Here is a 94,854-nt window from a genome sequence, read left to right on the forward strand (position 1 = left end):
GGCCGTTCACCGGCACCGGCGCGCCGCGGGTGTGGGCGCTGTCGGCGCCCTATGGCTTTGCCTGCCGGCGGCTGGCCGCGCACTTCGGCGCCGACGCCTTCGAGACCTTTCTCGCCGGGCTGCTGCGCAAGGTCGGCGTCATCGTCGCCCTGCGCCTGCTCGATCAGGCCGGCACCGCGCACCCGGGCGAGCTGCGCTCGCTGGCCTTCCAGGCGAGCTTCGGCCACTACTGCCGGCGCCTGTCGCGGCTGGTCGGCAGCAGCTGGGAGTTTCCGCCGCAGGCGGTGGCCGCCGCCGCCGGCGACGCCTGGCAGAGCAACGAGGAGATGCTGCGCGCGCTGGGCGCCGCCGACCGGCTCGCCAAGCTGCATGTGCTGCTCGGCGCGGGCGCGCTGCGCGAAGAGCTCGCCGATGCATGCCTGGAGGGCGAGGAAGAAATCCGCTGCTGGCGCGAGATGGCGGCCCTCGACCGGGACAAGGCGGCGCAGGCGACGGAAAGCCGGAACTGATCGGCGGCGGGCGCCTCTGAACCTGAAAGCCCGGTGCCCGTCAGCAAACCGCCATGCCCGCCATCATCCGCAGCCTGCTCGAAACCGACCTCTACAAGTTCACGATGTGGCAGGCGCTGCTGCACAGCCATCCCGGGGCGCAGGCGGAGTATGAATTCTTCTGCCGCAACAGCCCCGCGTTCCCGCTGGCGGAGCTGAAGGCGGACGTGGAACGCGAACTCGACCACTTGTGCGGCATGTCCTTCTCGGGCGAGGAGCTCGACTACCTGCGCGGCCTGCGCTTCATCAGGAGCGATTTCGTCGACTTCCTCTCCGTGTTCCGCTTCCAGCGCCGGTTCATCTCGGTCGAGGCCGACGGCGCGGAGCTGCGCATCGTCGCGCGCGGTCCGCAGGTGCACGTGATGGGCTTCGAAATCTACGTGCTGTGCATCGTCAGCGAGCTATACGGCCGCCGCCTCGCCGGCGACGACGCGCTCGCCGAGGGCCGCAGGCGGCTGGCGGCCAAGCTCGCCCGGCTGCGGGCGTTCGCGGGGGAAGCACCGTGCCGGCATCCGTTCCAGTTCTTCGACTTCGGCACGCGGCGCCGCTTCTCCGCGGCATGGCAGGATGAAGTGGTGAGTGCGCTGGCGCGCGAGGCGCCGGCCCATTTCCGCGGCACGTCCAACGTCTGGCTGGCGATGCGCCACGGCCTGGTGCCGATCGGGACCATGGCGCATGAGTACCTGCAGGCCTACCAGGGCTTCGGCGTGCGGCTGCGCGACTTCCAGAAGGCGGCGCTGGAGGGCTGGGTGCAGGAATACCGGGGCGATCTCGGCACCGCGCTGACCGACGTGGTGGGCATGGATGCCTTCCTCGCCGATTTCGACCTGTACTTCGCCAAGCTGTTCGACGGCCTGCGGCACGACTCGGGCGACCCGGTCGCATGGGGCGAAAAGGCGCTCGCCCACTATGCGCGGCTGCGTCTCGATCCGCATACCAGGCGGCTGGTGTTCTCCGACGCGCTCGACTTCGACAAGGCCTTCGCGCTGTACCGCCATTTCGGCGATCGCATCATGACCGGCTTCGGCATCGGCACCCACCTCACCAACGATGTCGGCATCAGGCCGCTCAACATCGTCATGAAGCTCATGTCCTGCAACGGCCAGCCGGTGGCCAAGCTGTCGGATGCGCCCGGCAAGACGCTGTGCCGGGACGAGACTTTCCTGGCCTATCTTCGCCAGGTCTTTCAGCATCCCGGCTGATGCATGCGCTGGCGCAGAAGCGCCGCCGCGCGCCGTCCCTAGAATGAAGCCGTTCACGGAGCAGGCGACATGACGGATCCCGCAAGCGACATTCCCGCACGGCTCGACCGGCTCCCCTGGTCGGCCTGGCACTGGCGCGTGGTGCTGTCGCTCGGCGTGGCCTGGGTGCTCGACGGCCTGGAAGTCACGCTGATCGGCTCGCTCGGCAGCGTGCTCGAGCGCGAGGACACGCTCGGCCTGTCCGCCGCCGAAGTCGGCTGGACCGGCTCGCTCTACATCGGCGGCGCGGTGATCGGCGCGCTGATCTTCGGCCGTCTCACCGACCGCCTGGGGCGCAAGAAACTGTTCATGATCACGCTGGCGGTCTACATGCTGGCCACGCTCGCCACCGCCTTCGCCACCAGCTTCGCCTTCCTCTCGGTATGCCGCTTCATCACCGGACTGGGGATAGGCGGCGAGTACGCGGCCATCAATTCCGCCATCGACGAACTCATTCCGGCGCGCGTGCGCGGTCGCGTCAATCTCGCCATCAATGCCAGCTTCTGGATCGGCGCGGCGCTTGGCGCGGCGCTGAGCCTGGTGCTGCTCGATCCGCGGGTGCTGGGGCCGGCGCTCGGCTGGCGCGCCTGTTTCCTGCTCGGCGCGGTGCTGGCGATCGCGATCGTGCTGGTGCGGCGGCATGTGCCCGAGAGCCCGCGCTGGCTGCTCATGCACGGCAGGGCGGAGCAGGCGAACCGCATCATCGAGGATATCGAGGCCCAGGTGCGGCGCCAGCACGGCCCGCTGTCGCAGGTGGAACGGCGGCATGACTGCGGCCACGGCACGCCCGGCTGGCGCCAGGTGGCGGCGGTGCTGCTGCACCATTACCGGCGCCGCAGCACGGTGGTGATGGCGATGATGATCGCGCAGGCCTTCGTCTACAACGCGATCTTCTTCACCTACTCGCTGGTGCTCACCCGCTTCTACCAGGTGCCGGACAACCGGGTCGCGCTCTATATCTTTCCTTTTGCACTCGGCAATGTGCTCGGGCCCTTCCTGCTCGGTCCGCTGTTCGACAGCGTCGGCCGGCGCCGGATGATCGCCCTCACCTATGCGCTGTCCGGCCTCGGCCTGATCTTCACCGGCGTCGCCTTCATGTCGGGCTGGCTCAACGCCGGCACCCAGGCGCTGTGCTGGAGCGCCGTGTTCTTCGTCGCCTCCACCGCGGCGAGCTCGGCCTACCTCACGGTCAGCGAGGTCTTCCCGCTCGAAATGCGCGCGCTCGCCATCTCCATCTTCTATGCGATCGGCACCGGCACCGGCGGATTTCTGGCGCCGGTCCTGTTCGGCTGGCTGATCGACAGCGGAAGCCGGGACGCGGTCGCCGCCGGCTACGGACTCGGCGCCGCTCTCGCGCTCGGCGCGGGCTGGCTGGCGCAGCGGCACGCGGTGGACGCGGAGCGCAAGTCGCTGGAGGACGTGGCGAAGCTCGAGACCTGACCGGGCGGCGCGCGCACCTGCCGGCGCCCGGCTAGAATGCTCCCGTCTTCGTTTGCCGTTGCGGGGTCCGCACAATGAGCCAGTCTGCGATGAAGCCGGTCAGTTCCCTGCCGGGCCTCGGGCCGCGCAGCGTCGAGCAGCTCGCCCGTGTCGGCATCCACGGTGCCGATACCCTGCTGGCGAGCGATCCGTTCGAAGTCTATGCCCGCCTCAGGCAAGCCGTGCCGGGTACCGGGCTCAACGCCCTGTACGCGCTGATCGGCGCGATCGAGAACAGGCACTGGATCGATATCAAGCGTGAGCGGCGCGCCGAGATCCTGATCCGGCTCGACAGGATGGGCCTGGCGCCGAAGTAGGTGGTCCTCAGCGCACGGTCTCGTGCGGCGTCAATGCCTCGCGCACGGCTGCCCTGAGCCGCTCGTATGCCGCCTGCTCGCCGAAATCCCTGCGCAGCCGGGAGAGATCGGTGAAGGCCGTCGCGCCGAGCAGCCTGGCGGCGGAACGTATGCCGCGCAACACCGCCTCCGAATGTCCGCTGCCCTCGCCGAGCAGCAGGTAGAACGGCAGGCCGCGGGCATGCGGATGGGTTTTCGCGCTGCGCAGGAAATCGAACATCGCGCCGCGGTCGAAATGCACGCCGCAGGCGATCATGCCGATGTCGGGACCGAGCGCGGCCTCCGCCTCCCTCAGGGTGTGACAGACAACGGCGCAGAACTCCGGGCCGAGCGCCCCCGTGACCAGCGGCAGGTCTTCGGGGCGGACAGCGACAAGGATTTTTTTCGCACCCACGTATGTGTCGGCATAGTCGTTGATGGAATGATCATATACCGTTCCGGCATACGTGGAAACCCGTAGACCGGAGTCAGCGGAGTCATCGGACGTCCGGAGACCTCAGCGGACGGCACCGCCGGTCTGCGCCTGCAGCGGCCGATACGTCTCACCATGCCGCATCACGAAAAAATCCTGCTCCGCCACGCCCTGCGCCTCGCGCGCGAGGGCCAGGTCCCTGGGCGCCTGGTCGAGCCGCTCCTGCCCCATCGGAAAGGTCCCCCAGTGCATGCCGACGCTGCGCCGGATGCGCAGCTCCCGGTGGATTCTCACCGCCTCCTCGGGACTGACATGGGAATTGCGGTACCAGATCGGCTGGTAGGCGCCGATGCCGATCGCCGCCAGGTCGAAGCCGTCGAAGCGCGCTGCGATATCCTGCACATCCCTGGAATAGGCGAGGTCGCCCGAAAAAAAGAATGAAAAACCGGGCCGCCTGACCGCGTACGCCCCCCACAGGGTGGCATTGCGGTCCCACGGCGTGCGGGACGACCAGTGGAAGACCGGCAGCAGGTGAAGCTCGAGACCGCGCAGTTCCGCCTTGTCCCACCAGTCGAGCTTGACGATGCGCGAGCGGTCGCCGCCGGTGATGTGCTCCTCCAGCCACCGGTCCACGCCGAGCGGCGCGAACAGCACCGGCGGCCCGCCCTTCTGCCGGTACAGTGCGCGCAGGGAGTCGAGCGACAGGTGGTCGTAATGCGAGTGACTGATCAGCACCGCGTCGATATGCGGCAGTTCGGCCAGTGCCACGCCCGGCGGCTGGTGACGCCTCGGACCCGCGAAGGACAGCGGCGAAGCGCGGTCCTCGAACACCGGATCGGTCAGGATATTGAGGCCCGAGCCCGTCTGGAACAGGAAGGTCGCATGCCCGATCCAGGTCAGCGCCGGCTCGCTCCTGTTCGCGTGGATGAAATCGAGGTCAGGCTTGACCGTGGGGATGGGCGCGAGCGGCTCCCGCGATTCGCTGCCGGTGGTCCAGTTCCTCAGGCGCGATACCCAGGCCTCGACGAAGCCGGTCTCCGGTCGCTGGTAGGCGGGATTCGGGGGATAGTTGTTGACGAAGCCCTGCGGCGTGTGGTGGCGCTTGCCGGCGTCGTAGTAGGGATTGACGTTGGTGCAGGCTGCGCAGGCCAGGCTGAGCGCGAGCACCGGCAGAAGCGTGTGGAGGCGCATCGGGTCGGCGGAGTGTTGGTCGAACCCGAAAGTATAGGGACAAGGGCAGAAGCGCGCTTTTGCCGGGCCGGAGGCGCCTTGCAGCCCCATGCGCCGGTTGCCGAATCGTCAAAAAACTGTCCGCGATCAGTAAATTCCCGCTTGCACCGGGCAACACCTGCACGCAGCGCCGACGACGGCGAGCCACCTGCGCGCGGGCGCAGTAAAATACGAGGTTTTGCAGGTTTTCGAGGAACGGAAAAAAATGAGTGCCATGCACGAGGAACGCGTCCTGAGCGTCCATCACTGGACCGATCGTCTTTTCAGCTTCACCACCACGCGCGACCCGGCGCTGCGCTTTTCGAACGGCCATTTCACCATGATCGGCCTGCGCGTCGAGGGCAAGCCCATCCTGCGCGCCTACAGCATCGTCAGCGCCAACTACGAAGAACACCTGGAATTCCTGAGCATCAAGGTGCCGGACGGCCCGCTCACCTCGCGCCTGCAGCACATCAAGGTCGGCGACACCATCATCGTCGGCCGCAAGCCCACCGGCACGCTGCTGATCGACTACCTGCTCCCCGGCCGCCGCCTCTACCTGCTGTCGACCGGCACCGGCCTCGCGCCCTTCATGAGCGTCATCCGCGACCCCGAGACCTACGAGAAATTCGAACAGGTGGTACTGGTGCACGGCGTGCGCCAGGTGAACGAACTCGCGTACCACGACTACCTGACCCAGGAACTGCCCAGGCATGAATTCCTCGGCGAGATGGTGAGCGAGAAGCTGCTCTACTACCCGACCGTCACCCGCGAGCCCTTCAAGAACACCGGCCGCGTCACCGACCTCATCAGCAACGGCAAGCTCTTCACCGACCTCGGCACGCCGCCGCTCAATCCCCGGGAAGACCGCGTCATGATCTGCGGCAGCCCGGAAATGCTGCGCGACCTCAAGCGCATGCTGGAAGAGCGCGACTTCAAGGAAGGCAACACCACGCGCCCGGGCGATTTCGTGATCGAGCGCGCGTTCGCGGAGCAGTAATCGGTGGGTCGCGTCGCCCGGCGGATCACTGCCGGGGGCGACCGTGCCGGATCATCCGTCTGCCGGGAGTCGGATGACAGGCGGGCATGCTGAAAGCGGGCGCGTGACTGTCAAGAGCGCGAGGACAGGACAGCCTCGATGGAAGGGAAACTCGAAGAAGCGCCCGCCCCGAGCAGCAGCAGCCAGCGAATCTCGTTGTTGCCACGTGCCGTGGCCAGGTCGTAAAGAGAGCCGCCGCGCGCAGTGCCGGCTTTCGGATCTGCGCCCGCCCTCAGCAATTCCCTCACGCTGTCCACGCAGCCGCGCTCTACCGCCAGCTCGAGCGGCGTTTTGCCGCTGTATGCTTTGGCATTCGGATCCGCGCCGGCTGCCACCAGAAATGCAATCGAGGCGGGGCTGTTTTCAACAGCGTCCCGCACCAGCCTCCCGCCCGTCGGTCCGCGGATGGCGTCGGCGACGATGGGGTTGGCTGCCAGGGCAGCCACGCTTTCAGGCCGGTTGTTCAGCACCGCGATATCAAGTGGTGTATCCCCGGAGTCGTCGAAGGCGGTTGGATTCACGCCCGCCTCGATCAGCATTGCAATCGAAGCCGGGCTGGTGAAGACCGCATTACGCAGGAGTGCTTCGCCCGTGCGCCCGCGCATGTGCTCACGGACACTCCCGGCGGCGAGCATTGCGGCCACAATCTCGGGCCGGTCATGTTGTATTGCCAACTGCACGGGCATCGCTCCGGTCTCGTCGCTGGCGCCCGGATCGGCGCCGGCCGCGATCAGCGCCGGAATGGAGTCCGGACTGTTCATGATGGCCAGACGCAGCAGCGCGGCACCCGTACTGCCGCCGAGCCCCTCCTCGACCCCCGGTTGCGACAGCAGAATGGCCACGCTTTCGGAACGGTTCTGCAGCACGGCGTGTTCGAGCGGAGTCTGACCGAGTTCCGGCGCGCCCGGATTCACGCCGGCGGTGACAAGCAGCGGTATGGAGGCGGGGCTGTTCACAATCGCGCTGCGCAGGATGCGCCGCCCAGTACTGTCGGAGACACTGTTGCAGACTCGCGCGTCATCAAGCAGGGCCCTTGCCGCGGCCGGACGGTTTTTTTCGACCGCGGCCTCAAGGGGCGTCTTGTTCGCAACATCCTTGACCAGCGGGTCCGCGCCGTAACGCAGATAACGGGCGACCAGCGCCGGCAGGTTTTCATCCTCGCAGAGCGCCACGGCCCGATGCAGACTGGTCCTGCCTTCGTCGTCTCTGCCATTGATATCCACCCCTGACTCAAGCATCTGTTTCAGCATGCGCACGCTGGACTGCGCGGCAAGATCGACCGGCGTCATGCCCTGCTTGTCGGTGAGCGCGAGATTCGCCTTGCCGAGCAGCGCCTTCGCCCAGTCACGCTTGCCTGCGCGCACGGCAAGGTGCATGAGTGTGTCGCCATTGGCATCCCGCTGATTCGGATCGACCTTGTCGTGGCCGAGCAGGACGTCGACGACATCGAACCGTTTCTGCGTCAGCCAGTACTTGAGCTCATTCTCCGGGAAGGGATTCGGATCCACCCCGTCAGCGTCAAGCAACGCCCGGAACACATCGAACTGCCCGCGGTGAGCGGCGAGCTTCAGGGCCGACATGCCACCTTCGAGGATGTGATGCGGGCTCATGCCATTCTCCAGCAACTTCCGTACTGCCCCGACGTCACCGCTCTTGACGGCAAGCCGAAAGCGCGTGGGGTTGTCGACCGCCAGCGCGGCGCGCAGGCGGCGCCCCACATTCGACGAACCCGGATGATGAGGCACGTGTCCGTGCTGAGCGGACGCGACTGGAGCGCTTGATGTGGAAGCCTCAGGAGGTGGCTGTGATCCAGTCCTCGAATGGGAAAAAGCGCTGGCAACGTGTGACAGGATACGCATGGCAGACAAGGCAGCACCTAGGGTGCCCGGGCGTTGTTGAAAGCCCTTGTGTTTCAGGCGCGGGCAAACGGTTCCATTGGGCGTCTCTTCCCACCAGCGCGGATGTCACCGCCATCTCGGTGTCGGTGCTGTGTCTCCGGAAGAAAAAAAGGCTGACCTGTGCGGCCAGCCTTTCCTCTGTGGAGACTTCGAACAAACACTCAGACGTCGATATTCCCCGCCTGCAGCGCATTGCTCTCGATGAAGGCCCGGCGCGGCTCCACGTCATCGCCCATCAGCGTGGTGAAGATCTGGTCCGCGGCGATGGCGTCCTCGATCTGCACCCGCAGCAGGCGGCGCACGTTCGGATCCATCGTGGTTTCCCACAGCTGCTCGGGATTCATTTCGCCCAGACCCTTGTAGCGCTGCTTGGTGACGCCGCGCTCGGCTTCGGCGCGCAGCCAGTTCATCGCTTCCGGGAAGTCGCGGATGGTGACTTCCTTGGCCTTGTCGCCCTGGCCGCGGCGGGCCATGGCGCCCGGGCCGATCAGGCCCTTGAAGGTGGCGGCGGCGCTGGACAGGGTCTGGTAGTCGGGGCCGTGCAGGAATTCCGCATCGATCACGCTGACCTTGATGTTGCCGAAATGGCGGCGCTGGATGCGCAGGCTGTGCTTGGCCGAGAGCTCGTCGGAACGAACCACGACGTCGATGTCCGGGTCGTTGATCGCCTTGGTCAGCGCCTCTGCCGAGGCGGCGGCGCTGTCGCCGTCGTCGAGATTGAGCTGGCAGCCGTTGATGATGGCCGACAGCGCCGCGCGGTCGATCGCGCCGGACAGGCGCATGACGATCGCGTTGGCGGTGTTGTACTGGCGGACCAGCTCTGCCAGCGCGTCGCCGACGATGGGTTGCGCGCCTTCCTGCGGAATGATCGCCGCATCGTGCAGCGCGATCTGCATCATGTACTGCGCCTCTTCGATGTCATCCTTCAGATAGCGCTCGTCCTTGCCGTGCTTGACCTTGTACAGCGGCGGCTGCGCGATGTACACGTGGCCGCGCTCGACCAGCTGCGGCATCTGGCGATACAGCAGGGTGAGCAGCAGGGTGCGGATGTGGGCGCCGTCGACGTCGGCATCGGTCATGATGATGATGCGGTGGTAGCGCAGCTTCTCGACATTGAATTCATCGGGGCCGATGCTGGTGCCGAGCGTGGCGATCAGGGTGGTGATCTGCTCGGAGGACAGCATCTTTTCGAAGCGGGCCTTTTCGACGTTGAGCACCTTGCCGCGCAGCGGCAGGATGGCCTGGAACTTGCGGTCGCGGCCCTGCTTGGCGGAGCCGCCCGCGGAGTCGCCCTCGACGATGTAGAGCTCGCACAGCGCCGGGTCCTTTTCCTGGCAGTCGGCCAGCTTCGCCGACAGGCCGAGGCCGTCCATCACGCCCTTGCGGCGGGTGAGTTCGCGAGCCTTGCGCGCGGCTTCGCGGGCGCGCGCGGCCTCGACGATCTTGCCGCAGATGATCTTGGCGTCGTTGGGCTTTTCGAGCAGGAAGTCGGTCAGGGTCTTGGCGACGATTTCCTCCACCGGGCCGCGCACCTCGCTCGACACCAGCTTGTCCTTGGTCTGCGAGCTGAACTTCGGCTCGGGCACCTTCACCGACAGCACGCAGGTCAGGCCTTCGCGCATGTCGTCGCCGCTGACCTCGACCTTGGCCTTCTTGGCGAAGTCGTTTTCTTCGATGTACTTGTTGATGACGCGCGTCATCGCCGCGCGCAGGCCGGTCAGGTGGGTGCCGCCGTCGCGCTGCGGGATGTTGTTGGTGAAGCAGAGCACCTGCTCGTTGAAGGCGTCGTTCCACTGCATGGAGACGTCGACGCCGATCATCGTGCCCTGCTCCGAGACCTTCTCGCCGGTGGCCTGGAAGATGGTCGGATGCAGCACGTTCTTGTTCTTGTTGATGTATTCGACGAAGCCGCGGGTGCCGCCTTCGAACGCGAAGTCCTCTTCCTTGCCGGTGCGCTGGTCGGTCAGCTTGATGTGCACGCCGTTGTTGAGGAAGGACAGTTCGCGGATGCGCTTGGCCAGGATGTCGTAATGGAACTCGACATGCGTGAAGATTTCTTCATCGGCCCAGAAATGCACTTCGGTGCCGCGCTTGTCGGTGTCGCCGGTGACCTTGATCGGGGAGATGGCGACGCCGTCCTGGCTGGCGATCTCGCGGTTCTGCACCACGCCCTTGGCGAACTCCATCTGGTGGACCTTGCCGTCGCGGCGGATGGTCAGGCGCAGCAGCTTGGACAGCGCGTTCACGCAGGACACGCCGACGCCGTGCAGGCCGCCGGAGACCTTGTAGGAGTTCTGGTCGAACTTGCCGCCGGCGTGCAGCTCGGTCATCACGATCTCTGCCGCGCTTCGCTTCGGATCATGCTTGTCGTCCCACTTGATGCCGGTCGGGATGCCGCGGCCGTTGTCGGTGACGGAGATCGAGTTGTCGGCGTGGATGGTGACGTGGATTTCGGAGCAGTGGCCGGCGAGCGCCTCGTCGATCGAGTTGTCGAGCACTTCGAAAACCAGATGGTGCAGGCCTGTGCCGTCGGAGGTGTCGCCGATGTACATGCCCGGACGCTTGCGCACCGCTTCCAGGCCTTCGAGGATCTGGATCGAGGACGCGCTGTACTGGCTGCCGGATTGCGGCTCGGGAGTGGCTTCTTGAGGGAGTGCGGACATGGCTACCTTCTGTGTTTCGAATGACTACCAAAGAGCGGTCTGGACGATGTGCCCAGAATTTTCAAAATTCCTTAAAGCGGCAAAGGGGTGCGCTGTGATCGCGCCCCCCTTTCGCCTGCTTGCTTATGTGTTCCTTAGATCCATCAGATACGCATGGGCATCACGACATACTTGAAGTCGGCGTTGTCGGGCAGGGTGATCAGCGCCGAGGAGTTGGCATCGCCGAGGGCGATGTTGATGTTGTCGGTTTTCAGATTGTTGAGCACGTCGAGCAGATAGGTGACGTTGAAGCCGATGTCGATGCTGTCGCCGCCGTAATCGATCTCGAGCTCTTCCACCGCCTCTTCCTGGTCGGCGTTGGTGGAGCTGATCTTCAGGCTGCCCGGCGCGATGATGCAGCGCACGCCCTTGAACTTGTCGCTCGTCATGATGGCCGCGCGCTGCAGCGCGTGCAGCAGCGTCTGGCGGTCGATCGTGAAGTTGTTCTTGTAGCCCTTCGGGATCACGCGCGTGTAGTCGGGGAACTTGCCCTCGACGAGCTTGGAGATCAGCTCGATGTCGGCAAACGTCAGCTTGACCTGGTTGTTGGCGATTTCGAGCTCGACCGGATTGTCGAGGTCTTCCAGCAGGCGCTGCAGTTCGAGGATGGTCTTGCGCGGGATGATCACTTCCTGGCGCTGGAAGTCCTGGTCGGTCTCGACCTGGCAGAACGCGAGGCGGTGGCCGTCGGTGGCGACCGCGATCACGTTCTTGCCGTCGACGACCAGCAGCAGGCCGTTGAGGTAGTAGCGGATGTCCTGCTGCGCCATCGCGAAGTGGACCATGTTGAACAGGTGCTTGAGCGTCTTCTGCGGCAGCGTCACGCGCGCGTTGTAGTGCTCAGCCTGGGCGACGGTCGGGAATTCCTCGGCTGCCAGGGTCTGCAGCGCGAAGCGCGACTTGCCGGACTGGACCGTCATGCGCTTGTTGGCCAGCGACAGCGACACGTCGCCGGAGTCGGGCAGCGCGCGCAGGATGTCGAGCAGCTTGCGGGCGGCGACGGTGGTGGCGCCGACTTCGCCGCCGACGCCCACGTCGGCGTGCGTGGTGATCTGCACTTCAATGTCGGTGGACAGGAAGGAGACCTTTTCACCGTCCTTGCGAATGAGGATATTGGCCAGAATCGGCAGCGTGTGCCGACGCTCGACAATACCACTCACGATCTGCAGCGGCCGGAGCAGCGTGTCTCTTTGGGTTTTAACCAATTGCATGCTTTAGTCCTTGTATTGGTTGAATGAGGCGTTGCGATGGTTCGGGTGGCGGGACTCCGCAGGCCGGAATCCATATAAGGCGAAACCCCTCTATTTTGACAGAAAAGGGGGCAGCCAAAGAAATCTTCGTCACGTTTTTTTAACAGAGTGACAACATCCACCCATACCAGGCCGGCACGGGCGGCCGGCGGCGGCGGAATGACTTATCCACAAGCCGCCGGGCAGGCGGGGCGTCAGCCTTTGAGGGTCTGTTCGAGGACGTGGAGTTCGTGGTTGACTTCCGGGTTCTTGGCGCGGTCGGCGGCGATCTTGCGCACCGCGTGCAGCACGGTGGTATGGTCGCGCCCGCCGAACAGCTCGCCGATCTCCGGCAGGCTCTTCTGGGTCAGCTCCTTGGCCAGGTACATCGCGATCTGGCGCGGGCGGGCGATGTTGGCCGGCCGCTTCTTGGAGTACATGTCGGCGACCTTGATGTTGAAGAAGTCGGCCACGGTCTTCTGGATGTTCTCCACGGAGATCTGGCGGTTCTGCACCGACAGCAGGTCCTTCAATGCCTCCTTGACAACATCGATCGTGATGTCCTTGCCGTGGAAACGGGAGTAGGCCAGGATCTTGCGCAGCGCGCCTTCGAGTTCGCGCACGTTGGAGCGCAGGTGCTTGGCCACGAAAAAGGCGACGTCGTCGCTCAGGACGGCGCCTTCCTGTGCCGCTTTCTTCAGCAGGATCGCGACCCGCATTTCCAGCTCCGGCGGCTCGACCGCGACCGTCAGGCCGGAGTCGAAACGGGAGATCAGGCGGTCATCCATGCCGCTGATTTCCTTCGGATAGGTGTCGCTCGTGATGATGATCTGCTTCTTGGCGGCGATCAGCGCCTCGAACGCATAGAAGAATTCTTCCTGCGTGCGACTCTTGCCGGCGAAGAACTGAATATCGTCGATGAGCAGCATGTCCAGCGAGTGGTAGTAGCGCTTGAAATCGTCGAAGCCCTTGCGCTGGTAAGCGGTCACTACGTCGCGTACATACTGTTCCGCGTGGATGTAGCGGATGCGCACGTCGGGCTTCTCCGCCAGCAGCTGGTTGCCGATGGCGTGGATCAGGTGGGTCTTGCCGAGACCGACGCCGCCGTAGAGGAACAGCGGGTTGTAGGACACGCCCGGGTTGTTGGCGACCTGGATCGCGGCGGCGCGGGCGAGCTGGTTGGCCTTGCCGGTGACGAAGCTTTCAAAGGTCAGCGCGGGATTGATGCGGCTCTGGTCGCGCTTCTTGGTCTCTTCTATGTACAGGTCGGCACGCTCGATCGCATCCGGCATGTCGATCACCGCCGCGGCCTGGGCAGCGCCGCCGCCATTGACCGCCGCGGCCGCGGCCGGTGCCGGGGCCGGACGGCGCGCGCCGCCGGCACGCGGGTCGAGCACGAACTGCACGTCGATCGGGGCTTCCCAGTATTCCGAGGCGAGGGTGGTGATACGGCTGGCAAACTGCTGCTTGACCCAGTCCAGCTTGAAGCGGTTGGGCGCCGCGATGCGCAGGCGGCCGTCCTCGAAATCGAGCGGAACCAGGGGTTTGATCCATGCGCTGAATTGTTGCGGCGGGAGTTCCTGCTCCAGTTTCGCGGAGCAAGTCTGCCAGAAATTTTCCATGGATTGTTCTAGTAGTCTTGGTATGGTGGATACAGACTGCAGCGCCGCAGCCATCTTGCGCCTGCGGCGTCTGGCGCAGCTTCGGTCGGCCGCGCGGGAGGGCTATTCTATACCCGGGCAAGGATAGTTATCCACAGGGCGCGACATTTTTCCGACATAAAAAAGAGCTTGCCAAGAACCGGGTTTTTTGCGTGGCAGGACCGCCCCGGCAGCGCGCAGGCACCGGGCGGGGCAAGGCCCGGCACGGCCGCTAAGTGATTGACAGAGAAAGCGAAACTGGTGTTTAATCGCGGGTTCACTGCCTGTCGCGTTTTGTGTCCGCACAAAACAAGAATGGGCTGAGCTGAGAACCAACCCATTTCTGCCGAACTAGCGAGACCAACATGAAACGTACTTACCAACCGTCCGTCGTCCGCCGCAAGCGCACCCACGGCTTCCGTGCACGCATGGCCACCCGTAGCGGCCGCGCCGTCCTGAACGCTCGCCGCGCCAAGGGCCGCAAGCGCCTGGCCGTCTGAGGCCGGCTTCGGCTGCCGAAACTGCTGCTGGCGTGAGCGAAGACTATTCACGCGCCCGGCGCATCGTAAAAACGGATGAGTTCTCATCCGTTTTTCGTTTGCGGCCCGCTCAACGCAGCGCCCACTTCGTGCTGTACACCCGCAGCAATTCCCTCAGTCACGCCCGCCTGGGCGTTGTCGTGGCGAAGCGCTTCGCGCCGCGCGCGGTCACCCGCAACACGATCAAGCGTCTCACCCGCGAAACCTTCCGCCTGTCGTCGCTGCCCGCGCTCGACTGCATCGTCCGCCTGACCAAACCCGTGAATGCCCGCCGCGACCCCGCCACCGGCGCGCGGCTCAAGCAGACGCTGCGCGCCGAGCTGGCGCAGCTGCTGCGCTCGCAGGTCCGCAAGCCGGAGGAGATGCGCGGATGAAACCCGTTTTGCTGCTACTATTGCGCGCGTACCGGCTGGGCATCAGTCCTTTTCTCGGCCAGAAGTGCCGCTTCTACCCGAGCTGCTCCAGCTATGCGATGGAGGCGATCGAGTTGCACGGCGCGGCACGGGGCAGCCTGCTGGCCGCGCGCCGCTTGTGCAAATGCCATCCCTGGCACCCGGGCGGCGTCGATCCGGTGCCGCCGAAAGCCTGCGCCGGACATCGCCACTGAATTCCTGATTACTGAAGACCACACTCTTATATGGATATCCAACGTACCGTTCTGTGGGTTGTATTCTCGTTGTCGCTGCTGCTGCTGTGGGACAACTGGATGCGCTACAACGGCAAGCAGTCGCTGTTCTTCCCGAGCGCGACGCAGCAGCAGTCCGCCCAGCCCGCGGCCGGCGGCGAGCCCGCCCGCCGCAACGATGTGCCGCAGGTAAGCGCGCCGGCGGCGGCAACGCCGGCGGTGCCGGCCGGCGCCGACCGCAGCGGCGAGGTGATCACCATCACCACCGACCTGGTCAGGGCCGAGATCGACACCGTGGGCGGCGAGCTGCAGCGGCTGGAGCTGCTCAAGCACAAGGACACGGTGGACCAGAACAAGAACATGGTGCTGTTCGATTCCGGCAATGCCCATGTCTACCTGGCGCAGACCGGCCTGATCGGCGGCCCCTTCCCCAATCACAAGACCGCATTCTCCGTTCGGCCGGGTCCGCGCAGCCTCGACGGCAACGAGGAGCTGCAGCTGGTGCTGGAGTCCGAGCAGGGCGGCGTCAAGCTGGTGAAGACCTATACCTTCCGCCGCGGCGAGTACACCATCGGCATCAGGCATGAGGTGATCAACAACGGCGTGCAGCCGATCAGCCCCTCGCTGTATGTGCAGCTGGTACGCGACGGCAATGCGCCGGCGGGCGAGTCGGCGTTCTACAGCACCTTCACCGGGCCGGTCGTCTACACCGAGGCCGACAAGTTCCAGAAGATGAGCTTCGAGGACATCGAGGAAGGCAAGGCACGCCATGCGACCAAGTCCGACAACGGCTGGGTGGCGCTGGTGCAGCATTATTTCGTGTCGGCCTTCCTGCCGCCGCAGAACACCGCGCGCGAAATCTACACCAAGAAAATCGACAACAACCTGTACGCGGTCGGCTCCATCCTGCAGGTGGGCACCGTCGAGCCGGGCAAGTCGGCGACCGTGAACGTGCCGCTGTACTCCGGCCCGCAGGAATCGGACCGCCTCGAGAAGCTGGCGCCGGGACTGGAACTGGTCAAGGACTACGGCTGGCTGACCGTGATCGCCAAGCCGATCTTCTGGCTGATGGAACAGATCCACAAGGTGCTCGGCAACTGGGGCTGGACCATCATCGTGCTGACCGTGCTGATCAAGCTCGCCTTCTTCCCGTTGTCGGCGGCGAGCTATCGCAGCATGGCCAAGATGAAGACCGTGACGCCGAAGATGCAGGCCATCCGCGATCGCCACAAGAACGATCCGCAGAAGATGAACCAGGCGATGATGGAGCTGTACAAGACCGAGAAGATCAATCCGCTCGGCGGCTGCCTGCCGATCCTGGTGCAGATCCCGGTCTTCATCGCGCTGTACTGGGTACTGCTGGCCTCGGTCGAGATGCGCAACGCGCCGTGGCTCGGCTGGATCACCGACCTCGCCTCGCCCGACCCGTGGTTTATCCTGCCGGTCATCATGGCGGTGTCGATGTTCATCCAGACCAAGCTCAACCCGACCCCGCCGGACCCGGTGCAGGCCAAGGTGATGCTGTTCATGCCGATCGCTTTCTCGGTGATGTTCTTCTTCTTCCCGGCCGGCCTCGTGCTGTACTGGGTGGTCAACAACATCCTGTCGATCGCGCAGCAGTGGTTCATCACTCGCCGCATCGAAAGCGGCAAGCCGGCGTAAGCCAGGCCGCATCGCAAAGCCCGCCGCGTGCGGGCTTTGTTGTTTTCAGGGACCGCATTGCCGATCCATCACCACGCCCATAAAATCCGTTCCATGAATCACGACACGACTCCCATCGCAGCCATCGCCACGCCGCCCGGGCGCGGCGGTATCGGCGTGGTGCGCATCTCCGGCAAGAACCTGGCGCCGGTGATGGAAGCCGTCTGCGGCACCTCGGCGCTGCAGCCGCGCCATGCGACCTACCTGCCCTTCCGCCATGCCGACGGCAGCGCGATCGACCAGGGGCTGGCGATCTACTTCAAGGCACCCCATTCCTACACCGGCGAAGACGTGCTCGAGCTGCACGGCCACGGCGGCCCGGTGGTGATGCAGATGCTGCTGGCGCGCTGCCTCGAAGCGGGGCGCGACATCGATTTGCGGCTGGCCGAACCGGGCGAATTCACCCAGCGCGCCTTCCTCAACGACAAGCTGGACCTGGCGCAGGCGGAAGCCGTCGCCGACCTGATCGAAGCCTCGACCGAGGCGGCGGCGAAATCGGCGTCGGCGTCGCTGACCGGCGCCTTCTCGCGCGCCATCCACGGGCTGGTGGAGAAGGTGATCCACCTGCGCATGCTGGTCGAGGCCACGCTCGATTTTCCGGAAGAGGAGATCGACTTCCTCGAGAAGTCCGACGCCCGCGGCCAGCTCGAGCGCATCCGCGCGGACCTGGAGCAGGTGTTCGCCGAAGCCTCGCAGGGCGCGCTGCTGCGCGAGGGTCTGAACGTGGTGCTGGCCGGCCAGCCGAACGTCGGCAAGTCATCGCTGCTCAACGCGCTGGCCGGCGCGGAAATCGCGATCGTGACCCCGATCGCGGGTACCACCCGCGACAAGGTGAGCGAGACCATACAGATCGAAGGCATCCCGCTCAACATCGTCGACACCGCCGGCATCCGCGAGGCGGGCGACGAAGTCGAACGCATCGGCATCGAGCGCACCTGGGGCGAAGTCTTCAGGGCCGACGTCATCGTGCACCTGCTCGACGCCGGCCGCGGACCGACCCGCGCCGACGAAGACATCACGCAGCGCTTCCCGCCCAACGTGCCGGTGCTGCGCGTCTGGAACAAGATCGACCTGTCCGGCCACAAGCCGGCGGTGGACCGGGCGGCGGAAGCCACCCACATCTACCTGTCGGCGACCGAGCGCGCCGGCATCGACCTGCTGCGCGCCGAACTGTTGCGCGTCGCCGGCTGGCAGCAGACGGCCGAGTCGCGCTTCATCGCGCGCGAGCGGCACCTGGTCGCGCTGAAGGCGGCGCGCGAACACCTGGCATTCGCGGCCGAGCACGCGATGGCCGGCGGCCAGACGAGCGACCAGGCACTCGACCTGTTCGCGGAGGAATTGCGCATCGCGCAGGAACGGCTGTCGAGCATCACCGGCGAGTTCACGCCGGATGATTTGCTGGGGGTGATTTTCAGCCGGTTTTGTATCGGGAAGTAGCGCGAGGTCTGCTGGAGCAAACGGACGTTGATTACGCTGCGACAAAGCAGTCGTGCATGGCATCTGCTCGAACCAGATTTGAAAACAGAGTATCTGTATCAACGTGCTGAGAGGGAAAGTGTTGGCGTCGTATTGCCGAGGAAGGAAACAACAAAGCTATGCGGCAAAGCTCGTAAAGATGCCGCCCATCTCCCTTTCATCTACAAATGAGGAGCAAAGCGCAATCGCCCACCTCCTCTCCGAAATGTTCGCCGAACTTGCCGCTCTTGGAGCCAGGCCCGCAAAGGTACGACAAATCAAGCGAGGCATGATGCAGGAGCTGCTCACCGGGAGGAACCGCCTCGTATGACGCTTGCCCAGCTTCTCACCGCCCTGCAGCTTGGTGAAGACCAGGAAATCGAATTCAAGTCCGCGGCCGGCGGATTGCCGAAGTCCCTTTGGTCGACGTTGTCCGCATATGCGAATACCGACAGTGGCTGGATCGTGCTTGGCGTAGCCGAGAAGCATGGTGCATTCGAGCTTGAACCGTTGCGTAACCATCAGTCCCTGCTCAAGACATTCTGGGATGAGCACAACAATCCACAGAAGCTGAGCCAACCGGTCTGCCGCGACGAGGATGTAGCCGTCATAGAGATGGGGAGTTCGGCAGTAATTTGCATCCATGTGCCTCGTGCCTCACGCCAGCTACGTCCAGTCTTCATCAACGGCAACCCATTGACTGGCACGTATAAGCGCAACTACGAAGGCGATTACCGCTGCACCGAGGCGGAAGTAAAACGCATGCTGCGCGAAGCAGGCGATGAGCCGCTGGACGGGCAGATACTCGAAGGCTTCGATGCGGACGATCTTGACGCCGACACTCTCGCATCCTTTCGCAATCGCTTTGCGGCACGCGATCCAGATCATCCTTTCCTCGCCTTGAGCGATACTGCCTTCCTGGAAAGCCTGGGTGCCCGGCGGCGGGATCGCCTCCATAAAACCGAAGGGCTGACCCTTGCTGGCTTGCTCATGTTTGGCAAGGAGAGAAGTTTGCTCGATGCGCTCCCGAGCTATCAGCTGGATTATCAGGAAGTGCTGGCCGACGATCCAGACATTCGTTGGACCTATCGGTTGACGCTAGACGGCAAATGGGCTCCGAACCTGTTCAACTTCTATTACCGGGTCTTTCCCCGCCTGACTGCAGGCATCGCCACTCCGTTCAAGCTGGGGCAGCATGCGACCCGAACGGCGGAAACGCATGTTCATGAGGCGCTGCGCGAAGCCCTGGTGAATACTCTGGTCCATGCAGACCACCAGTTGCCGCAGGCGATCACAGTGATCAAGCGCCACGATGCTTTCGTCTTCCGCAATCCCGGTCTGCTGCGGGTGCCGCGCGAGCAGCTTTACCACGGGGGTGTGAGCGATCCGCGCAATCCCAACCTGATCAAGATGTTCCAGCTCCTGGGCCTGGGCGAACGCGCCGGTTCCGGGTTTCAGAAGATCCTTCGCGCTTGGCATGAGCAAAGCTGGCTGGTGCCGCTGGTCGCGGAAGACTCTCGGCTGGAAACCACCCGCGTCTCGCTGCCGGTCGTCAGCATGATTCCGGAGCATGTGGAAAAGGAGTTGCGATCACTGGTCGGCGGAGCTTACCCGCAACTCGACGAACTCAGCCGCATGATGCTTATCATGGCGCACCACTTCGGCGATATCAGCAACGAAGACGTGCAACAGCACCGGAAAGAGCATCCTCGCGATATCGGGATGCGACTGGCGCAACTGGTGACCTCGGGCTGGCTGAAGAAGGATGGCGTAGGCCGGGGAACGCGCTACCGCTGGCCTTCAACCCCGGTTCCCGACCTTCTGAGGCCGGTCGCCACGGAAGTCACCACGGAAGTCACCACGGAAGTCACCACGGAAGTCACCACGGAAGTCACACCGGAAATCCGGCTCATCCGTGTGCTGCGGGGAACCATGGGCCGGCGTGAGTTGATGGACGCGTTGCAACTCAGGAATGGCGAGCATTTCCGTCGCCATTATCTGCAGCCGGCCCTTGCCAGGGGCTGGCTTGAGATGACCCAGCCGGACAAGCCTAACAGCCGCTTTCAGAAGTACCGGCTGACCCAGCTTGGGATGAAAGCACTTCAAAAATAAGAATCAGCAACTATTAGGCGGCAATTCGTAGGCCCGCTTGGTTTCGTTCCGGCGAAATCTACCTCGCCACATCCGCCAGCAAGCGGTGCGCCAGCGCCACCGCCTGCTCCAGCGCCTGTTCCGGGCTGTCGGACGGGGCTTCGACTTCGTGACGGGTGTCTTCGCTGTCGGCGCCCAGTTCATGGCTCATCATGACCACGCCCTGGTAACGGCCGTCGGCCAGTTCCTGGATGTCGGCCTGGGCGATCCAATCCGCCTTCCTGTACTGCACTGCTGCCATGGCTACCTCCATGATTTCGTTCGACGTAGGACTGCCGGGGGAGGAGCTTGTTCTGGACTGCCGTGATTTTAATCAAAAGAAAAAAATCCCCTGGAATCAGGGGCTTGGGAAAACGACCCAGGGGTCGTCCACAGAATTATTCACAGGAAATGTGGAGTAATCCCCATCACTTCTAGCGGGTGGTGAACGTCCAGTTGCGGCTGACCTGGGTGCCGTCGACGGTACCGACGAACCGCACCTCGTAGGTGGTGTTCGCGGCAAGCGGCGCGAGCGGGACGATGGCCGCGGCGGAATTGGGCGTGTGGGTGTCGCCGGCGGCGCTGAGGCGCCGGACCTGGAGGTCGCTGCCGCCCTGCGGCCGGACCGCGAACTCCTGCACGGCGACGCTGGCGAGGATGTTGGCGTGGACGCTGATCGGGTAGCCGACTTCATTGCGGTCGGGGACCGGGTCGGGCGATTCATTGTCGCTCATGAAGTTGCGGTCGACGTCGCGCTGGCCGTTATACGGGTAGATGACCACGCCGCCGCTGGGCAGGCCGCCGTTGAGGCCGTTGACGGTGAAGTTGGTGGTGAAGTAGGTGTTGCCGCCGTTGACGGTGGCTGCACCGGCGCCGATTTCCTTGAACATCGGCTCGAAGATCACGAAACGATGGTAAATCGCGGCGATCAGGTCTTCCGCCGCCGACGCGCCGGAGGTGCTGGCGGTGGAGGAGATCACTTCGCCGTAGGCGTAACCCCCGGTCTGGGTGAAATTGTAGCCGGCAGCCCTGAGCCGCTGGTCCAGTTCGACGCCGGTGAAACCGGGACGGCCTTCGATCTGCTCGTGCGTGATCGTGTTGTTGAGGCCCTGGTAGTCGGAATGGCCTTGCGCCGCACGATCCACCACCGCGTTGCGGGACAGGCGCTGCAGGCCGATCTGCTCGCGGCGGACATTGAACTGCTCGATGCCTTCGGTGGCGGTATTGCTGGCCGTCGCGACGGAGGCCGAGGAGGCGGAACGGTTGGAGGAATCGCCGTCACCGCCGCCGCCGCCGCCGCAGGCGGCAAGGATGAGGGCGGCAAGCAGCGCGGGAAGGGTGGTGCGCGGGAATCTACCCATGTAATGACCTCAGGAGCAAGAATGCGTCCGGGAACGCAAAGGGAAGCGAAAGTGCCGGTTAGACGGAGCGCGGCAGGACTGGTTGCACCGTAACAAGAAAAAATTGCAGGCGATTTGACATTGCCGAAACGGCGGCCGGCTTGTCGTCCTGTGGCAACGTCGACGGAACCGGCGCCGTGCCGCGGTTCACTCACGTAAGTTAGTGACGGAATGGCGGGCGGGAGGCGCGCATGGGCGAGTATGTGATTCTGGCTTTGGCGGGGTTGGTGACGGTCGGCTTGCTTGCCAGGACCGTGAGACGGCGGGTCTCGGGGATGGGCGCGACCGCGGCCCGGCCGGTGCCGCAGGTCGAGCGCGGCGTGCGCTTTACCGCGCGGGGCAAGGTGCTGCGCACGACAGGCCGCCGCTCGCTGCGGTACTGGCGCCGCAGCTAGGCGAAGGTGCTCAGGAAAAGGACAGCTTGCCTGACCAGGTGGCGCCCCGGTCGTCGGGACGGCGCGCCGGAAACATGCCGGACGCGGCGACCTTCAGGCGGTCGAGCGAGAACTGGCGCAGGTGCTGGAACACGCTCTGGTTGATGCTGATCGCCGCCTGCATCACGAGCAGGTCGACTTCACGGCGGGCGCCGCTGTCCTGCGCCGCCTCCTCGCTCTCGGCGCGGGGTCGGGTACGGCCGCGCGCGGCCTGCTCGTTGACCACGAAACGGAAGGCATCCTCCAGCGTGACGGAGCTGGCGTCGCCGGCGAGGCGCCAGGCGTTGCCGCGTTCGCCGGCCAGCAGCTGCCCGCGGCACAGCGCGTTGCACAGGCGGACCAGCTCCTTTTCGGGCCGGCCGGTCTGCCGCGCGAGCTGTTCGATGCCGACCGCACGCGGCGCGCGCGAGACGAAGGCGCCGAGCACTTCGGTGACGAGGCACAGCCGCTCATACATGCTGCTGCTGCCGAAAATGATGGGATCGGTGTTGTTCATGCTGCTTTCTCCATGGGTATGGGGTCATACCGGTCGCCGGTCAGGCGCTTGACCTCGGTAAGGTTCAGAACGGTCGGCAGCGTCGGATCGCGCAGGCAGGCAAACAGCTGCGCGACGTCGAGCGCCTGGACCAGGGTGTGGCCGTGGTTGGCCTGGATGACCTGCTTGACCAGCAGGCCGTCCGCATTGCTTGCGAAGGGCGTGGGTGCGATCTGCTCGGGCTGGAATTCCGGCACCGCGTGCAGGTCGTCGACCAGCACGCCGATCTCGTGGCCGTCGTGCCGCATCACGATGACCTGGCTGCCGCCGTCGATACGCGCCGGGCTGCCGCGCATCATGTGATGCAGGTCGAAGACCCAGACGAAGTCGCGGCTGCCACTCTCGCGCTGCAGCCCGATGACGCCGATGCGTTCGCTGCGGCCGCCCATCGAAACCGTCGACACCTCGCTGGCGGGCAGGGCTTCGACCACGCTGGCGGCGGGGACGGCGAACAGCATGCCGTCGACGAAGAAGGTGGCGTATTCGATGCCGCCGGTGTTGACCCCGGACTGCAGCAGCGCATCTTCGCGCCGCGCGACGCCGTGCTCGCGCACTTCGCCGAACAGGTCGAACACGACCGCGATGACGTCGTCGCGATAGCCGTCGCTGACCTTGAATTCCCGGTAGCCGCTGGAGACGGTGCAGCCCATGATGGCGTAATGGCCGTCATGCAGGACGATGCGGGACTCGCTGCTGCCGTTGGGCAGGGCAAGCAGCGCGGGGTCGATGTCGAGGCGGCTGCCGGCCGGGCGGCCCGGATCTGTGCTGGCGATCACGCGGCCGCCGCGATCGATGAAGAATCCGATCATGCCCGGCTTGTCGGCGAGCGCGCCGCGCAGCATGGCGGCGAATTCCGGGCCGGAGTCGAACACGATGCCGATGCCTCCGACCACGCTGGCATCATCGCCCGGCGCTCGGATGGCCGCGTGGTAGATGTAGGTCGGCCGCCCGCCGTATAGCGGGCTCGCGCGGAACGGACTGACATGGTAGTCCTGCTCGCTGCGCAGCGCGCGCACCGCGGACAGCGTGTCGTCGTCGATGCGGGTGCCGGCGACCGGGATGCCGCCTTCCTGCCCATTCGTGCTGGCGACGATGCGGCCCTCGGCGTCGTAGACGAAGATGCGGGTGTAGACGGTGTACAGGCGGTTGATGTAGTCGAGGATGGCGGTCAGGCGGGAGGCGGCCTCGTCGCCGACTTCGCCGGCCGCCAGCGCGTGGCGCAGCTCCGGGGTGAGAGCCCACCAGCGGCAGTCGTCGGAGCGCTCGTACAGGTTGCGGTCGAGCAGATCGACCAGCAGGTGCGACACGAACTCCGAGTCGCGCAGGCTGGATGCGAGCACCGTCTCGTACAGGTCGCGGATCGACTGCGAGAACAGTTCGTCGCTGCGCATGCCGGTCTCGCTGATCTGGTCGAGGATGGTCTTGAGCTTCATCAGCTCGCCGCGCTGGCCGGCGGTCATCACCTGGCCGTTCCAGACCACGCGGCGGATGGTGTCGGCGGCGGTCATGATCTCGAACAGCGGCGGGCAGAAGGAGCGCGCGTGCGACAGCAGGCCGTCGGCGATGCCCGCGTCCAGCGTCGACAGCGCGCTCGTGGCGCTGCCATGGAAAGCGACGTCGACGGGGATCATCACCTGTCCCTGCCAGCCGGGCGGCCCCATGTAGCCCTGATAGCCGGCGGCGGGATAGGTGCGCACCAGGTATTCGCGGCCGCCGTAGACCATCAGCCGCGCCGACTGGTTGCGGTTGACGGGCACGGTGGCGCCGACCGGAATCCACAATTCGTCGGCGCTCGCGATCACCCGGTTGTCGCCGTCGAGCAGCAGCATGTTGGAGCGCTCTTCGGCGTCGCGGTGGGCGCGGAAGATGCCGGCCATCTCTTCCTCGAAGTGGAAGCACAGGCAGAGCACGCCGACGGGCGCGCCGGTATCGGGGTGCAGCATGCGGCGTGAATACACCAGTGCCTGCTTTTTCAGCGGCCGCAGGTCGGTCGCGCGGAAGGTTTCGACATAGCCATCGCTGGCGAGCGTCTCGGCGATCAGCGGATCGGTGCTGCCTTCGAGCGGGCTGGCCTCGTCGATCTGGACCAGCACGTTGCCGCGGGTGTCGAGCAGGATGATTTCATCGTAGACGGTGTACTTGCTGCGGTAGGCGCGCAGCCGCAGGCGGATGGCATCGGCGTCGTCCTGCAGGCCGGCGACGAAGGCGCAGAGTTCGCGGTCGGTGGCGAGGAAGCCGACGTCGGCCGTGCGTTCATACAGATTGCGCACCACGATGTCGATCACATACTGGGCCTTGGTGCCGATCTCGTCGAGCACGTTGCCCACCTTTTCGCGGACCAGGCTGGTCACCAGCTCCTGCTCGAGCCGGTTGAAGCCGGCGCGCGTGGCGGCCATGGTGGGCAGGATGGAGCGGGCCTCGACCGGACAGTTCATCTTGGCCGAGGCTTCGATCATGCGCCACATGGTGTTCAGTTCGCGCAGCGACTGCTCGCAGCGCACGACGTCTCTCATGTACGGAAGGAAGGTGTCTATCGGCAGCGGGTCGGCATCGTTCATCGCGGGTCCTCGGCAATGGGTGCGCACGGTTTTCGGGGTCGGGGAGCTTCGTGCGCCAATGCAATATTGCAATTTGCAGGCCAGGGAATTTCCGCGTGATTTGCCTCTCAAACACGCTTTTGCCGCGCCATGGCGGCCCGGGCGCAGATGCCCGGCGGGGCGCGCACTGCCAAGGTGCGCGACAGCCGGCACGCCGGTTTTTCCATGCATGATGTTGGTGCACCGCCCCGGTCGGACGGCGCCGGATTTTTTTGCGCGGCGCGCGCGCCGATTCCCTCACTCCCGTTACACTAGGCTCGATCACGCAGGCACACGTATGAAACCAGTTGCTCCAGGCACCGTCATCTTCCACCGTCACCGCGGCTATGGCGTCATCACCTCGGTCAATCTTCTGACCGGCTGGGTGTCCGCCCGCTTCGGCGACGAGGTGCGCACGCTCGATCTCAACCTCTCGCACGACGACCTCCAGCATGCGGACGGCGAACCGATCCGCTTCCGGCGCGAGGCGCCCGACCGCATGCCGCACGCGCGGCTCATGGCCATGGTGCGCGAACTGCATCGCGCGGGCTACGAGCGGCTCTACCTGTACTGCTGGCCAAAGCCGTCCGGCCTGCACTGGCGCTGGCACCTGTTCACCGGGCAGCGCAACTGGCTGGAGCGGCCGTGGCGCGAAGGCTGGTACGGCTCGGGCGCGGACTACAACTTCAACCCGGTGCTCGGCTGGGGCGACCAGCCGGGGGCCAGCACCGAAGACCTGGTGCATTGCTTCGCGCGCTTCGATCCGCAGGGCCTGGCGCAGGCGCTGCGGCGCGACGAGGACCACAGCGCATGGTTCGAGCAGGTGTGTGAAGCGCTGCTGCCGAATTACGCCTATACGCTGGGATGGGACTTGCGCGACGGGCCGGTGCCGGAGCACCTGCCGGTGATCCCGGTGCGGCGCGGGGTACCGGCCTATGCCGGTCCCGCCTTGCCCTGGCCGCCCGGCTGGAAGCGCATCGGCGGCCATCTGCATGTGCAGGGCAGGCGCAGCATGCTCACCGCGCTGCCGCCGCTGCCGATCGAGAGGGGCGTCAGCTAGAACAGCTCGTTCTGCCGTCCGCGCCAGCGGCGCTGATTGACCTGCGCGAGCGCGGTCTGGCGCGGCCCCGGCTCCAGCGTCAGGCTGTCGCCGGCGCACAGGCTGCCGGTCTCCAGCACCCGCAGATAGAAGCCGGTGTGGCCCGACTGCAGCATCAGCTTCACCGCGTGCGCGAAACCCATCTTCGCGGCGAACTTGAAGCAGGGCTGGCGCGGCTCGGTCACCTCCATCAGCACGGCACCGGCGCGCAGCCGGTCGCCGATCCAGACATCCTCCTCCAGCAGACCTTCCAGCGTCAGGTTCTCGCCCATGGCGCCGGGCGCGAGCGGCTCATCCCGCTTCAGCACCGACAGCCGGTGCTGGCGCCAGAACGCATAGTGCTCCGACGGATAGGCATAGACGGCCTTGGACAGGCCGCCGTGCACGGTGAGATCGGCCTGCTCGTCGCCGTCCAGGCCGAGCCGTCCGACCTGCACCGGTCCGTCGACGGACTGCTTGTGGATGCCGGTGATGATGCGGCGCGTGCGCTCGGACTGCTGTACGAAGAGTTCGCCGATGCCGGCGCGGTTGACGCTCTTGATTCTCATGTATGTCGTCGGTCGATGGGGCGGCGCCGCGCTTCAGCGCGGACTGATCGCCTCCGGATTGAGCAGGTTCTGCGGGCGTCCCTCGGCGTAGGCCAGCACGTTGCGGAAGGCGGCGTCGAAGTAGCGCTCGTAGCTGTCCTTTTCCACATAGCCGATGTGCGGCGTGGCCAGCACATTGCTGTAGCGGAGCAGCGGCGAGTCGGCCGGGAGCGGCTCGGTCTCGAATACATCGAGCGCGGCAAAGCCGGGGCGGCCTGCGCGCAGCGCGGCGTCGAGCGCGCCGGGGGCGATCAGTTCGGCGCGGGCGGTATTGACCAGCAGGGCCAAGGGCTTCATCCGCGCCAGCTCGTCGGCGCCGACGATGCCGCGGGTCGCGTCGCCGAGGCGCAGGTGCAGCGACAGCACGTCGGCCTCGGCGAACAGCTGCGCGCGCGATGCGGCGGCCTCGCAGCCGTCCTGCGCGGCGGCGGCGCGGCTGTTTTCGCTGCCCCACACCAGCACCCTCATGCCGAAGGCGCGGCCGTAGCCGGCGACCAGCCGGCCGATGCGGCCGTAGCCCCAGATGCCGAGCGTGCGCCCGCTCAGCGCGAAACCGGGTGTGTTCAGCTCGGGCAGGAGGGAGGCGGTCTGCCACTGGCCGCTCTTCAGATTGGCCATGTACTGCGGCAGGCGCCGCATCGCCGCCATGATCAGGGCCCACGTGAGCTCGGCCGGCGCGGTGGGATCGCCCGCGCCTTCGGCGATCGCAATGCCCCGGGCGGTCGCCGCGGCGACATCGACATGGCCGCTGACCTTGCCGGTCTGGGAAATCAGCTTCAGATTGGGAAGTTTTTGCAACAGCGCGCGGCTGAGCGCGGTGCGTTCGCGAATCAGCACCAGGGCCTCGAACGGCGCTAGACGAATCGCAAGCTGGACCAGTCCGCGCGCGCTATTGTTGAACACCTTCACCTCGTGCCCGTCGAGCAGGCGGAAGCAGTCGAGGTGGCGGACGCAGTCCTGGTAGTCGTCGAGGATAGCGATCTTCATGCGGCTGGCTTGTTGGTATTTCCGTAAAAAAGGTACGAGTATGCGAAAAACGGGGAATTGCCTACTACAACACTCAACTATTATTCCTACAATTTTGTTGCAAGTCATTGAGCGGCCATAGGCCGGCGTGTACAATCGGTTCATATTTCTCGCGAATTCAATCATTTCGCGACCCCACCTGCCCGAGCATTATTCCATTTTTCGGGTAGCGGCAGCCACTACATGGCCGCCTCCGACAAGACCGCCGTACCGCTAGCCCCCTAGCCAAGCCACAAGCTGACGACGATCCTGCCGTGCCGGGACAAGACCGAATTCTTTATTGGCATTGGAGGAAGTACTCATGAACCAACCCGTTATGGGAGGCATTGCAGCTTTGAATGCACCGACCTTCGTCAAACACCAGAAGCTGATCAGCTGGGTCGCCGAGATCGCCGCGCTGACCAAGCCCGACCGCATCTACTGGTGCGATGGCTCCCAGGCAGAATACGACCGCCTCTGCGCCGAGATGGTCGCCGCGGGCACGATGAAAAAGCTCAACGAGGCCAAGCGCCCCAACAGCTATCTCGCCTGTTCCGACCCGTCCGACGTGGCGCGCGTCGAAGACCGCACCTACATCTGCAGCGAGCGCCAGGAAGACGCCGGCCCCACCAACAACTGGATGGCGCCGCAGGAAATGCGCAACACCCTCAACAACCTGTTCGACGGCTGCATGCGCGGCCGCACCATGTACGTGGTGCCGTTCTCGATGGGCCCGCTCGGCTCGCCGATCGCGCATATCGGCGTCGAACTGTCCGACTCCCCGTACGTCGCCGTCAACATGCGCATCATGACCCGCATGGGCAAGGCCGTGTACGACGTCCTCGGCGACAACGGCGACTTCGTGCCTTGCGTGCACAGCGTCGGCAAGCCGCTGGCCGCCGGCGAGAAGGATGTGCCGTGGCCCTGCAACGACACCAAGTACATCGTCCACTATCCCGAGACCCGCGAGATCTGGTCCTTCGGCTCCGGCTACGGCGGCAACGCGCTGCTGGGCAAGAAGTGCTTCGCGCTGCGCATCGCGTCCACCATGGGCCGCGACCAGGGCTGGCTGGCCGAGCACATGCTGATCCTCGGCGTCGAGTCCCCGGAAGGCAAGAAGCACTACGTCGCGGCGGCTTTCCCGTCGGCCTGCGGCAAGACCAACTTCGCGATGCTGATCCCGCCCAAGGCCTTCAACGGCTGGAAGGTGACCACCATCGGCGACGACATCGCCTGGATCAAGCCGGGCGCCGACGGCCGCCTGTATGCGATCAACCCGGAAGCCGGCTACTTCGGCGTCGCCCCGGGCACCAACATGAGCTCGAATGCGAACTGCATGTCGTCGCTCAACGCCAACACCATCTTCACCAACGTCGCGCTGACCGATGACGGCGACGTCTGGTGGGAAGGCATGACCAAGGAAGCGCCGGCGCACCTGATCGACTGGCAGGGCAAGGACTGGACGCCGCAGATCGCCAGGGAAACCGGCCGCAAGGCCGCGCATCCGAACGCGCGCTTCACCGTCGCCGCCACCCAGAACCCGGTGATCGATCCGCAGTGGGACGATCCCGCCGGCGTGCCGATCTCGGCCTTCATCTTCGGCGGCCGCCGCTCGACCACCGTGCCGCTGGTGACCGAGGCCCGCAACTGGGTCGAGGGCGTCTACATGGCTGCGACCATGGGTTCCGAGACCACCGCCGCAGCCGCGGGCCAGCAGGGCGTGGTGCGCCGCGACCCGTTCGCGATGCTGCCGTTCATGGGCTACAACATGAGCGACTACTTCCAGCACTGGCTGAACATGGGCAAGAAGATCGCCGCCTCGCCGGCCGAGCTGCCGAAGATCTTCTGCGTCAACTGGTTCCGCACCGACGAGAACGGCAAGTTCGTCTGGCCGGGCTTCGGCGACAACATGCGCGTGCTGAAGTGGATGCTGGACCGCATCGAGGGCAAGGCAGGCGGCGTCGAGCACATCTTCGGCACCACCCCGCGCTATGAAGACCTGCAGTGGGAAGGCCTGGAGTTCACCCGCGAGCAGTTCGACCAGATCACCTCGATCGACAAGGCCGCGTGGGAAGCCGAACTGAAGCTGCATGCGGAGCTGTTCGAGAAGCTGGCCTATCACCTGCCGAGCGAACTGCAGACCACGCGCGCGCAGCTGGAAAAGCGGCTGGCGGCCTGATCGCACTGTTGCTCAGGGAAAGGCACCTTCGGGTGCCTTTTTTCTTTTGGATCGGCGGTCGGGGCTTTCGGTGGTCCGGTCAAGTGTCCCGATGGCGGACCCAGTCAGCGAATGACTCGTCCTCGAACTGGTATCTGCCGTGTTCCAGCCGAGTCACAAGATTCTTGTTCATAAGACGACTCAGGGCATTCTGCGGCGTGCTTCGCTTTACAGGCTCGTCAAGTCCCAGAATCGCCGCCATCCGGGTGCGTGCCTCACTACCGAACAAATCCTTCCCACCCATGGCGATCATCTCAAGCACGGCACGGTCCGCAGGCAGGAGTTCTTGCCATTGGCGCTCGAAATCCTGGTCGCCATAGACCTGCTGCTTCACAGTGTCCAGGGCCGATGCCGCGCCGGCGAGCGGGTTTGCCAGGTACTGGTTCAAAAACCTGCGGAAGAACTCCGGCGTGTTGCGCAATTCCTGAAAAGCATGCGTTGCATCTTCCATTGACAGCGGCTTTCGGGTTACCTCATTGACCTTGTGCACCATCGCTTGCACGAACTCGTATCCAAGAAGCTGAAACGGCTCAAGGCCCGCCCAGTTGTAGAAGGGTTCTGAGGGGCGTGCGAACATGCTTCGGAGCGTGGTTTCGGAGCTGCCGGCAAAAATAACCTTGATGAAGTCCTTTCTGATGTCCAGCGCGGCGCGCAAAGCGTGAGCAAAAACGCTGTTCTTCTTACCAGCAAGAACCTGAGCTTCATCGATGACGAGCAGCAGTTTTTTTCTCTTCTTGTCCAGCTGCTGCATTGCTTGCGTGAGCAGAGGAATTGGCGCGCCGGGCTCGGTCCCGAGATCAGCTTCCAGCGTTCCCTCGCCTAATCCCGGCAATCGTGCTCCCGCCTTCAGTTTGCGGACGGGCCGCCGGAGGTCGGCCAGCACCTTGCTGACGCCTTTCGGCGATGCGGCCTGCTGTAGTGCGGCGACCAGCGCGCTTCCGGGATCGTCCTGGTTATCCCACAGGTTGATATAGGCCGCCTGATAGCCGGCGCTTTCCGCAGCGGGGATCAGGTCCTTGCAGAGGAATTCTGTTTTGCCCATTCTTCGCCGCGCAAACAGCCCGCGGGCCGCGGATAGCCCACGTTCGAACGACGCAATGTACTCCTGAGCCAGGACGGGGCGGGGGAAGTGCCAATGGTCGACGCTCATCTGAGTATTAAAAAGTATTAGTGGATTTAGGAATTCCTAAATTATCTAGGAAAATCTAGGAAGTCAAGCCGCCACCGCCTTTCATGCGTCATCGGGCCGCCCGGCTGACATTTCAACAGCGGTTGAAATGCCATAACATTTCAATTATCATTGAAACGTTATGCAAACCCCTCAAGCCATCACCGCGCTTGCCGCCCTTGCCCAGGAAACCCGGCTTGCCCTCTTTCGCCTGCTGGTGCAGGCGGGTCCGGAAGGACTGCCGGCGAGCCGTATCGCCGGGCAGCTCGGAATAGCGCCGTCGCTGCTCTCCTTCCATGTGAGGGAACTGCTGCAGGCCGGGCTGGTGATCCAGAAACGGGCGGGACGATTCCTGCTGTACTCCGCCAATTTCGACGCGATGAACGGTTTGCTCGGCTACCTCACCGACAACTGCTGCGGCGGCAATCCCTGCTCGCCGGTCAGCGCCGCATGCGACGACCAGGCATGCCAACCGCCCTCCGGGAAATGACATGAGCGACGAGTCCTTCAACATCCTTTTTCTCTGCACCGGCAATTCCGCCCGCAGCATCATGGCCGAGGCGCTGGCCAGCACCATGGGGCGCGGGCGCTTCAGCGGTTTTTCCGCGGGCAGCAAGCCGGGCGGCAGGGTGAATCCCTTCGCCATCGAGCAGGTGCGCAAGACCGGCTATCCGGTGGAGAATCTGCGCAGCAAGAGCTGGGACGAGTTCGCCGGGCCGGATGCGCCGCAGATGGATTTCATCATCACGGTGTGCGACAACGCTGCCGGCGAAGCCTGCCCGGTATGGCCGGGACATCCGGCCACCGCGCACTGGGGATTCGAGGATCCCGCCGCGGTGGAAGGCAGCGATGAAGAGAAGCGGGCTGCGTTCGAGCGCATCTTCCGCCAGATCATGTTCCGCATGAACAGCTTCGTCAGCCTGCCGCTGGCCACGCTGGAGAAGCACGCGATCCAGCAGGCGATGCGCGAGATCGGCACGCAGCCGCCGCAGGAGGCATGAGGATGAGCCAGAGTCCCGCCACCGCGGTCGCCGGGGGCGCCACGCCCGCGATCGGCTTTTTCGAGCGCTATCTGAGCGTCTGGGTCGCGCTGTGCATCGTCGCCGGCATCCTGCTCGGACGCGCGTTTCCGGATCTCTTCCGCGCCATCGCGGCGATGGAAGTCGCGCAGGTCAACCTGCCGGTCGGCGTGCTGATCTGGGTGATGATCATTCCGATGCTGATCAAGATCGATTTCGGCGCGCTGGCGCAGGTGCGCGAACACTGGCGCGGCATCGGCGTGACGCTCTTCGTGAACTGGCTGGTGAAGCCGTTTTCGATGGCGCTGCTGGGCTGGATCTTCATCCGCCAGGTGTTCGCGCCGTGGCTGCCGGCCGAGCAGCTCGACAGCTATGTCGCCGGCCTGATCCTGCTGGCGGCGGCGCCGTGCACCGCGATGGTCTTCGTCTGGAGCCAGCTGTGCCGCGGCGACGCCTATTTCACGCTGTCGCAGGTGGCGCTCAATGACGCGATCATGATCGTGGCGTTCGCGCCGCTGGTGGCGCTGCTGCTCGGGCTGTCGTCGATCACCGTGCCCTGGGACACGCTGATCGTGTCGGTCGGGCTTTACATCGTGGTGCCGGTGATCCTGGCGCAACTCATCCGCAAGCGCCTGCTGGCGGCCGGCGCGCAGCGCCTGGAGCGCGCGGTGGGCGCGCTGGCGCCCTGGTCCATCTCCGCGCTGCTGCTGACCCTGGTGCTGCTGTTCGCCTTCCAGGGCGAGGCGATCACGGCGCAGCCGCTGGTGATCGCGATGCTGGCGGTGCCGATCCTGATCCAGGTGTTCTTCAATTCCGGGCTCGCCTACCTGCTCAACAAGCGGCTCGGCGTCGCCCACTGCGTGGCAGGGCCGTCCAGCCTGATCGGCGCGTCGAACTTCTTCGAACTCGCGGTGGCGACCGCGATCAGCCTGTTCGGCTTTCAGTCCGGCGCTGCGCTGGCGACGGTGGTCGGCGTGCTGATCGAAGTGCCGGTGATGCTGCTGGTGGTCGCCGTGGTCAACCGCAGCCGGCGCTGGTACGAGGCCTGAGCGCGGCGGCCGGTCACGGTTCTTGCATGGGACACGCGAAAACGATGCCCTGACCACGGCAGGACGGCCCGGCAACGGGGGAATTTTCACCGGCGGCGATGACGGCGCGATGCCAGGACTTGCCTTGTCGCAGCCCGGCTGTGGTTAAATCTGCCACTCGCGCTGATCATTTTTACAAGGAATCCCATGGCCGGAGCCAGCCTGCTTGCGTTGATCGACGATATCGCAACCATCCTCGACGACGTTTCCCTGATGACCAAGGTCGCAGCCAAGAAAACCGCGGGCGTGCTCGGCGACGACCTTGCCCTCAACGCGCAGCAGGTGACCGGCGTGCGGGCCGAGCGGGAGCTGCCGGTGGTGTGGGCGGTGGCCAAGGGCTCGCTGAAGAACAAGGTGATCCTGGTGCCGGCGGCGCTGGCGATCAGCGCCTTCCTGCCCTGGGCGGTGATTCCGCTGCTGATGATAGGCGGCGCCTTCCTTTGCTACGAGGGCGTGGAAAAGCTGGCGCACCGCATGTTGCACAGCAAGGCCGAGGACGAGGTCGAGCATGAGCAGCTGTCGCGCGCGCTGTCCGATCCCGGCGTCGACGTGCTGGCGCTGGAAAAGGAAAAGATACAGGGCGCGGTGCGCACCGACTTCATCCTGTCGGCCGAGATCATCACCATCGCGCTCGGCACCGTGGCCGACGCGCCGTTCTCGCAGCAGGTGGCGGTGCTGGTCGGCATCAGCCTGCTGATGACGGTGGGCGTGTACGGACTGGTGGGCGGCATCGTCAAGCTCGACGACGCCGGCATGTATCTGAGCCGCCGCGTCGGCGCGGTGCCGCGCGCGGTCGGCCGCGGCCTGCTGGCGCTGGCGCCGCGCCTGATGAAATCGCTGTCGGTGATCGGCACGATCGCGATGTTCATGGTCGGCGGCGGTATCCTGACCCACGGCGTGCCGGCGCTGCACCACGCGATCGAAAACGTCGCCCACGGTGCGGATGCGCTGCCCGGCGTGGGCGTCATCGTCGGCGCGCTGACGCCCACCCTGCTCAACATCGTCGCCGGCCTGATCGCCGGCACCATCGTGCTGCTGGCGGTGACCGCCGCCGGCAAGCTTTTCCGCAGGCCGCGCGGCAGTCACTGAGCCGGCGCGAGGTGCGGCGACACCTCGCGCAGCCGCCAGCGCCACGGCATGGCGGCCGGACGCCATATCCACTTCTCCGGCACGAAACGCAGCATGCGCCGGCCGTCCGCTTCCACCCGGGGGGCCGCGCGCCCGCTCAGGTGCAGCAGATCGCCGCTCTCGAAACCGATGAACAGCAGACCCGCCCGCGCATCGGCGAGCAGATTGCCGATGGTGTTGAAAAAGTTGTTGCCCTGAAAATCGGGCCAGCACAGGCTGCCATCATCTTCCATCTCCACGAATCCGGGCAGGCCGCCGCGATGCGAGACGTCGGCGCCGTGAGCGGCCGCGCTTGCTATGAAAAACGTATCGCTGCCGGCGATCAGCGCCTGGGCCGCCGGCGGCGGTGCACCGGCGCCGGACGAGACCGTGCCGGGTGTATCGTCGGAAGCCGCGAACATGTCGCGGGTCTGGATGTATTTCGGGCAGTTGCCGAAACTCTGGCGCACGGCGAGCGTGACGCCGCCGTCGTCGCAGCGGCTCACCACGCCATTGGCGCGATTGCGGCGTCTCGTCTCGAACTGCAGGCCGAGCGCGCCGATCTGCATGCCCTCGTGCAGGCGCAGCGGATCACCGACCGCTGTCCGCGCGGCCACCCGCAGCGTGACCGGGTCCGGCGACTGCACGAAGCCCGGCTCGCCCCACACCGTGGTCGCCCACACCTGGCCCGCGTCGTCGCGTCCGCCGAGCAGCAGCATCGGCAGCAGCGGAAAGAATTCCCGGTGCTGGTCGGGCATGTAGTCGCGAATGAAGGCGCCGCCGATGCGCTGCATCTTTTCGCGCACGCCGGCCATCTCCTGCGCCCGCAGCTCGCCTGCGTGAAACACCTCCGGCGCGTCCATGATCAGGCCGCCTTTGGCAATTCGATCATCGGCAGGAAGCCGGGCAGCGCTTCCACCCTCGCCAGCCAGGCGCGCAGCGCCGGATACGGTTCGAGCGAAATGCCGCCCTCGGGCGCGCGCACGATGTAGCTGTAGGCGGCGACGTCGGCGATGGTCGCATCCGCGCCGGCGAGGAAGGCGCGCTGCTGCAGTTCCTGCTCCATCACGCTGAACAGCCGCTCGGCCCGCGCCACCGCGCCGGGGAGGTCGACCGGCAGGCCGAAACCCTTGGCGAGGCGTGCCATCGCCGGACCGTGCGCGATCTCGCCGGCGGCCACCGACAGCCAGCGCTGCACCGCCGCCGCGCCGAGCGGATCGCGCGGCAGCCAGCGTGCATCGCCGTATTTCAGGGCGAGATAGACGAGGATGGCATTGGAGTCGGCGACCACCGTGCCGCCGTCGTCGATCACCGGCACCTGGCCGAAGGGATTGCGGGCGAGGAAGGCCGGCTGCTTCTGCTCGCCGGCGCGCAGGTCGACGTCGACCGGCGTGTAGGGCAGGCCCAGCAGGGACAGGAACAGCTCGGCGCGGTGGGCGTGGCCGGAGATGCGGCTGCGATAGAGGACGATCGGTGCGGACGGCTTCATGTGGGTACTCCCGTGGTTGTCGTGCTCGCATTCTGCGTTGCCCGGGCCCGCGGATAAATGGGAGTAAATGAAAGATATTGCTTCATAATCCGGAGTAATCGGATACGGAGCACGGCATGGACAAACTGCGCGGCATACAGACTTTCATCGCCATCGCCGACCGCGGCAGCCTGACCGCGGCGGCAACGGCGCTCGATACCTCGCTGCCGACGGTGGTGCGGCGGCTGGCGGAGCTGGAGGCCGGGCTCGGCGTGCGCCTGTTCAACCGCACCACGCGGCGCATCAGCCTGACCGACGAGGGGCACCGCTACCTGGCGATCTGCAAGACCGCGCTCGGCCAGCTGGAAGACGCGGAGGAAGCGCTGTTCGACAGCCGCGCCGAGCCGGCCGGCAAGCTGGTGCTGACCGCGCCGGTAATGTTCGGGCGGCTGCACGTGGCGCCGCTGGTGACGGAATTCCTGCGCCGGCATCCGGCGCTGTCGGTCGAGCTGCTGCTGCTCGACCGCAGCATCGACCTGATCGAGGAAGGCGTGGACCTGGCGGTGCGCATCGGACCGCTGGCGGATTCCTCGCTGCATGCGGTACCCGCCGGCCAGCTGGCCAGGGTGATGTGCGCCAGCCCGGATTATCTGAAGCGGCACGGCACGCCGCGCCATCCGGACCAGCTCGCCGGTCATCCCGGCATCCGCTTCACCGGTCGCGGCGTGCTCGCCGAATGGCATTTCCGCGACGGCGGGCGGCGGCTGACGATGCGCTTTCAGCCGCGCGTGCTGACCAACTCGGTAGATGCGGCGGTCGCCGCCTGCCGCGACGGCCTCGGCATCGGCGCCTTTCTGTCCTACCAGGTGCAGGCGGTGGTGCGGGCGGGTGAGCTGAAACCCATCCTGCGCAAGTACGAGACCGAGCCGCTTCCGGTGACCATGCTGTATCCGCATTCGCGGCTGGTGTCGGCTCGGGTGCGCGCCTTCATCGACTTCGCCGCGCCGCGGCTGCGCGAGCAGGATTTCATGGCGCTCAAATGAAAACGCCGCCGGCATGGGTTGCCGGCGGCGCGTGGAGGACGGCTTACTTGTACAGGACTTCCGGCAGCCAGAGGCCGATGGCCGGGAACACGTACAGCAGGATCAGCGCGATGACCTGTATCCCCATGAACGGCAGCATGCCCATGAAGATCTGGTTGAGCGTCACATGCGGCGGCGACACGCCCTTCAGGTAGAACGCCGACATCGCCACCGGCGGCGACAGGAAGGCGGTCTGCAGGTTGAGCGCGACCAGCAGGCCGAAGAACAGCGGGTCGATGTTGAAGTGCTGCAGCAGCGGAATGAAGATCGGCATGAAGATCACGATGATCTCGGTCCACTCCAGCGGCCAGCCGAGCAGGAAGATGATCACCTGCGACAGGATCATGAACTGCAGCGGCGTCAGGTCCATGCCCAGCACCCAGTTGTTGATGATCTCCTGCCCGCCGAGCAGCGCGAAGGCGGCGGAAAAGATGCTGGAGCCGACGAACAGCCAGCACACCATGGCGCTGGTCTTGGCCGTCAGGTACACCGATTCCCTCAGCACCGCGTAGTTCAGCCGGCGATAGGCCGCCGCCAGCACCAGGCCGCCGAGCGAACCCATCGCCGCGGCTTCGGTCGGCGTGGCCAGGCCGAAGACGATGGCGCCGAGCACCGCCAGGATCAGGATCGCCAATGGGAAGAACGATCCGAGCAGCATCTTGAAGATCTCGAAGCGTGCGTAGGTCAGCACGGCGTAGAACAGGATCAGCGCGGCGAGCAGGATGCCGAAGGCGATCCAGTAACCGTTGGGCGCCGACCGGCGTTCCTGCGCCTGCTCCTGCGCCGGCTTCTCTGCCGCGGCTTCCCTGGTCGCCGGATCCTTGGCTGCCGGCTGCGGCGTCACGACCGCTTCCGGCTGCGGCGGCTCGTTCAGCGCTCCGGGGACCTCCTCCTGCGCGGGCGGTTCGGCCAGCCCGCCCTGCTCCAGCGGCTGCGGCTCTTCCAGTCCGCCTTCGGTGGAGTAGCTCGAACTCCCGCCGTCGATGCCCATCTCGATCAGCTGCTCTTCCTGCGCGGCGACCGGCGCGGTCACCTTCTGATAGGTGAAGCCCATCACCAGCGCGAACGCGATCGCCGGCAGCAGGGCCAGGAAGGATTGCAGCAACAGGGTGCTTGCCGGCACGCCGGCATTGCGCTTGCCCTTGAGCGCGGACACGAAGCCGCCGAGCGCATTGCGGCTGCCGCTGCCCGCGAGGATCTGCGAATAGGCCGGCAGCGGCACCGTCCGGTCCTCGGGGGACAGCGGCGGCGCCCAGGACGGCTTGAGCTTGGCGATGATGATCACGTAGAGCACATACAGCAGCGCCAGCATGAGGCCGGGAAAGAAGGCGCCGGCATAGAGCTTGACCACCGACACGCCGGCCGTCGCGCCATAGACGATCAGCAGCACCGAGGGCGGGATCAGGATGCCGAGGCAGCCGCCGGCGGTGATCGAACCGGCCGCGAGCTTGGTGTTGTAGCCCGCCTTGAGCATGGCCGGCATCGCCAGCAGGCCCATCAGCGTGACCACTGCGCCGACGATGCCGGTGGCGGTGGCGAAGATCGCGCAGGTGATGATGGTGGCCACCGCAAGTGATCCGGGCAGGCGTGCCAGCGACAGGTGCAGGCTCTTGAACAGCCGGTCGATGAGGTTGGCGCGCTCGACGAGATAGCCCATGAACACGAACAGCGGCACCGAGATCAGCACGTCGTTGGCCATCACCGCATAGGCGCGCTGCACCATCAGGTCCAGCGTCTGCGACACCGCTATGTCCGGATTGACGCTGCGGTAGGCGAACCAGGTGAACATCACCCCCATGCCCATCAGGGTGAAGGCGGTGGGGAAGCCGAGCATGATCGCGATCACGATCAGCGCCAGCATCAGCAGGCCGAGATGGCCGTTGGTCATGTCGGATGGAGCCGGCATCAGCGTGAAGACGCCGATGACGACCATGGCCATGATGGTCAGGCCGAACCAGACTTCCTTTCTCATTGCTGCCCCCCGTTGCGTACGACATAGGCATCGGCGGCGGCGATGTCCTCGTCCTTCACATTGACCATTTCCTTGAGCTTGTCGACATCGACTTCTTCCACGTCTTCCTCGCGTTTCGGCCATGCGCCATCGCGCAGGCACATCGCGCAGCGGATGATTTCGACCACGCCCTGCAGCAGCAGGAAAAAGCCGGCGATCGGTATCGCCATCTTGAACGGATACAGCGGCGGCCCGTTGGCGGTGATGTTGGAGGTTTCGCGTATCGCCCAGGATTCCTCGGCGAAGGTGTAGCCTGCCCAGACCAGCGCGACCACGCCGGGAATGAAGAACAGGATGTACAGCGCCAGATCCAGCCCGGCCTGCAGGCGCGGCGGGAAAAAGCCGTACAGCACATCGCCGCGCACGTGGCCGTTCTTGGCCAGGGTGTAGGCGCCGGCCATCATGAAGACGATCCCGTACATGAAGATCATCAGATCGAAGGCCCAGGGATTGGGCGTGTTGAGCACATAGCGGGAAAACACTTCCCAGGAAACCTGCAGGGTGAGTGCCAGGATCAGCCAGGAAAACAGGTGGCCGATCCGGGTGCTCATCCTGTCCACGGCGAACAAGAGCTTCTGCATTTCAAATACTCCAGGTGTTGCGGAAAAGGCGATTCCCGGGTCGGCGGGAATGCGCAAAAAAACACCATCCGGGGTGCCGGATGGTGTTTTTCAGGTGCGATGTCGCTCCGGCTTAGCTCTTGGTGCCGGCCGGCTTGCGGCCGAAGTAGTGGTTGAAGGCCATGCGGCGCGGGTTGTTGGTATCCATGTCCCACTTCACCGCGCGCGCGGCGAAGGCCTGCATCGACTTCTCCACTTCCTGGAACAGCGGGTTGCCTTCGCGCTTCTTGGCGACCACCTCGTCCCACACCTTGAGCTGCTCCTGCAGGAAGGCGTCGGGCGTCTTGTAGAACTTGACGCCGTCCTTGGTCTGCAGCTCGATGTAGTCCTTGGAATAGCGGTCGACCGCCTTCCACGACATGTCGGCCGAGGAGGCCTCGACGGCGTTGTCGATGATGGCGCGCAGCTTGGCCGGCAGCGCGTTGTACTTGGTCTTGTTGAAGGTGATCTCGAACTGCTCCGAGCTCTGGTGGAAGCTCTGCAGCATGCACACCTTGGAGACGTCGGGGAAGCCGAGGATGCGGTCGGAAGTCGCGTTGTTGAACTCGGCGCCGTCGAGCAGGCCGCGGTCCAGCGCCGGCACGATTTCACCGCCGGGCAGCGCGTTGACCGCCGCGCCCATGCTTGTGAACAGGTCGATCGCCAGGCCGTTGGTGCGGTACTTCAGTCCCTTGAAGTCCTCGCGCTTGGTGACGGGCTTCTTGAACCAGCCCAGCGGCTGGGTCGGCATCGGGCCGGTCAGGAAGGACACGACGTTGGCGCCGATGGAGTCGTACAGCTTGGCCAGCAGCTCCTTGCCGCCGCCGTACTTGTGCCAGGCCAGGACCATGTTGGCGTCCATGCCGTAGGCCGGGCCCGAGGTCCACAGGGCGATGGCCGCCTGCTTGCCGTAGTTGTAGCCCATCACGCCGTGGCCGCCGTCGAGCGTGCCCTTGGAGACCGCGTCGAGCAGGCCGAAGGCGGGCACCACCGCGCCGGCGGGCAGCACTTCGATCTTGAGTTCGCCGCCGGTCATGTCGTTGACCTTCCTGGCGAAGTCGTTGGCGTACTCGTGGAAGATGTCCTTGGCCGGCCAGGTGCTCTGGAAACGGAAGGAGGTCTGGGTCTGCGCGGTGGCGATGGCCGGGAAAGCCATCGCGGTCGCGGTCGCGGTGCCGGCGGCGGCCTTGCCGAGGAAGCGGCGACGCGAGGGGGCGGCTTGCTTGGTGCTCTTCTTCATGGTGTCTCTCTCCGTAATATGTTTTCGAATACCACGCTGAAAATTGTCGTCCGGAATCTTTTGCTGATGTTGAGATCGAACAAAGGCGGCGAACCGTCGTACGATTGCCCCTGGCGATTATTCCGTCAAGCCGCAGTGCAGCATTTTGCGGTTTTGCCGCATGCCTCCTTCTGAAGGCGCGCGCCCAGACGTAAGGAAGGCGTAAGTTTCACCCCGGGGCGCGCCCGATATGTTCCCCGCGACACTGTTTTTGCTGCACTGCGGAGCGGTTTATGTTGCAGTGCAAGCATGAAAAAGATTCACGTCGCCGGGGGCGCAGGCGCTACCATCCTTACCTTTGATTTCCCGCAACGTTACGCATCCTTTACAATTAAAAACTTGCCGCACGGCAATACTATGTAAAAATGAGGTATTACCGCTGCGCGGGCCTCCCATTCTTGCCGCAACATGAACGCCCTATTCCTCGACGCCTCAGACGCCCGACGAGAAGCGCTCGGCGAGCTGGTCGATGTCGCCACTCAGGCGGCCAATCCCCAGATCGACGCGCTGACGAACCGCATTGCCGACGCCCTGCAGCGGGCCGCGACCGGCGGCGCGCCGTCCGAGGCGCCGATTTGCCAGCGCGCGGCCGACCTGCTCAGGAAGAACCGCTATCCGTTCTACTACGTCGTCGCCGCCCGCCTCGCCGCGCTGCTCGAGCGCGAAGCCGGCCTCGGTGACGGCGGGCTCGAGCCGCCGGCGCCGCTGGCGGCCGACCTGGAAGTCGACAAGAAACTCTGCCTGATCAAGGCTAGCCAGGCGCTCGAGCATGAACACGCGGAACGCCTGGGCAGCCTGAACCTGCGGCTGGCGGCGCTGCTCGGCCGCGACACGCTCGGTACCGCCGACAATCCATTCCGCCCGCAGGTCTTTCTCGAGGCGCTGCACGAGGCCTGGTGCGAGTTCCAGCCCGACGCCGGCGCGCATCACCTGCTGTATCCGCTGCTGGGAAGCACCCTGGGCTTCGACATGGGTCCCATCCTGCACGCGCTCAACAATGCGCTCGCCCGCCGCGGCGTGTCGCTGAACGTCGCCGCGCCGGCGGCGGCGGCGAAGACCGGGGTCGCCGCGCCGGCGGACAACGATCCCCTGCTGCAAAAGCTGCGCCGGCTTTTCCCGACGCAAGAGCCGCAGACGAGCGGTCGCGCGCCGACGGGCGCCTTTCCCTCGCTGTTCCAGGACGAGGTGCTGCAGACGACACGTTCGCGCCATGAGCTGCTCAACCTGCTGACCCGCATGCAGGGCCGCCTGGCGTCACTGCTGCCGGCCGATATCCGCCGCGAGGCGCCCGATGCGGAGCTGTCGCGGGCCGACGATGCGGCGCTCGCGCTGGTGGCCCGCATCTTCGCCATCATCCGCAGCAATCCGCACCTGGCCGAGCCGATGAAGGCAGCCATCCTGTCGCTGCATCTGCCGGTGCTCAAGGCGGTGCTCGGCGACCACGATTTCTTCTTCCGGGACAGCCATCCGGTGCGCCGCACGATCGAACTGCTGGTGCGGCTGGCGCTCGGCTGGGACCGCCGCATGGGCGAGACCGATCCGGTGTATCCGGTGTTCAGGCGCAGCGTGGCGCGCATCGTGGCCGATGCCGATACCCACATCGGCGTGTTCGCCGAAGTCGCGACCGAACTCGAAGCCTTCGCCAAGCGCGACCAGACCGCGACCGAGCAGGCGCTGGCGCAGCCGATCGCCGGCGCGCTGAAGAAGGAAAAGCGGCTGCAGGCCCAGCGCGCGGCGCGCCACGAAGTGGCGCTGCGCATCGGCACCGGCGAGGTGGCCGCCTTCGTCGAGACCTTCCTCGAGGACAAGTGGGTATCGGTGCTGACGCTGGCCTATGTGGCGCGCGATGAGAAACCCCATGCGGTCGAGAGCGCGCTGCGCACGATGGACGAGCTGGTGTGGAGCGTCAAGCCGAAGATCACCGCTGAGGAGCGCAAGGAACTGCTGTCGCGCCTGCCGCCGATGATCGCGATGCTCAACAAGTGGCTCGATGCGATCAAGTGGACCGACGAGAGCCGGGTGCGCTTCTTCACCGAGCTGGCGAAGTGCCACGCCTCGCTGGTGCGCGCGCCGCTGGAAGTGTCGCCGCAGCGGCAGGTGGAGCTGGCGGTCGAAGCGGCGCAGAAGGCGGCCGAACGGCGCGAACTGCGCCGCATGCAGCAGCAGCCCGAGCCGGCGCCCGACGCCTTCGACGACATGGTCTCGCGGCTGCAGAGCGGCGCCTGGCTCGCCTTCCGCCAGGAGGGCGAGGGCGTGGTCAAGCTCAAGCTGGCGTGGATCAGTCCGATGCGCAACCTGTACCTGTTCGCCACCCGCGACCGCAAGGAAGCGATGACGCTGGAAGCGCCGCAACTGGCGCAGACGCTGCGCGAGCAGAAGGCGCAGGTGGTGCCGGCGGCCGGGCTGGTCGGCCATGCGCTGGCGGAGGCGCTCAACGAAGACGGCGGCGCGCTCGCGGCCGCCTGAGCAGGCGGGCGGCGCGGCGCGGCAGGCTCGCCGCGCGCGCCGACTTGTGGTGTAATCCGCGCATTGCGGCGGCATGCCGCGCCCCGGAAAGGCTCGCACCATGGCAATCCTGATCCTCGGCCTGCTGCTGTTCCTCGGCATCCATCTCGTCCCCACGCTGACCGGGCTGCGCACGCGGCTCTACGGCGCGCTCGGGGAAAAACGCTACAAGGGACTGTTCTCCCTGGCCTCGGCGCTGGGCCTGGTGCTGATCGTCATCGGCTACGCCCGGGCGCCGGCCGAACCCCGGCTGTTCGCGCCGTTCATCGGCGCGATCCATGCCGCGCCGCTGGCGGTCGCGGTGTCCTTCGTACTGCTGGCATCGGCCAACATGCGTACCCACATCCGGCGCAAGCTGCGCCATCCGATGCTGATCGGCGTGCTGATCTGGTCGCTCGTGCACCTGCTGGCCAACGGCGAGCTGCGGGCGACGGTGCTGTTCGGCGCCTTCCTGGCCTGGGCGGCGATCGACCTGGCGTCGGCCACGGCGCGCGGCGCGGTGAAATCCTTCCAGCCCAGCGTGGGCCAGGATATCGGCGCGGTGGTCGGGGGCATCGGGCTGGCGGCGCTGGTGATGACGTATCACCGCCAGCTGTTCGGCGTCGTCGCCGTACCCTGGGGCGGGTAGCACCCGGCTCTGCTCAGCGTCGCAGGCAGGTCGCGGCGAAGGCATCGGCCGGCATCGGGCGGCCGAAGTGGAAGCCCTGCACGTCGTCGCATCCGTTCTCGTGCAGGAAGCGCCGCTGGTCTTCGTTCTCCACGCCCTCGGCCACCACTTTCAGGTTCAGGATATGGCCGAGCGAGATGATGGCCTTGGCGATCGCCGCGTCGTCCTGGTCGACCGCGATGTCGTTGACGAAGGAACGGTCGATCTTCAGGGTGTCGACCGGGAAGCGCTTGAGATAGTTGAGGCTGGAGTAGCCGGTGCCGAAATCGTCGATGGCGATGCACACGCCGAGCTCCTTGAGCTGCCGCAGCGTTTCCAGCGACTTGTCGACGTCGCGCATGACCACGGTTTCGGTGATTTCCAGCTCGAGGCAGTGCGGCGGCAGGCCGCTCGCGGCGAGCGCCTTGCGCACCACCTCGACCACGTCCCCGCGCGCGAGCTGGCGCGGCGACAGGTTGACCGAGATCGGGATCGGAGCCAGGCCGGCGCGCTGCCAGGCGACGTTCTGGGCGCAGGCGGTCCGCAGCACCCATTCGCCGATCTCGATGATCATGCCGCTCTCCTCGGCCAGGCCGATGAAGTGGGCCGGGGGCACCATGCCGCGCTGCGGGTGGCGCCAGCGCAGCAGGGCCTCGGCGCCGACCACGCCGCCGCTGGCCATGCGCACCTTCGGCTGGTAGTGCAGCACGAATTCATCGTTGGCCAGCGCATGGCGCAGGCTGTTGAGGGTCTCCAGGCGCTCGGTGGCATGCGCGTTCATCTCGGCCGAGAAGTACTCGAAGCTGTTGCGGCCGAGCTCCTTGGCCTTGTACATCGCCGAGTCGGCGTTGCGCAGCAGCGCGTCGGCGTCCTGTCCGTCGTCCGGATACATGCTGATGCCGACGCTGCAGGTGACCTGCAGCTGTATGCCGTTGACCGCCCAGGGCTCGGCGACGACGGCGATGATGCGGCGCACCGTGTCGGCCACCGCTTCGCAGCCCGCCTGGTGCGGCAGCACGAGCACGAATTCGTCGCCGCCCTGGCGGGCGACGGTGTCGGCGGCGCGCACGCATGACTTCAGTCGTTCCGCGACGACCTTGAGCAGCTCGTCGCCCACCTGGTGGCCGAGACTGTCGTTGATGAACTTGAACTGGTCGAGGTCGATGAAGGCGACGGCGGCGATCTCGCCGTTGCGGCGCGCGTTCTCGATCGCCTGCTGCAGGCGGTCGTAAAGCAGGTTGCGGTTGGGCAGGCCGGTCAGCGCATCGTGGGTGGCCTGGTGGCGGATGCGCGCCTCGTATACCTTGCGCTCGCTGATGTCGACGACGGTGCCTTCGTAGCACTGGACCGTGCCGGCGGCGTCGCGCACCACGCGTGCGTTCTCGGATATCCAGATGACGCTGCCGTCGTGCCGGCGCACCTGGGATTCGAAATTGACGACTTTTCCATACTCGCTCATCTGGCGCAGGAATTCGGCGCGGCGGCCGGTCTCGACATAGAGCTGCTGGTCGATGTCGCGCAGGGTGGCGACCATTTCCTCGGGCGACGCGTAGCCGTACATGCGGGCCAGGGCCGGATTGACGGCGAGATAGCCCTTGTCGGGCGTCGACTGGAAGATGCCTTCGACCGCGTTCTCGAAGATGCTGCGGTAGCGGCGCTCGGCCTCGTGCAGGGCCTGCTCCGCCTCCTTGCGCTGCGTGACATCCTGCACGAAGCCTTCCAGCGCCACGTAGCCGCCCTGCCGGTCGCGCACGCCGACGCCGTGCTCCTCCACCCAGCGCACCGCGCCGTCTTCGCGCACGATCCGGTACTCCACGCGGAAGCGGCGGCCCGCCTCGAGGGCGGCGAAGATCTCGTCGCGTACCCGCACGCGGTCGTCCGCGTGGGTGAGCCGTTCATAATTCACCCGCTCGCGCAGGAAGGCTTCGGCGTCATGCCCGGTCAGCGCCAGGCAGCCGCCGCTCAGAAACTCCATGGTCCAGTTCTCGTCGATCCGCATGCGGTAGGCCATGCCTTCGAATCTGTCGAGCAAGGCCCCGGGCAACCCGGCCTCGGACGACGGACAGGAACGGGACGCTGGCAATGCGCAGACTGGCTTACCCATGGCGGATCCTTCAGGTGCCGCGGCAACAGCATCGCGGCGGTTCTTGGGAATTTCTCAACAGCAATTTCAGTGCCAGGAGAAATGCACCATGCTTGTGCAGCCGCTCGTACTTCTGCAGAGAAGTGTAAGCCGGTAGAATCGCCTCGTCCGCCCGCCCATTCCGCCGCAACTTCGCCTGCGCCGTGCACTCAGTCCTTGTCCGGGGTCATGAATCCGCCCCGGTCGCCGCACTGCTTCGGGGCGCGGGCGCGAACAATCCGTCGGCGACGCCGATTAACCGAGCACACTGAGCAGCCCCCGGCGCGCACCGTCGCGCCGCCACCGGAACACGAAATGCAGCCTTCCAACGACATGCGCGACGCGTCAGACAGCCGCCTCGAGCGCATCGCCCGCACCGCCCGCCGCCTGTTCGGCGCGGCGGCCGCCGCGGTATGGCTGGAGCGGAACGGCGAACGCCGCCTGCTGGCCTTGCAGGGCGACAGCGGCGGGCGGGAATGGCTGCAGGCGGAATGCGCGCGCGTCGTCGCCGAGGGCGTGCCGCTGCTTTCCGGCGCGCCGGGCGACTTCGCGGGATGGCCGCTGCGCGCGGTCGATGGCGCCCGGGTCGGCGCGCTCGCGGTGGTGGGCAGCCGCCCGCTCACCGGGGAAGACCATGAATCGGCGCGCGACCTGGTCTGCTGGGCGGAATCGGAACTGGCGCGCGCCGCGCTGCAGCAATCCCTGGTCGCCGCGCGCGAGGGCGAGTCGCGCCTGCACGCGGTGATCGACAACATCGCCGACGGCATCATCACGCTTGACCAGTACGGCAAGATCGTGAGCATCAACCGCGCGGCGGTGCGCATCTTCGGCTATCAGCCGGAGGAAGTCAGGGGCCAGAACGTCAAGGTGCTGATGCCGGTGGTCTACCACGAGGCGCACGACGGGTATCTGAAGAATTTCCGCGATACCGGCACCACCCGGGTCATCGGCGTCGACCGCGAAGTCACCGGACGCCGCAAGGACAGCTCGCTGTTCTCGATGGAGCTGACCGTCAACGAAATGTGGCTCGACGGCAAGCGCGGCTTCGCGGGCATCATCCGCGACATCACCCAGCGCCGCGAAAACGAGCGCCGCCTGCGCGAGACGAATGCGCTGCTGCAGGCGATGATGAGCAGCACGGCCTCCTTCGTCTATGTGCGCGACCTGGACGGACGCTTCCTGTACGTCAACCGGGAATACGAGCAGCTGTTCGGCATCGAGGGCGAGAGCGTGGTCGGGCGCCCGGTGGAGCAGGTGCTGGCGCCGGAGCTGGCCCGCCACAACCGCGAGCGCGACCTGGCGCTGGTGCACGGCAGGGCGCTCGGGCCGCAGGAGGATGAAGTGACGCTGCCCGGCACCCGTCGCACCTACCTGGTGGTGCGCTCGCCGCTGTACAACGAGCATGGCGAGATTTATGCCACCTGCGGCGTCGGCACCGACATCACCGAACGCAAGCGGACGGAGGAAATGAAGAATGAATTCATCTCCACCGTCTCGCACGAGCTGCGCACGCCGCTGACCTCGATCCGCGGCTCGCTCGGCCTGCTCACCGGCGGCGTCGCCGGCGAGCTGCCGGAACGGGCGCGCAATCTGCTGGCCATCGCCAACAACAACTGCGAGCGGCTGGTGCGGCTGATCAACGACATCCTCGACATCGAAAAGATCGAGTCGGGCAACATGCGCTTCGAACTGGTGCCGCAGCGCCTGCTGCCGCTGGTCGAGCAGGCGCTGGCGTCGATCCAGGGCTTCGCAGCCCAGTACCAGGTGCGATTCGCGCTGCACGCGCAAGCCGCGGACGCCCATGTGGCGGCGGATGCCGACCGCATCGTGCAGGTGATCGTCAACCTGCTGTCGAACGCGGCCAAGTTCTCGCCGCCGGACAGCACGGTGGACGTGACGCTCAGCCGGTGCGATGCGCGGATCCGGCTGTCGGTGCGCGACCGCGGCCAGGGCGTGGGGCCGGAGTTCCGCGAGCGCATCTTCCAGAAATTCGCGCAGGCCGACGCCTCCGACACCCGCGCCAAGGGCGGCACCGGCCTCGGCCTGTCGATTTCGCGCGCGATCGTCGAGCGCCATCACGGCAGCATCGATTTCCGCAACCTGCCCGACGGCGGCAGCGACTTCTTCTTCGAACTGCCGCTGGCCGAGGTGCCCACGCTGCGCGCAAGCCGCGCCGGCCGCGTGCTGATCGTCGAGGACGACCACGACATCGCCCGCCTGCTGGCGATGATGCTGGAGCAGGCGGGCCTGAGCAGCGACATCGCGCACGACGCCGACGAGGCGCGCCGGCTGCTGGTGGAGCGCAGCTACGAAGCGATGACGCTGGACCTGTCGCTGCCGCGCGAGGACGGCATGTCGCTCCTGCGCTGGATACGCGGCCAGGAGCGCACCCGCGGCCTGCCGGTGGTGGTGGTCTCGGCGCGCGCCGCCGAGGGCCGGCGCAAGCTGACCGGCGGCGCGGTCGGCATCGTTGACTGGATTCCCAAGCCGATCGACGAAGCGCGGCTGGTGGCCTCGCTGCAGCAGGCGCTGGGCGCCGGCGCGGTCGACTCGCCGCGACTGCTGTACGTGGAAGACGACGCCGACCTGGTGAAAGTGGTCGGCGAGATGGTGGCGCCGGCATTCGCCGTGCATCATGCCGCCTCGCTGGCCGAGGCGCGGCGCATGCTGGCGGCCGAGACCTACAACCTGATCCTGCTCGACCTGCAGCTGCCGGACGGGCATGGCTCGGAACTGCTGGGCGAGCTGCCGGCGCCCAACGCGGCCACGCCGGTGGTGGTGTTTTCGGTGGACGAGGCCAGCGGCGCCACCGCCGAAAGCGTGCATGCCGCGCTGGTCAAGGCGCGCACTTCGAATGAACAACTGCTGGATGTCCTGCATGCGCTGCTGGGACAGCCGGCGAGGGAGAAAGACAAGACATGAGTCGCGGGACGCTCAACAACATCCTCTACGTGGAGGACGATGCCGACATCCGCATGGTGGCGCAGCTGGCGCTGGAAGCGGTGGGCGGCTTCAATGTGCGCCTGTGCGGCTCCGGACAGGAGGCGCTGGCGGCGATCGGCGACGGCTACCGCCCCGACCTGCTGCTGCTGGACGTGATGATGCCGGGCATGGACGGCCCGAGCACGCTCGCCGAGTTGCGCCGGCTGCCGGCCACCGCCGCCACCCCCGCCGCCTTCATGACGGCCAAGGTGCAGGCCGGCGAAATCGCGCATTACCGCTCGCTCGGCGCGCTCGGCGTCATCGCCAAGCCCTTCGATCCGATGCAGCTGGCGCAGCAGGTGCGCGCGCTGTGGGCGCAGGAGGATCCGGGCGGACGGGAGACATCCGATGCCTGAGCAGGACATGGACGACATCGAGCGCACGCTGCGCGAGATCCGCGAGGGCTGGGCCGCGAAGCTGCCGCAACGGCTCGACGAGATCCGCCTGGCGCTCGAGGCGTGCGAGACGGCAGCGGAGCGCAGCGCCTGCGAGCCGCTGCGCGCCCTGCTGCACACCCTGTCCGGGTCGGCCGGCAGCTTCGGCTTCGCCGAACTCGGCATGAAAGCGACCGGGCTGGAGCTTATGCTCAATGCCTACCTGGCCGGCGAGACCGCCGGCTTCCAGCCGATCGCGGACGGCACGCGGCAGATGCTCGACTTCGCCATGCGGCAGCTGGCGCCGCAGCAGATGCCGTCACCGGCGCCGCCACAGGTGTCGTCACCGGCACCACAACAGGCACCGCCGCAGGCGGACACCTCGCCCGCCGATCCGTCGCCGCCGGCGAGCCGGCTGGTCTACCTGGTGCAGGACCATGCGGACAACGAGGTGGCGACCCAGCTGCTGCACTTCGGCTATGACGTGCGCGCCGTCGACGACCTCTCCCGGCTGCAGGGCTGCATACGCGCGCAGCCGCCGGCGGCGGTGATCATCGACCTTGCCTTCCCCGAAGGCATCATGCGCGGCGCGGACGAACTCGTGCGCATCCGCCGCGAAGACGGCGCCCGCTGCGCCTCGGTCTTCATCTCCACCCGCAGCAACTTCAGCGCGCGGCTGGCGACGGTGCGCGCCGGCGCCGACAGCTATTTCGCCAAGCCGCTCGACATGGTGGCGCTGGTGGACCGGCTCGACGCGATGATCCAGCGCGACGCCAGCCCCGCCTACCGGGTGCTGGTGGTGGACGACGACGCCGACATCGCCGATTTCCACGCCGCGGTGCTGCGCGCCGCCGGCATGGAGGTGCGGGTGCTTTACCGGGCCGCCGACGTGCTCGACATGCTCGGCGACTACCGCCCGGAGCTGATCCTGATGGATGTCTACATGCCGGACTGCGACGGCACCGAGCTGGCGCGGCTGATCCGCCAGGACGACCGCCATCTCGACGTGCCCATCGTGTTCCTGTCGAGCGAGAGCGACTACGGCAGGCAGCTGGAGGCGATCGAATCCGGCGCCGACGATTTCCTGTGCAAGCCGATCAAGCCGGCCCACCTGGTGTCGGCGCTGAGCTCGCGCGCGCGCCGCTACCGCGCGCTGCGCAGCCTGATCATGCGCGACAGCCTGACCGGCCTGCTCAACCACTCGGCGCTGAAGGAACAGCTGGCGCGGGAATGCGCGCGCGCCGCCCGCAGCGGCACGCCGGCGGCGCTGGTCATGCTCGACATCGACCGCTTCAAGCAGATCAACGATGCCTACGGCCACCCGGTCGGCGACCAGGTGATCCGGGCGCTGGCGCGGCTGCTGCAGCAGCGGCTGCGGCGGGGCGACATCATCGGGCGCTACGGCGGCGAGGAATTCGGCGTGATCATGCCGGGCACCGGCACGGCCGCCGCGCAGAAAGTGATCGACGGCATCCGGGAATCCTTCGGCAAGCTGCGCCACCACGCGGAGCACGAGGATTTCGGCGCCAGCTTTTCCGCCGGCGTGAGCCAGACCGACGCGGGCAACGCGGACCCGGAGGCGCTGCTGCGGCGCGCGGACGCGGCCCTGTACGAGGCCAAGCGCCAGGGCCGGGACCGGGTGATCCTCGGCTGAACTTCCGCGAGGACGGAGCGACCCCTGCACTCGCCGCGCACGGGCACACGCGAAACGCAAATCTGCTCTAGTATTGCGTAATTCCGCACGAACGTGCTTTTTTCACGGTGATGCCAGCATGCCTGTCCAGTTCGATGACGTTTTTGAGCAGCCTTTCGAAACCCTGCCGCGGCTGATCCGCCTGCATGCCCAGGCCACGCCGGCCCGCGCGGCGCTGGTGCAGGACGGCAGGCAGCTGAGCTATGCCGAGCTGGACGCGCTGATGGACCGCATCGCCGCCGCCCTGCAGCGCGACGGCGTGCGGCCGCGCGAGGCCATCGCCATCTGCGCCGGCACCTCGATCGCCTACGCGGCGCTGTTCCTCGGCAGCCTGCGCGCCGGCGTGGCGGTGGCGCCGCTGGCGCCTTCCTCCTCGCCCGAAAGCCTGGCCGGGATGGCGGCCGACGCGGAGGCGCGCCTGCTGTTTCTCGACAGCGCGGTGCACGAGGCGATGGCGCCGGTGCGCGCCGGCCTGGCGCAGCCGCTGATCGCGCTCGACGACGGCGGCTTCGGCACCGGCTTCGAGGCCTGGCTGGCGCCGCAAGGCAGCACGCCCGAGCCGGTGGAGATACAGCCGCACTGGCCGTTCAACATCATCTATTCCTCCGGCACCACCGGCGCGCCCAAGGGCATCGTGCAGCCGCATTCGATGCGCTGGACCCACGTGAACCGCGGCCGCATCAATGGCTACGACTCGCAGTCGGTATCGCTGATCTCCACCCCGCTGTATTCCAACACCACGCTGGTCTGCTTCTTCCCCACCATCGGCCTCGGCGGCACCGTGGTGATGATGGCGAAGTTCGACGCCGGCAAATACCTGGCGCTGGCGCAAGAGCACCGCGTCACCCACACCATGCTGGTGCCGGTGCAGTACCAGCGCATCATGGCGCGCGAGGACTTCGGCGATTACGACCTGTCCTCGTTCAAGATGAAGTTCTGCACCAGCGCGCCGTTCCCGGCCGCGCTCAAGGCCGACATCCTGCGCCGCTGGCCGGGCGGCCTGATCGAGTACTACGGCATGACCGAGGGCGGCGGCACCTGCATGCTGATCGCGCACGAGCATCCCGACAAGCTGCACACCGTCGGCCAGCCGGCGCCGGGCCACGACATCCGCCTGATCGACGACAATGGCCGCGAGGTGGCCCCGGGCGAAATGGGCGAAGTGGTCGGGCATTCGCCGGCGATGATGGCCGGCTACCACAAGCAGCCGCAGAAAACCGCCGAGGCGGAATGGTACGACCCGAGCGGCAAGCGCTTCATCCGCACCGGCGACGTCGGCCGCTTCGACGAGGACGGCTTCCTGACCCTGTTCGACCGCAAGAAGGACATGATCATCTCGGGCGGCTTCAACATTTATCCGAGCGACCTCGAGGCGGTGCTGCAGCAGCATCCGGACGTGGCCGAGGCGGCGGTGGTCGGCGTGGCCTCGCAGCGCTGGGGCGAGACGCCGGTCGCCTATGTGGTGCCGAGGAACCCCGGGCTCGACGCGCAGTCGCTGCTGGAATGGACCAACGAGCGCCTGGGCAAGACCCAGCGCCTGGCCGCCATCGAATTCACCGAGGTGCTGCCGCGCAGCGCCATCGGCAAGGTGCTCAAGCGCGAACTGCGCGAACAGTTTCCCACCGCAGGAAAAAACCTCTAACCATCCGCAACGTCCATGATCGACCCGACGCTCCACAACACCGAAGAAATCCTCAGGCTGCTGCAACTCGAGCAGCTCGATACCGACCGCTACCGCGGCCAGAGCCACTTCATGGGCAGCCCGAACGTGTTCGGCGGCCAGGTGCTCGGCCAGTCGCTGCACGCGGCCGGCGTCACCGTGCCGGGACGACGCGTGCATTCGCTGCACTCGCTGTTCATCCTGCCCGGCAATCTCAAGCTGCCGATCGAGTATGAAGTCGAGCGCGTGCGCGACGGCGGCAGCTTCAGCACCCGGCGCGTGGTGGCGACGCAGGAAGGCAAGCGCATCTTCGTGATGTCCGCCTCCTTCCAGCAGGAAGAGGAAGGCCTGTCGCACCAGAAGCCGATGCCGCCGACGCGCGACCCGGACACGCTGGAGTCGAGCATCGTCAAATGGAAGCAGAGCGCCAGCAGCGGCCGGCGTCCGTTCCAGCCGGTGCCGGTCGACTTCCGCGCCGACCATGCGGGCGACATCTACGACGGCCATGACGGCAAGCCGAGCAAGCAGGTGTGGACGAAATCGCCGCTGGCGCTGCCGGACGACGCGCTCACGCATGAGACCCTGTTCGCCTATGTCTCCGACTACGGCTTCCTGTGGACCTCGCTGCAGCCGCACGGCATCCGCATGGGCGACCCGCGCCTGCAGATCGCCTCGCTTGACCATACAATCTGGTTTCACCGGCCGTTCCGCATGGATGAATGGCTGCTGTTCGCGATGGACAGCCCGAACGCCTCCGGCGGGCGCGGCCTGTGCCTCGCGCACGTGTACAACCGGAAGGGCGAACTGGTGGCGACGATGGCGCAGGAAGGCCTGATCCGCCTGCGCGAAAAGCGCGCCTGACCTCCGTCTCTGACTCGATAACAGGAAAAACAATGGATGTGCTGCTGTCGCCCGAAGTGCTGGCGATGCTGTTTGCCGCTGCCACGATCGCGGGCTTCGTCGATGCGATCGCCGGCGGCGGGGGCCTGATCACGATCCCGGTGCTGCTGCTGGCGCAGGTGCCGCCGCTGCATGCGCTGGCCACCAACAAGCTGCAGGGCAGTTTCGGCTCGCTCACCGCCTCGGTGATGGCGCTGCGGCGCGGCCTGGTGAAATGGTCGGACATGCGCGCGCTGTTCGTCGCCTCGCTGATCGGGGCCGGTCTCGGCGCCTGGGCGGTGCAGTTCGTGCAGGCGCAGACGCTGGACGTGGTGATTCCCTTCGTGCTGGTGTCGATCGCGCTCTACTTCCTGCTGGCGCCGGGCGCCGGCGCCATCGACAGCGCGCCGCGCATGCAGCCCGGCGCCTACCGCGGGGTGGTGGTGCCGGGCATCGGCTTCTATGACGGCATGTTCGGGCCAGGTACCGGTTCCTTCTTTTCGCTCGCCGGCGTGGCGCTGCGCGGCTACAACCTGGTAACCGCCACCGCCCAGGCCAAGGTGCTCAACTTCGCCAGCAACATCGCCTCGCTCGCGGTCTTCATCGCCGGCGGCAAGGTGTTGTGGGTCGCCGGCGCCGCCATGATCTGCGGACAGGTGCTGGGTTCCTGGGCGGGATCCCACGCGATGGTGCGCGGCGGCACCAGGCTGATCCGGCCGATGATCGTCACCGTATGCTTCGTGATGCTCGGCCGTTATCTCTGGCAGAAGGGCTTGCTGCCTTTCTGACGGAATCCGCGTCCCGGCGCGCTGTCCAACCGCGAACACGGTGCTTCCATGAAACAGCTCAAAGACATCCCGCTTTCCATCCTCGACCTGTCGCCCATCCGCCAGGGCGGCAGCGCGGCCGACGCCTTCGCGCGCACCCGCGACCTGGCGCAGCATGCCGAGCGCTGGGGCTATCACCGCTACTGGCTGGCGGAACACCACGGCATGCCCGGCATCGCCTCCGCCGCCACGGCGGTGGTGATCGGCCATGTCGCCGGCGCCACCTCCACCATCCGCGTCGGCTCCGGCGGCATCATGCTGTCCAACCACGCGCCGCTGGTGATCGCCGAACAGTTCGGCACCCTGGAGTCGCTCTATCCGGGCCGCATCGATCTCGGCCTCGGGCGCGCGCCCGGCTCCAGCCAGGCGACGATGCGGGCCTTGCGCCGCACGCTGCAGGGCGACGACGAATTTCCGCAACAGCTCGACGAGCTGCGCAATTTCCTGCAGCCGCGGGTGGCCGAGCCGCGCGTGCGGGCGGTGCCGGGCGAAGGCCTGGACATTCCGATCTGGCTGCTCGGCTCGAGCGACTTCTCGGCCCAGCTCGCCGCCCATCTCGGCCTGCCGTTCGCCTTTGCCGGCCAGTTTTCGCCGGCCTACATGCAGGCCGCGCTCACGCTCTATCGGCGGGGCTTCCGGCCGTCGCCGACCCTGGCCAAGCCGTATGCGATGGTCGGCCTCAACGTCTATGCCGCCGACACGACGGAAGAGGCGCACTATCTGTCGACCTCGCACCAGCAGATGCATGTCAACCTGATCCGCGGCGTGCCCGGGCAGATGGCGCCGCCGGTACGCAGCATGGAAGGTCTGTGGACGCCGCACGAACAGGCCTCGGTGGAAGCCACGCTGCGCGCATCGATCATCGGCGACCCCGCCACGGTGCGCACGCAGCTGCAGGCCTTCCTCCACGAGACCCAGGCCGACGAGCTGATCGTCAACTCGATGATCTACGACCACGGCGCCCGCCTGCGCTCCTACGAAATCCTCGCCGAAGCAAGAAGCGCGTGAGCCGTCCTCTGTAGCCTGCAACCTGTAGCCTGTAACCTGTAACCTGTGACACACTTGCGGTTCCCGCCGCCTCGGCGGGAGTCTCTCAAGGATAGTGTTCGTGGAAGCCCATCAGGCCTTGCCTTATTTGCGGGAAACGCTGGTTTTTCTCGCCCTCACCGGGATCCTGATCCCATTGCTGCAACGCCTGCGCGTCAACCAGGTGCTCGGCTTTCTCGCCGCCGGCACCCTGGTCGGCCCCTTCGGTCTCGGCCTGTGGGCCGGCGATCATCCGTGGCTGGCCATGTTCACCTTCACCGAGCGCGAAGGCGTGGCCATGCTCGGCGAGATCGGCGTGCTGTTCCTGATGTTCATGATCGGCCTGGAGCTGTCGGCCGAGCGGCTGTGGGCGCTGCGGCGGCTGGTGTTCGGCGCCGGCACCGTGCAGGTGTTCGTCAGCGCCGCCATCATCGGTGTCATCGCATGGAGCTTCGGCAACAGCATCGAGTCCGCCTTCATCCTCGGCTCGGTGCTGTCGCTGTCGTCCACCGCGGTGGTGATGCAGCTGATGACCGAGCGCCGCACGCTCGGCACGCCGCTCGGACAGGCCGGCTTTTCCATCCTCATGCTGCAGGACCTGGCGGTGGTGCCGCTGCTGATCCTGCTCGGCGTGCTCGCCAAGGGCACCAGCGAAGGCATGGTCACGCTGGTCGTGCTCACCCTGGCCAAGTCGGTGGCGGCGATCGCGCTGATCTACCTGCTCGGCCGGCGCGTGATCCGGCCGCTGTTCCATTCCTTCACGCAGCAGCGCCAGCCCGACGTATTCATGGCCCTGACCCTGCTGAGCACGCTCGGCATCGCCGCCCTGACCGAGATGGCCGGGCTGTCGATGGCGCTCGGCGCCTTCCTCGCCGGCCTGCTGCTGGCGGAAACCGAATTCAAGCACGAGGTCGAAGTCACGATCGAGCCTTTCAAGGGCCTGCTGATGGCGCTGTTCTTCATGTCGGTCGGCATGGCGATCGATGTGCGCGAGGTCGCCAGATCGCCGCTCTGGCTGCCGCTGTCGGTGATCGGCCTGTTCATCATCAAGACGCTGGTGATCGCGGTCATCCTGCGCATCGGCGGCTTCAACTGGGGCCGGGCGGTGGAGGGCGGCAGCCTGCTCGGGCAGGGCGGCGAATTCGCCTTCATCGTGGTCGGCTTCACGATGGCGAGCAAGCTCATGCCCGCCGATACGGGACAGTTCATCATGCTGGTGGTCAGCCTGTCGCTGTTCGCCACGCCCGCCGTCGCGCGCGCCGGCCGCGCCTTCGGCGACTGGTGGGAGCGGCGCCATCCGGACCATCCCGGCCAGCTCGATGCAGCCGTCGCAGAGCCGGTCGCGGGACGGGTCATCATCGCCGGCTTCGGCCGCGTCGGGCAGCTGGTGGGCCAGATGATTTCCGCCCAGGGCGTGCCCTGGGTCGCCTTCGAAACCAATCCGCGCGTGGTCGGCAAACTGCATGCATCCGGGCTGCCGGTCTATTTCGGCGACGCCGCCCGGCTCGAGCTGCTCAACAAGGCGCACGCGGAAGAGGCGGCCGCCATCGTGCTGACCATGGATCACCCGGCCTCGGCCCTGCATGCGGTCAAGGCGATCCGGCGCGCGTATCCGAAGGTGCCGCTGTTCGCCCGCTCGCGCGACGAGCGCCACGCGCTGGCGCTCAAGCAGGCGGGGGCCTCCTACGTGATCCCGGAAACACTGGAAACCGGACTGCAGCTGTCGGCCTTCGTGCTGCAGTCGCTGGGCGTCGGCGAGGGCAAGGCGGCGCACGTGGTGCAGGTCGAGCGCGACCGCCGCATCGCGGAGCTGCATGGATAACAAGACAGACCTGAAAGGAGAACCTCAATGAAGATCGTCAACGATGTCACGCAACTGATCGGCAACACGCCGCTGGTGAGGGTGCGCAAGCTGGTGCCCGAGGGCGGCGCGAACGTGGTCGCCAAGCTGGAGTTCTACAACCCGGCGCACAGCGTCAAGGACCGCATCGGCGTCGCCATGATCGACGCCGCGGAAAAGGCGGGCAAGATCGGTCCCGACACCATCATCGTCGAACCCACCAGCGGCAACACCGGCATCGCGCTGGCGATGGTCTGCGCGGCGCGCGGCTACCGCTGCGTGCTGACGATGCCGGAAACCATGAGCAAGGAGCGCCGCATGCTGCTGCGCGCCTACGGCGCCGAGCTGATCCTGACGCCCGGCCCAGAAGGCATGGGCGGCGCGATCAAGAAGGCGGAGGAAATGGCGGCCTCCGACCCGCGCTATTTCATGCCGCAGCAGTTCAAGAACCCGGCGAATCCGGAAGTGCACCGCAACACCACTGCCGAGGAAATCTGGCGCGACACCGACGGCCAGGTGGACATCCTGGTGGCGGGCATCGGCACCGGCGGCACCATCACCGGCGTGGGCGAAGTGATCAAGGCGCGCAAACCCTCGTTCCAGTGCATCGCGGTCGAGCCCGATGCCTCGCCGGTGCTGTCCGGCGGCGCCAAGGGACCGCACCCGATCCAGGGCATCGGCGCGGGCTTCGTGCCCGACATCCTCAACACGAAGATCTACGATGAAGTGGTCCGGGTGAAGAACGACGACGCCTTCGAATTCGCCCGCCGCGCCGCGCGCGAGGAAGGCCTGCTGGTCGGGATTTCCTCCGGCGCCGCGCTGTGGGCGGCGGCCCAGGTGGCGGCGCGCCCGGAGAACAAGGGCAAGCTCATCGTCACCATCATTCCCTCGTTCGGCGAGCGCTATCTGAGCACCCCGCTGTTCGCCAACCTGACGGACTGAGCGCAGTCCACGCTTCAAGTCGAACGGCCCGCGAGTGCGGGCCGTTTTTTCTTCACTGCCGCCGGCTCAGGCCGGCCGCATCAGCAACGACTGCGCGGTGCGCCGCGCGCTCGGCAGAAAGCGCGCGATCGTCGTCAGCAGATCGCGCTCGGCGACCGGCTTGGCGAGATAGGCGTCGCAGCCGGCCCAGCTGCCGCGGAAACGGTCGAAGGCGGATGACTTGCTGCTCAACATGATGACCGCCGTGTCGCGCGTGGCGCTGCTGGACTTGATGCGCTTGCAGACCTGGTAGCCGTCCATGCCGGGCATCAGCACGTCGAGAAAAATGCACTGGTAGGTCCTGGCCTGCGCCATGTCGATCGCCATCTCGCCGCTCTCGGCGAAGTCGAGGTGAAAGCGGAACGGCGCCAGGCGCGCGCGCATGAAGGCGCGCACGGTCGCGCTGTCGTCGACCACGAGCACCGCTTCCTGCCCGGGGGCCGTGGCGGCGCCGGCTGCGGGCATCGTCCATTGCGGCGCCGCGGCCGAGGCTGCGGAAGCGACCGGCGCGGCGCCGTGGTCACAGGACCGGCGCGCGCTGCCATCCCAGCCGCCGCCTGCTGCCGCATTGCGCCGCACCCGCTCGAGCAGCGCCACCCGCATCTGCTGATCGAGCGTGTCGAAGAGCCGCATCCAGTGTATGGGTTTCTGCACCAGCGGCCAGTCCAGCGTGACGGTGTTGCGGCCGATCAGGACCGCGGGCGCGTGCACATTGGGCGTGCGCTCGCGCAGCACGCGCAGCGCCTCGGCATTGTCGGCATTGGCGAGATAGACGTCCGGACGCTCGTGTCCGTTGGCTTCGGTGTAGTGGAATGGCCGGCGGTTGCTGAGCCGGAAGGTCGAGGAGAGGAGGTTTTTTTCCGCTTCGGTAAAACCGAGCAGTTCAAGAACGAAACGACGGCTTTCAGCTTGCTGATTCTCATTGAAGACAGACATGTTCATGGCTGGATCGCTTCAGGTCGAGAGGGGAAGGCTGGCGTACTTCGATAAATTAAATAAATGATAACAGAAGCAGCCCGCCCGCCGGCAGCATGGTGGATTTGTTACGAAGCTTACGGCCGGCAGCCGCGGCGCAAAAGATTGATAATGCGTCGTTACGTCCATGAGGAAAATATGAGCGATTTTCGAAGCGATACCGTGACCCGGCCGACACCCGCGATGAAGCAGGCCATGCTCGACGCCGACCTCGGCGACGACGTGTTCGGCGACGACCCGACCGTCAACCGCCTGCAGCAGACGGCGGCGGAGATGCTCGGCTTTGAAGCGGCGCTGTTCGCGCCGAGCGGCACCCAGACCAACCTGATCGCGATGATGAGCCACTGCCAGCGCGGCGACGAAGCCATCGTCGGCCAGCAGTGGCATACCTATCGCTGGGAAGCCGGCGGCATGGCGGTGCTCGGCTCGATACAGCCGCAGCCGCTGGAGCATCAGCCGGACGGAAGCATCGCGCTGGCCGACATCGAAGCGGCGATCAAGCCCGACGATCCCCATTTCGCCCGCACCCGCCTGGTGGTGATCGAGAACACGACGGGCGGCAAGCCGCTGCCGCTGTCCTACATGCGCGAGGTGCGCGCGCTGGCGCAACGCCACAAGCTACAGACGCATATCGACGGCGCGCGGCTGTTCAACGCCGCCGTCGCGCAGTCGCCGCAGGACCCGGTGGCGCAGGCCAGGCTGTTGTGCGAGTCCTACGATTCGCTGTCGCTCTGCCTGTCCAAGGGCCTCGGCGCGCCGGTCGGCTCGCTGCTGCTCGGCCCGAAGGAATTCATCGGCCGCGCGCGCCGCGTGCGCAAGATGCTCGGCGGCGGCATGCGCCAGGCCGGCGTGCTCGCGGCCGCCGGTCTGCACGCGCTGCAGCATCACGTGCTGCGCCTGGCCGAGGACCATGCGAACGCGCAGGCGCTGGCCGAGGGCCTGTCCCGCATCTGCGCCGATCATCCTCGCCTGCGCGGCATGACGACCGTGCATCCGGTGCAGACCAATATCCTGTTCTTCGACATCGACGCGGGCCTCGCGGACGACTTCCTGCGGCATCTGGAGCAGCGGGGGATACGGGTGACCAGCGGCTATTACCGCCATGCCGGGCGGACGATGAAGCGCATCCGCTGGGTCACCCATCTCGATGTCAGCGCGGCGGATGTGCGACACGCGCTGGAAGCCGTCGGGGCTTTCTGAACAGCCTGTAAAGCTTTCTTTCCGACGTGAATTGGCAGGCTTGCACGCCTGCCGCCACGGGTTCTTTCGCGACTGAAAAACGATGGAACCCGACCTTTTCCTCACAGTCATACGCGCCTGTACGCCGGGCAAGCTTTCACGCATGAAAGCCCGCCCGACAAGAATCACGCACGACAGGATGACGAACTAGTGAAGAAAAGCCTTGCCGCCCTCGCAATACTTGCAGCCGCCTCCGCCGCCCACGCCCAGCAGCCCGATCTCCATGGAGATGTAGGCACCACCGGCGCGGGCTTCCATGCCACCGTGCCGCTCGGCGACCAGCTGAATGCGCGTCTCGGACTCGGCTACCTCGGCTACTCGTACAACGGCAGCACGCGCGAGATGGACTATCGCCTCAAGCTCAAGGCCAATACCTACGACGCGCTGCTGGACTGGTATCCGGCGAAGGACAGCGGCTTCCGCGTCACCGCCGGCCTCGCATTCAACGGCAACAAGATCGAGGCGCGCGGAGAACCCGATGCCAGCGGCAATTTCACCATAGGCGGCAATACCTACAGCGCCGCCACCGCGGGCACGGTCAAGGGCAAGGTCTCGTTCAACAAGATCGCGCCTTACCTCGGCCTTGGCTATGGCAGCGGCGGCGACAGGGAAAAGGGCTGGTCGTTCTCGACCGACGTCGGGGTGCTGTTCCAGGGCAGCGCGCGCACCACGCTCTCCAGCAGCGGCTGCAGCGCGGGCGCCGCGGCCTGCAGCCAGCTCAGTGCGGACCTGGCGCGCGAAAACCGCGAGCTGCGCAAGGAGGCCGACCGCTTCAGGCTGTATCCGGTGGTGCGCATCGGCGTGAGCTACAAGTTCTGACCCGGAATCGCCGCGCCCCGCCGGCGGGGCTTTGATTGAACGCATTCCGGCGCCCGGCGGTCTCTTCTACGATCGGAAGTCCTATTTTTTCGGAGAGAAGAATGCCTGGCTACAGCATCAACATTGAAGAAAAAACCCTCGCCAACGACAATTTCCGGGAAGTGCTCTTCACCGGCCCGCACAGCCAGCTGGTGGTGATGACGCTGCAGGCCGGCGAGGAGATCGGCCTCGAGCGGCACGAGACGCATGACCAGTTCATCCGCGTCGAGGAGGGCGAGGGCTATGCGGTGCTCGACGGTGAACGCCACGCGCTGGAAGACGGCGTCGCGGTGGTGATCCCCTCCGGCACCGAGCACAACGTGGTCAATTCCGGCTCGGGCCCGATGCGCCTGTACACGCTCTACGCGCCGGCCGAGCATCCCGACGGCACCCTCCACAAAACCAAGGCCGAGGCCGACGAATACGAGCGCCAGCACCACGGTCACTGAAGTCATGTCCCCCGGCGCCGGGGATGGCGCCGCTCCTGTTTCCCGGATAACATCCCGCTACCCGATTTTGAGAACGGGCAACTTATCCGACAGGAGCGCACATGACCTTTACCGAATCGATCAAGGCCTGCCTTTCCAACTACGCGAATTTCAACGGGCGGGCCAGCCGGTCCGAGTACTGGTGGTTTGCGCTTTTCATCGTCGCCGGCAACGTGGTGCTGAGCATGGTGAGCGACATGCTCAGCCTGCTGTTCTGCCTCGCGCTGCTGGTGCCGTCGATCGCGGCGGCGGCGCGCCGCCTGCATGACACCGACCGCAGCGGATGGATGCAGCTGATCGGTCTGATTCCCTTCGTCGGCTGGCTGGTGGTGATCTACTTCCTCGCGCAGCCCGGCACCGAGGGCAGCAACCGCTTCGGCGACAAGCCCGTGACCGAAACCCCCGCGATCACCCTGGGCTGATCGCACGACGGCCGCCGATGCGGCCGTTTTTCTTTTCCGGGCCGCGCGGCCCGCTAGTTGCCCGATTCATGGAACGGGAAACCGGCGCCGCCCGATGCCCCGCTGCCGGATGCGCCGCCGCCGCTGCTGCGCGCCGCGCCTGCGTCGCGCTCCGGGCCGATGCCGGTCAGGAAGCGGCCGAGCTCATCCGGCGTCTCCCGCGCCGATGGCGCGATCACCACCTGGCTGCCGTCCGGCCGCGTGACCACGCCATAGCCGGGCGGCACCTGCACCGGCTGTCCCGTCCACTCCTGCGGCGCCTGCACGATCAGCGGCGGCGGCTTGCGCTTGGGCTGCGGGAAGCGCGCCTTGGTGTCGATCAGCTTGGCCTTGAGCGTGGAGCGGAAGAAGTCGCCGACCAGCAGGATGGCGTTGTGGCCGCCCTGGCCCCAGTGGTCGCTGCGCATGGTGACGCGCGAGTCGTTGAAGCCGACCCAGGCGCCGGCGACCAGGTTGGGATGCATGAGGATGAACCAGCCGTCGGTGTTGTTCTGCGTGGTGCCGGTCTTGCCGGCGATGTCGGCGGCGATGTTGAAGCGGCTGCGCACCTCGGTGCCGGTGCCCTCGCGCACCACGCCGCGCAGCATGTCGATCAGCTCCACCGCGGTGTTTTCCGACATCGCGCGCTCTGGCTCGCTTTCGAATTCCGCGATGACCTGTCCGTTGCGGTCGGCGATGCGGCTGACCGTGACCGGCTTGCGATGCTCGCCGACGCGGGCGATGGTGGAGTAGGCGGACACCATTTCCAGCAGCGTGACCGGACTGGTGCCGAGCGACAGCGAGGGCACCGCCACCAGCCGGCTGTTCTGGATGCCGGACGCGCGCGCCAGCGTGATCACCTGCTGCAGGCCGACATCCTGCATCACCTGCGCGGTGATGGTGTTCTTGGAAAAGATGAGGCCCTCGCGCATGCTCATCATGCGATGGGAAAAGCCGCTCATGTCGGTAGGCCGCCAGACCGAACCGTCGTCGGCGCGGATCTCGACCTGGCCGTCGGGATAGGCGCGCTCCGGCTGGAAACCGAGCTCGAGCGCGGCGCCGTAGACCAGCGGCTTGAAGGTCGATCCTGGCTGACGCTCCGCCTGGGCCACGTGGTCGAACTGGTCGCGCTCGAAATCGCGGCTGCCGACCCAGGCCTTGACCGCGCCGGTGCGCGGATCGATGGCGACGAAGCCCGCCTCGAGCCGGGTCTTGACGTCGCGCAGCCGCTCCATGAAGCGCTCGTCGGCCTTCAGGCGCGCGAGTATCTGCTGCTCCGGCTGTCCGGCGGCCTGGGCCTTGCGGAATTCCGGCGTCTCCCGCACGAAGGTATCCAGCAGGCCCGGATGCTCGTTCCAGAAGTGGCGGAAGGGCTCGACCTTCTTGCGCAGGCTGGCGTAGGTCGAGGGCGTGTGCGACGCCACCCGGTCGCTGCGCTGCCCCCATTCGACATCGGCGATGTTCTGCAGGACTTCCGCCTGACGCTCGACCGCCTCCGTCGCCGCTTCCTGCAGCCTGTCGTCGAGCGTGCTGGTGATCACCAGGCCGTCGGTGTAGAGGTTGTAGCCGTTCTCCTCGGCCCACTGCAGCAGCTGGCGGCGCACATGCGACGCGAAATGCGGCGCGAGATCGCCGAGCGGATCCGGCTGGCGGGTGAGCGACACCTGCAGCGGCTGCTCGCGCAACGCATCCATGCGCGAGGACTCGAGCATGCCGTGCTTGACCATCTGCGCCAGCACGACATTGCGGCGCTTTTGCGCACGCTCGGGATTGAGCACCGGGTTGTAATAGCTGGTGCCCTTGAGCATGCCGACCAGGGTCGCGCTTTCGAGCAGGTCGAGCTCGGCCGCGGACTTGTCGAAATAGGTGCGGGCCGCCATCTCGATGCCGACCACCTGGTACAGGAAGGGCACCGAGTTGAGATAGGTTTCCAGGATCTCCGGCTTGGTGAAGGACTTCTCGATCTTCAAGGCGGTGACGATCTCGCGCAGCTTGCGGTCAAGCGTGCGCGAGCGTCCGACTTCCTCGGGGAACAGGTTGCGCACCAGCTGCTGGGTGATGGTTGAGCCGCCCTGGGTGTCGCCGCGCAGCGTGTGCCAGGCGGCCGAGAGCGTGCGCCGGATGTCGATGCCGGGATGGTCGTAGAAGCGGTGGTCTTCGGTCGCGATCAGCGCATCGAGCACATGCGGGGAAATGCGGTCCAGCGTCACCTGCTCCTGCAGCCCCCGGGAAAACGTCGCCAACCGCGTGCCGTCGGCCGACAGCAGGATGCTCGGACGCGCGTCGCGCACCGCCCGCAGATCTTCCACGTCGGGCGTGGTGGGAATGACCGCCGATACATGCCGCCATGCCGCCGCCAGCGCGATGCCGAAGGCCAGGATGAACAGACACATCAGCGTGAGCAGGAGGGTCTTCCAGGGAAAGCGGGCTCTTGCGCGGGCGGATGGGGTGGCGTCTCCGGGAGGTTGGTCGGGGTCTTGCTGCGTCGGCTCCTTGTTGTCCAAGATGCGTGCCCTTTCTTGTCGATGGGATTTTTGACAAGAAGGGCAGGCTTTGGTTTTACCGGCACGTTGGAAGCAAAGCAAAGCAAAGCGACAAGCTTGGTTTGAGCAAACGCAAACGCCGGCCGCTTCACGCGGACACCCGCGTTGCGGAACTGTAACATTCCGTTTCCATAAAGCATCAGCACGCCCCATCATGCCGACCGGGACGCCCATTCCGGACGATGTCCGACGTTTCATACTGACCAGCATTCCCTCGGTGCCCTACCTTGAGGCACTGTTGCTGCTGCGCGCGGAGCCGGCCCAGCCCTGGGATGCCGCCACGCTCGCCCGCCGCCTCTACCTCGGCGAGAAGCAGGCCGCCGGACTGCTGCAGCAGTTGCACGAAGCCCAATTGCTTGAACCCGCGGAAGAAGGCGGCTATCGCTACCGCCCGGTCTCGGACGATCTCGACGCCATGGTCGGGCGCGTCGCGCTCGCGTATTCTTCCCGCCTGGTCGAAATCACCAACCTGATCCACTCGGCAACCGGCAAGAAAGCACAGCACTTCGCCGATGCCTTCCTCTGGCGAAAGGATTCGTAATGGCAGCTGTCATCTATTCGCTGTGCGCCCTCACATCCATGCTCTGCACCTGGCTGCTGCTGCGCAGCTATTCCGTCAACCGCTACCGCCTGCTGCTGTGGAGCGGGCTGTGCTTCGCCGGGCTGTCGGTCAACAACCTGCTGCTGGTGATCGACCGGTTGCTGCTGCCGACCACGGTGGACCTGTCCACCGTGCGGCTCGTCGTCGGCCTGATCGCGCTGCTGCCGCTGCTGTACGGGCTGATCTGGGAAGAGGAGTGAGCCAAGGATGAATGAAATGCTGATCGGCGCCATCGCCACCGCCTCTTCCGTCGCCGCGTTGTTTTTCCTGCGCTTCTGGCGCAGCAGCGGGGACCGCTTCTTCCTGTTCTTCGCCCTGTCGTTCTTCATCGACGCCGTCAACCGGGTCGCCCTCGCCGGACGGGCCGTCAACAACGACGGACAGCCGGAGTACTACCTGATCCGCCTGCTCAGCTATGGCCTGATCGTCTACGCGATCCTCGACAAGAATCGCCGCCGCAAGTGACGCGATGGCGTTTATGATGAATGCGTTGCGCAAGGGAGTGCATGCATGCCATCGACGCTGAGTTGCTACTATCTGGATGAACCGCTGGCGGAGGAGGAGTTCGCCTTTGCCGAGCGCACCCTGATCGGCCCCTGGGCGCGCTTCCGCACCCGTGCTGCGGGACTGGTGCAGAAACGGGTGCCGGCGGTGCTGCCGCTACCCGACGAGAGCGGGCGCTACCAGCACACGCGCGAGCAGCGCGCCGCGCGAATGCGCGCCAACCTGCGGCATGCCGGCATCCGCGAAGACCGCGGGCGGCAAGTGGTGTGGGTGATGCCGCACGATTCCGAGTGGGATGCGATCTTCCAGTACGCGATCCGGGAAGAGACCGGCTTCGGTCCCTGGGTGGCGCAGCGCTGGTATGACGAGGGCGGGGTGCTGGTACGGCGCGAACTGCGGCTGGTGGATACGCAGATGCTGCTCAGCCGCCTGTAGAAAATGAAAAGGCCCGCGGTCGCGGGCCTTCATCCTGGACAATCTTGTTTTCAGCCGCGGGCGGGTTGCAAGCTACGCAGCACCGTCATGCCGTGGCGCCGGGTGACGCGGCGGGACGCGGTTTCGATGCTGCCGACGCCGAGGCCGTGGGACCTTAGCGCAGCGGTGCGGGCGCGGGCGCGTGCCCGGCGGGGGAAGGCGAGCCAGGCGACCGGAAAGGCGATCGGCCAGGCGATCAGCCAGCTCTCCAGCCAGGCGGCGGTGAATCCGGCGGCGGGCGCGTCGAGGGTCAGCAGGGTGACGCCGCTGATGACCAGCGCCAGCAGGCCGCTGATGAACAGCGGCGGCAGCAGGCTCGCCAGGCTGCGGGAACCGCGCAGGAACCAGGCACACTCAGTCAGGATGGCCGGCAGCGGCCGGGGATAATGCGAAGGGGCGGGTGCGAACATGTTCGGCTCCTTATCCGCGCGCGGCGATCGAGCGCAGTTCGGCGGCGAGGGCGGGCTGGCTGTTGTCCAGTTCGCACGCCATGCGATGGATCATCAGGATGCTTTGCAGGGTGCGGCGTTCGCTGCGCTGCTCGAGCGTCTTGCGCGGCTTGACGACCAGCAGCGCGGCGCGCAGCAGGCCGATGAGCAGGGGCTTGAAAACAACCAGCACCGCGGCCAGCAGGCCGATGCCGATCATCGGGCGGATCGCACCGACGGCCGTGCCCGCGAATGCCTGCAGCGCGGGTAGCGCGGCTTCGGCGGGAAAGGCAATGGACAGAATGGACATGATTTGCTCCGGACGGACAGACTTAACCAACGTGGCATTTCTTTTTATGCTGCGATGCAGTATAAGTAGGCGCATGGGGCTGAACCAATTCTGTTTCCGCATACCAGCTATACTTGCCGTGAATAACTAACGTGTTATTCACTCCACCATTCCGGGGTTCGAAATGAGCTTCCTCACCCTTGACCTGAACCTGCTGCGCGTCTTCGATGCCGTCATGACCGAGCAGAACCTGACGCGCGCGGCCAGCCGGCTGGCGATGACGCAGCCGGCCGTGTCCAATGCACTGCGCCGCCTGCGCGACTCGCTCGGCGACGAACTGCTGATCCGCACCGCGCACGGGGTGAAGCCGACGCCGCGCGCGGAAACGCTGTGGCCCTCGGTGCGGCGCGCGTTGTCGGAACTGGAAGAGGCGATCGCGCCCGAGCAAAACTTCAACATCTCCACCGCCCAGAGCACCTTCCGCATGGCGATGGCCGACGCCACCGCCGCGCTGTGGCTGCCGGCGCTGGTGCGCTCGATCGAGCGCGAGGCGCCCAAACTCACCATCCGCATGATGCCACTGACCACGCGCGAGCCGCGGCCGATGCTGATCCGGGGCGACATCGACCTCGCGGTCGGCTTTTTCCCGGGCGTGGTGGCGCAGCTGGCGGCGGGGCAGGGCGTGTCGGTATCGCCGATCCGTCATGAACAGCTTTATTCCGGCCGCTACGTGTGCGTGATGCGCAAGGGCCATCCGCTGGCCAAGGAAGAACTCACCCTGGATGCGTATTGCAACGCCAACCATCTGCTGGTGAGCTTTTCGGGCCGCGCGCACGGCCTGGTGGACGAGGCGCTTGCGCAGATCGGCCGCGAGCGCCGCATCCTGCTGACGGTGAACCAGTTCTTCACCGCGGGCCGGGTGGTGGCGACATCGGACCTCATCACCGTGCTGCCGCATCACCTGGTGGCGTCGACCGGCATCACCGGCGCGCTGGTCACCAAGGAGCTGCCGTTCGCGCTGCCGGCGGTGCATATCGACATGCTCTGGCATGAGCGCGACACCCGCAACCCCGCCCACAAGTGGCTGCGCGGCCATCTCAGCGGCACCACCCACGGCGCCTTCTCCCGTCCGGCGAACCAGCCGGCGGCCAACGGCACCACCGGCTGACTCCCGTCCTCACGGTCCGCTAGGCGGTCAGCATGCGCGGCGCCGGCGGCCGCCTGCTGGTCGCCACCCATACCCTCAGCAGCGACAGCAACTTGGCGACATCGACCGGCTTGGTGATGTAGTCGGAGGCGCCGGCGGCGATGCACTTGTCGCGGTCCCCCTTCATCGCCTTGGCGGTCAGCGTGATGATCGGCAGCGCCTGGAATTCCGGCAGGCTGCGGATCGCGCGCATGGTGTCGTAGCCGTCCATCTCCGGCATCATGATGTCCATCAGGACCACTTCCACATCCGGATTGGACTGCAGCACCTCGATGCCGTCACGGCCGTTTTCCGCATACAGCACTTCCATCTGCTGGCGCTCCAGCACCGAGCTGAGCGCGAAGATGTTGCGCAGATCGTCATCGACCACCAGCACCTTGCGTCCGGCCAGATCGACATCGCCGTCGTGCGCTTCCTCGAGCATGCGCTGGCCGGGTTCCGGCAGCGCGGCCTGCGGCCGGTGCAGCAGCAGCGATGTCTCGGCCAGCAGGTGGCGGGGCGAGCGCGCGTCCTTGAGGACGATGGTCCGGGCCACGCGTTCGACCCGTTCGCGCAGCTCGCCCTGCAGCTCGTGGGCGGTATGGATGACCACGGGCAGGTTGCGCAGCCGGTCGTCGGCGCCGATCGACTCGAGCAGCGTGATGCCGTCCAGGTCGGGCAGTCCGAGGTCGAGCACCATGCAGTCGAAGGTGAGCCGCTGCAGCAGGTCGAGCGCTTCGCGGGCATCGCCGGCGGCTTCGATCTGCACGTCGTCGGCGGCGATCAGTTCGACGATCGCCTGCCGCTGCACCGGATCGTCTTCCAGCACCAGCAGCTTGCGCTTGCCATTGGTGACGAATTCCTGGATGCGGGCGAACTCTTCCTGCAGTTGCGCGGTGGAGAACGGCTTGCCGATGCAGGAAGCCGCGCCGCGGCGCAGCGCCTGGGCGCGGTCGAGATGCTCGGACAGCACGTGCACCGGAATATGGCGGGTGGCCGGATCGAGCTTGAGACGATCGAGCACCGCCAGGCCGTCGCCGTCGGCGCGGTCGACATCGAGCAGGATGGCGCTGGGCAGATAGTCGCGCGTCAGCGGCAGCGCCGCGTCGGGCTGCGCCACGATGCCCTTGAAGTTGTTCTCGCGCGCATGGTCGAGCAGCGACTTGGCGGTGCGCTGGTCGTCTTCGACGATCAGCACCGAGGGGTCGCCCGGCGCCACCAGGGCGCGGTCGTCGAAGGCCATTTCTTCCGGCGGCTGGACGCTCTCCGCGCCGGCGCTCGCGGGCGCGGGCAGGGTGTAGACGACATTGGCGGTGACCGCCGGCGCCTGCGGCGCCAGCTTGCGCGGCCGCTCGCAGTTGATGAAACCTTCGCGCTTCCACGGCAGGTAGAGCGTGAAGCTGCTGCCGGCGCCGACCTCGCTTTCGACGCGGATTTCGCCGCTGAGCAGGCGCGCCAGCTCGCGGCTGATCGACAGGCCGAGGCCGGTGCCGCCGTACTTGCGCGCGGTGCTGCCGTCGGCCTGCTGGAAGGCCTCGAAGATCAGCTGCAGCTTGTCGGCGGGGATGCCGACGCCGGTATCGGTGACGGTGAACGCCAGCACGGCCTCGGCCTGCGCCAGGTTGGGATTGTCGGGCGACCAGCCGTGCGCGGCCATGCCGATGCGCAGCGACACGCCGCCGCGCGAGGTGAACTTGAACGCGTTCGACAGCAGGTTCTTGAGGATCTGCTGCAGGCGCGTGGTATCGGTCATCATCGACTGCGGCAGATCGTCGGCCAGCTCGACCGAGAAGCCGAGCTGCTTGGCTTCGGCCATGTGGCGGAAGGTGCGTTCCACATAGGCGCGCAGCGTGGCGAAGCGGTACTCGCCGACTTCGAGCGTGACGGTGCCCGACTCGATCTTGGAGAGGTCGAGAATGTCGTTGATCAGGGTCAGCAGGTCGCTGCCGGAGCCGAAGATGGTGCGCGCATACTCGACCTGGGTTTCGCTCAGATTGCCATTGGGGTTGTCGGCGAGTTGCTGGGCCAGGATCAGCAGGCTGTTGAGCGGCGTGCGCAATTCATGCGACATGTTGGCCAGGAACTCGGACTTGTACTTGGACGACAGCGCCAGCTGCGACGCCTTTTCCTCCAGCGCCAGCTTGGCCTGCTCCACCTCGCGGTTCTTGCGTTCCACCTCGATGTTCTGTTCCGACAGCAGGCGCGCCTTTTCCGCCAGCTCCAGGTTGGTCTGCTGCAGTTCCTGGGCGAGGGACTGCGACTGGGTCAGCAGCGACTCGGTACGGCTGTTGGCCTCGATGGTGTTGAGCACCACGCCGATGGATTCCATCAGCTGGTCGAGGAAGGACAGGTGGGTCTCGGTGAAGCGGTCGAGCGAGGCAAGCTCGATCACCGCCTTGACCTGCTGTTCGAACAGGATCGGCAGCACCACGATATTGGTGGGCGGCGCGGCGCCGAGTCCGGACGAGACCTGGATGTAGTCGCGCGGGACATTGGTCAGCCAGATGCGCTGCTTCTCCACCACGCACTGTCCGACCAGGCCCTCGCCGGGGCCGAAGGAGGCGGGCACGCTGTTGCCCGGCCGGTAGCCGTAGCTGGCCACCCGCTGCAGGCGCGCGTCGTCCGAGGGCGCGTCCATCAGGTAGAACACGCCATGATGCGCGGTGACCAGCGGCGCCAGCTCGGACAGGATCAGCGAAGAGACCGCGCCCAGGTCGCGCTGGCCCTGCAGCAGGCGGGTGAAGCGCGCGAGGTTGGTCTTGAGCCAGTCCTGCTGCGCGTTCTTCTGCGTGGTTTCCTTCAGGTTGCGGATCATCTCGTTGATATTGTCCTTCAGGTCGGCCACCTCGCCGCGCGCATCGACCTGGATCGAACGCGAAAGATCGCCGCGCGTCACCGCGGTGGCGACGTCGGCGATCGCGCGCACCTGGTTGGTCAGGTTGGCCGCGAGCTGGTTGACGTTCTCGGTCAGGTCCTTCCAGGTACCCGCCGCGCCCGGCACCGAGGCCTGGCCGCCGAGCTTGCCTTCCACGCCCACTTCGCGCGCGACGGTGGTGGCCTGGTCGGCGAAGACTTCCAGGGTGTCGGTCATCTCGTTGATGGTATTGGCGAGTTCCGCCATCTCGCCGCGCGCGGCCACGGTCAGCTTCTTCTTGAGGTCGCCGTTCGCGACCGCGGTCACCACGCCGGCGATGCCGCGCACCTGCGCGGTCAGGTTGGCCGCCATGAAGTTGACGTTGTCGGTCAGGTCTTTCCAGGTACCGGCCGCGCCCGGGACTTCCGCCTGGCCGCCGAGCTTGCCTTCGGTGCCCACCTCGCGCGCCACCCGCGTCACTTCCGACGCGAACGATGACAGCTGGTCCACCATCACGTTGATGGTTTCCTTGAGTTCGAGGATCTCGCCCTTCACGTCCACGGTGATCTTCTTGGAGAGATCCCCGCGTGCGACCGCCGTGGTGACGGCCGCGATGTTGCGGACCTGGCCGGTGAGGTTGGACGCCATGAAGTTGACGTTGTCGGTGAGGTCCTTCCAGGTGCCCGAGGCACCGGGCACGTTGGCCTGGCCGCCGAGACGGCCCTCGGTACCCACCTCGCGCGCCACACGCGTCACCTCCGACGCGAAGGAACGCAGCTGGTCCACCATGACGTTGATGGTGTTCTTCAGTTCGAGGATCTCGCCCTTCACATCGACCGTGATCTTCTTCGACAGGTCGCCGTTCGCCACCGCCGTCGTCACATCCGCGATGTTGCGGACCTGGCCGGTCAGGTTGCCCGCCATGGAGTTCACCGAATCCGTCAGGTCCTTCCAGGTACCCGCCACGCCCGGCACATGCGCCTGGCCGCCGAGCTTGCCCTCGGTGCCCACCTCTCGCGCCACCCGCGTCACTTCGGACGCGAACGACGACAGCTGGTCCACCATGGTATTGATGGTGTCCTTCAGTTCCCGGATCTCGCCCTTGACGTCGACGGTGATCTTCTTCGACAGGTCGCCGCGCGCCACGGCGGTAGTCACTTCCGCGATGTTGCGCACCTGGCCGGTGAGGTTGGACGCCATGAAGTTGACGTTGTCGGTCAGGTCCTTCCAGGTGCCGCCCACGCCATTCACATAGGCCTGGCCGCCGAGCTTGCCCTCGGTACCCACCTCGCGCGCCACCCGCGTCACTTCCGAGGCGAAGGAGTTGAGCTGATCCACCATCACGTTGATGGTGTTCTTCAGCTCGAGAATCTCGCCCTTCACATCCACCGTGATCTTCTTCGACAGGTCGCCGTTGGCCACCGCGGTCGTCACTTCCGCGATGTTTCGCACCTGGCCGGTCAGGTTGCCGGCCATGGAGTTGACCGAGTCGGTCAGGTCCTTCCAGGTACCCGCGACGCCGGGCACGTTGGCCTGGCCGCCGAGCTTGCCCTCGGTACCCACCTCGCGCGCCACGCGCGTCACTTCAGACGCGAACGACGACAGCTGGTCCACCATCACGTTGATGGTGTTCTTCAGCTCGAGGATCTCGCCCTTGACGTCCACGGTGATTTTTTTCGACAGGTCGCCGCGCGCCACCGCGGTGGTGACGTCGGCGATGTTGCGGACCTGGCCGGTGAGGTTGGATGCCATGAAGTTGACGTTGTCGGTCAGGTCCTTCCAGGTGCCGCCGACGCCGGGCACATGCGCCTGGCCGCCGAGCTTGCCCTCGGTACCCACCTCGCGCGCCACCCGCGTGACCTCGGATGCGAACGACGACAGCTGGTCCACCATCACGTTGATGGTGTCTTTCAGTTCGAGAATCTCGCCCTTGACGTCGACCGTGATCTTCTTCGACAGATCGCCGCGCGCCACCGCGGTGGTCACTTCCGCGATGTTTCGCACCTGACCGGTGAGGTTGGACGCCATGAAGTTGACGTTGTCGGTCAGGTCCTTCCAGGTGCCGCCGACGCCGGGCACATTGGCCTGGCCGCCGAGGCGTCCTTCGGTGCCCACCTCGCGCGCGACCCGCGTCACTTCCGATGCGAAGGAGCGCAGCTGGTCGACCATGGTATTGATGGTGTCCTTGAGCTCGAGGATTTCCCCGCGCACGTCCACCGTGATCTTCTTCGACAGGTCGCCGTTCGCGACCGCGGTCGTCACCTCCGCGATGTTGCGCACCTGCGAGGTGAGGTTGCCCGCCATCGAGTTGACCGAATCGGTGAGGTCCTTCCAGGTGCCGGCCACGCCCCTGACTTCCGCCTGGCCGCCGAGCTTGCCGTCGGTGCCGACCTCGCGCGCCACGCGGGTGACCTCGGAGGCAAACGAGGACAGCTGCTCGACCATGGTGTTGACGGTGGAGGCGGCGCGCAGGAACTGGCCTTTCAGCGGCCGTCCGTCGACTTCGAGGGACATGCTCTGCGACAGGTCGCCCTTGGCCACCGCGCTGATCACGCGCGCCATTTCGGTGGTCGGATGCACCAGGTCGTCGATCAGGCTGTTGACCGAGCGTACCATCGCGGCCCAGCCGCCGGCCACGCCGGGCGCCGAAGCGCGCTGGCCGAGCCGGCCTTCGCGGCCGACGACGCGGCTGACCGTGGTGATGCTTTCAGCCATCTCCTGGTTGGCGTCGATGATGTCGTTGAGCGTGTCGGCCACCTTGCCCGCCACGCCGGTCCAGTCGGACGGCATGCGCACCGAGAAGTCGCCGCGCTTGAGCGCCTTGAGCGTGGTGAGCAACTGGCGGATGTCGAGGTCCTGGATCGCCTCTTCGTTCATGTCCATGGTGTGTTCTTTCATTTGCTTGTCCTGAAACGACGGCGGCGCGGCCAGTGCAGGCCGCGCCGCGGGCGGTTCGCGCAGGGGTTCAGGCGTGGGTGGCGCGCATGTAGTGGCCGGCCAGCATGTCGGCCGGCAGCGGCTTGCTGTAGTAGTAGCCCTGGTGTTCGTCGCAGCCGAGATCGCGCAGGATATGCAGCTGTTCGGAGGTCTCGACGCCTTCGGCCACGACGCGCAGCGCGAGCGCGCGCGCCATGTTGACGATCGCTTCCACGATCGCGCTGTCGCCGAGGTTCTTGCCGAGGTCGCGCACGAAGGACTGGTCGATCTTCAGGATGTCGATCGGCAGGGCCTTGAGCACCGACAGCGAGGAATAGCCGGTGCCGAAATCGTCGATGGCGATGGTGATGCCGCGCTCGCTGATTTCCTTGAGCACCGAGGTGGCCTTGGCGAGGTCTTCGATCAGCAGCGATTCGGTGATCTCGAGCTGCAGGCTGGACGGCGGCACCTGGTGCTTCCTGAGCGCGCGCTCGATCACCTCCGGCAGTCCGGCGTAGATCTGCGGGATCGCGATGTTGACGGCGATCGGCAGGTTGGGGAAATTGCTGTCGCGTTCCTGCCAGCGGCGCGCCTGCGCGCAGGCGGCGCCGATCACCCATTCGCCGATCGGCACCACCTGGCCGGTGTCGTTGGCGGCATCCATGAACTGCCCCCCGGACAGCAGGCCGAGACGCGGATGATGCCAGCGCAGCAGTGCCTCCACGCCGGCGATGCGGCCAGTGGCGGCTTCCACCTTGGGCTGATAGTAGAGCTCGAATTCATTGTTTTCGAGCGCATGCTGCAGTTCATGCTCGATCTGGCAGCGCTCGACCATGCGCGCGTTCAGGTCCTCGCGGAAGAAGACCGGCGATCCCTTGCGTTCCTTCTTGGCGTGATACATGGCCAGGTCGGCGCAGCGCATCAGCTCGTTCACGCTGGGACCGTCCTGGGGGAACATGCTGATGCCGACGCTGACCGATGTGCGGATGCTCTGCGAGGCTATGGAGAACGGTTCGTCATGCGCGCGCATGATCTTGCGGCCGACCTCGAGCGCCGCCTTGTAGTCGGGCAGGCCTTCCATCAGCACGACGAACTCGTCGCCGCCGAGCCGCGCCACGATGTCGGCGCTGCGCACCGCCTTGCTGATGCGGCGCGAGACCTGCACCAAAAGTTCGTCCCCCGCGTCGTGGCCGAGGGTGTCGTTGATGCTCTTGAACTTGTCCATGTCGAGGAAGAGCAGGGCGAGCTGTTCGCCGCTGCGCGAGGCGCGCGCCACCGCATGCTCGAGATGCTCGGTCAGCGAGCGCCGGTTGAGCAGGTTGGTCAGCGGGTCCTTGGTGGCGAGCGCGTTGGCTCTTTCCTCGGCCTGGCGGCGCTCGATGATCTCGCTCTCGAGCGCGGCGTTGATGCGGCGCAGGTCTTCCATCTGCTGCACCTGCATGTCGCGATTGAGCGCGGCCAGTTCTTCCTTCTGCGCCTGCAGCTGCATGTTCTTCTTTTCGAGTTCGATGAAGACGGCGAGCTTGCTGTAGAGGATCTGCGGGATCACCGGGCTGATCAGGTAGTCGGCCGCGCCGCGTTGATAGCCCTTGAGGCGATTCATCTCGTCGGCATAGAAGGCGGTGACGAAGATGATCGGCGTGGCGGCCGAGCGAGGATGCGAGTGGATGATCTCGGCGGTCTCGAAACCGTCCATGCCGGGCATGCTCACGTCGAGCAGGATCACGGCGAAGTGATGGGTGAGCACTTCCCGCAGCGCGGTCGGGCCCGAATCGGCGGTGACCACCTCGTAGGAGTCGGCTTGCGGTCCGGACGTCAGCAGCGTCTTGAGCGCGAGCAGGCTCGCCGGATGATCGTTGACGAGCAGAATTTTTGGCTTTAGCACTTGAATGGTTTCCCCTGCAATGCACCATGGTGCGCTAAATAACAAACGGCAGCCTTGGCCGCCGGCCTTGTTGTGATGGTGATGGCCGGCTCCGGGCTCGGCGCAAGACGGGGTCTTGGGATGTGGTGGTTGCGGAGCACGGGCTTATTCCCGTGCAAGATTCCTCTGCCCCAACTTTCTTATCCGTCACAGCTTTCTTGGATGGGGAGGGGGGGTCATCGTTCCCGCTGAATAACGAAAAGACGCACGGAAATGCATTTTCCCGTGGCATTTTCACAAGTAAATTTCTGAAGAGAATTAGCTACGGGAAAAAAAATTCTTCGCAGGAAGAGAGTGAGCGCACGCGCTTTTCCCAGGGGGCAAGGAAGTGCGCGCTTGGCGCCCCGCGCGCCGCGGGTTTTTTATGCGTCCCTCATCGCGTCGCGGCGTCGGTTTGCTTTCCTCCAGTCACTGCCGGTGCAGGGGATAGGGTCTGCCTTCGCGATGCACCACGTACTGGCTGCGCACGCGCACGATGCGCACCTCGCAGTCACCCTTGACGTGCACCCATGCCTCGCCGGTGGTCCTCAGAATGTTCGCCAGCCGCAGGTGGCCGTGCAGCAGCCGGTAGCCGTCTCCTTCCCTGACGATCACGATATCCATGCTCATGCCGCTCCTCATCGCGCCTCGCGCTCCAGGAGCGGCATGGTAGAAAGCGTTTGTGACCGGCGGATGTAAGCCGGGTGACAGTTCCGTGACGGCTCAGTGCAGGCTCGCCGCCGGCGCGTAGCTGTCCCGGTACCAGTGCTCGAAGGCCTCGGCCGACAGCGGCTTGCTGAAGAAATAGCCCTGTGCCTGGTCGCAGCCCTGGTCGCGCAGGTAGTCGAAGACTTCTTCGGACTCGATGCCTTCGCCGACCACCTGCAGGTGCAGCGAGCGGCCGAGCGCCAGTACGGTGTCGGTGATCGCCTGGCTCTTGGCGTCCTGGCCGATGCGGTTGACGAAGGACTGGTCGATCTTGAGCTTGTCGATCGGCAGCGTGCTCAGCAGGCCAATGCTCGAGTAACCGACGCCGAAGTCGTCCAGCGCCACGCTGATGCCGAGCGCGCGCAGCTCCTGCAGCGCCGCGATGGTGTCGGGAACGTCTTCCAGCACGGTGCTTTCCTTGAGCTCGACCTGCAGACAGGAGGGATCCATGCCGCAGTTGCGCACGCTGTCGGCGAGCTGGCTGACGAAGCTGCGCTGGCGGAACTGCTGCGGGGCGACGTTGATCGCCACGCTCATGCTCGGCAGGCCGGCGGCGATCCAGGCCTGGTGCTGGCGGCAGGCTTCGCGCGCGACCCATTCGCCGAGGCGGCCGACGAGGCCGGCGCTTTCGGCCGCCGGCATGAACTGGTGCGGCAGCAGCGGCTCGCGCCCGGGCACCGGCAGGCGCAGCAGCGCCTCGACGCCTGTCGGCCGGCCGCTTTCCAGGTCCACCACCGGCTGGTAGTGCAGCACCAGTTCATTGTTGTCGAGCGCTTCGCGCAGCCTGCGTTCGATCGCCAGCTGCTGGTCGCTGCCGTCGTCCAGCGTCGGGCTGTAGAAGCGGTAGCGGCCGGGGCCGGATTTCTTCGCTTCGTACATGGCGGCGTCGGCGCACTTGATCAGCGCGTCGAGCGACTCGCCGTGCGCCGGATAAAGGCTGATGCCGATCGACGGCGACAGCTGCAGCTGCAGGTTGCCGACGTAGTAGGGCTGGCTGATGCGTTCGATCAGGTTGCGCGCCACCGTGGCCGGTCCCCAGGTATCGTCGGAGTGCGGCAGGGCGACGACGAATTCATCGCCGCCGAGCCGCCCGACGATGTCTTCCTGCCGCGTGCAGTCGAGCAGGCGCTTGGCGACCTGGCGCAGCACCTGGTCGCCGACGTCATGGCCATGGGTGTCGTTGATCGGCTTGAAGCGGTCGAGGTCGATGAACAGCAGCGCGCCGTTGCTGCGGGTGCGGCGCGCGATCGCCAGCAGGTGGCCGCAGTATTCGAACAGCAGCGCGCGGTTGGGCAGGCCGGTCAGCGTGTCGCGCTGCGAGGCGTCGCGTATGCGCTGTTCGGCCAGCTTGATGTCGGTGATGTCCATCGCCACGCCGATGAAGCGCACCGGCTTGCCCGAGGCGTCGACGATGCTCTTGCCATAGACCCGGAACCAGCGCAGGCCGTGTACCTCCGCCGCCGCCCTGAACTGCAGGTCGAGCCGCGCGCCCGCTTCGGCATGCATGGCTTCCTGCATCATGGCCTGCACCCGCTGCCGGTCATCCGGGTCCACCAGCGCGAGAAAGCCTTCCAGTGTGGCGCTGGCGTCGGCGGGCAGGCCGAAGAGCCGCTTGCCGGACTCGTTCCAGACCAGCTTGTCGGTCTGCGGGTAGTAGTCCCACAAGCCGAGGTTGGCCGCCTCGGTGGCCAGGCGCAGCGTCTCGCGGCTCTTGCGCACCACTTCGCCGGCGCGGCGGATGTCGTCGATATCGGTGGAGACGCCGTACCAGGCGGTGATCAGTCCCGACTCGTCGCGGAAGGGCACCGCATGGCTGAGGAACCAGCGGTAGACGCCGTCGCGGCGGCGGATGCGATGTTCGATCCGGTACTCGGTGCCGGCGCCGAGCGCCTCGCGCCAGGCCTGCTGGCTGCGCGCGATGTCTTCCGGGTGTATCGTCTCGGCGAAGTCATCGCCGATCTCGCCGAAATACTCCCGCGAGCGCTCATTGATGAACGTCACCGAGCCATCGGGCGCAAGCTCCCACACCATCTGCGGCATGGCATCGGTGAGGACGCGAAAGCGTGCCTCGTCGGCGAACCTGGCCTGCTCGAGCTGTGCCCGGCGCGAAATGTCGCGCACATACAGCACATGCCCACGGGTTTCGCCGGACGAGAACACCGGCGTCAGCGAGCAGGACACGATGACGAAGCGTCCGTCCTTGCGGATAAATTGCTGCACCAGGTCCTCGACCGCTTCTCCCCGCGCGTAGGCATGCGAAAGCGGACAGTCCTCGGCCGCGAAGGGGCGGCCATCAGCGTGGCTGTGATGCAGCAGCGCATGGACGCCGCTGCCGACGAACTCTTCGTTGCCGTAGCCGAATACCTTCTCGGCCGCCCGGTTCGCGAAGCGGATCGTTCCCTCGGTATCGGTGAGAAATATCGGATCGAGGGCATTCTCCGCGATGATCTTGTAAGTCGTGATGTTGTTCTGCACCAGGGCTCCTTCGCGCACATGCACAGGGGCCGGCCAGGCTTGCGAAGACGCAAGCGCGATCATGCACACGGCGTGTGTCTGCAATGATTTTTTCGACTGTGCGGCGGAAGGGAGGTTCTTGTTGGAAGGAGATGATGCCGGGAGAGTCAAGCCGATTCTTCCCGTCGGGCATTGATTCGCGTTGTTCTTCCGGCCGACCGGAGGCTGCAGCGGTGACTGGAAGGGCCGCCCGGCAAGGCGGGCTCGGTCGGCTAAGTGGGAAAAGCGAAGTTGGCGTTTCAGCGTTTCAGCGTATCGGCAGCCTGGTCGTATTCTTGACCTCTTCCATCACCGCATAAGTGTGCGTCTCGCGCACCCCCTTCAGCTGCAGCAGCGACTTGCCGAGAAATTCGCGGTAGGCATTCATGTCCTTGACGCGCGCCTTGACCAGATAGTCGAAGCCGCCGGCCACCATGTGGCACTCGAGCACTTCGGGAATGACCTGCACGCTGCGCTTGAAGGCTTCGAACACTTCCGGCGTGGTGCGGTCGAGCACGACTTCGATGAAGACCAGCAGCGAGACATCGAGCAGCTGGGGATTGAGCTGGGCGCTGTAGCCGAGGATGTAGCCGGCTTCCTGCAGCTTGCGCACCCGCTCCAGGCAGGCGGCGGGCGAGAGGTTGACGCGCGAGGCCAGCTCGACATTGCTGATGCGACCGTCGGTCTGCAGTTCGGAGAGGATTTTCTTGCTGATCTTGTCGAGCATGGCCGGGACCGCCAAAAGATTGTTCGGCCCAATTCTCCCACAAAATATGAAATTCCGATCAGCGGCCTCATTTCCAGAATTAATCCTTGGCGATCCTTCATACAATCCATCCATTATTTTTCCAAGAATTGTTCCCGGATCAACATGCTGACTGCAACCCGCCCCCCCGTCTCCGCCGCCCCCTTCGGCGCCTTCCACGCGGAACTCTCGCCGGCGCCGGCACCGCTGCGCCAGGCCATCACCGATGCCTACCGCCGCGACGAGCGCGAGGCGGTGCAATGGCTGCTCGGCCAGAACCAGGCCTCGCCCGCCGCGCAATCGAAGATCCAGGACATGGCCCGGCGCCTGGTGTCGGCGGTGCGCGAAAAGCGTACCCGCGCCTCCGGCGTGGATGCGCTGATGCATGAATTCTCGCTGTCGTCGGAAGAGGGCGTGGCGCTGATGTGCCTGGCCGAGGCGCTGCTGCGCATTCCCGACCATCAGACGGCCGACCGCCTGATCGCCGACAAGATCAGCAAGGGCGACTGGCGCAAGCATCTCGGCGAATCGCCGTCGCTGTTCGTCAATGCGGCGACATGGGGCCTGCTCATCACCGGCAAGCTGGTGTCGACCAACAGCGAGCAGGGCCTGGGCAGCGCGCTGACCCGGCTCATCGCCCGCGGCGGCGAGCCGCTGATCCGCAAGGGCGTGGACCTGGCCATGCGCATGCTCGGCAACCAGTTCGTGACCGGCCAGACCATCGACGAAGCGCTGGCCAACAGCCGCGCCAATGAAGCGCGCGGCTATCGCTATTCCTATGACATGCTCGGCGAGGCCGCGCTGACCGAGGAAGACGCGGCGAAATACTATGCCGCCTATGAAGAGGCGATCCACGCGATCGGCAAGGCATCGGCTGGCCGCGGCATCAGGAACGGCCCCGGCATTTCGGTCAAGCTGTCGGCGCTGCATCCGCGCTATTCCCGCGCCCAGCACGCGCGCATGATGGAAGAGCTGCTGCCGCGCCTGAAGTCGCTGCTGCTGCTGGCCAAGCGCTACGACATCGGCCTCAATATCGACGCCGAGGAAGCCGACCGCCTGGAGATCTCGCTCGACCTGATGGAAGCGCTGGCGCATGACGGCGACCTGGCCGGCTTCGACGGCATCGGCTTCGTGGTGCAAGCCTATCAGAAGCGCTGCCCGTTCGTGCTCGACTTCCTGGCCGACCTTGCCCGCCGCAGCGGTCGCAAGTTCATGGTGAGGCTGGTCAAGGGCGCATACTGGGACGCGGAGATCAAGCGCGCCCAGGTCGACGGCATGCCCGGCTATCCGGTCTACACCCGCAAGGTGTACACCGACGTTTCCTATCTCACCTGCGCGCGCAAGCTGCTCGGCATGACGGATGTGATCTATCCGCAGTTCGCCACGCACAATGCCTACTCGCTGTCGGCGATCCATGCCTGGGCGAGCGAGCGCGGCATCGACGACTATGAATTCCAGTGCCTGCACGGCATGGGCGAAACCCTGTACGACCAGGTGGTGGGGGCCGACAAGCTCGGCAAGCCCTGCCGCATCTATGCGCCGGTCGGCTCCCATGAAACCCTGCTCGCCTACCTGGTGCGCCGCCTGCTGGAGAACGGCGCCAACTCGTCCTTCGTGAACCAGATCGTCGACGAAAGCGTGCCGATCGACAGCCTGATCGCCGATCCCTTCGCGGCGGCGACGGCGCTGGGCGGCAGCCCGCATCCGATGATCCCGCTGCCGGCCGAACTGTACGGCGCCGAGCGCAGGAATTCCGCCGGCCTCGACCTGAGCAATGAAAACCTGCTGCGCCAGCTCGGCCAGGCATTCGACGCGCTCGGCTCGCGCCAGTGGCAGGCGCGCCCGCTGCTCGCCCAGGGCATCGCGGCACCGACGCAACCGCAGCCGGTCGTCAATCCGGCCGATCGCCGCGACATCGTCGGCAGCGTATCCGAAGCAGGCGCGGCGGAAGTGGAAAGCGCGCTGCTGTCGGCGCAGGCCGCCGCCGGCGCATGGCAGGCGGTCGAGCCCGCGGCGCGCGCCGCCATGCTCGAGCGCGGCGCCGAACTGCTGGAACAGCACATGGCGGAGTTTCTCGCCCTGGCGGTGCGCGAGGCCGGCAAGTCGCTGCCGAATGCGATCGCCGAAGTGCGTGAAGCGGTCGACTTCCTGCGCTACTACGCCGCCGACGTGCGGCAGTCGCCGCCCGCCGGGGCGCTCGGTCCGGTGGTCTGCATCAGCCCGTGGAACTTCCCGCTCGCCATCTTCATCGGCGAGGTCAGCGCCGCGCTCGCGGCCGGCAACGTGGTGCTGGCCAAGCCGGCCGAACAGACGCCGCTGATCGCCTGCCGCGCGGTCGAGCTGCTGCATGAGGCCGGCGTGCCGCCGGCGGCGCTGCAATTCCTGCCCGGCCGCGGCGAAACCGTCGGCGCCGCGCTGACCGGCGACCCGCGCGTGGCGGGCGTGATCTTCACCGGCTCCACCGAAGTCGCGCAGCTGATCAACCGCACGCTGGCGCGCCGCGCCGCCGACGAAGGGCGCGAGGTGGCGCTGATCGCCGAGACCGGCGGCCAGAACGCGATGATCGTCGACTCCAGCGCGCTGCCGGAACAGGTGGTGCAGGATGTGCTCACTTCCGCCTTCGACAGCGCCGGCCAGCGCTGCTCCGCGCTGCGCGTGCTGTGCCTGCAGGAGGACATCGCCGATCGCACGATGAAGATGCTCAAGGGGGCGATGCAGGAACTGCGCATCGGCAACCCGGACCGGCTGTCCACCGATGTCGGCCCGGTGATCGACGCCGAGGCGCAGCAAAACCTGCTGCGCCACATCGCGCGCATGAAGGGCGAGGGCCGCAAGGTCTACCAGCTCGAACTGCCGCCGGCCTGCGGCGAAGGCACCTTCGTGCCGCCGACGGTGATCGAGATCGACAGCCTGGCCAGCCTGCAGCGCGAAGTGTTCGGCCCGGTGCTGCATGTGCTGCGCTACCGCCGCGACGACCTGCCGCAGCTGATCGACGCCATCAATGCCACCGGCTATGGCCTGACGCTCGGCGTGCATTCCCGCATCGACGAGACGATCGACTTCATCACCGGCCGGGCGCACGTGGGCAACATCTACGTCAACCGCAACATCGTCGGCGCGGTGGTCGGCGTGCAGCCCTTCGGCGGCGAAGGCAAGTCGGGCACCGGTCCCAAGGCCGGCGGCCCGCTCTACCTGAAGCGGCTGCAGCGCAATGCCGAGGTCAAGCAGGCGGCGCACACGATTCACCGCAAGGGAGAAAGCGCCCGCCATGCGGCGCTGGAAAGCCTGGTGGGCTGGGCGAGGACGCACGGCCATGCGCAGATCGCCGAACTCGGCGACGCCTATCTGCATGCCAGCCTGCTCGATACCGCGATGGTGCTGCCCGGCCCGACCGGCGAACGCAACAGCCTGGCATTCGCGCCGCGCGGACAGGTGCTGTGCAGCGCCGGCACGCTCGCCGCGCTGCTCAACCAGCTGGCTGCCTGCTTTGCCACCGGCAACCGCGCGGTGATCGATACCGACACCGCCGCGCTGCTGCCGGCAGGCCTGCCCGCGCAGGCGCGCGATGCCGTCGTCGTACTCAAGCGCGCACAACTGGCGGAGGCATCGTTGCAGCTCGCCCTGCTGGAAAAGGCGCAGCTGCCGGCACTGCTGCCGCTGCTCGCCGCGCGCGACGGCGCGCTGGTGGTGGCGGTCGAGACCGATGGCGACAAGCCGGTGCCGCTGTGGCGCCTGGTCGCGGAACGCGCGGTGTGCGTCAACACGACCGCCGCCGGCGGCAATGCGAGCCTGATGACGCTGGGCGCCTGACGCGATTTCGTATCCGCTTTGCGGTCCCGAAGAGCCGGCCTTGCGCCGGCTCTTTTGTTTTGCGCGTCCTGCCCCGGGTTGCGGCAACGCAGCTCGGCGAACTCCGGTGCCTGCGGCGGCATCTCAAGCACATGTCACGCGCGCTTCGCATCGCCATCGCCGGCGGGCTCGTCTTGCTCGCCCTGGCAGCGCTCGCGCTGTCGCTGGCCGCCGGCTATGACTGGAACCGCGCCAGACCCTGGCTGCAACAGAAAGTGGAGCAGGCCAGCGGCCGTACCCTCGAGATCCGCGGAGAGCTGGCGCTCAGCTGGCATGCATCGCAGGGGGAGAAGGGGTGGCGCGCCTGGCTGCCCTGGCCCCGCATCGTCGCCCGCGACATCGTCTTCGGCAACGCTTCCTGGTCGTCCCAGCCGGTGATGCTGACGGCAAGCGGCATTAGCCTGACCGTCAATCCTCTCGCCGCCCTCGAAAAGCGGGTGCTCATTCCCGTGCTGGAACTCGACGCGCCTGCGCTCCTGCTCGAACGCAATGCCGAGGGCCAGGCCAACTGGGATTTCCCCGACGGCGGCGGCGGCTGGGAATTCGGGCTGCGCCGGCTTGCGGTCAACGGCGGCAGGGTCGAGATCCGCGACGCGGTACGCCAGCTGTCGCTCGACGCCGAAGCCGAGGCCCCGGACGACGAAACGCTTGCATGGCGTTTCAGCGGCAGCATGCAGAATGAGCCGCTGGAAGGCGAGGGCAGCAGCGCCCGCGTCCTCGCGCTCGAGAATGAGCACGTGAATTTTCCGCTCTCGCTGCGGCTGCGTTCCGGCAGCACCCGCATCGACGCGAAAGGCGCCCTGTCCGCGCCGCGCTCCCGTCCCGGCCTCGACCTCCGCCTGCAGGTCGAAGGCGTGAGCATGGCAAGGCTGTATCCGCTGACCGGCCTGTTGCTGCCGGAGACGCCGCCGTTTTCCACCGCCGGGCGCTTGCTGCTGTCGCGTGAGCAGGAAGGCCTGCACTGGCGCTATGAAGACTTCAGCGGCAAGATGGGCGCCACCGACCTCCACGGCACCCTGATCTACCATCCGCGCGAGCCGCGGCCCCTGCTGGAAGGCAGGGTGACGTCGAAGCTGCTGCGGGTGGCCGACCTCGCGCCGCTGCTCGGCGTCGACTCGAGGGACAGCCGCAAGCGGCGCGGCGACCGCACGGTGCAGCCGCAGGGCAAGCTGTTCCCGGTGGCGCCGTTCCGCAGCGAACGCTGGCAGGGCATCGACACCGATGTGGAACTGCGCGCGGCGAAAGCGATGCGGCGCAAGGCATGGCCGGTGGAAGACCTGCATGCGCATGTCCGGCTGCAGGGCGGTCTGCTGCGCATCGCGCCGCTGCGCTTTGCGGCGGCCGGCGGCGAAGTGAACGCGGAGATCAGTCTCGACGGCCGGCGCAAGCCGGTGCAGGCGGAAATGACGCTCAGCGCGCGCCGGCTGAAGCTCGCGCGCCTGCTGCCCGAGGCACCCGGCAGCCCGGGCGGGAGCGGCGAACTCAGCGCCGATGCGCGCCTGCAGGGCCGCGGCCATTCCTTCGCCGCGGTGCTCGGCGCCGCCGGCGGCGAAGTGCGCACCGCGATCGACCGCGGCTCGCTGAGCAAGCGCCTGCTCGACAGCATGGGCATGAATTTCGGCAGCCTGCTGCTGACGAACCTGTTCGGCGACCGCCAGGTCGACATCCGCTGCGCCGCCGGCGACTTCACGGTGGAGAAGGGGGTGCTGCGGCCGCGCGCCTTCGTCGTCGATACCGATCAGGCCGAGCTGGCGCTCGACGGCAGGATACTGCTCGGCGAGGAAAAGCTGGATCTCACCATCCATCCCCATCCCAAGGGCGTGCAGCTGCTGTCGCTGCGCACGCCGCTGCACGTGCGCGGCAGTATCGCCAAGCCCGAGCTGGAGGCCGACCGCGGCGTGCTCGCCCTGCGCGCCGGCAGCGCGCTGGCGCTTGGCCTGCTGGCGCCGCTGGGCGCGGCCCTGTTGCCGCTGATCGAAGTCGGCCCGGGCGAGACCAATGCCTGCGCGGGCCTGATCGCCTCAGCCTCGCCCTGAGGCGCAATAGCGTTCCACGATTCCGTAGGCATAGCGCGCGGCCACGCGTTCGATGAATTGCATGAAATCCAGCGGCGCGCCTTCATCGGCGCCGTCGGAAATGGTGCGGATCACGGCGAACGGCAGGCCGAATTCAAAACAGACCTGAGCCACCGCCGCGCCCTCCATCTCGACCGCGAGCAGGTCGGGAAAAGCCTGCCTGAGCGCGGCATGGCGCTCGCCCCGGTGAATGAACTCGTCGCCGCTGGCGATCAGGCCCCGGTGCACCGACGGCCGGTCGAGGCCGAAGGCCGCGCGGTCCGACTCCCCGATGCCGCCGAGGCCGGCGGCCAGGAATTCGCCGGCCGCCAGGGCCACGCTGTCGGTCAGGTGCAGGTCGGAGGCAAAACGTTCCTGTCCGAGCAGCGGGATTTCGAAACGCGGAAACAGCGGCCGCGCATCCATGTCGTGCTGCACCAGCGCGTCCGCCACCACGATATCCCCGACTTTCACCCGCTTGTCCACACTGCCGGCGACGCCGGTGAACAGGACATGGGTGACGCCGAAGCGCTCGATGAGGGTGGAGACCGTCGCTGCCGCCGCGACTTTTCCGATGCGCGACAGCACGCAGACGCAGTCCATGCCCCACAGGCGGCCGCTGGTGTAGTCGCGCATGCCGCGCGTGACGGTCTGGCGGTCCTGCATCTGTTCGATCAGGCCGGCTTGTTCCTGGTGAAGCGCGCTGATCAGGCCAAGCCTGGGTCTGGGAAGCATGGGCGAGTATTGCAAGGCGGTAAAGCAGCTAGCTTAGGGGCTGACGGGGTGTTCGCGCAAGCGCGCGACGGCTGCCGGGAAAAGAGGGGTTTTCCAGATGATTGTGAAGTATACGAATAGTGGTAATGGTTAACGTCGGCCCGTTTCTGTGGATAAGTCTGTTAACATCTTTTCGATCAAGCACTTCGCCGCTGTACAAGCGGCGGGACAAGCGCTGTATGCCGCAAGGACAGATTCGGGACAAAAAACGGTCCGGGGAAGATTTCCGCGCTTGTCCCGTTTACATCCAGCCAATATCCAGAGACTTTTCCACAGTCAGCGCCGCCACAAACCTTCGAGCAGCGCAAACGCGGCGGCGATGGCCGGTTCGTTGCGGCGGCGCGCCAGGCTGATGAAGGTGAGGTCGGTGTGCAGGTTCACCGCGTCGGCGATGACCAGGCCGTGCGCATGCGCCTCGCGCAGCGCGATCGACTCCCGCACCAGCGACAGGCCGACACCGGATTTCACCAGGTCGAGCATCGACGGCTCCTGGTCGACCATGGCCACCTTGTTCGGCACCACCCGATGGCTGGAAAACACGCCGGTCAGCAGGCGGTGATGCGCCGATTCCGGCGGCGTCCAGATCCACGGCAGCCTGGCGAGCGCCGGCCAGTCCTTGCCCGCGACCCGGCTGGTCCAGCCCTGCGGCGCGACCACGTTATAGGTGAAGCTGGTCAGCACCTGGGCGTGGAATTCCTTGCCCGGCGTGCCGAGGAAATACCCGACGTCGAGCTGGCCGCTCTTGATCTGCTGCTGGACCCAGCCCGACATGCCGTGCTGCAGGCGGGTGGAAATCTGGGGATAGCTTTCCACCAGCCGCCGCAGAAAGGCGCCGAGCCGGATGAATTCCGGATCGAGGATGGTGCCGATGGCAAGGCTGCCGGACAGGGTGGAGTGCAGCGAGGCCGCGCCCTGGCGGAATTCATTCAGGCTTTCCATCACCCGTTCCGCGAACGGCAGCAGCTTGGCGCCGTCATCGGTCAGCACCATGCCGCTGGCGGTGCGGGTGAAGAGTTGCAGTTGCAGGCTGGCCTGAAGCGACTTGATCTGCAGGCTGACCGCAGGCTGGGTCAGGTGCAGGCGCTGGGCGGCCCGGGTGAGATTGCCTTCTTCCGCGACGGTGACGAAGGCGCGCAGTTGGTTGAAGTCCATGCCTGATTATAAGATCGTTTTATATTGTTCTTGACAAGAACTCATTGGATTCGCGGCAGGCAGGGGAATAAGCTGTGAAAAACTCTTCTCCAGCCAAAGGAATTCTTATGACGACGAAGCTCATCCAGCACTACATCGGCGGCAAGGTGGTGGAATCGATAAGCGGCCGCCTGCAGGATGTGTATAACCCGGCCACCGGCGAAGTCAGCGCCCGTGTCGCGCTGGCCAGCGTGGAAGAAGTCCATGCCGCGGTCGACGCCGCCCGCGCCGCCGCGCCGGCCTGGGGCGAGACCGCGCCGCTCAAGCGCGCCCGCATCCTGTCCAGGTTCAAGGAACTGATCGAGAAGCACCACGACGACCTCGCCGCCGCCATCACCCGCGAGCACGGCAAGGTGTTTTCCGATGCGCGCGGCGAAGTCACCCGCGGCCTGGAAGTGGTGGAATTCGCAACCGCCGCGCCGCAGCTGCTCAAGACCCAGTTCACCGACAACATCGGCGGCGGCATCGACAACTGGCAGCTGCGCCAGCCGGTGGGCGTCACCGCCGGCATCACGCCCTTCAACTTCCCGTTCATGGTGCCGATGTGGATGGCGCCGATGGCGATTGCCACCGGCAATGCCTTCATCCTCAAGCCGTCCGAGCGCGATCCCACGCCCTCGCTGATGATCGCCGACCTGTTCAGGCAGGCGGGCCTGCCCGACGGCGTGTTCAACGTGGTGCAGGGCGACAAGGTCGCGGTCGACGCGCTGCTGCAGCATCCGGACGTGAACGCGCTGTCCTTCGTCGGCTCGACCCCGATCGCCGAATACATCTACACCGAGGGCGCGAAGCGCAAGGGACCGTATCCGATGCGGGTGCAGGCGCTCGGCGGCGCCAAGAATCACCTGGTGGTCATGCCCGATGCGAATCTCGACCAGGCAGTGGATGCGCTGATCGGCGCGGCCTACGGCTCGGCCGGCGAACGCTGCATGGCGATTTCGGTTGCCGTCGCGGTCGGCAGCGTCGCCGACAAACTGGTCGAGGCGCTGATCCCGCGGGTCAAGTCGCTGAAAGTCATGAACGGCATGGAAGCCGAAGCCGAAATGGGACCGGTCGTGACCGCCCAGCACAAGGCCAAGATCGAAGCCTATATCGAAGACGGGGTGCAGGCTGGCGCCAGACTGCTGGTTGACGGCCGCGGGCTGAAGGTGGCGGGCCATGAAAACGGCTTTTTCCTCGGCGGCTCGCTGTTCGACCATGTCACCCCGGACATGAAGATCTACAAGGAAGAAATCTTCGGGCCGGTGCTGTGCATCGTGCGCGTGCCGGACTTCGCCTCCGCCCTGAAGCTGATCAACGCCCATGAGTTCGGCAATGGCGTGTCGCTGTTCACCTCCGACGGCAACACCGCCCGCGAATTCTCGCGCCGGGTGGAAGTCGGCATGGTCGGCGTCAACGTGCCGATCCCGGTGCCGATGGCCTGGCATTCCTTTGGCGGATGGAAGCGCTCGCTGTTCGGCGACGCCCATGCCTACGGCGAAGAAGGCATCCGTTTCTACACCCGCTACAAGTCGGTGATGCAGCGCTGGCCGGATTCCATCGCCAAGGGCGCGGAATTCACCATGCCCGTTGCCAAGTGAACAAGGCCTGTGGATAAACTGGTGGGCAAGCGCTGGATGTAAACGGGACAAGCGGTGAAGATCGGGGAAGGGTTTTTTTTATCCCGAATCCATCCTCCCGCAGTACAGCACTTGTCCAGCCGTTTCCGCAGGCCTCAAGTCCTTGAGAAGAAAGCGGTAAACCGACTTATCCACAGGGACGCGGGGTTGTTAACAACTACTACTACTCGTATACATCAAAAACAAAATAAAAAACCCCCTGCTCTGTCAGGCGGGCGCGAGGCAGAGTCAACAGGAGCAAAAGCGTGGAATCAGCAGGCAAATACGACTACATCATCATCGGTGCCGGCTCCGCCGGCTGTGTACTCGCCAATCGTCTCGCCCAGGACGCCGGCATTTCGGTCCTGCTGCTGGAAGCCGGCCGCAAGGACGACTACATGTGGATCCATATCCCGGTCGGCTACCTGTATTGCATCGACAATCCCCGCACCGACTGGCTGTTCCGCACCGAGGCCGATCCCGGACTGAACGGTCGCAGCCTGATCTACCCGCGCGGCAAGGTGCTCGGCGGTTGTTCTTCCATCAACGGCATGATCTACATGCGCGGCCAGGCGCGCGACTACGACACCTGGGCCGACCTGACCGGCGACGACAGCTGGCGCTGGCAGAACGTGCTGCCGGTGTTCAGGAAGAGCGAGGACTATCACGGCGGCGCCAATGATTACCACGGCACCGGCGGCGAATGGCGGGTCGAGCGTCAGCGCTTGTCCTGGGAAATCCTTGACGCCTTTCGCGACGCCGCCGCCCAGCTCGGCATTCCCAAGGTCGACGATTTCAACACCGGCGACAACGAAGGCTGTGGATATTTCGAGGTCAACCAGAAGAAAGGCTTCCGCTGGAACACCGCGCGCGCCTTCCTCAGGCCGACCGCCGGCCGCAAGGGCAAGCTCGACATCATGACCGGCTGCCATGTGAAGCGGCTGCGGCTGCGGCAGACGGAGCAGGGACTGGTCTGCAGCGGCGTGGAATTCACCGGCGGCGGCACCGAATGGTTTGCCGAGTCGGCGCAGGAAACCCTCTGCACCGCGGGCGCCGTCGGTTCGCCGCAGATCCTGCAGATGTCGGGCATCGGTCCCGGCGAACTGCTGCATCAACACGGCATTCCTGTCGCGGTCGATGCCCCGGGCGTCGGCGAAAACCTGCAAGACCATCTGCAGCTGCGCATGGCATTCAAGGTGCAGGGCGTCAAAACCCTCAACACGCTGGCCAACAACTGGTTCGGCAAGATGCGCATCGGCATGGAGTACGCCTTCACCCGCAGCGGGCCGATGTCGATGGCGCCGTCCCAGCTCGGCGCCTTCACCCGCTCCGATCCGTCGCAGGTCACGCCCAATCTCGAATACCATGTGCAGCCGCTGTCGCTCGAGCGTTTCGGCGAACCGCTGCATCCGTTCCCGGCCTTCACCGCCAGCGTCTGCAATCTGCGGCCGACCGCGCGCGGCCATGTGCGCATCGCCTCGGGCGATCCGTTCGCGCCGCCGAAGATCACCGCCAATTACCTGAGCACGCCGGAAGACCGCAAGGTCGCCGCCGACGCGCTGGCGCTGACCCGCCGCATCGTGTCGCAGCCGGCATTGCACCGCTATTCGCCGGAGGAATTCAAGCCCGGCGCCCATCTGCGCACCGATGAAGAACTGGCCAAGGCCGCCGGCGACATCGGCACCACGATTTTCCACCCGGTCGGCACCTGCAAGATGGGCCGCGACGACGATCCGCTTGCGGTGGTCGACAGCCGGATGCGGGTGAGGGGCGTTCGCGGGCTGCGCGTGGTCGATGCCTCGGTCATGCCGGTGATCACCTCGGGCAATACCAATTCGCCGACCATCATGGTGGCGGAAAAGGCCGCGGAGTGGATCAAGGCCGATCGTGCGAAGCCTGCTGGCGCGGCGCCGGCTGCACGCGCTGAGCGACAGGCCGAACCCGCCACACCACCGGTCGAGATCTGAGTGAATTCTTTTTGACAAGGAGTTGTTGGAGCGGCAAAAACCCCTGTGCTAACATTGCCTCGCGTTGCCTGTCATCAATACATGTAAGGAATTGATACAGGCCAAACAACAGGCAGAAGATTTACGAGGCGTATTGCCTCCCCCCGAGGCCTGCTGTGTACTTTGCAATTCGCCGGGCAAGACCTGCCCTGCGGTTGCCAGGCGAGGGAAAGGCGGCGCACGATGCCCGCCTGATGCCAAATAACAGCCAACAGGGAGAACCCATGGCGGACGTAGTTTTGGAGACAAGGCAGTTGACCAAGGCCTTCAAGGGCTTTACCGCGGTCGACAATGTCAGCTTGCAGGTGCAGCGCGGTCATATCCATGCGCTGATCGGCCCCAATGGCGCGGGCAAGACCACCTGTTTCAACCTGCTCACCAAATTCCTGGTCCCGACGTCGGGACAGATTCTTTTCAACGGCCGCGACATCACGATGGCCAAGCCCTCGCAGATCGCACGCCAGGGCGTGATCCGCTCCTTCCAGATATCGGCGGTCTTCCCGCACCTCACCGTGCTGGAGAACGTGCGCATCGGGCTGCAGCGGCCGCTCGGCAATTCCTTCCATTTCTGGAAGAGCGAAAAGACGCTGAACCAGCTCAACGACCGCGCGATGGCGCTGCTGGCCGAGGTCGACCTGGAAAAATTCGCCGACACGATGACGGTCGATCTGCCCTACGGCCGCAAGCGCGCGCTCGAGATCGCCACCACGCTCGGCATGGAGCCGGAGCTGATGCTGCTCGACGAGCCGACCCAGGGCATGGGCCATGAAGACGTGCACCGCGTGACCGAACTGATCAAGAAGGTGTCGGCCGGCCGCACCATCCTGATGGTGGAGCACAACATGAGCGTCATCGCCGGCATCAGCGACCGCATCTCGGTCCTGCAGCGCGGCGCGGTGCTGGCCGAAGGCACCTATGAAGAAGTCTCGAAGAATCCGCAGGTGATGGAAGCCTACATGGGCACCACCTCGGGGCAATTGCAAGGAGCGCATTGATGGCGGCACCCGCACTACAGATCACCAACCTGCATGCGTGGTACGGCGAGTCGCACATCCTGCATGACGTCAACCTCACCGTGAACCACGGCGAAGTGGTGACCCTGCTCGGCCGCAACGGCGCCGGCCGCACCACCACGCTGCGCGCGATCATGGGCCTGACCGGCGCGCGCAAGGGATCGATCAGGATCAACGGGGTGGAGGCGATCCAGCTTCCGACCTATAAAGTGGCGCATCTCGGCGTCGGTTACTGCCCCGAGGAACGGGGCATTTTTTCGTCGCTGTCGGCGGAAGAGAACCTGATGCTGCCGCCCTTCGTCTCCAAGACGGACAAGGGCATGTCGGTGGAAGAAATCTACGACATGTTCCCCAACCTGAAGGAGCGCCGCTCCAGCCAGGGCACCCGGCTGTCGGGCGGCGAGCAGCAGATGCTGGCGGTGGCGCGCATCCTGCGCACCGGCGCCCGCCTGCTGCTGCTCGATGAAATCTCCGAAGGCCTGGCGCCGGTGATCGTGCAGGCGCTCGCGCGCATGATCACCACGCTCAAGGCCAAGGGCTACACCATCGTGATGGTGGAACAGAATTTCCGCTTCGCCGCGCCGCTGGCCGACCGCTTCTATGTGATGGAGCATGGCCAGATCGTCGAATCGTTTGCCTCGTCCGAACTGAATGACAAGATGCCCGTGCTGAATTCCCTGCTCGGAGTATGAAGAAGGAGCCTGGTCGTTCCACAAGCTCGAAGAAGCACATGCGTTCGCGCATGATGATCAATAAAAGAAGGAGATGGAAATGAAGTTGAAAGCAATGGCAGTAGCCGTTTCGGCCGCAGCATCCCTGGGCGCCGCAGCAAGCGCCAATGCCCAGATTTCGGGCGACGTGATCAAGATCGGCCTGATCACCGACATGTCCGGCCTGTACGCGGACATCGACGGCGCCGGCGGCGTCGAGGCGATCAAGATGGCGATTGCCGACCTGGGTGGCCAGATCAACGGCAAGAAGATCGAGTTCATCTACGCCGACCACCAGAACAAGGCCGACATCGCCGCCTCCAAGGCGCGCGAATGGTTCGACCAGGCCGGCCTGGACATGCTGCTCGGCGGTACCAACTCCGGTGCCAACCTGTCGATGGCGAAAGTCGCCACCGAGAAGAAGAAGCCCTTCATTTCCATCGGCGCCGCCTCGGCCCGCCTGACCAACGAGGAGTGCTCGCCCTATATCGTCCACTATGCGTATGACACGGTGGCGCTGGCCAAGGGCACCGGCGGCGCGATCGTCAAGCAGGGCGGCAAGAGCTGGTACTTCCTGACCGCCGACTATGCGTTCGGCGCCTCGCTCGAGAAGGACACCTCCGACGTGGTCAAGGCCGCAGGCGGCCAGATCGTCGGCAGCGTCAAGCATCCGCTGTCGGCTTCCGACTTCTCGTCCTTCCTGCTGCAGGCGCAGTCGTCCAAGGCGCAGATCCTCGGCCTGGCCAACGCCGGCGGCGATACCGTCAACTCGATCAAGGCAGCCAACGAATTCGGCATCAACAAGTCGATGAAGCTGGCCGGCCTGCTCATGTTCATCAACGACGTGCATGCGCTCGGCCTCGACCTGACGCAGGGCATGTACCTGACCGACGGCTGGTACTGGGACCTCAATGAGGACACCCGCAAGTGGTCCAAGCGCTACTTCGAGAAGATGAAGAAGATGCCGTCCATGCTGCAGGCCGCCGACTACTCGGCCACCGTCCACTACCTGAACGCGGTCAAGGCCGCCGGCACCGACGATGCCGACAAGGTGATGGCGCAGATGAAGAAGACCAGGATCAGCGACTTCTTCGCCAAGAACGGCGAGATCCGTCCCGATGGCCGCATGGTGCACGACATGTACCTGATGGAAGTGAAGAAGAAGTCCGAGTCCAAGTATCCGTGGGATTACTACAAGGTGGTGCAGACCATCCCCGCGGACCAGGCATGGACCACCAAGGCCGACTCCAAGTGCTCGCTCTGGAAGTAAGCTGATCTGACGTTGCAGTCACGCCTCTCCCGCCGCCGGGGGAGGCGAGGGAGCAGGGCGGGCGGCACGACGTCCGCCTCCGCTCCCGTCTTCTTCCAGTGCCGGAAGAAGCGCAGTTCCGAACACGCGCCGCACGCGCGTCATCCCGCAGTCCCTTGTGAATAAAAGATTATGGAAATATTCGGCATCCCCCTGCAGGCGCTGCTGAGCCAGCTGCTGCTCGGCCTGGTCAACGGCTCGTTCTACGCGATGCTGTCGCTCGGCCTGGCCGTCATCTTCGGCCTGCTCAACGTGATCAACTTTGCGCACGGCGCGCTGTACATGATGGGGGC

77 protein-coding genes (1 of these 77 only partly in view) are annotated in these 94,854 nt (G+C 66.0%); 47 read left to right on the forward strand and 30 right to left on the reverse strand.

The features are described 5' to 3' along the window. The 4 genes from NCCP691_RS15640 to NCCP691_RS15655 form a co-directional block, all read left to right on the forward strand. Positions 1-509, forward strand: the final stretch of a protein-coding gene (locus NCCP691_RS15640) for an HDOD domain-containing protein (RefSeq protein WP_220809488.1). The gene continues 520 nt to the left of window position 1, outside the view; the window shows 509 of its 1,029 coding nt (coding positions 521-1,029); its start codon lies beyond the left edge, outside the window; it ends in the stop codon at positions 507-509. 53 nt (positions 510-562) lie between these two features. Beyond that, complete coding sequence (pncB, locus tag NCCP691_RS15645) at positions 563-1,750, forward strand: nicotinate phosphoribosyltransferase (protein ID WP_220809489.1); 1,188 nt, start codon at positions 563-565, stop codon at positions 1,748-1,750. 69 nt (positions 1,751-1,819) lie between these two features. Further along, positions 1,820-3,229, forward strand: a complete 1,410-nt coding sequence (locus NCCP691_RS15650; RefSeq protein ID WP_220809490.1) for an MFS transporter — start codon at positions 1,820-1,822, stop codon at positions 3,227-3,229. A gap of 74 nt (positions 3,230-3,303) precedes the next feature. After that, positions 3,304-3,585, forward strand: a complete 282-nt coding sequence (locus NCCP691_RS15655; protein WP_238482461.1) for a TfoX/Sxy family DNA transformation protein — start codon at positions 3,304-3,306, stop codon at positions 3,583-3,585. 7 nt (positions 3,586-3,592) lie between these two features. Here NCCP691_RS15655 and NCCP691_RS15660 read toward each other — a convergent pair whose 3' ends face one another. Both NCCP691_RS15660 and NCCP691_RS15665 read right to left on the reverse strand, forming a co-directional pair. Continuing rightward, positions 3,593-4,018, reverse strand: coding sequence for a hypothetical protein (locus NCCP691_RS15660; protein ID WP_220809491.1), 426 nt, complete (start codon positions 4,016-4,018; stop codon positions 3,593-3,595). A 102-nt stretch (positions 4,019-4,120) separates the two neighbouring features. Continuing rightward, a complete protein-coding gene (locus NCCP691_RS15665; protein WP_220809492.1) occupies positions 4,121-5,227 on the reverse strand; it encodes an MBL fold metallo-hydrolase in 1,107 nt (368 codons plus the stop codon). A gap of 244 nt (positions 5,228-5,471) precedes the next feature. On the opposite strand from NCCP691_RS15665, the gene NCCP691_RS15670 reads away from it, so the two are divergent. Then, a complete protein-coding gene (locus NCCP691_RS15670; protein WP_220809493.1) occupies positions 5,472-6,245 on the forward strand; it encodes a ferredoxin--NADP reductase in 774 nt (257 codons plus the stop codon). Positions 6,246-6,355: 110 nt separating this feature from the next. On the opposite strand, the gene NCCP691_RS15675 is transcribed toward NCCP691_RS15670, so the two are convergent. The 4 genes from NCCP691_RS15675 to dnaA form a co-directional block, all read right to left on the reverse strand. Next, positions 6,356-8,029 (reverse strand): ankyrin repeat domain-containing protein, encoded by a 1,674-nt coding sequence (locus NCCP691_RS15675; protein ID WP_220809494.1) that lies wholly within the window; start codon positions 8,027-8,029, stop codon positions 6,356-6,358. Between the two features lie 314 nt (positions 8,030-8,343). Continuing rightward, a complete protein-coding gene (gyrB, locus tag NCCP691_RS15680; protein WP_220809495.1) occupies positions 8,344-10,845 on the reverse strand; it encodes a DNA topoisomerase (ATP-hydrolyzing) subunit B in 2,502 nt (833 codons plus the stop codon). Positions 10,846-10,988: 143 nt separating this feature from the next. Beyond that, a complete protein-coding gene (gene dnaN, locus NCCP691_RS15685) occupies positions 10,989-12,095 on the reverse strand; it encodes a DNA polymerase III subunit beta (RefSeq protein ID WP_220809496.1) in 1,107 nt (368 codons plus the stop codon). Positions 12,096-12,328: 233 nt separating this feature from the next. Then, on the reverse strand, positions 12,329-13,735 hold the full coding sequence (gene dnaA, locus NCCP691_RS15690; protein WP_220809497.1) for a chromosomal replication initiator protein DnaA: 1,407 nt from the start codon (positions 13,733-13,735) through the stop codon (positions 12,329-12,331). Between the two features lie 383 nt (positions 13,736-14,118). On the opposite strand from dnaA, the gene rpmH reads away from it, so the two are divergent. From rpmH to NCCP691_RS15720, 6 genes are all read left to right on the forward strand, one after another. Further along, positions 14,119-14,253: a 50S ribosomal protein L34 gene (gene rpmH, locus NCCP691_RS15695; protein WP_220809498.1), complete on the forward strand. Its 135-nt coding sequence runs from the start codon at positions 14,119-14,121 to the stop codon at positions 14,251-14,253. A 32-nt stretch (positions 14,254-14,285) separates the two neighbouring features. After that, positions 14,286-14,666, forward strand: coding sequence for a ribonuclease P protein component (gene rnpA, locus NCCP691_RS15700; RefSeq protein ID WP_220809499.1), 381 nt, complete (start codon positions 14,286-14,288; stop codon positions 14,664-14,666). Further along, positions 14,663-14,899, forward strand: coding sequence for a membrane protein insertion efficiency factor YidD (yidD, locus tag NCCP691_RS15705; protein WP_220809500.1), 237 nt, complete (start codon positions 14,663-14,665; stop codon positions 14,897-14,899). Before rnpA ends, yidD begins: the two co-directional genes overlap by 4 nt. Before the next feature lie 30 nt (positions 14,900-14,929). Continuing rightward, positions 14,930-16,579 (forward strand): membrane protein insertase YidC, encoded by a 1,650-nt coding sequence (yidC, locus tag NCCP691_RS15710; RefSeq protein ID WP_220809501.1) that lies wholly within the window; start codon positions 14,930-14,932, stop codon positions 16,577-16,579. Positions 16,580-16,672: 93 nt separating this feature from the next. Beyond that, positions 16,673-18,055, forward strand: a complete 1,383-nt coding sequence (gene mnmE, locus NCCP691_RS15715; RefSeq protein ID WP_220809502.1) for a tRNA uridine-5-carboxymethylaminomethyl(34) synthesis GTPase MnmE — start codon at positions 16,673-16,675, stop codon at positions 18,053-18,055. Between the two features lie 345 nt (positions 18,056-18,400). Continuing rightward, the gene (locus NCCP691_RS15720) at positions 18,401-20,185 is read left to right on the forward strand and encodes an RNA/DNA-binding domain-containing protein (RefSeq protein WP_220809503.1); all 1,785 of its coding nucleotides are present in this window, start codon (positions 18,401-18,403) and stop codon (positions 20,183-20,185) included. A gap of 58 nt (positions 20,186-20,243) precedes the next feature. Here NCCP691_RS15720 and NCCP691_RS15725 read toward each other — a convergent pair whose 3' ends face one another. Both NCCP691_RS15725 and NCCP691_RS15730 read right to left on the reverse strand, forming a co-directional pair. Continuing rightward, positions 20,244-20,465 (reverse strand): hypothetical protein, encoded by a 222-nt coding sequence (locus NCCP691_RS15725; RefSeq protein ID WP_220809504.1) that lies wholly within the window; start codon positions 20,463-20,465, stop codon positions 20,244-20,246. A gap of 172 nt (positions 20,466-20,637) precedes the next feature. Beyond that, on the reverse strand, positions 20,638-21,564 hold the full coding sequence (locus NCCP691_RS15730) for a CAP domain-containing protein (protein ID WP_220809505.1): 927 nt from the start codon (positions 21,562-21,564) through the stop codon (positions 20,638-20,640). 230 nt (positions 21,565-21,794) lie between these two features. Between NCCP691_RS15730 and NCCP691_RS15735 the strand changes: the two genes are divergently transcribed. Then, positions 21,795-21,998: a hypothetical protein gene (locus tag NCCP691_RS15735; RefSeq protein WP_220809506.1), complete on the forward strand. Its 204-nt coding sequence runs from the start codon at positions 21,795-21,797 to the stop codon at positions 21,996-21,998. 10 nt (positions 21,999-22,008) lie between these two features. On the opposite strand, the gene NCCP691_RS15740 is transcribed toward NCCP691_RS15735, so the two are convergent. Together NCCP691_RS15740 and NCCP691_RS15745 are read right to left on the reverse strand one after the other, a co-directional pair. After that, positions 22,009-22,533, reverse strand: coding sequence for a helix-turn-helix domain-containing protein (locus NCCP691_RS15740; protein WP_220809507.1), 525 nt, complete (start codon positions 22,531-22,533; stop codon positions 22,009-22,011). Next, complete coding sequence (locus NCCP691_RS15745) at positions 22,530-25,130, reverse strand: chemotaxis protein CheW (protein WP_220809508.1); 2,601 nt, start codon at positions 25,128-25,130, stop codon at positions 22,530-22,532. The genes NCCP691_RS15740 and NCCP691_RS15745 overlap by 4 nt, the downstream gene beginning before the upstream one ends. Before the next feature lie 316 nt (positions 25,131-25,446). Here NCCP691_RS15745 and NCCP691_RS15750 point away from each other — a divergent pair, with 316 nt between their 5' ends. Next, positions 25,447-26,208, forward strand: coding sequence for an L-asparaginase (locus NCCP691_RS15750; RefSeq protein ID WP_238482462.1), 762 nt, complete (start codon positions 25,447-25,449; stop codon positions 26,206-26,208). On the opposite strand, the gene NCCP691_RS15755 is transcribed toward NCCP691_RS15750, so the two are convergent. Then, positions 26,205-26,795, reverse strand: coding sequence for an MOSC domain-containing protein (locus NCCP691_RS15755; protein ID WP_220809509.1), 591 nt, complete (start codon positions 26,793-26,795; stop codon positions 26,205-26,207). The two genes, NCCP691_RS15750 and NCCP691_RS15755, sit on opposite strands and share 4 nt — an antisense overlap. A 33-nt stretch (positions 26,796-26,828) precedes the next feature. Next, entirely contained in the window at positions 26,829-27,821 is a 993-nt protein-coding gene (locus tag NCCP691_RS15760; protein ID WP_220809510.1) for a D-2-hydroxyacid dehydrogenase family protein, read from the reverse strand. Between the two features lie 340 nt (positions 27,822-28,161). Here NCCP691_RS15760 and NCCP691_RS15765 point away from each other — a divergent pair, with 340 nt between their 5' ends. Further along, positions 28,162-30,018 carry a phosphoenolpyruvate carboxykinase (GTP) gene (locus NCCP691_RS15765; protein WP_220809511.1) on the forward strand — a complete coding sequence of 619 codons (1,857 nt, stop codon included), beginning with the start codon at positions 28,162-28,164 and terminating at the stop codon, positions 30,016-30,018. Between the two features lie 79 nt (positions 30,019-30,097). On the opposite strand, the gene NCCP691_RS15770 is transcribed toward NCCP691_RS15765, so the two are convergent. Continuing rightward, complete coding sequence (locus tag NCCP691_RS15770) at positions 30,098-31,207, reverse strand: ATP-binding protein (RefSeq protein ID WP_220809512.1); 1,110 nt, start codon at positions 31,205-31,207, stop codon at positions 30,098-30,100. 160 nt (positions 31,208-31,367) lie between these two features. Here NCCP691_RS15770 and NCCP691_RS15775 point away from each other — a divergent pair, with 160 nt between their 5' ends. The 4 genes from NCCP691_RS15775 (at position 31,368) to NCCP691_RS15790 (ending at position 34,421) form a co-directional block, all read left to right on the forward strand. Continuing rightward, positions 31,368-31,715, forward strand: coding sequence for an ArsR/SmtB family transcription factor (locus NCCP691_RS15775; protein WP_220809513.1), 348 nt, complete (start codon positions 31,368-31,370; stop codon positions 31,713-31,715). Position 31,716: 1 nt separating this feature from the next. Continuing rightward, positions 31,717-32,226, forward strand: coding sequence for an arsenate reductase ArsC (locus tag NCCP691_RS15780; protein ID WP_220809514.1), 510 nt, complete (start codon positions 31,717-31,719; stop codon positions 32,224-32,226). 2 nt (positions 32,227-32,228) lie between these two features. After that, positions 32,229-33,293, forward strand: coding sequence for an ACR3 family arsenite efflux transporter (gene arsB, locus NCCP691_RS15785; RefSeq protein ID WP_220809515.1), 1,065 nt, complete (start codon positions 32,229-32,231; stop codon positions 33,291-33,293). Positions 33,294-33,479: 186 nt separating this feature from the next. Next, complete coding sequence (locus tag NCCP691_RS15790; protein ID WP_220809516.1) at positions 33,480-34,421, forward strand: DUF808 domain-containing protein; 942 nt, start codon at positions 33,480-33,482, stop codon at positions 34,419-34,421. Here the strand turns inward: NCCP691_RS15790 and NCCP691_RS15795 are convergent. Both NCCP691_RS15795 and NCCP691_RS15800 read right to left on the reverse strand, forming a co-directional pair. After that, positions 34,415-35,302, reverse strand: coding sequence for a pyridoxamine 5'-phosphate oxidase family protein (locus tag NCCP691_RS15795; RefSeq protein WP_220809517.1), 888 nt, complete (start codon positions 35,300-35,302; stop codon positions 34,415-34,417). The genes NCCP691_RS15790 and NCCP691_RS15795 overlap by 7 nt on opposite strands. Before the next feature lie 2 nt (positions 35,303-35,304). After that, positions 35,305-35,928 carry a glutathione S-transferase family protein gene (locus tag NCCP691_RS15800; RefSeq protein ID WP_220809518.1) on the reverse strand — a complete coding sequence of 208 codons (624 nt, stop codon included), beginning with the start codon at positions 35,926-35,928 and terminating at the stop codon, positions 35,305-35,307. Between the two features lie 116 nt (positions 35,929-36,044). On the opposite strand from NCCP691_RS15800, the gene NCCP691_RS15805 reads away from it, so the two are divergent. Further along, complete coding sequence (locus NCCP691_RS15805) at positions 36,045-36,950, forward strand: LysR family transcriptional regulator (protein WP_220809519.1); 906 nt, start codon at positions 36,045-36,047, stop codon at positions 36,948-36,950. Between the two features lie 43 nt (positions 36,951-36,993). On the opposite strand, the gene NCCP691_RS15810 is transcribed toward NCCP691_RS15805, so the two are convergent. The 3 genes from NCCP691_RS15810 to NCCP691_RS15820 form a co-directional block, all read right to left on the reverse strand. Beyond that, positions 36,994-38,961: a TRAP transporter large permease subunit gene (locus tag NCCP691_RS15810; RefSeq protein WP_220809520.1), complete on the reverse strand. Its 1,968-nt coding sequence runs from the start codon at positions 38,959-38,961 to the stop codon at positions 36,994-36,996. Further along, positions 38,958-39,581: a TRAP transporter small permease subunit gene (locus tag NCCP691_RS15815; protein WP_220809521.1), complete on the reverse strand. Its 624-nt coding sequence runs from the start codon at positions 39,579-39,581 to the stop codon at positions 38,958-38,960. The genes NCCP691_RS15810 and NCCP691_RS15815 overlap by 4 nt, the downstream gene beginning before the upstream one ends. A gap of 112 nt (positions 39,582-39,693) precedes the next feature. After that, positions 39,694-40,839: a TRAP transporter substrate-binding protein gene (locus tag NCCP691_RS15820; RefSeq protein WP_220809522.1), complete on the reverse strand. Its 1,146-nt coding sequence runs from the start codon at positions 40,837-40,839 to the stop codon at positions 39,694-39,696. A 447-nt stretch (positions 40,840-41,286) separates the two neighbouring features. On the opposite strand from NCCP691_RS15820, the gene NCCP691_RS15825 reads away from it, so the two are divergent. Beyond that, positions 41,287-43,344 (forward strand): DUF1631 family protein, encoded by a 2,058-nt coding sequence (locus NCCP691_RS15825; RefSeq protein ID WP_220809523.1) that lies wholly within the window; start codon positions 41,287-41,289, stop codon positions 43,342-43,344. Positions 43,345-43,444: 100 nt separating this feature from the next. Further along, a complete protein-coding gene (locus tag NCCP691_RS15830) occupies positions 43,445-44,011 on the forward strand; it encodes an NnrU family protein (protein ID WP_220809524.1) in 567 nt (188 codons plus the stop codon). Positions 44,012-44,024: 13 nt separating this feature from the next. Here NCCP691_RS15830 and NCCP691_RS15835 read toward each other — a convergent pair whose 3' ends face one another. Then, positions 44,025-46,133 carry a putative bifunctional diguanylate cyclase/phosphodiesterase gene (locus tag NCCP691_RS15835; protein WP_220809525.1) on the reverse strand — a complete coding sequence of 703 codons (2,109 nt, stop codon included), beginning with the start codon at positions 46,131-46,133 and terminating at the stop codon, positions 44,025-44,027. 333 nt (positions 46,134-46,466) lie between these two features. Between NCCP691_RS15835 and NCCP691_RS15840 the strand changes: the two genes are divergently transcribed. From NCCP691_RS15840 to cysK, 9 genes are all read left to right on the forward strand, one after another. Beyond that, complete coding sequence (locus tag NCCP691_RS15840; RefSeq protein WP_220809526.1) at positions 46,467-49,073, forward strand: PAS domain S-box protein; 2,607 nt, start codon at positions 46,467-46,469, stop codon at positions 49,071-49,073. Then, the gene (locus tag NCCP691_RS15845; RefSeq protein WP_220809527.1) at positions 49,070-49,489 is read left to right on the forward strand and encodes a response regulator; all 420 of its coding nucleotides are present in this window, start codon (positions 49,070-49,072) and stop codon (positions 49,487-49,489) included. Before NCCP691_RS15840 ends, NCCP691_RS15845 begins: the two co-directional genes overlap by 4 nt. Continuing rightward, positions 49,482-51,161, forward strand: coding sequence for a diguanylate cyclase (locus NCCP691_RS15850; RefSeq protein ID WP_220809528.1), 1,680 nt, complete (start codon positions 49,482-49,484; stop codon positions 51,159-51,161). The genes NCCP691_RS15845 and NCCP691_RS15850 overlap by 8 nt, the downstream gene beginning before the upstream one ends. Before the next feature lie 118 nt (positions 51,162-51,279). Continuing rightward, positions 51,280-52,842 (forward strand): class I adenylate-forming enzyme family protein, encoded by a 1,563-nt coding sequence (locus tag NCCP691_RS15855; protein WP_220809529.1) that lies wholly within the window; start codon positions 51,280-51,282, stop codon positions 52,840-52,842. A gap of 15 nt (positions 52,843-52,857) precedes the next feature. Beyond that, on the forward strand, positions 52,858-53,721 hold the full coding sequence (locus NCCP691_RS15860; protein WP_220809530.1) for an acyl-CoA thioesterase: 864 nt from the start codon (positions 52,858-52,860) through the stop codon (positions 53,719-53,721). A gap of 32 nt (positions 53,722-53,753) precedes the next feature. Continuing rightward, positions 53,754-54,527, forward strand: a complete 774-nt coding sequence (locus NCCP691_RS15865; RefSeq protein WP_220809531.1) for a TSUP family transporter — start codon at positions 53,754-53,756, stop codon at positions 54,525-54,527. Positions 54,528-54,575: 48 nt separating this feature from the next. Beyond that, positions 54,576-55,574, forward strand: coding sequence for an LLM class flavin-dependent oxidoreductase (locus NCCP691_RS15870; protein ID WP_220809532.1), 999 nt, complete (start codon positions 54,576-54,578; stop codon positions 55,572-55,574). Positions 55,575-55,674: 100 nt separating this feature from the next. Further along, positions 55,675-57,414 (forward strand): cation:proton antiporter domain-containing protein, encoded by a 1,740-nt coding sequence (locus NCCP691_RS15875; RefSeq protein ID WP_220809533.1) that lies wholly within the window; start codon positions 55,675-55,677, stop codon positions 57,412-57,414. A gap of 27 nt (positions 57,415-57,441) precedes the next feature. Then, entirely contained in the window at positions 57,442-58,374 is a 933-nt protein-coding gene (gene cysK / locus NCCP691_RS15880) for a cysteine synthase A (protein WP_220809534.1), read from the forward strand. Between the two features lie 66 nt (positions 58,375-58,440). On the opposite strand, the gene NCCP691_RS15885 is transcribed toward cysK, so the two are convergent. Next, positions 58,441-59,355 carry a response regulator gene (locus tag NCCP691_RS15885; RefSeq protein ID WP_220809535.1) on the reverse strand — a complete coding sequence of 305 codons (915 nt, stop codon included), beginning with the start codon at positions 59,353-59,355 and terminating at the stop codon, positions 58,441-58,443. 171 nt (positions 59,356-59,526) lie between these two features. On the opposite strand from NCCP691_RS15885, the gene ltaE reads away from it, so the two are divergent. The 4 genes from ltaE to NCCP691_RS15905 all read left to right on the forward strand — a co-directional run bounded on the left by ltaE (position 59,527) and on the right by NCCP691_RS15905 (position 62,395). Further along, positions 59,527-60,588, forward strand: a complete 1,062-nt coding sequence (gene ltaE / locus NCCP691_RS15890; RefSeq protein ID WP_220809536.1) for a low-specificity L-threonine aldolase — start codon at positions 59,527-59,529, stop codon at positions 60,586-60,588. Positions 60,589-60,777: 189 nt separating this feature from the next. Beyond that, positions 60,778-61,446: a hypothetical protein gene (locus NCCP691_RS15895; RefSeq protein WP_238482463.1), complete on the forward strand. Its 669-nt coding sequence runs from the start codon at positions 60,778-60,780 to the stop codon at positions 61,444-61,446. 101 nt (positions 61,447-61,547) lie between these two features. Beyond that, positions 61,548-61,934: a cupin domain-containing protein gene (locus tag NCCP691_RS15900; RefSeq protein ID WP_220809537.1), complete on the forward strand. Its 387-nt coding sequence runs from the start codon at positions 61,548-61,550 to the stop codon at positions 61,932-61,934. A gap of 101 nt (positions 61,935-62,035) precedes the next feature. Further along, positions 62,036-62,395, forward strand: coding sequence for a DUF805 domain-containing protein (locus tag NCCP691_RS15905; RefSeq protein ID WP_220809538.1), 360 nt, complete (start codon positions 62,036-62,038; stop codon positions 62,393-62,395). Positions 62,396-62,448: 53 nt separating this feature from the next. Here NCCP691_RS15905 and NCCP691_RS15910 read toward each other — a convergent pair whose 3' ends face one another. Continuing rightward, entirely contained in the window at positions 62,449-64,917 is a 2,469-nt protein-coding gene (locus NCCP691_RS15910) for a penicillin-binding protein 1A (protein ID WP_238482464.1), read from the reverse strand. A 193-nt stretch (positions 64,918-65,110) separates the two neighbouring features. On the opposite strand from NCCP691_RS15910, the gene NCCP691_RS15915 reads away from it, so the two are divergent. From NCCP691_RS15915 to NCCP691_RS15930, 4 genes are read left to right on the forward strand one after another with little or no spacing between them, the layout of a single operon-like run. Continuing rightward, complete coding sequence (locus tag NCCP691_RS15915) at positions 65,111-65,497, forward strand: hypothetical protein (protein ID WP_220809539.1); 387 nt, start codon at positions 65,111-65,113, stop codon at positions 65,495-65,497. Then, on the forward strand, positions 65,497-65,757 hold the full coding sequence (locus NCCP691_RS15920; protein WP_220809540.1) for a DUF5985 family protein: 261 nt from the start codon (positions 65,497-65,499) through the stop codon (positions 65,755-65,757). Before NCCP691_RS15915 ends, NCCP691_RS15920 begins: the two co-directional genes overlap by 1 nt. 7 nt (positions 65,758-65,764) lie before the next feature. Then, entirely contained in the window at positions 65,765-66,022 is a 258-nt protein-coding gene (locus tag NCCP691_RS15925) for a DUF5985 family protein (protein ID WP_220809541.1), read from the forward strand. Positions 66,023-66,067: 45 nt separating this feature from the next. After that, a complete protein-coding gene (locus NCCP691_RS15930; protein WP_220809542.1) occupies positions 66,068-66,496 on the forward strand; it encodes a hypothetical protein in 429 nt (142 codons plus the stop codon). Positions 66,497-66,546: 50 nt separating this feature from the next. Here the strand turns inward: NCCP691_RS15930 and NCCP691_RS15935 are convergent, their stop codons facing one another. Both NCCP691_RS15935 and NCCP691_RS15940 read right to left on the reverse strand, forming a co-directional pair. Beyond that, positions 66,547-66,945: a DUF2798 domain-containing protein gene (locus NCCP691_RS15935; protein WP_220809543.1), complete on the reverse strand. Its 399-nt coding sequence runs from the start codon at positions 66,943-66,945 to the stop codon at positions 66,547-66,549. A gap of 10 nt (positions 66,946-66,955) precedes the next feature. Beyond that, a complete protein-coding gene (locus tag NCCP691_RS15940) occupies positions 66,956-67,273 on the reverse strand; it encodes a hypothetical protein (protein WP_220809544.1) in 318 nt (105 codons plus the stop codon). A 163-nt stretch (positions 67,274-67,436) separates the two neighbouring features. Between NCCP691_RS15940 and NCCP691_RS15945 the strand changes: the two genes are divergently transcribed. Further along, on the forward strand, positions 67,437-68,420 hold the full coding sequence (locus NCCP691_RS15945) for a LysR family transcriptional regulator (protein ID WP_220809545.1): 984 nt from the start codon (positions 67,437-67,439) through the stop codon (positions 68,418-68,420). Positions 68,421-68,439: 19 nt separating this feature from the next. On the opposite strand, the gene NCCP691_RS15950 is transcribed toward NCCP691_RS15945, so the two are convergent. The 5 genes from NCCP691_RS15950 to NCCP691_RS15970 all read right to left on the reverse strand — a co-directional run bounded on the left by NCCP691_RS15950 (position 68,440) and on the right by NCCP691_RS15970 (position 80,039). Further along, the gene (locus tag NCCP691_RS15950) at positions 68,440-74,190 is read right to left on the reverse strand and encodes a HAMP domain-containing protein (protein ID WP_238482465.1); all 5,751 of its coding nucleotides are present in this window, start codon (positions 74,188-74,190) and stop codon (positions 68,440-68,442) included. A 67-nt stretch (positions 74,191-74,257) separates the two neighbouring features. Then, complete coding sequence (locus NCCP691_RS15955) at positions 74,258-76,093, reverse strand: two-component system response regulator (protein WP_238482466.1); 1,836 nt, start codon at positions 76,091-76,093, stop codon at positions 74,258-74,260. A gap of 447 nt (positions 76,094-76,540) precedes the next feature. Continuing rightward, entirely contained in the window at positions 76,541-76,741 is a 201-nt protein-coding gene (locus tag NCCP691_RS15960; RefSeq protein ID WP_220809547.1) for a hypothetical protein, read from the reverse strand. A 93-nt stretch (positions 76,742-76,834) separates the two neighbouring features. Next, positions 76,835-79,294 carry a sensor domain-containing protein gene (locus NCCP691_RS15965; protein ID WP_220809548.1) on the reverse strand — a complete coding sequence of 820 codons (2,460 nt, stop codon included), beginning with the start codon at positions 79,292-79,294 and terminating at the stop codon, positions 76,835-76,837. A gap of 286 nt (positions 79,295-79,580) precedes the next feature. After that, entirely contained in the window at positions 79,581-80,039 is a 459-nt protein-coding gene (locus NCCP691_RS15970) for an Lrp/AsnC ligand binding domain-containing protein (RefSeq protein WP_220809549.1), read from the reverse strand. 144 nt (positions 80,040-80,183) lie between these two features. Between NCCP691_RS15970 and putA the strand changes: the two genes are divergently transcribed. Both putA and NCCP691_RS15980 read left to right on the forward strand, forming a co-directional pair. Continuing rightward, positions 80,184-83,867 carry a trifunctional transcriptional regulator/proline dehydrogenase/L-glutamate gamma-semialdehyde dehydrogenase gene (putA, locus tag NCCP691_RS15975; RefSeq protein WP_220809550.1) on the forward strand — a complete coding sequence of 1,228 codons (3,684 nt, stop codon included), beginning with the start codon at positions 80,184-80,186 and terminating at the stop codon, positions 83,865-83,867. Positions 83,868-83,998: 131 nt separating this feature from the next. Next, the gene (locus NCCP691_RS15980; protein ID WP_220809551.1) at positions 83,999-85,942 is read left to right on the forward strand and encodes an AsmA family protein; all 1,944 of its coding nucleotides are present in this window, start codon (positions 83,999-84,001) and stop codon (positions 85,940-85,942) included. On the opposite strand, the gene NCCP691_RS15985 is transcribed toward NCCP691_RS15980, so the two are convergent. Beyond that, on the reverse strand, positions 85,928-86,695 hold the full coding sequence (locus NCCP691_RS15985) for a 5'-methylthioadenosine/adenosylhomocysteine nucleosidase (protein ID WP_220809552.1): 768 nt from the start codon (positions 86,693-86,695) through the stop codon (positions 85,928-85,930). The genes NCCP691_RS15980 and NCCP691_RS15985 overlap by 15 nt on opposite strands. Before the next feature lie 315 nt (positions 86,696-87,010). Continuing rightward, positions 87,011-87,886 carry a LysR family transcriptional regulator gene (locus tag NCCP691_RS15990; RefSeq protein ID WP_220809553.1) on the reverse strand — a complete coding sequence of 292 codons (876 nt, stop codon included), beginning with the start codon at positions 87,884-87,886 and terminating at the stop codon, positions 87,011-87,013. Between the two features lie 107 nt (positions 87,887-87,993). Between NCCP691_RS15990 and NCCP691_RS15995 the strand changes: the two genes are divergently transcribed. From NCCP691_RS15995 to NCCP691_RS16020, 6 genes are all read left to right on the forward strand, one after another. Next, complete coding sequence (locus tag NCCP691_RS15995) at positions 87,994-89,505, forward strand: CoA-acylating methylmalonate-semialdehyde dehydrogenase (protein ID WP_220809554.1); 1,512 nt, start codon at positions 87,994-87,996, stop codon at positions 89,503-89,505. A gap of 284 nt (positions 89,506-89,789) precedes the next feature. Then, complete coding sequence (locus NCCP691_RS16000; protein WP_220809555.1) at positions 89,790-91,490, forward strand: GMC family oxidoreductase; 1,701 nt, start codon at positions 89,790-89,792, stop codon at positions 91,488-91,490. Positions 91,491-91,753: 263 nt separating this feature from the next. Next, the gene (locus NCCP691_RS16005) at positions 91,754-92,524 is read left to right on the forward strand and encodes an ABC transporter ATP-binding protein (protein WP_220809556.1); all 771 of its coding nucleotides are present in this window, start codon (positions 91,754-91,756) and stop codon (positions 92,522-92,524) included. Next, a complete protein-coding gene (locus NCCP691_RS16010) occupies positions 92,524-93,234 on the forward strand; it encodes an ABC transporter ATP-binding protein (RefSeq protein WP_220809557.1) in 711 nt (236 codons plus the stop codon). The genes NCCP691_RS16005 and NCCP691_RS16010 overlap by 1 nt, the downstream gene beginning before the upstream one ends. A 79-nt stretch (positions 93,235-93,313) precedes the next feature. Beyond that, a complete protein-coding gene (locus NCCP691_RS16015) occupies positions 93,314-94,522 on the forward strand; it encodes an ABC transporter substrate-binding protein (RefSeq protein ID WP_220809558.1) in 1,209 nt (402 codons plus the stop codon). 171 nt (positions 94,523-94,693) lie between these two features. Then, positions 94,694-94,854, forward strand: a 161-nt coding sequence (locus NCCP691_RS16020; protein ID WP_444980941.1) for an ABC transporter permease subunit, incomplete at its 3' end; no start/stop codon positions are given.

The sequence above is a fragment of the Noviherbaspirillum aridicola genome (genome assembly GCF_019656455.1).
In the GTDB taxonomy this organism is placed as follows: Bacteria; Pseudomonadota; Gammaproteobacteria; order Burkholderiales; family Burkholderiaceae_D; genus Noviherbaspirillum; species Noviherbaspirillum aridicola.

Coding starts and splice junctions, on each gene's coding strand:
- NCCP691_RS15825 (WP_220809523.1), top strand. CDS start 41,287: ATGAACGCCCTATTCCTCGACGCCTCAGACGCCCGACGAGAAGCGCTC.
- NCCP691_RS15980 (WP_220809551.1), top strand. CDS start 83,999: ATGTCACGCGCGCTTCGCATCGCCATCGCCGGCGGGCTCGTCTTGCTC.
- NCCP691_RS15925 (WP_220809541.1), top strand. CDS start 65,765: ATGAATGAAATGCTGATCGGCGCCATCGCCACCGCCTCTTCCGTCGCC.
- NCCP691_RS15760 (WP_220809510.1), bottom strand. CDS start 27,821: ATGAAGATCGCTATCCTCGACGACTACCAGGACTGCGTCCGCCACCTC.
- gyrB (WP_220809495.1), bottom strand. CDS start 10,845: ATGTCCGCACTCCCTCAAGAAGCCACTCCCGAGCCGCAATCCGGCAGC.
- NCCP691_RS15835 (WP_220809525.1), bottom strand. CDS start 46,133: ATGGGTAAGCCAGTCTGCGCATTGCCAGCGTCCCGTTCCTGTCCGTCG.
- NCCP691_RS15940 (WP_220809544.1), bottom strand. CDS start 67,273: ATGTCCATTCTGTCCATTGCCTTTCCCGCCGAAGCCGCGCTACCCGCG.
- NCCP691_RS15960 (WP_220809547.1), bottom strand. CDS start 76,741: ATGAGCATGGATATCGTGATCGTCAGGGAAGGAGACGGCTACCGGCTG.
- NCCP691_RS15915 (WP_220809539.1), top strand. CDS start 65,111: ATGCCGACCGGGACGCCCATTCCGGACGATGTCCGACGTTTCATACTG.
- dnaA (WP_220809497.1), bottom strand. CDS start 13,735: ATGGAAAATTTCTGGCAGACTTGCTCCGCGAAACTGGAGCAGGAACTC.
- NCCP691_RS15995 (WP_220809554.1), top strand. CDS start 87,994: ATGACGACGAAGCTCATCCAGCACTACATCGGCGGCAAGGTGGTGGAA.
- NCCP691_RS15870 (WP_220809532.1), top strand. CDS start 54,576: ATGAAACAGCTCAAAGACATCCCGCTTTCCATCCTCGACCTGTCGCCC.
- NCCP691_RS15860 (WP_220809530.1), top strand. CDS start 52,858: ATGATCGACCCGACGCTCCACAACACCGAAGAAATCCTCAGGCTGCTG.
- NCCP691_RS15920 (WP_220809540.1), top strand. CDS start 65,497: ATGGCAGCTGTCATCTATTCGCTGTGCGCCCTCACATCCATGCTCTGC.
- yidD (WP_220809500.1), top strand. CDS start 14,663: ATGAAACCCGTTTTGCTGCTACTATTGCGCGCGTACCGGCTGGGCATC.
- NCCP691_RS16015 (WP_220809558.1), top strand. CDS start 93,314: ATGAAGTTGAAAGCAATGGCAGTAGCCGTTTCGGCCGCAGCATCCCTG.
- NCCP691_RS15990 (WP_220809553.1), bottom strand. CDS start 87,886: ATGGACTTCAACCAACTGCGCGCCTTCGTCACCGTCGCGGAAGAAGGC.
- NCCP691_RS15670 (WP_220809493.1), top strand. CDS start 5,472: ATGAGTGCCATGCACGAGGAACGCGTCCTGAGCGTCCATCACTGGACC.
- NCCP691_RS15750 (WP_238482462.1), top strand. CDS start 25,447: ATGAAACCAGTTGCTCCAGGCACCGTCATCTTCCACCGTCACCGCGGC.
- ltaE (WP_220809536.1), top strand. CDS start 59,527: ATGAGCGATTTTCGAAGCGATACCGTGACCCGGCCGACACCCGCGATG.
- NCCP691_RS15805 (WP_220809519.1), top strand. CDS start 36,045: ATGGACAAACTGCGCGGCATACAGACTTTCATCGCCATCGCCGACCGC.
- NCCP691_RS15820 (WP_220809522.1), bottom strand. CDS start 40,839: ATGAAGAAGAGCACCAAGCAAGCCGCCCCCTCGCGTCGCCGCTTCCTC.
- NCCP691_RS15665 (WP_220809492.1), bottom strand. CDS start 5,227: ATGCGCCTCCACACGCTTCTGCCGGTGCTCGCGCTCAGCCTGGCCTGC.
- NCCP691_RS15730 (WP_220809505.1), bottom strand. CDS start 21,564: ATGGGTAGATTCCCGCGCACCACCCTTCCCGCGCTGCTTGCCGCCCTC.
- NCCP691_RS15985 (WP_220809552.1), bottom strand. CDS start 86,695: ATGCTTCCCAGACCCAGGCTTGGCCTGATCAGCGCGCTTCACCAGGAA.
- dnaN (WP_220809496.1), bottom strand. CDS start 12,095: ATGCAATTGGTTAAAACCCAAAGAGACACGCTGCTCCGGCCGCTGCAG.
- cysK (WP_220809534.1), top strand. CDS start 57,442: ATGAAGATCGTCAACGATGTCACGCAACTGATCGGCAACACGCCGCTG.
- NCCP691_RS15845 (WP_220809527.1), top strand. CDS start 49,070: ATGAGTCGCGGGACGCTCAACAACATCCTCTACGTGGAGGACGATGCC.
- NCCP691_RS15885 (WP_220809535.1), bottom strand. CDS start 59,355: ATGAACATGTCTGTCTTCAATGAGAATCAGCAAGCTGAAAGCCGTCGT.
- NCCP691_RS15800 (WP_220809518.1), bottom strand. CDS start 35,928: ATGAAGCCGTCCGCACCGATCGTCCTCTATCGCAGCCGCATCTCCGGC.
- NCCP691_RS15795 (WP_220809517.1), bottom strand. CDS start 35,302: ATGGACGCGCCGGAGGTGTTTCACGCAGGCGAGCTGCGGGCGCAGGAG.
- pncB (WP_220809489.1), top strand. CDS start 563: ATGCCCGCCATCATCCGCAGCCTGCTCGAAACCGACCTCTACAAGTTC.
- NCCP691_RS15740 (WP_220809507.1), bottom strand. CDS start 22,533: ATGAACAACACCGATCCCATCATTTTCGGCAGCAGCAGCATGTATGAG.
- mnmE (WP_220809502.1), top strand. CDS start 16,673: ATGAATCACGACACGACTCCCATCGCAGCCATCGCCACGCCGCCCGGG.
- NCCP691_RS15790 (WP_220809516.1), top strand. CDS start 33,480: ATGGCCGGAGCCAGCCTGCTTGCGTTGATCGACGATATCGCAACCATC.
- NCCP691_RS15950 (WP_238482465.1), bottom strand. CDS start 74,190: ATGAAAGAACACACCATGGACATGAACGAAGAGGCGATCCAGGACCTC.
- NCCP691_RS15855 (WP_220809529.1), top strand. CDS start 51,280: ATGCCTGTCCAGTTCGATGACGTTTTTGAGCAGCCTTTCGAAACCCTG.
- yidC (WP_220809501.1), top strand. CDS start 14,930: ATGGATATCCAACGTACCGTTCTGTGGGTTGTATTCTCGTTGTCGCTG.
- NCCP691_RS15935 (WP_220809543.1), bottom strand. CDS start 66,945: ATGTTCGCACCCGCCCCTTCGCATTATCCCCGGCCGCTGCCGGCCATC.
- NCCP691_RS15945 (WP_220809545.1), top strand. CDS start 67,437: ATGAGCTTCCTCACCCTTGACCTGAACCTGCTGCGCGTCTTCGATGCC.
- NCCP691_RS15735 (WP_220809506.1), top strand. CDS start 21,795: ATGGGCGAGTATGTGATTCTGGCTTTGGCGGGGTTGGTGACGGTCGGC.
- putA (WP_220809550.1), top strand. CDS start 80,184: ATGCTGACTGCAACCCGCCCCCCCGTCTCCGCCGCCCCCTTCGGCGCC.
- NCCP691_RS15725 (WP_220809504.1), bottom strand. CDS start 20,465: ATGGCAGCAGTGCAGTACAGGAAGGCGGATTGGATCGCCCAGGCCGAC.
- arsB (WP_220809515.1), top strand. CDS start 32,229: ATGAGCCAGAGTCCCGCCACCGCGGTCGCCGGGGGCGCCACGCCCGCG.
- NCCP691_RS15840 (WP_220809526.1), top strand. CDS start 46,467: ATGCAGCCTTCCAACGACATGCGCGACGCGTCAGACAGCCGCCTCGAG.
- NCCP691_RS15655 (WP_238482461.1), top strand. CDS start 3,304: ATGAGCCAGTCTGCGATGAAGCCGGTCAGTTCCCTGCCGGGCCTCGGG.
- NCCP691_RS15970 (WP_220809549.1), bottom strand. CDS start 80,039: ATGCTCGACAAGATCAGCAAGAAAATCCTCTCCGAACTGCAGACCGAC.
- NCCP691_RS15830 (WP_220809524.1), top strand. CDS start 43,445: ATGGCAATCCTGATCCTCGGCCTGCTGCTGTTCCTCGGCATCCATCTC.
- NCCP691_RS15930 (WP_220809542.1), top strand. CDS start 66,068: ATGCCATCGACGCTGAGTTGCTACTATCTGGATGAACCGCTGGCGGAG.
- NCCP691_RS15865 (WP_220809531.1), top strand. CDS start 53,754: ATGGATGTGCTGCTGTCGCCCGAAGTGCTGGCGATGCTGTTTGCCGCT.
- NCCP691_RS15765 (WP_220809511.1), top strand. CDS start 28,162: ATGAACCAACCCGTTATGGGAGGCATTGCAGCTTTGAATGCACCGACC.
- NCCP691_RS15720 (WP_220809503.1), top strand. CDS start 18,401: ATGACGCTTGCCCAGCTTCTCACCGCCCTGCAGCTTGGTGAAGACCAG.
- rpmH (WP_220809498.1), top strand. CDS start 14,119: ATGAAACGTACTTACCAACCGTCCGTCGTCCGCCGCAAGCGCACCCAC.
- NCCP691_RS16005 (WP_220809556.1), top strand. CDS start 91,754: ATGGCGGACGTAGTTTTGGAGACAAGGCAGTTGACCAAGGCCTTCAAG.
- NCCP691_RS15650 (WP_220809490.1), top strand. CDS start 1,820: ATGACGGATCCCGCAAGCGACATTCCCGCACGGCTCGACCGGCTCCCC.
- NCCP691_RS15755 (WP_220809509.1), bottom strand. CDS start 26,795: ATGAGAATCAAGAGCGTCAACCGCGCCGGCATCGGCGAACTCTTCGTA.
- NCCP691_RS15745 (WP_220809508.1), bottom strand. CDS start 25,130: ATGAACGATGCCGACCCGCTGCCGATAGACACCTTCCTTCCGTACATG.
- NCCP691_RS15850 (WP_220809528.1), top strand. CDS start 49,482: ATGCCTGAGCAGGACATGGACGACATCGAGCGCACGCTGCGCGAGATC.
- NCCP691_RS15900 (WP_220809537.1), top strand. CDS start 61,548: ATGCCTGGCTACAGCATCAACATTGAAGAAAAAACCCTCGCCAACGAC.
- NCCP691_RS15770 (WP_220809512.1), bottom strand. CDS start 31,207: ATGAGCGTCGACCATTGGCACTTCCCCCGCCCCGTCCTGGCTCAGGAG.
- NCCP691_RS15815 (WP_220809521.1), bottom strand. CDS start 39,581: ATGCAGAAGCTCTTGTTCGCCGTGGACAGGATGAGCACCCGGATCGGC.
- NCCP691_RS15780 (WP_220809514.1), top strand. CDS start 31,717: ATGAGCGACGAGTCCTTCAACATCCTTTTTCTCTGCACCGGCAATTCC.
- NCCP691_RS15905 (WP_220809538.1), top strand. CDS start 62,036: ATGACCTTTACCGAATCGATCAAGGCCTGCCTTTCCAACTACGCGAAT.
- NCCP691_RS15810 (WP_220809520.1), bottom strand. CDS start 38,961: ATGAGAAAGGAAGTCTGGTTCGGCCTGACCATCATGGCCATGGTCGTC.
- NCCP691_RS16010 (WP_220809557.1), top strand. CDS start 92,524: ATGGCGGCACCCGCACTACAGATCACCAACCTGCATGCGTGGTACGGC.
- NCCP691_RS15775 (WP_220809513.1), top strand. CDS start 31,368: ATGCAAACCCCTCAAGCCATCACCGCGCTTGCCGCCCTTGCCCAGGAA.